Annotated in this window: 99 protein-coding genes, 2 pseudogenes and 2 riboswitches (2 of these 103 only partly in view); of the genes and pseudogenes, 25 read left to right on the top strand and 76 right to left on the bottom strand. The window is 51.8% G+C overall.

From position 1 onward, the window contains the following. From AC3G2T_RS14420 to AC3G2T_RS14405, 4 genes are all read right to left on the bottom strand, one after another. A protein-coding gene (locus AC3G2T_RS14420) for an ABC transporter substrate-binding protein (protein WP_488435899.1) crosses the window boundary here: on the bottom strand, positions 1–952 show its 5' portion. It extends 452 nt beyond the left edge of the window; 952 of the gene's 1404 nt are visible here — the first part of the coding sequence; it begins with the start codon at positions 950–952; the stop codon falls past the left edge of the window. 144 nt (positions 953–1096) lie between these two features. Then, positions 1097–1963 (bottom strand): carbohydrate ABC transporter permease, encoded by an 867-nt coding sequence (locus AC3G2T_RS14415; protein WP_488435898.1) that lies wholly within the window; start codon positions 1961–1963, stop codon positions 1097–1099. A 15-nt stretch (positions 1964–1978) separates the two neighbouring features. Beyond that, positions 1979–2872 (bottom strand): carbohydrate ABC transporter permease, encoded by an 894-nt coding sequence (locus AC3G2T_RS14410; RefSeq protein ID WP_488435897.1) that lies wholly within the window; start codon positions 2870–2872, stop codon positions 1979–1981. An 873-nt stretch (positions 2873–3745) separates the two neighbouring features. After that, positions 3746–6892 carry an alpha-mannosidase gene (locus AC3G2T_RS14405; RefSeq protein WP_488435896.1) on the bottom strand — a complete coding sequence of 1049 codons (3147 nt, stop codon included), beginning with the start codon at positions 6890–6892 and terminating at the stop codon, positions 3746–3748. Between the two features lie 248 nt (positions 6893–7140). Here AC3G2T_RS14405 and AC3G2T_RS14400 point away from each other — a divergent pair, with 248 nt between their 5' ends. The 4 genes from AC3G2T_RS14400 to AC3G2T_RS14385 all read left to right on the top strand — a co-directional run bounded on the left by AC3G2T_RS14400 (position 7141) and on the right by AC3G2T_RS14385 (position 12016). Beyond that, positions 7141–8448 (top strand): ABC transporter substrate-binding protein, encoded by a 1308-nt coding sequence (locus AC3G2T_RS14400; protein WP_488435895.1) that lies wholly within the window; start codon positions 7141–7143, stop codon positions 8446–8448. 2 nt (positions 8449–8450) lie between these two features. Further along, positions 8451–10142 carry a methyl-accepting chemotaxis protein gene (locus tag AC3G2T_RS14395; RefSeq protein WP_488435894.1) on the top strand — a complete coding sequence of 564 codons (1692 nt, stop codon included), beginning with the start codon at positions 8451–8453 and terminating at the stop codon, positions 10140–10142. Between the two features lie 225 nt (positions 10143–10367). After that, positions 10368–10670: an ArsR/SmtB family transcription factor gene (locus AC3G2T_RS14390; protein WP_474682599.1), complete on the top strand. Its 303-nt coding sequence runs from the start codon at positions 10368–10370 to the stop codon at positions 10668–10670. Positions 10671–10810: 140 nt separating this feature from the next. Continuing rightward, positions 10811–12016, top strand: a complete 1206-nt coding sequence (locus AC3G2T_RS14385; protein ID WP_488435893.1) for an MFS transporter — start codon at positions 10811–10813, stop codon at positions 12014–12016. A gap of 330 nt (positions 12017–12346) precedes the next feature. Here AC3G2T_RS14385 and AC3G2T_RS14380 read toward each other — a convergent pair whose 3' ends face one another. Beyond that, positions 12347–12787, bottom strand: coding sequence for a YkvA family protein (locus AC3G2T_RS14380; protein ID WP_488435892.1), 441 nt, complete (start codon positions 12785–12787; stop codon positions 12347–12349). Between the two features lie 332 nt (positions 12788–13119). Between AC3G2T_RS14380 and AC3G2T_RS14375 the strand changes: the two genes are divergently transcribed. From AC3G2T_RS14375 to ptsP, 6 genes are all read left to right on the top strand, one after another. Beyond that, a complete protein-coding gene (locus AC3G2T_RS14375; protein ID WP_488435891.1) occupies positions 13120–13905 on the top strand; it encodes a DeoR/GlpR family DNA-binding transcription regulator in 786 nt (261 codons plus the stop codon). Beyond that, positions 13902–14843 carry a 1-phosphofructokinase gene (pfkB, locus tag AC3G2T_RS14370; RefSeq protein WP_488435890.1) on the top strand — a complete coding sequence of 314 codons (942 nt, stop codon included), beginning with the start codon at positions 13902–13904 and terminating at the stop codon, positions 14841–14843. The genes AC3G2T_RS14375 and pfkB overlap by 4 nt, the downstream gene beginning before the upstream one ends. A gap of 32 nt (positions 14844–14875) precedes the next feature. Then, positions 14876–16249 (top strand): PTS fructose transporter subunit IIC, encoded by a 1374-nt coding sequence (locus AC3G2T_RS14365; RefSeq protein WP_488435889.1) that lies wholly within the window; start codon positions 14876–14878, stop codon positions 16247–16249. Positions 16250–16314: 65 nt separating this feature from the next. After that, positions 16315–16767 carry a PTS sugar transporter subunit IIA gene (locus tag AC3G2T_RS14360; protein ID WP_488435888.1) on the top strand — a complete coding sequence of 151 codons (453 nt, stop codon included), beginning with the start codon at positions 16315–16317 and terminating at the stop codon, positions 16765–16767. 15 nt (positions 16768–16782) lie between these two features. Continuing rightward, positions 16783–17061, top strand: coding sequence for an HPr family phosphocarrier protein (locus AC3G2T_RS14355; RefSeq protein ID WP_488435887.1), 279 nt, complete (start codon positions 16783–16785; stop codon positions 17059–17061). A gap of 39 nt (positions 17062–17100) precedes the next feature. After that, positions 17101–18834: a phosphoenolpyruvate--protein phosphotransferase gene (gene ptsP, locus AC3G2T_RS14350; protein WP_488435886.1), complete on the top strand. Its 1734-nt coding sequence runs from the start codon at positions 17101–17103 to the stop codon at positions 18832–18834. 59 nt (positions 18835–18893) lie between these two features. On the opposite strand, the gene AC3G2T_RS14345 is transcribed toward ptsP, so the two are convergent. The 5 genes from AC3G2T_RS14345 to AC3G2T_RS14325 form a co-directional block, all read right to left on the bottom strand. Beyond that, positions 18894–19253, bottom strand: coding sequence for a hypothetical protein (locus AC3G2T_RS14345; RefSeq protein WP_488435885.1), 360 nt, complete (start codon positions 19251–19253; stop codon positions 18894–18896). A gap of 21 nt (positions 19254–19274) precedes the next feature. Continuing rightward, positions 19275–20069 carry a lipid II flippase Amj family protein gene (locus tag AC3G2T_RS14340; RefSeq protein WP_474682608.1) on the bottom strand — a complete coding sequence of 265 codons (795 nt, stop codon included), beginning with the start codon at positions 20067–20069 and terminating at the stop codon, positions 19275–19277. A gap of 43 nt (positions 20070–20112) precedes the next feature. Beyond that, the gene (locus AC3G2T_RS14335) at positions 20113–20406 is read right to left on the bottom strand and encodes a MazG nucleotide pyrophosphohydrolase domain-containing protein (protein WP_488435884.1); all 294 of its coding nucleotides are present in this window, start codon (positions 20404–20406) and stop codon (positions 20113–20115) included. Positions 20407–20478: 72 nt separating this feature from the next. After that, positions 20479–22407 carry a dihydroorotate dehydrogenase gene (locus tag AC3G2T_RS14330; protein WP_488435883.1) on the bottom strand — a complete coding sequence of 643 codons (1929 nt, stop codon included), beginning with the start codon at positions 22405–22407 and terminating at the stop codon, positions 20479–20481. Between the two features lie 683 nt (positions 22408–23090). Next, positions 23091–24278 (bottom strand): ROK family protein, encoded by a 1188-nt coding sequence (locus AC3G2T_RS14325; RefSeq protein WP_488435882.1) that lies wholly within the window; start codon positions 24276–24278, stop codon positions 23091–23093. Positions 24279–24452: 174 nt separating this feature from the next. On the opposite strand from AC3G2T_RS14325, the gene xylA reads away from it, so the two are divergent. Further along, a complete protein-coding gene (gene xylA, locus AC3G2T_RS14320) occupies positions 24453–25769 on the top strand; it encodes a xylose isomerase (RefSeq protein WP_488435881.1) in 1317 nt (438 codons plus the stop codon). Between the two features lie 38 nt (positions 25770–25807). On the opposite strand, the gene AC3G2T_RS14315 is transcribed toward xylA, so the two are convergent. From AC3G2T_RS14315 to AC3G2T_RS14300, 4 genes and pseudogenes are all read right to left on the bottom strand, one after another. Then, entirely contained in the window at positions 25808–26302 is a 495-nt protein-coding gene (locus AC3G2T_RS14315; protein ID WP_488435880.1) for a CBO0543 family protein, read from the bottom strand. Further along, complete coding sequence (locus AC3G2T_RS14310) at positions 26299–26787, bottom strand: CBO0543 family protein (RefSeq protein WP_488435879.1); 489 nt, start codon at positions 26785–26787, stop codon at positions 26299–26301. Before AC3G2T_RS14310 ends, AC3G2T_RS14315 begins: the two co-directional genes overlap by 4 nt. A 45-nt stretch (positions 26788–26832) precedes the next feature. Next, positions 26833–27123 (bottom strand): YiaA/YiaB family inner membrane protein, encoded by a 291-nt coding sequence (locus AC3G2T_RS14305; RefSeq protein ID WP_474682806.1) that lies wholly within the window; start codon positions 27121–27123, stop codon positions 26833–26835. After that, a pseudogene (locus AC3G2T_RS14300) lies at positions 27115–27318 on the bottom strand (YiaA/YiaB family inner membrane protein); the annotation flags it as partial. The gene AC3G2T_RS14305 and the pseudogene AC3G2T_RS14300, both read right to left, overlap by 9 nt. A gap of 210 nt (positions 27319–27528) precedes the next feature. Between AC3G2T_RS14300 and AC3G2T_RS14295 the strand changes: the two are divergent. The 4 genes from AC3G2T_RS14295 to AC3G2T_RS14280 all read left to right on the top strand — a co-directional run bounded on the left by AC3G2T_RS14295 (position 27529) and on the right by AC3G2T_RS14280 (position 31419). After that, entirely contained in the window at positions 27529–28815 is a 1287-nt protein-coding gene (locus AC3G2T_RS14295; RefSeq protein WP_488435878.1) for a LysM peptidoglycan-binding domain-containing protein, read from the top strand. 124 nt (positions 28816–28939) lie between these two features. Next, positions 28940–29218: a hypothetical protein gene (locus AC3G2T_RS14290; RefSeq protein ID WP_488435877.1), complete on the top strand. Its 279-nt coding sequence runs from the start codon at positions 28940–28942 to the stop codon at positions 29216–29218. Positions 29219–29386: 168 nt separating this feature from the next. After that, positions 29387–30490: a carbohydrate kinase gene (locus AC3G2T_RS14285; protein WP_488435876.1), complete on the top strand. Its 1104-nt coding sequence runs from the start codon at positions 29387–29389 to the stop codon at positions 30488–30490. Positions 30491–30507: 17 nt separating this feature from the next. After that, positions 30508–31419 (top strand): pseudouridine-5'-phosphate glycosidase, encoded by a 912-nt coding sequence (locus AC3G2T_RS14280; protein ID WP_474682618.1) that lies wholly within the window; start codon positions 30508–30510, stop codon positions 31417–31419. A 103-nt stretch (positions 31420–31522) separates the two neighbouring features. Here AC3G2T_RS14280 and AC3G2T_RS14275 read toward each other — a convergent pair whose 3' ends face one another. Further along, positions 31523–32095 (bottom strand): nitroreductase family protein, encoded by a 573-nt coding sequence (locus AC3G2T_RS14275; protein WP_474682619.1) that lies wholly within the window; start codon positions 32093–32095, stop codon positions 31523–31525. A gap of 1154 nt (positions 32096–33249) precedes the next feature. On the opposite strand from AC3G2T_RS14275, the gene AC3G2T_RS14270 reads away from it, so the two are divergent. After that, positions 33250–34875, top strand: coding sequence for an S-layer homology domain-containing protein (locus tag AC3G2T_RS14270; RefSeq protein ID WP_488435875.1), 1626 nt, complete (start codon positions 33250–33252; stop codon positions 34873–34875). Between the two features lie 60 nt (positions 34876–34935). Here AC3G2T_RS14270 and thrC read toward each other — a convergent pair whose 3' ends face one another. The 6 genes and pseudogenes from thrC to AC3G2T_RS14240 form a co-directional block, all read right to left on the bottom strand. Next, complete coding sequence (gene thrC / locus AC3G2T_RS14265) at positions 34936–36333, bottom strand: threonine synthase (protein WP_488435874.1); 1398 nt, start codon at positions 36331–36333, stop codon at positions 34936–34938. 160 nt (positions 36334–36493) lie between these two features. Beyond that, a complete protein-coding gene (locus AC3G2T_RS14260) occupies positions 36494–37606 on the bottom strand; it encodes an RNA-guided endonuclease InsQ/TnpB family protein (RefSeq protein ID WP_474682622.1) in 1113 nt (370 codons plus the stop codon). After that, a pseudogene (locus AC3G2T_RS14255) lies at positions 37566–37694 on the bottom strand (IS607 family transposase); the annotation flags it as partial. The pseudogene AC3G2T_RS14255 and the gene AC3G2T_RS14260, both read right to left, overlap by 41 nt. Positions 37695–37902: 208 nt before the next feature. Further along, positions 37903–38697, bottom strand: a complete 795-nt coding sequence (locus AC3G2T_RS14250; protein ID WP_488435873.1) for an energy-coupling factor transporter transmembrane component T family protein — start codon at positions 38695–38697, stop codon at positions 37903–37905. Continuing rightward, positions 38688–40175 (bottom strand): ABC transporter ATP-binding protein, encoded by a 1488-nt coding sequence (locus AC3G2T_RS14245; RefSeq protein WP_488435872.1) that lies wholly within the window; start codon positions 40173–40175, stop codon positions 38688–38690. Before AC3G2T_RS14245 ends, AC3G2T_RS14250 begins: the two co-directional genes overlap by 10 nt. A gap of 5 nt (positions 40176–40180) precedes the next feature. Next, a complete protein-coding gene (locus AC3G2T_RS14240; protein WP_474682625.1) occupies positions 40181–40777 on the bottom strand; it encodes an ECF transporter S component in 597 nt (198 codons plus the stop codon). A gap of 103 nt (positions 40778–40880) precedes the next feature. Further along, positions 40881–40990, bottom strand: a riboswitch (TPP riboswitch). Between the two features lie 2 nt (positions 40991–40992). Here AC3G2T_RS14240 and AC3G2T_RS14235 point away from each other — a divergent pair. Beyond that, the gene (locus tag AC3G2T_RS14235; RefSeq protein ID WP_488435871.1) at positions 40993–41469 is read left to right on the top strand and encodes a hypothetical protein; all 477 of its coding nucleotides are present in this window, start codon (positions 40993–40995) and stop codon (positions 41467–41469) included. Between the two features lie 133 nt (positions 41470–41602). On the opposite strand, the gene AC3G2T_RS14230 is transcribed toward AC3G2T_RS14235, so the two are convergent. Genes AC3G2T_RS14230 through AC3G2T_RS14170 form a run of 13 tightly spaced genes read right to left on the bottom strand, consistent with a single transcriptional unit; the run spans position 41603 to position 55880 of the window. Continuing rightward, the gene (locus AC3G2T_RS14230; protein ID WP_488435870.1) at positions 41603–42622 is read right to left on the bottom strand and encodes a BtrH N-terminal domain-containing protein; all 1020 of its coding nucleotides are present in this window, start codon (positions 42620–42622) and stop codon (positions 41603–41605) included. Positions 42623–42625: 3 nt separating this feature from the next. Further along, positions 42626–42892 (bottom strand): acyl carrier protein, encoded by a 267-nt coding sequence (locus AC3G2T_RS14225; RefSeq protein ID WP_488435869.1) that lies wholly within the window; start codon positions 42890–42892, stop codon positions 42626–42628. A gap of 20 nt (positions 42893–42912) precedes the next feature. Continuing rightward, positions 42913–44307, bottom strand: coding sequence for a preATP grasp domain-containing protein (locus tag AC3G2T_RS14220; protein WP_488435868.1), 1395 nt, complete (start codon positions 44305–44307; stop codon positions 42913–42915). Between the two features lie 16 nt (positions 44308–44323). Continuing rightward, a complete protein-coding gene (locus tag AC3G2T_RS14215) occupies positions 44324–45640 on the bottom strand; it encodes a type III PLP-dependent enzyme (protein WP_474682630.1) in 1317 nt (438 codons plus the stop codon). A gap of 14 nt (positions 45641–45654) precedes the next feature. After that, entirely contained in the window at positions 45655–46467 is an 813-nt protein-coding gene (locus AC3G2T_RS14210) for an ABC transporter permease (protein ID WP_488435867.1), read from the bottom strand. A gap of 6 nt (positions 46468–46473) precedes the next feature. Then, complete coding sequence (locus tag AC3G2T_RS14205; protein WP_488435866.1) at positions 46474–47277, bottom strand: ABC transporter permease; 804 nt, start codon at positions 47275–47277, stop codon at positions 46474–46476. Beyond that, positions 47274–48260, bottom strand: coding sequence for an ABC transporter ATP-binding protein (locus AC3G2T_RS14200; protein ID WP_474682633.1), 987 nt, complete (start codon positions 48258–48260; stop codon positions 47274–47276). Before AC3G2T_RS14200 ends, AC3G2T_RS14205 begins: the two co-directional genes overlap by 4 nt. A gap of 26 nt (positions 48261–48286) precedes the next feature. Next, a complete protein-coding gene (locus tag AC3G2T_RS14195; RefSeq protein WP_488435865.1) occupies positions 48287–49288 on the bottom strand; it encodes a Gfo/Idh/MocA family protein in 1002 nt (333 codons plus the stop codon). 13 nt (positions 49289–49301) lie between these two features. Continuing rightward, positions 49302–50477 (bottom strand): radical SAM protein, encoded by a 1176-nt coding sequence (locus AC3G2T_RS14190; RefSeq protein WP_474682635.1) that lies wholly within the window; start codon positions 50475–50477, stop codon positions 49302–49304. 4 nt (positions 50478–50481) lie between these two features. Beyond that, positions 50482–51609: a glycosyltransferase family protein gene (locus AC3G2T_RS14185; RefSeq protein WP_474682636.1), complete on the bottom strand. Its 1128-nt coding sequence runs from the start codon at positions 51607–51609 to the stop codon at positions 50482–50484. A 17-nt stretch (positions 51610–51626) separates the two neighbouring features. Continuing rightward, positions 51627–52964: an ATP-grasp domain-containing protein gene (locus AC3G2T_RS14180; RefSeq protein ID WP_488435864.1), complete on the bottom strand. Its 1338-nt coding sequence runs from the start codon at positions 52962–52964 to the stop codon at positions 51627–51629. Then, positions 52961–53236: an acyl carrier protein gene (locus AC3G2T_RS14175; RefSeq protein WP_488435863.1), complete on the bottom strand. Its 276-nt coding sequence runs from the start codon at positions 53234–53236 to the stop codon at positions 52961–52963. Before AC3G2T_RS14175 ends, AC3G2T_RS14180 begins: the two co-directional genes overlap by 4 nt. Positions 53237–53255: 19 nt before the next feature. Beyond that, the gene (locus AC3G2T_RS14170; protein WP_488435862.1) at positions 53256–55880 is read right to left on the bottom strand and encodes a carboxylesterase family protein; all 2625 of its coding nucleotides are present in this window, start codon (positions 55878–55880) and stop codon (positions 53256–53258) included. 466 nt (positions 55881–56346) lie between these two features. On the opposite strand from AC3G2T_RS14170, the gene AC3G2T_RS14165 reads away from it, so the two are divergent. Continuing rightward, on the top strand, positions 56347–57306 hold the full coding sequence (locus AC3G2T_RS14165) for a copper amine oxidase N-terminal domain-containing protein (RefSeq protein ID WP_488435861.1): 960 nt from the start codon (positions 56347–56349) through the stop codon (positions 57304–57306). 790 nt (positions 57307–58096) lie between these two features. Here AC3G2T_RS14165 and AC3G2T_RS14160 read toward each other — a convergent pair. Next, positions 58097–58879 carry a helix-turn-helix transcriptional regulator gene (locus AC3G2T_RS14160; protein ID WP_474682641.1) on the bottom strand — a complete coding sequence of 261 codons (783 nt, stop codon included), beginning with the start codon at positions 58877–58879 and terminating at the stop codon, positions 58097–58099. 118 nt (positions 58880–58997) lie between these two features. Here AC3G2T_RS14160 and pyk point away from each other — a divergent pair, with 118 nt between their 5' ends. Beyond that, positions 58998–60410 (top strand): pyruvate kinase, encoded by a 1413-nt coding sequence (gene pyk / locus AC3G2T_RS14155; protein WP_474682642.1) that lies wholly within the window; start codon positions 58998–59000, stop codon positions 60408–60410. A gap of 893 nt (positions 60411–61303) precedes the next feature. Here pyk and AC3G2T_RS14150 read toward each other — a convergent pair. After that, a complete protein-coding gene (locus AC3G2T_RS14150) occupies positions 61304–62134 on the bottom strand; it encodes a YihY/virulence factor BrkB family protein (protein WP_474682643.1) in 831 nt (276 codons plus the stop codon). A gap of 292 nt (positions 62135–62426) precedes the next feature. On the opposite strand from AC3G2T_RS14150, the gene AC3G2T_RS14145 reads away from it, so the two are divergent. From AC3G2T_RS14145 to AC3G2T_RS14120, 6 genes are all read left to right on the top strand, one after another. Further along, entirely contained in the window at positions 62427–65774 is a 3348-nt protein-coding gene (locus tag AC3G2T_RS14145) for a glycosyl hydrolase (protein ID WP_488435860.1), read from the top strand. A 31-nt stretch (positions 65775–65805) separates the two neighbouring features. Then, positions 65806–66768 (top strand): ABC transporter permease, encoded by a 963-nt coding sequence (locus tag AC3G2T_RS14140; protein ID WP_488435859.1) that lies wholly within the window; start codon positions 65806–65808, stop codon positions 66766–66768. Between the two features lie 42 nt (positions 66769–66810). Then, positions 66811–67677, top strand: coding sequence for a carbohydrate ABC transporter permease (locus tag AC3G2T_RS14135; protein ID WP_474682646.1), 867 nt, complete (start codon positions 66811–66813; stop codon positions 67675–67677). Between the two features lie 84 nt (positions 67678–67761). Then, positions 67762–70113 carry a helix-turn-helix domain-containing protein gene (locus AC3G2T_RS14130; protein ID WP_488435951.1) on the top strand — a complete coding sequence of 784 codons (2352 nt, stop codon included), beginning with the start codon at positions 67762–67764 and terminating at the stop codon, positions 70111–70113. Positions 70114–70265: 152 nt separating this feature from the next. Beyond that, a complete protein-coding gene (locus AC3G2T_RS14125; protein ID WP_474682647.1) occupies positions 70266–71825 on the top strand; it encodes a type 2 periplasmic-binding domain-containing protein in 1560 nt (519 codons plus the stop codon). 31 nt (positions 71826–71856) lie between these two features. Then, positions 71857–74040: a glycoside hydrolase family 88/105 protein gene (locus AC3G2T_RS14120; protein ID WP_488435858.1), complete on the top strand. Its 2184-nt coding sequence runs from the start codon at positions 71857–71859 to the stop codon at positions 74038–74040. Between the two features lie 971 nt (positions 74041–75011). Here the strand turns inward: AC3G2T_RS14120 and AC3G2T_RS14115 are convergent. The 40 genes from AC3G2T_RS14115 to AC3G2T_RS13920 all read right to left on the bottom strand — a co-directional run. Next, positions 75012–76076, bottom strand: a complete 1065-nt coding sequence (locus tag AC3G2T_RS14115; RefSeq protein WP_488435857.1) for a hypothetical protein — start codon at positions 76074–76076, stop codon at positions 75012–75014. Positions 76077–76287: 211 nt separating this feature from the next. After that, positions 76288–77301 carry a UDP-glucose 4-epimerase GalE gene (galE, locus tag AC3G2T_RS14110; RefSeq protein ID WP_488435856.1) on the bottom strand — a complete coding sequence of 338 codons (1014 nt, stop codon included), beginning with the start codon at positions 77299–77301 and terminating at the stop codon, positions 76288–76290. A gap of 157 nt (positions 77302–77458) precedes the next feature. Continuing rightward, positions 77459–77674, bottom strand: coding sequence for an anti-repressor SinI family protein (locus AC3G2T_RS14105; protein ID WP_474682651.1), 216 nt, complete (start codon positions 77672–77674; stop codon positions 77459–77461). Between the two features lie 53 nt (positions 77675–77727). Then, a riboswitch (cyclic di-GMP riboswitch) is annotated at positions 77728–77811 on the bottom strand. Positions 77812–77994: 183 nt separating this feature from the next. Next, entirely contained in the window at positions 77995–78330 is a 336-nt protein-coding gene (locus AC3G2T_RS14100; RefSeq protein ID WP_488435950.1) for a helix-turn-helix domain-containing protein, read from the bottom strand. A 256-nt stretch (positions 78331–78586) separates the two neighbouring features. Further along, positions 78587–78922, bottom strand: coding sequence for a helix-turn-helix domain-containing protein (locus AC3G2T_RS14095; protein ID WP_474682653.1), 336 nt, complete (start codon positions 78920–78922; stop codon positions 78587–78589). Positions 78923–78961: 39 nt separating this feature from the next. Then, positions 78962–80086 (bottom strand): DegT/DnrJ/EryC1/StrS family aminotransferase, encoded by a 1125-nt coding sequence (locus AC3G2T_RS14090; RefSeq protein WP_488435949.1) that lies wholly within the window; start codon positions 80084–80086, stop codon positions 78962–78964. A gap of 74 nt (positions 80087–80160) precedes the next feature. Next, on the bottom strand, positions 80161–81009 hold the full coding sequence (locus AC3G2T_RS14085; RefSeq protein ID WP_488435855.1) for a metallophosphoesterase: 849 nt from the start codon (positions 81007–81009) through the stop codon (positions 80161–80163). Further along, positions 81002–81649: an acetyltransferase gene (locus AC3G2T_RS14080; protein ID WP_488435948.1), complete on the bottom strand. Its 648-nt coding sequence runs from the start codon at positions 81647–81649 to the stop codon at positions 81002–81004. The genes AC3G2T_RS14085 and AC3G2T_RS14080 overlap by 8 nt, the downstream gene beginning before the upstream one ends. A gap of 17 nt (positions 81650–81666) precedes the next feature. Then, positions 81667–82263, bottom strand: coding sequence for a sugar transferase (locus tag AC3G2T_RS14075; protein WP_488435854.1), 597 nt, complete (start codon positions 82261–82263; stop codon positions 81667–81669). Between the two features lie 36 nt (positions 82264–82299). Continuing rightward, the gene (locus AC3G2T_RS14070; protein WP_488435853.1) at positions 82300–83367 is read right to left on the bottom strand and encodes an EpsG family protein; all 1068 of its coding nucleotides are present in this window, start codon (positions 83365–83367) and stop codon (positions 82300–82302) included. A 43-nt stretch (positions 83368–83410) separates the two neighbouring features. Further along, on the bottom strand, positions 83411–84301 hold the full coding sequence (locus tag AC3G2T_RS14065) for a glycosyltransferase family 2 protein (protein ID WP_488435852.1): 891 nt from the start codon (positions 84299–84301) through the stop codon (positions 83411–83413). A 21-nt stretch (positions 84302–84322) separates the two neighbouring features. Then, the gene (locus AC3G2T_RS14060; protein WP_488435851.1) at positions 84323–85426 is read right to left on the bottom strand and encodes a glycosyltransferase family 1 protein; all 1104 of its coding nucleotides are present in this window, start codon (positions 85424–85426) and stop codon (positions 84323–84325) included. Between the two features lie 10 nt (positions 85427–85436). Then, positions 85437–86504, bottom strand: coding sequence for a glycosyltransferase family 2 protein (locus AC3G2T_RS14055; RefSeq protein WP_488435850.1), 1068 nt, complete (start codon positions 86502–86504; stop codon positions 85437–85439). Further along, positions 86467–87633 carry a glycosyltransferase family 4 protein gene (locus tag AC3G2T_RS14050; protein WP_488435849.1) on the bottom strand — a complete coding sequence of 389 codons (1167 nt, stop codon included), beginning with the start codon at positions 87631–87633 and terminating at the stop codon, positions 86467–86469. The genes AC3G2T_RS14055 and AC3G2T_RS14050 overlap by 38 nt, the downstream gene beginning before the upstream one ends. 28 nt (positions 87634–87661) lie before the next feature. Then, the gene (gene galU, locus AC3G2T_RS14045; RefSeq protein WP_474682810.1) at positions 87662–88546 is read right to left on the bottom strand and encodes a UTP--glucose-1-phosphate uridylyltransferase GalU; all 885 of its coding nucleotides are present in this window, start codon (positions 88544–88546) and stop codon (positions 87662–87664) included. A gap of 23 nt (positions 88547–88569) precedes the next feature. After that, positions 88570–90396 carry an SDR family NAD(P)-dependent oxidoreductase gene (locus tag AC3G2T_RS14040; RefSeq protein WP_488435848.1) on the bottom strand — a complete coding sequence of 609 codons (1827 nt, stop codon included), beginning with the start codon at positions 90394–90396 and terminating at the stop codon, positions 88570–88572. 264 nt (positions 90397–90660) lie between these two features. Then, positions 90661–91641: a glucosamine inositolphosphorylceramide transferase family protein gene (locus AC3G2T_RS14035; protein WP_474682662.1), complete on the bottom strand. Its 981-nt coding sequence runs from the start codon at positions 91639–91641 to the stop codon at positions 90661–90663. Positions 91642–91675: 34 nt separating this feature from the next. Then, the gene (locus AC3G2T_RS14030; RefSeq protein ID WP_488435847.1) at positions 91676–93241 is read right to left on the bottom strand and encodes a lipopolysaccharide biosynthesis protein; all 1566 of its coding nucleotides are present in this window, start codon (positions 93239–93241) and stop codon (positions 91676–91678) included. A 24-nt stretch (positions 93242–93265) separates the two neighbouring features. Next, positions 93266–93826, bottom strand: coding sequence for an acyltransferase (locus AC3G2T_RS14025; RefSeq protein WP_488435846.1), 561 nt, complete (start codon positions 93824–93826; stop codon positions 93266–93268). 21 nt (positions 93827–93847) lie between these two features. Beyond that, on the bottom strand, positions 93848–95014 hold the full coding sequence (locus tag AC3G2T_RS14020) for a glycoside hydrolase family 88 protein (protein ID WP_488435845.1): 1167 nt from the start codon (positions 95012–95014) through the stop codon (positions 93848–93850). 21 nt (positions 95015–95035) lie between these two features. After that, positions 95036–96217 (bottom strand): glycosyltransferase, encoded by a 1182-nt coding sequence (locus AC3G2T_RS14015; protein ID WP_488435844.1) that lies wholly within the window; start codon positions 96215–96217, stop codon positions 95036–95038. A gap of 10 nt (positions 96218–96227) precedes the next feature. Next, entirely contained in the window at positions 96228–97430 is a 1203-nt protein-coding gene (locus AC3G2T_RS14010) for a glycosyltransferase (RefSeq protein WP_474682667.1), read from the bottom strand. 10 nt (positions 97431–97440) lie between these two features. Next, positions 97441–98607 (bottom strand): polysaccharide pyruvyl transferase family protein, encoded by a 1167-nt coding sequence (locus AC3G2T_RS14005; protein WP_488435843.1) that lies wholly within the window; start codon positions 98605–98607, stop codon positions 97441–97443. A gap of 16 nt (positions 98608–98623) precedes the next feature. Continuing rightward, positions 98624–99652, bottom strand: a complete 1029-nt coding sequence (locus AC3G2T_RS14000; RefSeq protein ID WP_488435842.1) for a glycosyltransferase family 2 protein — start codon at positions 99650–99652, stop codon at positions 98624–98626. 3 nt (positions 99653–99655) lie between these two features. Beyond that, entirely contained in the window at positions 99656–100855 is a 1200-nt protein-coding gene (locus AC3G2T_RS13995) for a glycosyltransferase (protein ID WP_488435841.1), read from the bottom strand. Positions 100856–100865: 10 nt separating this feature from the next. Continuing rightward, entirely contained in the window at positions 100866–101597 is a 732-nt protein-coding gene (locus tag AC3G2T_RS13990; RefSeq protein WP_488435840.1) for a glycosyltransferase family 32 protein, read from the bottom strand. Between the two features lie 120 nt (positions 101598–101717). Further along, on the bottom strand, positions 101718–103538 hold the full coding sequence (locus AC3G2T_RS13985) for an ABC transporter ATP-binding protein (protein WP_488435839.1): 1821 nt from the start codon (positions 103536–103538) through the stop codon (positions 101718–101720). 1 nt (position 103539) lies between these two features. After that, positions 103540–104733: a nucleotidyltransferase domain-containing protein gene (locus AC3G2T_RS13980; RefSeq protein ID WP_488435838.1), complete on the bottom strand. Its 1194-nt coding sequence runs from the start codon at positions 104731–104733 to the stop codon at positions 103540–103542. Between the two features lie 15 nt (positions 104734–104748). Beyond that, a complete protein-coding gene (locus AC3G2T_RS13975; RefSeq protein ID WP_488435837.1) occupies positions 104749–105147 on the bottom strand; it encodes a lasso peptide biosynthesis B2 protein in 399 nt (132 codons plus the stop codon). Between the two features lie 56 nt (positions 105148–105203). After that, positions 105204–105497 (bottom strand): lasso peptide biosynthesis PqqD family chaperone, encoded by a 294-nt coding sequence (locus tag AC3G2T_RS13970; RefSeq protein WP_488435836.1) that lies wholly within the window; start codon positions 105495–105497, stop codon positions 105204–105206. Beyond that, complete coding sequence (locus AC3G2T_RS13965; RefSeq protein WP_488435835.1) at positions 105497–106405, bottom strand: HPr kinase/phosphorylase; 909 nt, start codon at positions 106403–106405, stop codon at positions 105497–105499. The genes AC3G2T_RS13970 and AC3G2T_RS13965 overlap by 1 nt, the downstream gene beginning before the upstream one ends. Positions 106406–106522: 117 nt before the next feature. Next, positions 106523–106666: a paeninodin family lasso peptide gene (locus AC3G2T_RS13960; protein WP_474682677.1), complete on the bottom strand. Its 144-nt coding sequence runs from the start codon at positions 106664–106666 to the stop codon at positions 106523–106525. A gap of 21 nt (positions 106667–106687) precedes the next feature. Then, on the bottom strand, positions 106688–108628 hold the full coding sequence (locus AC3G2T_RS13955; protein WP_488435834.1) for an asparagine synthase-related protein: 1941 nt from the start codon (positions 108626–108628) through the stop codon (positions 106688–106690). 167 nt (positions 108629–108795) lie between these two features. Continuing rightward, entirely contained in the window at positions 108796–109908 is a 1113-nt protein-coding gene (locus AC3G2T_RS13950) for a nucleotidyltransferase family protein (RefSeq protein ID WP_488435833.1), read from the bottom strand. After that, positions 109905–111710 (bottom strand): ABC transporter ATP-binding protein, encoded by a 1806-nt coding sequence (locus AC3G2T_RS13945; RefSeq protein WP_488435832.1) that lies wholly within the window; start codon positions 111708–111710, stop codon positions 109905–109907. The genes AC3G2T_RS13950 and AC3G2T_RS13945 overlap by 4 nt, the downstream gene beginning before the upstream one ends. Positions 111711–111731: 21 nt before the next feature. Next, complete coding sequence (locus tag AC3G2T_RS13940) at positions 111732–112187, bottom strand: S24/S26 family peptidase (protein WP_488435831.1); 456 nt, start codon at positions 112185–112187, stop codon at positions 111732–111734. Continuing rightward, entirely contained in the window at positions 112174–112443 is a 270-nt protein-coding gene (locus AC3G2T_RS13935; protein ID WP_488435830.1) for a PqqD family protein, read from the bottom strand. The genes AC3G2T_RS13940 and AC3G2T_RS13935 overlap by 14 nt, the downstream gene beginning before the upstream one ends. Beyond that, entirely contained in the window at positions 112443–113228 is a 786-nt protein-coding gene (locus tag AC3G2T_RS13930; protein WP_488435829.1) for a hypothetical protein, read from the bottom strand. The genes AC3G2T_RS13935 and AC3G2T_RS13930 overlap by 1 nt, the downstream gene beginning before the upstream one ends. Before the next feature lie 361 nt (positions 113229–113589). Continuing rightward, the gene (locus tag AC3G2T_RS13925) at positions 113590–115281 is read right to left on the bottom strand and encodes a hypothetical protein (protein ID WP_488435828.1); all 1692 of its coding nucleotides are present in this window, start codon (positions 115279–115281) and stop codon (positions 113590–113592) included. 33 nt (positions 115282–115314) lie between these two features. Continuing rightward, positions 115315–115343: the final stretch of an efflux RND transporter periplasmic adaptor subunit gene (locus AC3G2T_RS13920; RefSeq protein WP_488435827.1), read on the bottom strand. 1246 nt of this gene lie beyond the right edge of the window; the window shows 29 of its 1275 coding nt (coding positions 1247–1275); its start codon lies beyond the right edge, outside the window; its stop codon occupies positions 115315–115317.

The raw sequence follows: 115343 nt of genomic DNA, 5'->3' as shown, positions 1-115343 counted from the left end.
CTCCCGTTTGGTTCCCGTCGATCGTAGGCGGAAGTGCTGCACTCCAATTAATTTTCGTCGGGAATTGGCTTTGGTATACGGCAGGCTCGCCGGAATGGTTAAAATACATGCCGATTTTGCCGGCCGCAAACTGCGCGCGCAGCGGATCGATATCGAGCGACTCGACGCCCGGCAGCATGCTGCCGTCCTGCTTCATTTGACGAAGCGCCTCGACAATCGGTTTATAGGCCATAAAATCAAACTGACCCGTTTTGTAATTGTAGCCGTCCACTACGGAAGTTCCGCTGAGCGAACCGACCGGGTTGGCGATCCGACCGAAGGCGGAGCTTGGGTTTTTGAAGTTTTCCGCAAAGCCGTAAGCGCCGATATCTTTGCCGGCTTCCGTAATCTTCTTGGCATCCTCGACCAATTCCTTCATCGTTTTCGGCGGTTCTTTGATGCCGGCTTTTTGGAACAGATCGACGTTATAGATCAATCTCCAATATTGTCCCGTATTCGGGAGCGAATAAATTTTGCCGTCCATCATATTGACTTCTTCCACCATCAAATTACTGTAGCGCTTCTTCATGTCATCGGTCAACAGGTCATTGAGCGGCAGCATGTAGCCTTTTTTCACAAAACCGGCAAAATCGTTCGTCCGGAAAACGTCAGGCGCCTGATTGCTCGCAAAAGCGACATCGACCGACTGGTTGAAGTTGTCGGCCAGCACCGTCATTTCCACTTCGATATTATCTTTGTTCGTTTCGTTGAACTTCTTGATAATTTCCTTCATGTAATCGGCATCGTGGCGGTCAACGGTCCAGTAGGTGAGCTTCGTTTTCGCCCCGCCCGCAGAGCTTGCGCCTGTGCCGGCGCTGGCATTCGGAGACTTATCGGCTGCGCCGCCGCAAGCGGAAAGCGCTGCTGCCATAGTGATGCTGAGCAGCATGGTCATTGCCATCTTTTTCTTCATGTCGGTAAACCCTCCTGTTTGGTTAGCATACTCTAAAAATGATGCGAAGTAATCATGCAACTGTTTTCATAATACCCTTTCGCCAGCCGGAACCGTGAAGGACAAACCAACTTTCCAGGTGGGGGAAAACCACTCTTCTGCCCCTTATCCTTTTACGCTGCCTGCCGTTACTTGCACGAACGATTTGTTCGCCAACACGTATACGACCAGAATCGGCAGGAAGGACAAGCACGCACCGGCCATCATGAGCTGAGCCTCCGCCGCCGCGCCGACCCCGTAGCGCAAATTGGCCAGACCGACCGTCAGCGTCTGCAGCTTCGGGTTCGTCATCGTGAATACAAGCGGCAAAATGTATTCGTTCCACGCGCCGCGAAATGTGAACAATGCGGTCACACCGAGAGCCGGGCGCAGCAGAGGAAGCACGATTTTCCAATAAACCGTATAGAAATTGCAGCCGTCGATATAGGCCGCCTCGTCCAAATCTTTGGGAATCGCCTTAAAAAAGCCGATCAGCATAAAATAGGCCACAGCATGCGCGCTGATCAAAATGATGATGACGCCCCACAGCGATTTGTTCAAACCGAGCTTGACCATCAAGTTGAACTGGGGCATCAGTACAACCGCGCCGATTGAAATGAACATCGTACTGGCTTGCAAGCCTACGTACAATTTTTTGCCGGGGAACTTCGTCCGGTCAACGGCATAAGCCGACATCGTCGCGACGAGCAGCGTTCCGACCGTCACTACTACGCTGAGAAACAGACTGTTCCACGTAAACCGCGCAAAATTCGCCTGCTCCCAAGCCGTGGCATAGTTGGAAAATTTCCAAACCGAAGGCAGTATCGTCGCCCCCGTCGTCAATTCCGCATTCGTTTTGAACGATCCCAGAATAGCCATAATAATCGGAAACAGCGTAAAAAAAGCTATAGCCAGCAAAAAGATCCATTTTATAATTTGAGCGATGAAATAGCCGCCCTTGAAACCGCCTGATTTCAGACTAGTATCCATCATTCACCCTCCCTTTATTTAATCCTGATTCAGACGTCTGGACATATAGAAATATACAACGGTAACGAGTCCGACAATCAAAGCCGTCACGAACCCGACCGCGCTGCCGTAGCCGATTTCCTGTACAGTAGGACTAAGCGCCGAAACCGGGAAAAATAATTTGTAGACGTAAAGGTACATCACATCGGTTTTGCCGAACGGTCCTCCCTCGGTCAAGACCATGATGCTTTCATAGCCTTTCAGCGAGTTGATGATGGCCAGCATAATGATCATTTGCAAAACAGGGCCAAGCATCGGAATCGTAATGCTCCAAAATTTTTGGAACGCATTCGCTCCGTCAATCGACGCGCTCTCGTACAGATCGTCGGGAATGCCTTGCAATCCGGCGATGAACAGCAGCATGTAGTTGCCGATCGCGCCCCAGATCGCCGTGATGATCACGGTCAGCATCGCATAATTCGGCCCCAGCCAATCGATCGCTTTGGAAATCAAGCCGTATTTCAGCAAAAATTGGTTCAACAGTCCGTTATACGAATTGAAAATCGTAAAAAATACGATAGCCATAACCGACGTACTGATAATGGTCGGCATGAAATAAATAGCCCGCAGCAATGATTTGCCTTTAAGCCCGCGGTTCAAAATAACCGCAAGGATGAGCGACAGCGGCAGTACGATGATGAGCTTCCCGCCCGCATAAATGAGCGTGTTGTACACGGAATGCCAGTACTCCCCGTCGCGCATCAGCCTCGCAAAGTTATCGAGCCCGATAAATTTCTCCTGCCCGTATCCCTGGTAACTGTAGAACATATAACGAAACGCCCACACAAGCGGATATATCCCTAACGCCAGTGTTAAAAACAGGCTGGGGAAAATAAACACATACGAATTGAAAAGAGAAAACCTTTTGCGCATAGTATATCTCCTTCTTGAGGTTATTGTATTTCAAGCATAGTACAAACGCGTGAAAATGCGGGAGTGGCTATTCAACTGTGTCCGTATGACAAATCAACTGTGTTGCGGAAACGCGTCCCCAATGTTGAAAAAAAGGCCTACCAGAAAATTCTGGTTGACCTGATAACCGGGCGGCGCAGATGCGGAGTCGCCCGCTGCAGCGAGAGAGCGGCGAATCACGCTTGGGCTCGGCGGAGCCGGCGAATCGCTTCCGGGCCCGGGCGGAGCCGGCGATTCCGCTCCAGGGATCGGGCGGAGCCAGCGAAACTGCAAAGGTGCCGGGCGTAAAAACTGCGCCGCCGGGCGCAGCCGCACTTTCCCGACCGCACCACTTCCGGTGCGGGTTGCGACTTTGTGCAACGGGCGGTCATGAAGCGGATTGGCGGACCTGGTCAGGGGAAAGCCTGCGAAAAGAGGTTTTTTCAAATACCTGCAATAGTGCAGGCTTTTTCCGTGAAGGTGGCCCGTTTTGGCGAAAAACCTGCGAAAGTGCAGGAATTTTCGATGAAAACGGATCTGAGCCGATGCTCGTGCCGAAAAGCCTGCACATTTGCAGGAATTTCCCGCAGCACGGGTCTTAGCAGGCAAAAACCTGCACTTTTGTAGGTTTTCTTCGCACAACCAGGCGGTTATTGCTAGCGGCTCCGGCGTGCGGGATTCTGGGCAGCCTGACTTTTGCATGTTTTCTGCGCATTCCCGGCGCTGCCTTAGCGAGCAAGTTTTTCGACGGCCTCTTTTGCATCGGTGCTAATTGCCGCCCGCGGCCGATTTCAGCACTTCGAACGATCGTTCGAAGTGCGACTCGACTCGTTTGTCTTTGCCCGTCCCCGACAATTAATGAAAATGAACGATGAACGTTCTGATCTCGTAAGGCTTCGTTTGAACTTCGATGAATGATTCGTACTGCCGCTCTCCGAGAGGCCGTTCGAGCAAATCGCACTCCTGCCAAGACATGATCCGGGCGTCGCTGGAAATGCCCACGGTCCCGCTGATGCCGGCGAACTCGTGAATTCTTACAATGACCGCAGCCTCGTCCTCGGCTTTTTTGACTGCGTCGATCATTACATGATCGCAGGAAATCCGGAACAAGCCGAACGAATCAGCGGCAGGCTTGCCGGGTGCGAACGTCAGCGGATTGTTAAGCGACCACGCGGACGGCACCGTTCCCCCGTCGTACCAGTCTCCGGCGTGCGGGTACAGCGAATACGTAAATTCGTGCGCTCCTTGGTCGGCCGTCGGGTCAGGAACCATCGCGGACTTGATCAAGGTGAGCCGCATTACGTTATCTTTAATGTCATAGCCGTACTTGCAATCGTTCAGCAGGCTGACGCCGTAGCCGCGCTCAGACAAATCGGCCCACTGATGGCCGACCGATTCAAATCGGGCGTAGTCCCAGCTCGTATTCCAGTGCGTCGGGCGCTTGACGTTGCCGAATTGGATGTCGTAGGTCGCTTCCGTCGCCCGGATTTGCAAAGGAAACGCCACTTTTAACAGCTTGCGGCGCTCATTCCAATCGACATGCGTCTGAAAATCGATTCTGCGGCTGTGCGCATAAAGCACCATATCCTGCACGACGGTAGAGTCCATATATGTCCACTCCATACGGACAACTGCAGCCAACGGCCCGATGTCCGTCACTTCGATGCGGGTCAGGCGCTCTACCTCTTGCTTTTTCTCCGTATAAAAAATGTCGATGTCCCACGCCTCGTGTCGGCCTTTCGGCTTATCCTCAAACACTTCGAACCGGTTGCCCGACTGGCCTTCGACAAGTATCTCCCGACGCTCTATCCGATCGTAGAGGCGGACAATTTGACCGGCGGCATTCCACTCGATTTCATAAAACGGCGTCTTTAATCCTTGGGCCGTCGCCTTAAATTTCACCGGCACCGCCGCAGACTGACCGCCTAGCTCCCCGCTGCGGATTACCGCGTATCCCATCGGGGAAACGCGCTCCACCTTGACCCACCAGCTTCCGCCTACAAGCTGAGCCTCCAGCGGGCTTCCGGCAGCATCGAACCACTGTGCGTCCGCTTCTTCCCGGGGGATGCACACGATATCCGTCCGCTCCCACGGAGCGCCGTTGAACACCGTCACTTCGCGCCCGCTCCCCCTGCCTTCCGTCATCCGGGAAACGGATTGCCGCCACACTTGCTCGCCGATGGCCAGCGCCTCATCGTACTCGATTCTGCTGTCCTCGTACACCTCGCGAATCGACGAGCCCGGGATAATATCGTGGAACTGGTTGCGTAAAATAATTTTCCAGCCCTCATGAAGGGCCAGGGACGCTTCTTTTTCCGCCGCGAGGTCCGGGGCCTGCAAAATGCCGCTCAGCGCCTGCACCCACTCCGTTTCCCGGTACAGCAGCTCCAGCTTGCGGTTCATGCGCTTGTTATGCGCCTGACTCGTATACGTGCCGCGGTGCAGCTCCAAATACAGCTCGCCGTCCCATGTATGCACGTACGAATCGGCGCTGTCGACACGCTGCTGCAGTTCGTCGAAGTACTCGTCTGCGCGCCCCGTCTTCACCCAAGGAATGCCCGGAATAGCGTCCAGCCTGCGCCGCATCTCCAGCATCTCGCGGTTGACGCCCCCTCCGCCGTCGCCGAACCCGTATGCAAGCAGCAGCGACGAATTCAGCGTCTTGTCACGGTAGCCTTCCCAAATCCCCTGCACCGAAGCCGGCGTCACTTTTCCGTTGTACGTGTAATAAAAAGCGCCTTCGCTCGTACCCGGGTCCGGCGTCGTAATAAAATGAGTCAGCACTTCCGTCCCGTCAATCCCCCGCCACTTAAACGTGTCATGAGGCATCCGGTTGTACTGGTTCCAGCTGATTTTCGTCGTCATGAACGACTCGATGCCGGCTTTGCGCAAAATTTGCGGCAGTGCCCAACTGTAGCCGAACACGTCCGGCAGCCACAAATATTTGCACTCAACGCCGAATTCCTCGCGGAAAAACCGCGTCCCGTACAGCAGCTGCCGCACCAACGATTCCCCGGACGCCAGATTGCAATCCGCCTCCAGCCACATCGCGCCCCCGGCTTCCCAGCGGCCTTCCCGGACGCGTTCCTTGATGCGCTCGTAGATTTGCGGGTAATCCGATTTGATATATGCATACAACTGCGGCTGTGTTTGCAAAAAGACATACTCCGGATACTGCTCCATCAAACGCAGCACCGTAGAAAACGATCTCGCCGCCTTCTCCCGCGTATGCTTCAACTGCCACAGCCAGGCAACGTCAATATGCGTGTGGCCGATACACCGAACCACGACCGAGTGCAGCTTGGGCGCAGCCGCTAACGCCTGCCGCAGCTGTTCCCGCGCACTTGCAACCGAGCCGTAAAAACCGCCGCTCCCCGGCTTCGACCAGTCCAGCATCAGGAAGGCCTGATCCAGCATATGCAGCAGCTCATGCCGTTCCGGGCGCTTCTCGTCCAGAGTCCGCACCGTTTCAAGCAAGGCTTTGGCCGTGTAAAACAAATCGTCCGCGGCTTCATCCAGCCAGCAGACGGCGGCCAGCTCCAACCGGCTTTCCATGATGAGATAGCTTTGATATCCCCCAAGCCCGGACCATAGGCGGAAGCGAAGCTGCGCCGTAGTACCGATCGCCTCATCCGGCATAAACACCTCTTCGTGATTGGAGTCGACGCCCTGATACGGCTCCCCGTTCAAAAACAGCAGCGATTCGAACCCGCTGTTCGTTCCTTCCCCGGTATGTCCGAGCCGAAACCGGCCGAGCACTTTTCTCCCTTTCCATTCGTCCGGAATGAACACGTCGGCAGCGAGCCAGTAGTATACGTCGCGACCCGTCCAGCGATCTCCCAGACGGATCTCCTGCCATTCGCCATCTTCCCGCGGATACGCCCCGATCTTGCCCTCAGCATCGAGTTTGATGCGAAATGTATCGATATGCCGTTCATCGCGATAGCGGTACGGCTCCAAATCATTGATGCGCGCATGCAATTTCTCCACAGTCCAGAACATCAACATTTCTCCTTCACTATGCAAATATTCCCCTGCAAAGGGTGCGATATGTCCATTGTATAAGAAAGAACTCTCCGCTTGTGACAGGCAATCCGATGAACATGGGGGGGGAAAATCATTCAATAATGAACCTTACATGCAGAAACGGCTTACATTTCTATCACTTTTTGCCGATGAATACTTTGAAGGGTGTGAAATCCCTGATTTTTACAATTTCAAAACAACACAGAAAAGAAGGTGGCGTCAACATGAAAAGTTATTTGAAGTTCGCGTTCCTGTCGGCAGTGCTTGGAACCGTACTGATCAGCGCTCCCGGCTGCGGCAAAACCGCAAGTGAAGAACAGAGCAAAGGAATTGAAGGGCCGGTCACCTTAAAACTTGCCTGGTGGGGAAATGATCAGCGCCGCGAGATGACAGAGAAAGTGGTGCAGTTGTTCCAGCAAAAAAATCCGTCGATCAAAATTCAAACGGCCAGCTTCGCCGGAACCGAGCCTCTTACGACTGATTTGGCTATGAAAGCGGTGGATCAGGATTTGCCCGACATTATTCAGACGGACTATAACTTCATGAGCCAATACGCGAGCCGCAAGCTCATCGCGCCGCTTGATTCCTACGTGAAAGACGGCATATTGAATCTGAAGGATGTAGACCCCTCTTACACCGAAAGCGGTAAAACGAACGGGCAATTGTTTGCCGTCACTCTGGCCATCAACGTGGCTTCAATGGCCTACGATCCGGCCGTGTTCGAGAAAGCGGGAGTCCCTGTCCCTCCGCCTGAGTACACGTTTGACGATTTGCACCGGACCGCCCTTAGTCTGAAAGCCAAAATCAAGGATAAGGACTTTTATCCGCTGGCCAATCTCCCCGATTTTTCGTATTATCTCCGGGGCAAAGGAGCCTCTTATTATAATAAAGACGGGACTGCGTTAGGCTATGATGACGACCAGTATTTCATTGAATATGTAACGACGCTGAAAAAATGGAAGGAAGAGGGGCTTATCGCTCCATCGCCCACTACATCGGGCAACGAGCTGCTCATCGCGCGCGGGAAAGCCGCATTTTATCATACAACGAGCAACCAGGTAAGTACGATAAGCAAAAACGCCGGCCACCTGATCAAAATATTGCCGCCGCCGGCCGTTGCCGCGGGCCAGGAAGCCAAATTTCTCAAGCCGTCCATGTTCTTCTCCGTGTCCAACTATTCGAAGCACAAAGAAGCGGCTGCCAAATTTATCGATTTCTTCATCAACGATCCGGATGCCAACGATATTTTGTCGGGCGAGCGCGGTGTCCCGGTTTCCTCGAAGATCAAAGACCGTCTGACGGCCAAATTGAATGACGCCGACAAAGAGCAGTATGCAATCATCGACTACGTGAAATCGCATGCCAAGCCGATCGATCCGCCCTCGCCCAAAGCCAGCGTCAACGTGGCGACCGTGTACAATATTGAATCGGACTATATCATAAGCGGGCAAAAAGCTCCCGAAGCTGCAGCCAAAGACTTCCGCACCAACGCCAACAATATTTTGAGCGGAAACATGGGAGGGGGCCACTGATCATGAAACTGACGATCGGCAAAAAACTGTACGGCGGATTCTCTGCCATCCTGCTGCTATTCATCATCATTGCATCGGCCAATTTCTTCTTCATCGCCAAGGTTAACAATACCTACGTCGAGCTCATGAACAATCGCGTAGCCCTAGTAGGCCTCATCAAAGATTTAAATGCCTCTGTCGGAGATGAGCAAACCGGCGTTTTCGGTTATTTGTTAACGGGAAATGCCGATCAGTTGAAGGACTACCAAACAGCGCAGGCAACGTTCAACCAGCTTATCAAAAAGGCGGAACAACTGGTTACCAAACCGGATCAGTGGGAAATTTTGCAGGGACTCGCACTGTTGCAAGAAAAGTACACTAGCGCCGCGGATCAAATGATCGACGCCAAGAAGCAAAACAAGACGGACCAGTACATTCAAGCCGCGAACAGCCAGGAGCTGGTGATCCAAAAAATCAACCAGGCCGCAGATAAGCTGGTCAGCAATCAGGAAACCTTCATGGCCCAGGAACAAAGCGACATCGCCGAGTTGATCGTTTCGTTGAAAATATCGCTAGCCATCATTACCGCGGCCACGCTGATCCTGGGGATTGGAATCGCATTTTTCATCAGCCGTTCCATTTCCAAACCCATTTTGCTGCTGTCCGCTTCCGCTGCCCGAATTTCTTCCGGCGACTTGACGGTCAAGGAAATTTCCGTCAAAAACCGGGATGAGATCGGCCAGTTGGCTGCAGCTTTCAATCAAATGACGAATAACTTGCGGCAGGTCATACAGGAAGTAGGATTTCATGCCGAACAGGTGGCTGCATCCGCCGAGGAGCTGACCGCCGGCGCAGATCAAACCAGTCAAGTAACCGAGCATGTGGCGAAAATCTCGGAAGAAGTCGCTGCCGGCACGGAACGGCAAGTGAATACGATTCAGGCAAGCACGCATTCGGTTCAGGAAATGGACTCAGCCGCCAGCCAGATTGCCGTCGAAGCGATGACCGTATCCGATCAAGCCCAGCACGCTTCGCGAATGGCAACGGAAGGCAATGAAGCCGTTAAAACGGCAATCAGCCAAATGAATTCCATCAACCAAACCGTTCATGGCATGGCTGATGTCGTGCAAGGTCTTGGCGAGCGTACCGGGCAAATCGGCGAGATCATCGGATTTATTACGGACATCGCCAACCAGACCAACCTGCTGTCGCTCAATGCGGCGATTGAAGCCGCACGGGCCGGCGAGGCGGGAAGAGGCTTCTCCGTCGTTGCCTCGGAAATCCGCAAGCTGGCGGAGCAAACGTCGCAATCCGGCAAAAAAATAACCGAAGTCATCAGCGGCATTCAACAGGATGTGTCCATCACGGCAAAAACGGTCAAAGAAGGTACGAAGGAAGTAAAAACCGGCATTGAAGCCGTACATACAGCCGGAGAGGCGTTCGACAAAATCAAAGAGGCGATTCACGAAGTCACCTCGCAAATACAAATTGTTTCCTCCTCTTCCCAGAAAATGACGAACGAAACGAAACAACTGGTCGTCTCGTTCGAATCGATCATGGCGATATCCGACCAAGCGGCAGAGGGAACGCACAGCGTATCGGCATCCGCCGAACAACAGCTTGCGACCATGCAAGAAATTACAAGCTCATCCGCAGCCTTGTCCAAAATGTCGGAGGATCTGCTCGAATTAATCGGAAGGTTCAAATTGAACTAAATTCAGTCCGGATCGCCTAAGAGACTAGGGACTGGTCCAAAAGAAGCTTTAGCTTCTGCGGAGTCAGCCCTCTGACAAAAAGACGCCTCATTACCGCTAATACAGTGGCACTGAAGGCGTCTTTTGGCATTAATAGTTTAGTTATTACAGCGTCGATGTTATCCCCACTTGAAAACTGCGGCGGTTGCACTTGACACATCGATAATTTTCGATATGATTATGTGTATGGAGCCAATTGAAATTTTTAAAGCACTGTCCAACGAGTCGAGATTGCAAATTTTGCATTGGTTGAAAGAACCTGAAAACCATTTTACGCCCCACGAAGGGATTGATATGAGGAAAATCGGGGTATGTGTATGTCAAGTCACGGACACGTTGAAGATGACACAGTCCACAACTTCCCAATATTTATCGATACTCCAGCGGGCAGGTCTGGTCACGGCGGAGCGGATCGGTAAGTATACGTACTTCAAAAGAAACGAGGAAGCGATACGCGAAATCGGTGCATTTTTCAATAATGAAATTTAATGACAACAAGCTGAATGCTTTCTAAGAATTCGGTTTGTTTCTGAGCTACATATCGATATATTTTGATATGTAGATTTTTTATGTATAACACATCGATAATTCATTATATATAGATGTGAAACAAATAAGGAGTGGTATAGTTGAAGGCAAGCACTTGGAAGGTTTATTTTTTGGCAATTGTCAGTTTTTTGGTCGGGACATCCGAGTATGTCATTTCAGGTATTTTGGACCAAATCTCGGATACGCTGGGGATTTCCATTACTTTGGCCGGGCAGTTTGTGACCGTTTTTTCCTTTGTATATGCCATTTGCACCCCCATATTGATGGCTTTGACGGCAAAAATCGAGAGGCAAAAGCTGCTTGTCGGAGCGCTGGGAATTTTCGTGGTAGCCAACATTTTGTCTTTTGTTCTGCCGGACTTCGGACTTTTTGTGCTTGCTCGCGTGATCATGGCTTTAGGCGCAGGAATGGTTGTTGTAACCGCCTTGGATATAGCAGCGAAAATCGCGCCCGAAGGTAAGCAAGCCAGCTCTATTGCAACCGTAGTGATGGGGTTTACTACTTCATTAATTATCGGGGTTCCTCTCGGACGCATGATCGCTGCGGCATACGGCTGGAAATCGGTGTTCGGTTTCATTGCCATAATGGGGTTTCTGGCCATCTTTGTTCTATATAAAACGATCCCGCAAGTAAAAGGGGATGCCCCTGTACCTTTATCTAAGCAGCTTGCTCTTCTCAAAAGCAGAAAAGTGGCTCTTGGACTATCGATCACTTTCTTTTGGCTCGGCGGCTACTCGATAGCGTATACCTACATTTCTCCTTATCTTCTCAAGGTTGCGGGCTTAAATGAAGAAGTGCTCAGCGGAGTATTGTTGGTGTTCGGCGTGGCCAGCTTAATCGGTTCCAAATTCGGCGGCTACAGTACGGATAAATGGGGAGTTCCTTTCACGTTAGTCGGGGGAATGCTCCTGCACATCGCGGCTTTCCTGTTACTATCTGCTGCCGTTGCTCTAAAGGGTTCTTGGGTGCTCGTTGTCGCCGTTCTTGTATTATGGTCATTTGCAGCGTGGTCGTCCGGTCCTACGCAGCAATATAATTTAATCCGAATTAAGCCGAATTATTCGGGAGTCATGCTCGGGCTCAACCAGTCAACGATGCAATTATCGATGGCAGCAGGAGCGGGAATCGGCGGCCTCGCCGTGGATCGGGTATCTTTATCATCCATCCCGTGGATCGGGACGATCGGTGTAGCGATTGCAGTCACGGCCTCGTTATTATTATTTTCATGGATAAGACAAGAAGCAAGAAAAGAAGGCATGCCGCAAGAGCATGCTTTGTCAGACTGATCCAGGCGCTTGCAGAATCGATCAATCGGCAAACCTGCAGGAGCATTAAGAGCCGTTTAGAAACCCCATATCTATCAGATGTGGGGTTTTCTTTGTTTTGGCATACGCCCCCCAGTTCGACTGGGGGCTTCTGTTCGAAATTTCGTACAGAAATTGTACTGATTTCGTAAAATCGAAAAATAGGTATGAAAAATCGAACAGAATACTGCCTATAGCGGTAAAGATGACTTTTGTATGCGAAAAATCATACAGAAAAGCGCAAAAAGGGACTGCAATAGACCGTCTCATGGCAACGAGTTAAAACTGCTCTCCTCAGGCAGTTTGTCCTCCTCAACGCTCCGCGTTCTTCCGATGCCCGCCGCTTTCCGAAGCCGGCTGCTCTTCCACCAGTTGCGCGTCGATATCGATGATATCCGAGCTGCTCCCCGCTTCTTCGCCGAACAAATCTTTGAGCTTGTTCTTCGCTCTATCCTTCACTTCCTGGTCGATGCTCATCGCCACAGCGCCGAGCGCCAGCCCCAGCGCGCCCAAATCGTCCACATAGCCGACCACAGGCAGCAAATCCGGAACCAAATCCAGAGGCAAAATCAAATACCCGAGCGCCCCGTAAATTTGGATCTTGGCCTTAAGCGGAGTTTTCGGGCTATCTAACGCATAGAACAGCAGCAGTCCGCTGTATATGACTTTAGCTCCCGCCTCTTTGGCGGTCTTCTTGACCTTGTCCCAAAAACGGTCGTTGGAAAAATGCTTTTCATACTTGGAAGAATCCATCCCCCTACACCTCCATCGTCAATTGGAACCTCTGTTTTATCCCATTATATCACAAGGGCGCATTTGCCATAATCAGGACGGAATCCGCCATCCGGCTTCAAGAGCATGTTAACGGCCCTGGCGGAGGTTTAACATGATCGGCCCGAGGGGATGCTATCTAAAAATGCAACTCTCAGCCATGCTCATACGTGATCATTTAAAGAAAATATAACCACCAGAAAGCGCTTTACAAACAAATATCAGTCATATATAATCATATTCGACAACAATCGAGCACGAAAGTGGTCAATTTCGCAAGAAAGTCACTGAATGGTAGCTAAGGAGGGATTCTTATGCTGTTTGAGGAAGAACGCCAGCAGAAGATTGCCGATTATGTGCAGCAGAAAGAGCGGGCTTCCGTTCAAGAACTGGCCCAGCATTTTCAAGTATCCGAATCGACCGTCCGCCGTGACTTAAGGATTCTTGAAAAATCCGGCCAGCTCAGGCGAACGCACGGGGGCGCGGTGATTATGTCAAGCGACAACTCGGAGCCTTCGTTTATTGAGAAAGAGGACCGCTATCGGATACAAAAGGAGGCAATCGCCAAGGAAGCTGCGGCCATGGTCCGCGAAGGAGATACCATTGTTATGGATTCCGGCACGACGACTTACTATTTGGCCAAAGAGCTCAAATCGTTCAAGCAGTTGACCGTCGTCACCAACTCTGTGATGGTAGCTCAGGAGCTTGCCAGCAATAAAGGCATCGATCTCGTGCTGACCGGCGGAATGCTGCGCCATGAGACGTTGGCTATGGTAGGCCCGCTAACCGAAAAGGCAATGGAATCCATGTATGTGGATAAAGCTTTTCTGGCTATAAATGGCGTGGACCCGGCCGCCGGACTGACGACGCCGAATATGCTGGAGGCCGCCGCCAAAAGAAGTATTCTCCGTTCCGCCAAACAAGTGATTCTGCTTGCGGATCACAGCAAATATGGAATCGTTTCGTTTGCCAAAGTGGCCGATTTGTCGGACATCGACGAATGCTTGACGGATGACGGGATTTCGGAGAATGCGCTGAACGATTTAAACGCAGCCGGTGTTTCGGTCACGGTGGTCCCTGTCGGGAAGGAGAAGGCATGAAAGCAAACGTACTTACAGTCACATTAAATCCTGCGATCGATAAAACCGTCACGGTCGAAGATTTTGTTATCGGCGGCTTGAACCGTATTAAAGAATGGAGAACCGATGCCGGGGGAAAAGGGATTAACGTCGCGAAGGTGCTCAAGCACTTCTCGATCGATGTCGTCTCCTGGGGATTGTCCGCAGGGCACCAAGGGAAGATGATTACGCGGAAGCTGCAAGAGCTGGGCATTCCCGGATTCTTTATCGAAACCGAAGGCGAGACCCGGACGAATCTGAAAATGTATGTCGAGAGCACGAAGGAAACGACGGAGCTGAACGAGTCGGGTTTTACGGCCGACGACAAGACGCTTGGCGAGTTCGTCAGCGCTTATCGGGAAGCGGTCAGGGACGTACCTGTTGTCGTGTTGGGAGGAAGCTTGCCTCCGGGAGCGCCGAACGATTTTTATAAAACGCTGATTCGCATTGCGAACGAAGCCGGAGCACGCACCGTGCTGGATGCTGACGGCCAGCCGTTCATTCACGGCATCGAAGCCGTCCCTTATGCGGTGAAACCGAACATTCACGAACTGGAAGCGTTGTTCGGCGAAACGTTTCGTACGGATGAAGAAATTATAGCCGCAGCGAGAAAGCTTACCGGCAAAGGAATCGCATGCGTGGCCGTTTCTTTGGGCGGCGACGGTTCGATTCTGGTCAGCGGGCATGAAGCGTACCGCGCGAAACCGTTCCCCATCACACCGATGAGTACCGTAGGAGCCGGGGATTCGATGGTAGCGGCCTTGATCTATTGTTTACTGCACGGCAAAACGCTGGAGGAGATGACCCGCTGGACGTCGGCGGCGGGAACCGTAACAGCCTCCAAACCGGGCACACAGGTCTGCACGCTGGCAGAGGTGGAAGCTAACCTGGGCGGCGTAACGATATCAAAACTTGCATAACTGAAATGAAAATCATTTTAGGAGGTTAGACTATGAAAAAGATTCTTGCGGTAACCGCATGTCCTACCGGTGTAGCGCACACGTACATGGCCGCCGAATCGCTCGCAAAAGCCGCCAAGGAAAAAGATATTCCTATCAAGGTGGAAACCCGCGGGGCGGTCGGCGTTGAGAATGAGCTGACTGAGCAGGAAATAGCCGAAGCACATGCCATTATCGTAGCCGCGGATACGGATGTACTGGAATCCCGGTTCTCCGGAAAGCCGGTTGTCAAAGTTCCCGTAGCCCAAGCAATCAAAAATCCCGCCGGGCTTCTCGAAGAAGCGCTTAACAAAGAAGCAGCTTCATCGGACGATTATCTGAAGCAGGTCGAGCAATCCAAGGCCCAGCGCAGCGCTACCCGCTCCGGTCCTTACAAGCATTTGATGACCGGCGTATCCAACATGCTTCCGCTCGTTGTAGCGGGCGGATTGCTAATTGCGCTCTCCTTCGTATTCGGCATCGAGGCGTTTAAAGTTCCCGGCACGATGGCCGCCGCATTAATGAATATCGGCGGCGGAGCGGCATTCGCTCTTATGGTGCCGATTTTGGCCGGATTCATCGCATTCTCCATTGCCGAAAAACCGGGTCTTGCTCCCGGTCTGGTAGGCGGGATGCTTGCGTCGCAGATCGGCGCCGGCTTCCTCGGCGGCATCATCGCCGGTTTCCTGGCAGGCTACGTCGCGCTAGCGCTCAAAAAATATATCAAGCTGCCGAGAAACTTGGAAGGCTTGAAGCCGATTTTGCTCATACCGCTTATTGCAACGGGTATAACCGGACTGTTGATGATCTACGTCATCGGCGAACCGGTGAAGGCGGTCATGGACGCTTTGACGGTATGGCTCAAAACGCTTGGCACGACGAATGCCATCCTGCTCGGCCTGCTGCTCGGAGCGATGATGGCGTTCGATATGGGCGGACCCGTGAATAAAGCCGCTTATACGTTTGCCGTAGGGCTGCTCGGAAGCGGCGTGTACGGTCCAATGGCGGCAGTCATGGCTGCCGGAATGACCCCTCCGCTCGGGTTATGGCTCGCTACGCTGCTTGCTCCGAAGAAATTCAGCAACGAAGAGCGGGATGCGGGTAAAGCTGCTTCCGTGCTCGGGATCGCGTTTATTACCGAAGGAGCGATTCCATTCGCCGCCGCGGATCCGTTCCGCGTCATTCCTTCGATCGTGGTCGGTTCCGGAGTAACGGGCGCAATGTCCATGCTGTTCGATGCAACGCTTCGCGCACCTCACGGCGGCATCTTCGTGCTGCTGATTCCAAACGCGGTGGGACACTTGGGGATGTATGCCCTGTCCATCGTAGCGGGAACAATTGTTACGGCAATCATGTTGAATATTTTGAAAAAGCCCGCCAAAGGCTGACGGATACAAATACACATCGGAGAGGGCACCGACCGCTCTCTCCATATATTTTAGGAGGAATAATCATGAATGTTCAGGAGCTTTTGCACGATCAAAGCATTTTGATTCCGTTGGAAACATCCGACAAGGAAAGCTGCATCCGGTCCATGATTGACGGGCTTGAAGCCGCGGGCTGCATCAGCGATAAAGCCGCTTACTTCGATGCCGTAACGAAAAGGGAAGCAACGGGATCGACGGGGATCGGCTTCGGCGTCGCCATTCCTCACGGGAAGTCCGCTGGAGTAAGCAAAGCGGGGCTTGCTTTTGCCAAGCTGTCGCAACCGCTCGACTGGGATTCGCTGGACGGCAATCCGGTGTCGATCGTCTTTATGATTGCCGTGCCGGAAGCGGCTGCAGGGAACGAACATCTGCAAATTTTGATCGCTCTTTCCCGCAAATTGATCGACGAGCAGTTCCGTGAAAGCTTGCTCGCCGTAACGGAACCCCAGCAATTGAAAAATATCCTGCAAGCGATCTAAGAGGAGATGAACGTCATGCTGTCAAAAGAGGTTACAATCCGGAACGAATCCGGTTTCCATATTCGCCCTGCCCAGCTTTTTACGGAGAAAGCGGCCGCTTTCCAATCGGCGATCAAGATCATTACCGATAACGCGCCTGACCGCACCGAAGTGGATGGCAAAAGCATTCTTGGATTGATGACTTTGGGACTGGCCAAAGGTTCCGTCATTACAATTGCAACGGAAGGTCCCGATGCGCAAGAAGCGCTCGATGCTTTGGTCGAATTGGTGGAGAGCGGTTTTGGGGAAGCGTAATGCTTGCGCTTAGGGCGCAGACGGATAGGAGGAAAGGCCATGTCTGAAACTATACTGCAAGGGCTTGGAGTGTCGGCTGGCATACGAACCGGTAAAGCATTCGTATATGCGCCTGCCAGGCTTACCGATATCGTGAAGAAAAAAACGGAGGATCCGGCAGCGGAAGTACTGCGGCTTCAACAGGCCAAGGCGCAATGCCTGGAAGAGCTCCAAGCGCTTATCGGGCTCGCCGAGAGCAAGCTGGGAGAGGATAAAGCGGCCATCCTGAAAGGACAGATCAGTTTTTTGCAGGACCCGACTTTTTATCCGCCGATGGAGAAGCTGATACTGAACGAACAGTGGACGGCAGAAACTGCGGTCGATCAAATCGTAACGCAAGTAGCCGGGTTGTTCGAAAGCATGGCTAACGAGTACATGCAGGAGAGGGCTGCGGATGTCCGCGACATAGGGAATCGGCTGTTCGCGCAGTTGTCCGGACGCAAAGGAACGCAGCTGTCGGATATTCGGGAGCAGGTGATTCTGGTAGCGGACGATTTGACGCCTTCTGACACGGTTCAGTTGGATAAAAGCCTGGTTCTGGGCTTTGTAACCCGCATAGGCGGCAAAACCTCGCATACCGCGATATTGGCGAACTCTCTCGGAATCGCGGCCATTTTGGGCGTCGGCGACGGGATCGATTCCATTCGGCAGGCCGACGAGCTGATCATCGACGGCTCGACAGGCCGATGCATCGTGCACCCTTCCCGGGAGACGGCAGAAGCCTATCGGGTGCAAATGTGCAAAGAAACGGAAGAACAGGCCGAACTGCAAGCTTATGCGCAGCGCGAAGCGGTTTCCAAAGACGGCTTCCGCGTGGAACTGGCCGCCAATATCGGCACGGTGGAAGAATCGCTGACATTGGTGGATCAAGGAGCCGAAGCCGTGGGCTTGTACCGGACCGAATTTTTGTTCATGGGACAATCGCATATGCCCGGCGAGGAAACCCAATTCGCAGCCTATCGTGACGTAGCGAAAGCAATGCAGGGACGCCCGGTTGTGATCCGCACGTTAGATATCGGGGGAGACAAGGAACTGCCTTACCTGGAGCTGCCCAAGGAAATGAATCCGTTTCTCGGCTATAGAGCGATTCGGCTTTGCCTGGATCAAAAAGAGCTGCTCCTTACCCAGCTTAGAGCGATTTTAAGAGCAAGCGCATATGGCCATATCAAAATCATGTTCCCGATGATTTCGGGGATGGAAGAATGGCGGCAGGCCAAGGCCATCTATGAAGAAGCGCGCTGCGCGCTGCGCCTCGAAGGAATCGCCTTCGCGGACGATGTCGAGCTGGGCATCATGATCGAGATTCCTTCCGCCGCTTTGATGGCGCCGAGCTTTGCCAAAGAAGTGGATTTCTTCAGCATCGGCACCAATGACCTGGTGCAGTATACGGTCGCGGTCGACCGCATGAACGAAAAGGTTTCTTATCTCTATGATTACTTCCATCCGGCAGTCATTCGTTTGATCAAAACGGTCATCGACGCATCGAACCGCAGCGGAAAATGGACCGGCATGTGCGGAAGCATGGCCGGCGACCCGCTCGCAGCCCCTCTGCTCCTCGGCTTGGGACTTCATGAATGGAGCATGGCGCCTTCCGCGCTCTCCAAAGTGAAAAAAGCGATAACCCACATGGACCGCAGCGAATGCGCCGCCCTGGCGGAACGTATTCTGGACATGGACACGCCGGCCGAAGTTCGGCAAGCGCTTGAGGCGTTCAGTCAACTGCAGACGGTATAATCCGCGGGCAAGTTCGATAGAAAAAGCAGTTATCGCAGAGCAGCCTCTGCGATAGCTGCTTATTTGGTTTGCCGGTTTTCAGCTCCCGCGGCAAATGCAAGAATCGGTCCGTCCCAATCCGCCTCCCGGATCTCCCGGTAGTCCCCTGCCGTGTAAGCCCCGATCGTTTTTTTCCAAAAAATCCCCGCTTCCAATTCACGTACGAGCGCAAAACCGGCCAAGCTTCCGTCCGCCCGCACCAGATACGGGTACCTGCCGTCTTCCGTCCAGTAATGATCCAGATACATATATTCGTACAAACCGAACTCATTCACATCGTCCTCGGGATCGAACTCGCTAAGATCATATTTATACAGCTCGGTAAGGTTCCTTAAGATCGATTTTTCCGCATAGGGCGCTTGTTGCACGGTAATTTTCATACAGTTCTCCCTTGAGTGATTTTATATCAGTTTGACGACAGCGCTAATCAAATAGGCGGAGGGCAGCAGCACGAATTGACCGAGCAGCGTGCCGAAAAATCGGCTCGTCATCAGCAGCACGTACACTTTGCCGAGTTGGTTTTTGTATGCTTCTTCATGCAGGGCCTTGTCCGTGATCAGCCCCAATTGGGGATCGATAAACAGCGTTAGCAAAATCGTCGCAATCCCGTTAATAATTCCGGATGCCTGCGAAGCCGTCGTACTGTACTCCGGCAGCAAATGAGCCGCATAGAGCGATGCCAGCACACCCACCGTATAAAATGCGGTGACCAGCACGTTCAACAGCACGAACCTTTTGGGAATGTCCAGATATCGGAATTGCAGCAGCATTTGTAGAGACGGTTTTTTGAGGTAATGCTTCGTATTTTTCAACTGCCCTATCGTAACGCTGGTAATCAGCTTCGGAATGGAGCCGGCGACTTCCAGCCGCGAAATGACCCGTCCTGATAGATGTACAAACGTAGGAAACATGGCGATTGCGATAATTGTACCGATGGATGACGCAAACATGATCATGCGCAAAATGTCCAGCAAGTTGAAATCCGGATGACGATTGGCATAGTCCACAAACTTGGCCGTCAAAGGGGCCTGGATCAAATTCGCCGTTCTGGAGACGAGCACGATAATCCCGGTCAACGATAGAGCCACAGCTATTTTGTTCAGTTTGACTCCGGCAAACCGCACCGAATAGGATAAAGTCTCAGCCGTATGGATGATCAAGGTCAATACGAATACGACGACTAAACTGCCGGTCATCACTTAATCTCCCCCCTTTTCCCCGCAAAGCAAAGTCTGCGACTCACTTGTTCCATTTCACCTTGTTGATCTCCTCCTTGAGCCGAAAACATTCCTGCAGATCGATGTCATACACATTGGCCAGCGCAGCCACATAATAGAGCACATCGTACAATTCCTCTTCAATCGTGCCTTTGATCGTTCCGTTTTCCGCCAGCCTTTGATTTTTTCGCAAAACTTCCGAAAGCTCTCCGGTCTCCTCAATCAGCTTATAAAAATAATGAAGCCGGTTATCGGGGGCATAATCCGTTTTTTTGATATACTGCTGCAATTGCCTGAGCGTTAATTCCGTTTCCATACCAGTCCCTCCGATCAAAAAGAATATTCCCGGCTGCGCCGGCTGTACCGGCAGCAGAACCCGGTTGCCCGGTTATGTATTTGATGCAGGACGCACCAAAAAAGGATACATGAGATACAGCCCCGCCGCATATAAAGCGATGGCCACGTATACGGGCAGCAAATGAATGAAGCTTGTATAGCCGATATGCAAATGAACCAGTAATCCCGCCGCAAAACCGGGCAGACCGCCAACCAGGAACGTCCACCACAGCCAGCCCTCCCCCTTGTTCACTCCCCACAAAGCGGAAGCGGTTATCGCCACCGCCAGCGAAAACAGCGCCCCGCCAAACCCCGCGCGGTCGTGGGCAATCAGCGGCACCAACCGCTCGTTCCAAGCAGATAGCTGCTCAGCGCTTGCGCCGAGAAATTCTAAATCCGTCGGCACAAACACATGGGTCACGCCGATGAAAGAAATCGTCAGTCCGCCAATCCCCAGAGCGGCGCCAAGCACGACAAAACAGCACTGCCCCCATTGCGCCCTGCGCCAGACCGTATCGTTATACCAGCCCGGCGGTTTGCGGGACGGCCGATCTTTCAGCCCTCTCAGCGCAAGCAGCATCATCGGCAGCAAAATAGCAGCCGCTGTCGCATGCAGCGGATCGAAATAACCGTAGCCCAGATAAAGAAAAAAGCTGCTGAAACCGACCGCGCAGGAGGCAAATACCGCGGTTTTGGCCCAGTGCAAACCGTATCGAAGCCCATGCCGGGCCAATTGATAATAAAAGATGCCTATGGAAATCATCGTCCCAGCCAGCGTGATCCGGTCGTGGGACATGAAATGCAGAACGCGCCGGTTCCATTGTAAAATGTCGCCGCGCCCCACGCCCAGGAAGCTCTCGTCATAAGGCAAAAGCACGCTCGTCTGCGCGATCAGCCAAGCCAGCACGCCTCCGAGCATCATGCCGATGCCGAGGAGGTTCATCCAGCCCCAGTTCGCCCAGAACGACGGCGGCTCAGGCTCCGGTGTTTCCCGAATGCGGTCATAGAGGACCGCTTCGTTGATTCGTTTGGACAGCCCGGGCCCCGCATACACCAGCCCGCTGTGCAGCTGGATGCAGTTCGCGCCCGCGGCCAGCAGCTCCCGGGCATCCTGCGGCTGATGCACCCCGCCGCAGGCGACGATCGCCTGCCGCGCGTCCAGCATCCCGCGCAGCTGCCGGACCTTGGCCGTCGCCTCGCCGAGCGCGCCGGCCCCGACCCGGATTCGGCCGTCTTCCAGACGCACCGAATCGCCGAGCACTACACCGCCGCAGCTGCTTAGCGCCTCGCTGGCGGCAAGCGCCTGCAGTGCCGCCTGCGAAGCGTCCGGCGGCACATAGAGCAGCACAGGCTTGCCCGGCGCTACCGCGTCCGCAAGCTGCTGCGCTCGCCGAAGGATGGCCACCGCCGCAGCGGGCGGCCATCCTTCGGCGAGCGCGTCGAGGCTGAAGCCCGACGCGTAAGGCGCCAGCTTCACGAGCAGCTCGCGCAGCTCGTGGAGGGCCTGCTCCGGCGTCCGTCCGGGCATCGGACGCAGCCGGCAAAACAGCGGCAGCCGGTGCCCCGCGCCGCGCCGCAGCCGCTGAACGATGCGGTCGACGCCATCGTTCTCGTAGCCATCCGGGTAGACGATAGCCTCCTCCCCGGCCTCCCTGACGATCGGTGCGGCGCTGCGCACCTCCCGGACCGTGACCGGCCCGATTTCGATGTAGCCGAAGCCGAATTGGGACAGCGCTTTGTGCGCCGTGCCATGCGGATCGAGCCCGCCGCTCAGGCCGACGGGGCAAGAAATCGGCACGCCCGCAAAGTCTCCCGCCAAAATCGGCGGCAGCTCCACATGCCCCATCGTTCGAATCACGAACGCGCCGCCCGGCATCCGGCTGAGCGCCCCCATCGCTTGGAGCGTGAAATCCCGCGCCAATTTCGCCGAAAGACGAAACAGCAACGGCCGAAAAATAGAATGATAGGACCAATCCGGCATAGGCCCACTCCTGTTCGCAGCATAATCTGGAAAAGTTTCTCTTTTCAGTATACAGGTTTCCGCCGTTTTCTTCCTTACAAAATTAAACGTGGGGCTAATAGGCTGTACCTCCAAGGAACTGCAACCGTTCGCAAAGCTGCTTGACGCCGAAGATGGCGCAGCCGTTCGATAAGCAGCATGGGCAGCCAACGGGACCCTCAATTGGGGACGCTGCCATTCGCGAACCGGCTTGGCAAGCCGAATCCCCGAAATGCCTGCGAAAGTGCAGGCTTTTTCCGTGAAAATGGTTCATTTTAAGAAAAAACCTGCAATTGTGCAGGAATTCTTGATCAAAATGGGTCTAAGCACGTGTATTCACTGAAAAGCCTGCACTTTTGCAGGAATGTTTCGTTTCAAGTGCCTCATCGAGCAAAAAACTGCACTTTTGCAGGCTTTCTGCGCGCGGCCCTGCCAAGCAGATATACTCCCGCCTGGCGCGCCAGTTTTTCGACAGTCCGACTTCGCAGGCTTTCTGCGCGCGCGTAGTCCTCCCGCCTGCCAAGTCAAAAAGCGCGATTGGCACCCGCTGCTCTCATGCCAATCGCGCTTGCACAGCGCCCGTTGTCCGAACTGGGCGCCAGGAGTCTACATCTATGCCGCTTGCGCTGCATAGAATCCGTCATTTTGCATATTCGGACAGACGTCTAGCTTCTGTCCACCGTAACTTCCGCGTCGGCGAAAAACTTCGCCGTCGCCAGGGAAGCTGCGCCGAGGACGGCCGAGCGCACGCCAAGCTGCGAGAACTCAACCGTCAGCTGCTTCCGCGGATGCGGCAGGGAACGCTGCTCCAGCAGCGCCAGCAGCGGCCGCTTGAGCCACTTCTCGGCTCCGGCCAACCGGCCGCCGAGAATAATAAATTCGGGGTTGTAGGCGTTGATCACGCCTATGACGCCAACCCCGAGGTAGTATCCGAGCCGCTCGAACAGCCGGACGGCAGCTTCGCTGCCTTCGTCCGCCAGGCGCAGCAGCTCGTCCACATCCGCTCCATCCTCACCGCGGATCAGCCCGAGATCCCGCGCGTGCTTTTGGAGCGCGAGCTCGGATGCATACAGCTCCCAGCACCCCATGCTGCCGCAGCGGCACTTGGGACCGTCGTGCTGGATCGAGATGTGCCCGATCTCGCCGGCAAAACCGCTCGCTCCCCGGTACAGCTCGCCCTTAATAATAATGCCCGCACCGATGCCGATCCCGATGCTGATATAGATCAAGTTCGCCGCTTCCTTGCCGGCGCCGAACTGCCGCTCGCCTACGGCCCCGGCATTCGCCTCGTTGTCGATCACAACCGGGATGCCGAACTCCGCCTCCACCATCTTCTGCAGCGGCACGTTCTCCCAGCCGAGATTCGGCGCGAACAGCAGATTGCCGTTCTCGTCGCAGATGCCCGGGAGCCCGATGCCGATGCCGACGATGCCGTACACGCTGTCCGGCGCCCGGCGAATGAGCTCGCGGATGCTCGCTTTCATCACTTCCACTACGTTGTCCACCGTATCGTTGTTATGCTGCACCGTGTATGCTTCGATCACTTTGCCGGTCAAATCGGTGAGAACGGCCAGGCAATCGTCCACCCCGAGGTCGATCCCGACGGCGTATCCCGCCGCTCCGTTAAACAGCAGCATCATCGGCTTGCGGCCGCCGCTCGATTCGCCCGCCCCGATTTCCCCGACCAGGCTGCTTTCCATAAGCTCGTTCACCAAGCTGGATACGGTCGCTTTCGTCAGCCCTGTCATTTCCGCAATCCGCGCGCGGGAGATCGGCGAATTCGTGCGGATATGGCGCAGCACGATCGATTTATTTATTTTTTTAACCAGGTTCAAATCCCCTGTTTGCTTCATGACAAGCCCCCAACTGTGCGCTATTCGTCTGCCTTTTTTAGTATGAACTGATTTTAACACGATCGTCTGCTCATTGCACGGACTAAGTTTGTTTAATGAATTTACAAACTTTATGAATGATGATATGATTACAGCATAAGCATTTATTAATTTATGATTCCGGAGGTAGAGTCGATGAGCTATTTTGACAACATTCAAAAGATCAAGTATGAGGGCAAGACTTCCACGAACCCGCTTTCTTTTAAATTTTACAATCCCGACCAGATCGTTCTGGGCAAAAGCATGCGGGAGCATCTGCGTTTTGCAATCGCTTACTGGCACTCCTTCTCCGCCAACGGCTCCGACCCGTTCGGAAGTGGTACTGCGCTGCGCGCCTGGGACGAATACACCGGCATGGATCTGGCAAAAGCGCGCGTCGAAGCTTGCTTCGAGCTGCTGAACATTTTGGACGTGGACTACTTCGCTTTCCACGACCGCGACATTGCGCCTGAAGGCGACTCGCTCCGGGAAACGAACGCGAACCTCGACGAGATCGTCGCGCTGATCAAAGACAACATGAAATCCAGCGGCAAAAAGCTGCTCTGGAACACGGCGAACATGTTCACCAACCCGCGCTTCGTTCATGGCGCAGCTACTACGAACAATGCTGATGTGTTCGCCTATGCCGCAGCGCAGGTGAAAAAAGCGCTGGAGCACGGCAAAGAGCTCGGCGCTGAAAACTACGTTTTCTGGGGCGGCCGCGAAGGCTACGAAACGCTGCTCAACACGGACCTCGGCCTGGAGCTCGACAATCTTGCGCGCTTCCTGCACATGGCCGTCGACTACGCCAAAGAAATCGGCTTCGACGCGCAGTTCCTGATCGAGCCGAAGCCGAAGGAGCCTTCCAAGCATCAATACGATTTTGATGCGGCGACGACGCTCTCGTTCCTGCAAAAGTACGACCTGCTGCCTCACTTCAAATTGAACCTTGAAGCGAACCATGCGACGCTTGCGGGCCATACCTTCGAGCACGAGCTGCGCGTAGCGCGGATCAACGGCGTACTCGGTTCCATCGATGCGAACCAGGGCGATATGCTGCTCGGCTGGGATACCGACGAGTTCCCGACCGACCTGTACGCGACGACGCTGGCGATGTACGAGATTTTGCTTAACGAAGGCGGCATCGGCCGCGGCGGCGTGAACTTTGACGCCAAAGTGCGCCGTACTTCCTTTGAACCGTCCGACGTCGTCTATGCTCACATCGCAGGTATGGATTCTTTCGCACGCGGCTTGCAGGTTGCCGCCAAATTGATCGAAGACCGCGTCTTCGACAACATTCTCGACACGCGCTACGCTTCCTTCAAATCCGGCATCGGCGCGGATATCGTGTCCGGTAAAGCGAACTTCAAGACGCTCGAAGCCTATGCGCTGCAAAACGGCAGCATCGTCAACCAATCCGGCCGCCTCGAGTTGATCAAGGCTACGGTGAACCAATACATCACCAACGTATAATGCAAAAGCAAAGGAACCTCCCGCACCGGGGGGTTCCTTTATTTTTGCCGCACTTTCGCAGGCTTTGCCGGCGAATGTTCCGGGTGAAAGAACCATAAGTAGAAAACCCGCGATAAATAGAGCGTCGCCCACACGCTGAGAAACGTCCAGATCGGCTTCCAGGCGTAGTAATCGATCAGTTTCGTATATTTTTCGATGAGCGATTCCACGATCGTGATGCCAAGCGAGAATAGCGTAATGTAAAGAAAACGGGTTACGCGCCGCTTTTGTTCCGGATAAAGCATATTCATGAAGACGGCAACAGTCGGATAAGCCAAAAATTCGAAAGTGAAGCTCGTCATATTTTTGTGCAGCCCTCTGACCGGATAAGTCAGCCACCCCATTTGGACAACGACAAGTCCGAGTATCCAGTTGACCAGCTGCTGGAACAGAAATACGGCCTGCGCTTCCCTCCGCCAATCTTTGGGAACGAACAGCAGCGCCGTCACGCATATCAACCATACGACCGCAAAAATGATTCGCTCCGCCGTCAACGCCCGTCATCCTCCTGCCACTTCGTCTTCTGAAAATACCATCTGCCGTACATCCGCGAAAGGTTCATTCCCGCTAAAAAAACGGCGGCATTCAGCCAGATGTTAAAATGTTCATACCTGACAAGCTGTGTAAACAAGGTTAGTGAATAAACGTAAAGACAGCTTGCGGTAACAAAAAGCGCCTGATACGCGGCTTTGTTAAGCAAACTGCCCTTCTCCGGGTAATATAAATAAAAAATCGCAGTAATCAAGGGGAACAGCACATAATTGTTCGTAAAATTGCCGCCCGTCGCCTGCGGAAACTCACGCACCGGGTTCGCGATGAAATTGTTTTCCACAAGAAGCAGGCTGGAGATCCAGGTCAGGAACTGACTCGATAAAAATACGAGCACCGCCTCGCGCACCCGGGCTCTGGGCACCAGCAGGAGAGCCGCAATCAGGCATACTATCCAGACAGCCGCGAGCACTATGCGCCCCAAGATCATTCGTTCTCACCCTTCGGGAATAAATCATATTCTCCCAATATTCCCTTATTGCGCGAAAATATCCATGGAACGAGCTTCTTTTTGCTCAATTGAGTCCTCAAGCGCGGCTGCGTTCCAAGATCCGTCTTCGTTGTTGTCGCGAACCGTTTTTTGCAGCACGAAGGAGGACATCGTCAGAAACAAAGCCGTGACTGCGTAATAGCCTTGCACCGATAGCGGCTGCTGAAGGTTGACGATGCCGACAAACATCGCGAGCAGTGCACAAACGAAAGCGCTCCAGGCCATGAAAGTGAATGCTGCCGTATTGCGTTTACGGGAAGAATGCCCGTCTTCCATGTTGTCCCGGACGACTTTTTGCAGAACGAATGCCGACATGGTCAAAAATAATGCGCTGACCGCATAATACCCTTTTACGCTAAGCGATTCTTCCAATGTATAAATCCCGATGAACATCGCCAAAAAAGCGGCGATAAACGATGCCCATGCCATAAACGAAAATGCTGCCGTATTTCTTTTCCGATTTGTATCCATCTTCCATTCCTCCATCAGGTTGCTTGCCGCAACGCGTTATGTACGATTACTTGAACTTATTGTAGGACAGACCGGCCGATTCAAATAGTACTAACTTTAAATAGTACTGAAGCAATCGCAAGCATAATTTGGGCTAGACATACACCTATTGTGGATAGACGGAATACGATAAAAGTAATGAAGTACAGGAACGTCAGGAGGAATTTCCGCATGCAGATTCATGTAGTTCAACGTGGTCAGACATTATACAGAATCGCTCAAACTTATGGGGTAACGGTGGAGGATATTACGGAGGCCAACCAAATAGCTGCGGCTCAGTCGCTCGTCATCGGACAGGCTCTGGTTATTCCGATCGTCGGCTCGTATTACCGGGTGATGCCCGGCGACACTTTACAGTCGATCGCCCAAAAATTGGGCGTCGCCGCGCAAACGCTCGCCTCACTCAACGACCTCAGTCCGGATCAGCCGCTTGAAGCAGGCTCCGCTTTGTACATTCCGCCGGCGCCAAGGCGCGATGCCGAGGTCAATGCTTATCTGGAACCTCACGGGCATCATGTATCTGCGCCGCTGCTGAATTCGGCCCGCGATGCGGCTCCCCATCTCACGTATCTTGCCCCGTTCAGCTTCCGGATTTTACGCGACGGCTCGCTGCAGGCGCCCCCTTTGAACGGCCTGGAATCGATTGCCGCGCAGTCGCAGGTCACGCTGATGATGGTTGTTACGAATTTGGAGAAAAGCCAGTTCAGCCCGCAGCTTGGGCATTTGATTTTGAACGACTTAACGATTCAGAACCGTTTGCTCGAAAATATTAAGGCAACCGCCAAGCGGTACGGCTTCCGGGATATTCATTTTGACATCGAGCACCTGCGGCCGGATGACCGTCTGGAGTACAACCGTTTTTTGCGGAAGGCGGCGGATCAGCTCCACCGCGAAGGGTATCTGATGTCGACTGCGCTGGCCCCCAAGACGAGCTCCGCGCAGACAGGCGAATGGTATACGGCGCACGACTACAAAGCGCACGGGCAAATCGCCGATTTCGTCATCATTATGACGTATGAGTGGGGCTACAGCGGGGGGCCGCCCATGGCCGTTTCGCCGATAGGGCCGGTGCGCAAAGTGCTGGAGTATGCGCTCAGCGAAATGCCCGGCTCGAAAATTATGATGGGACAAAATTTGTATGGCTACGACTGGACGCTGCCTTACGTGCATGGCGGGAAGTTCGCCAAAGCGATCAGCCCGCAGACGGCGATCGATCTGGCTCGCAGGCACAGAGCGAATATTTTGTACGATCATAGGGCGCAAGCCCCGCACTTTCACTATTGGGATCCGTCCGGAAAAGAACACTCCGTCTGGTTTGAAGACGCCCGCTCGATTCAGGCGAAATTTCTTTTGCTGAAAGAACTGGGTCTAAGGGGCATCAGTTATTGGAAGCTCGGTCTCAGCTTTCCGCAAAACTGGCTGCTGCTGGAGGACAATTTTAACATTGTAAAACGGTGAGGAACGACCGGAACAGACAACCTTGTCCGCAACTGGAATCTCGCCGGGCCGAATAAATTTCCTGCGGGATGGGAATAGTAAATCTGCCTATTTTGACGCACTTTTGAGCGATTCGGAGGTATGCATGATGATCCCGCGGCTGTATACGAAGTTGGCGCTGCTATCGTTTTTGTGCTTTGCCGCCGCTGTCGGAGCAGGGCATAGCCATTCCCCGGAAGCAGCCGGCGGCGGCGCTTCGCCGCTCGGTTCGGGCGTTCCGCCCTCGTACGCCGGTTATTCCGAACGTCCGCCGGAGCCTGCCGCACATTCCGCAGCGGGTCGCAGCGGCTATCTCGGATTGCTCGGGCTGCTCGGCCTTATCGGGCTTCCCCGCGCGCGGAACAGCCGAAGCCGGGTCGAATGAGATAAACCTCTATCGAAGCTTTCGAAGATGTGGTAAAAGGAGCAAGACCTTCAAAACAGGTCTATGCTCTTTTTTGCATTCGCGGGCTGCAAACAAAAGTTTACTCAATGGACATATGTTTATAAATGATTTACAATGAAAGCAGACCTGCACAGAAAGGAGCATGCCATGGACCGGGAACAGCAAATTTTGGCGCTTATCCGTCAAAACCCGTTCATTTCGCAAAATGATATCGCCGGCAGCGTCGGCATTTCGCGCTCTGCAGTAGCCGGTTATATCGCCACGCTCATGAAAAAGGGCTTCATCCGCGGACGCGCTTACGTGATCGCCGATGAGGGTGCCGTGATGTGCATCGGCGGCGCCAATCTGGACAGCAAGGCGGCGAGCAAGCAGCCGATTCGCCTGGCTTCCTCGAACCCCGTCACGCTGACGGAGTCCTGCGGCGGAGTTGCGCGCAACATCGCCGAGAATCTCGCCGGACTGGGATGCCGGACCGCGCTCATGACCGTTGTCGGCGACGACAAAGCCGGGATGTGGGTGCTTGAGGAGACGAGGAAGCGCGGCGTTGACGTCAGCCAATCGGTTGTGCTGCCTGGCGAGAATACAGGCACCTATACAGCGCTGCTCGATGCGGGCGGCGATATGTTTTTAGCTTTTGCCAATATGGAAATTTACGATACGTTTACCCCGGAGCTGCTTAAGGAAAAATGGCCGCATATTGCCGCCTCCAAGCTTGCAATTGCCGATACCAACCTGCCGGAGAGCTGCCTGGGCGAATTGGTCAAGCGCTGCGCCGAGGAAGGGGTTCCGCTGTTTATCGATCCCGTCTCTTCGGAAAAGGCGAAAAAACTGCCCGCACAGCTGCAGGGGGTAACGGCGATTTTCCCGAACCTGGAAGAGGCTTGCCAGTTGGCAGGAGCAGCCATTACCGAACAAGCCGAGCCCGCTTTTATTGAAGAACTGGCGGCTGCCATCCGCAAGCGCGGCGTGCAGCATGTCCTGATTACGCTCGGCAAGCAAGGCGTCTTTTACCATGGCGAGGAAGGCAGCGTGCAATTCTCCCCGATACCGACGGAAGTCGTTGAAGTTACAGGCGCGGGGGATGCTTTCGTAGCGGGCGTCGCTTACGGTATTTTGCAGGAACAATCGTTTATCGAAGCGTGCAAATTCGGCATCGCCGCAGCCCACATCACTTTGCAAACCAACGAATCCGCCGCAGGCGGGCTGAACGGCCAACTGCTGCTTGATATCGTACAAAAACATTCATTTTAAAAGGAGAGTAACCGAACATGAACTCTTATTTGACTTTTACCGACGAAGTAAAAGAAGCGCTGGACACGGGCAAGCCCGTCGTCGCTCTGGAAACGACGATCATTTCCCACGGCATGCCATACCCGCAAAATATCCAGATGGCGAATAAAGTGGAGCAGATCATTCGCGATAACGGCGCCGTTCCGGCCACGATCGGCATCATGAACGGCAAAATCAAAATCGGCTTGAACGAACAGGAGCTGGAAGCTTTCGCGACCAGCCAGGATGTCGACAAAGTGAGCCGTCGCGACTTCCCTTATATCCTGTCGTCAGGCCGTATCGGCGCTACGACTGTGGCCGCTACGATGATCGGCGCTGCACTTGCCGGAATCGAAGTGTTTGCGACCGGAGGCATCGGCGGCGTACACCGCGAAGGCGAAACGACGATGGACATCTCCGCCGACTTGACGGAACTGGCGCAAACGAACGTAGCCGTTGTGTGCGCCGGAGCCAAATCGATCCTCGATATCGGGCGCACGCTCGAATATTTGGAGACGCACGGCGTTCCTGTTGTCGGATACAAAACAAGCGAGTTCCCGTCCTTTTATGCCAGGGAGAGCGGTTATGGCGTCGATTTCCGCCTGGACGAGCCGGCACAAGTCGCCGACATGCTGCGGACCAAATGGTCGCTGGGCTTGCAAGGCGGCGCCATCGTCGCGAACCCGGTGCCTGAGGAATCGGCAATGAACCATCTTGAGATCGAAGGCGTTATTCGCCAGGCGCTGAACGAAGCCAAAGAGCAGAACATTACCGGCAAAAAGGTCACTCCTTTCCTGCTGGCCCGCATCAAACAGTTGACCGACGGCAGAAGCCTCGCGACCAACATCGCCCTCGTCTACCACAACGCACAAGTCGCTGCGCAAATCGCCGTGGCACTGAAGCAAAAATAAGCTTGAGCGGGGCCGCGTCGTTTCAAGGCCGATTGACTCGCTGCTCCGCACCAAAAAAAGATGCTGCGCTTAATTCTAAGCCAGCATCTTTTTTGTGCGCGGGCTATTCCGTGACCCACACCGTCTTTTGCTCAAAAGGTGTGCGTTTGGAATTCGGCACGTCTCCCTCGGGATAGCCGATGTAGATAAAACCGACCAGCTCCTCCGCTCCTGTAAGGCCGAACGTTTCTTTCATCTTCGGATGGTAGGTCGGCGCACCCGTCCGCCAAATCGTGCCAAGCCCCAGCGCGTGGGCTGTCAGCAGCATATTTTGCACCGCGGAGTGCGCCGCGGCGTATTCCTCGATCGCCGGCACTCCGGCCAGGCCGGCCGGCGTTACGGCGACCGCGATCACGACCGGAGCGCGGAACGCTTTTTTCTCTTGCGCGCTGCGCAGCTGCGCCAGCTCTTCCCCGGGCAGCGCGCCCGCCTCAGCGGCCGCGACTTCCGCGTAGCCGCGGCCAAGCAGCTTCCGGCCGTCGCCGGTCATGACCCAGAAGCGCCACGGCTCGGTTTGCCCGTGATTCGGCGCCCATACGGCCGCTTCCAGTATTTCCTCAATGAAACGGACCGGCACCGGGTCCTGCTTCACTTTTCCGACACTGCGGCGCTGGCGGATGGCTTCTTTTATTTCCATAGCTTCATTCACTCCCGCTTTCTCATCTCAGTGATAAACATTCTCATCTACTATATTGTGCACGAATGCGCGGCATTTCGCAAATGCGTGCAACAAAAACAAGCGCCCATACGTTTATTCCATATGCGGTCGGCCGCTGTCATGTGGCACACACCGCGCGCCGGGAGCTGTGCGCGGTGCTCATGCGGGAAGCCTGGCCGCTCTCGAGGGGGATCCCCTCGCATTGGCTAACCCCTCCGATACCCGCAAACAGATTCGGTGGCCTGCCGGAAAAAGCGTACCTCTGAGCACGCTCATGAACGAAACATGCCGGCCGGTGGCACATCACCGATAAGCCCTGCGCATAGAAAAACCTGTAAAAGTCCGGCTGTGGAGTAACCCCCTCTTTTTCTCGCTAATCAAAATAGCGCCAAAAGTATGACCTAAATACCCCCGCAAATCTCAGGCTGCTGAAACCCATGCTTCTCCTGCACGGGCTTTGGCGCTGAGTTTGGGCACAAGGCTGCCCTGTGGGGAGAAAACCTGCAAAAATACATGAATTTGCGTCCTTGATCGCTGGCTACGAAGAATTCCTGCAAAAGTACAGGCTTTTCATCGAACACATAGACTCATACTCACTTTCAGCAAAAATTCCTGTACTTTTGCAGGTTTTTCGCCAAAACAAGCCAACTCCACAGAAAAAACCTGCACTTTCGCAGGTTTTCTCCCTAGCAAGCTGCTTCCCGCCCAGTTGTGCAGTTCCACGACCTACACCGGGAGAGGCGCGGGCCTAAAAAAGGCAGCTGTCCTCCAAATAGCCGCACTCGCTCCCCTAGCCCTCACAGAGTGTCGCGACTTGCTCGGGCAGCCTGCACATTTGCAGGAATATGCCGCGGCCAGCGTATCTATCGGGCAAAAACTGTACTTTCGCAGGTTTTCTTCGCGCCACCATAACTAGGCAGTTGAGTGCTGCCGCATGCGCATTGAGATATGAGAAGAGCCTCCCTTCCGGTTGGTTCGATTCTCACTCTCATTACAACAATTTGACAATGACAGCGTAATTGTAGCAATCTATAATTAAGGCTGTCAGCCCGCGCCAGCTCACATAGCAGCAGATTTGCAGGGTTTCATACTTATGCTTGACCCGAACCATCCATTATTTTCAGGAGGTACTTATGAAAAAATCTTTATCCATCATCGCACTCGGCACAATGGCTCTCTCTTTCTATACAGCTGCAGCGCTCGTAGATCCGGCAGGAAAGGCTGCCGCCGCGGCCTCAAAAACGTCCGCTGATTTTCAGGATTTGAAAGATAGCGACGCAAGCCTGAAAGCCAAGATCGACAGTCTGCTGGCGGCAGGCGTTTTTGAAGGCGTGTCCGACACGTCATTCGGCATCAACGAAAATATGACCAGGGCACAGTTCGCAAAAGTGGCCACGCTCATTTTCGGCATCAAGGTAGACCCTGCCGTCAAGGTTTCCAGCTTCACGGACGTAACCGCCGGTGACCCGGCCAACGGTTGGGCGATTCCTTACATCGAAGCAGCCAAAAAAGCCGGGCTGATCGATGGCGTAACGGACACGACTTTTGCTCCCGGCGATAAAGTGACGACCGGTCAGTTGGACACTATTCTTTTGAAAGGTTTGGGCAAAAAGGTGAGCACAACCGGCAGCCCCTGGTTTGCGGACGCAGTCAAGCAGGCTTCTGACCTTGGCATTCATCCGGCGGGCAAAACAGGCGATGCCGCTGCGGACCGCAAGGACCTCGTCGTGAGCTCCTACGCTGCTCGGCCAAATCCGGTGAAGCCGCCGGCGGAAACGGCGACCCCGGTATCCGTCAGCTCCGTCCAGGCTTCGAGCGACAAAACGAAGGTGCAAGTCACACTCAACAAGGAAGTCGACACGACAAAAGCCACGCTTGCTTTGAGCAAAGGAACGACAGCCGTTCCGTCTACAACGGAGTGGTCCAGCGACAAAAAATCCGCCGTTTTGACTCCGAAGGACGGCGCTCTGACCGCGGGAGACTACACGGTAACGCTGGGCGGCCTTGACACGGCGGCTACCCGCATGTTTTCGATTGCCGCTTCCACAACGGCGGGCGGCACCGATTACAGCTCCGCTCAAACTTACGATCTGGGCAATGTGATCGACAGCGGTTTGACGGCTTCGGCTACAGGCTTGAACGGCCAGGAAACAAGGGCAAATGCCGAGAACCCCGCCGTCAGCAAGCTTGCCAAGGAAATCGTGATCAAAGCGACAACCGCCGCAGGCGAAGAAGTCGCGATGCCGGGAATGGTTCAGTCGATCGCTTCTTCCAATCCGAGCGTGGTTAAAGTAGGCGTATCCGCCGATCACCGCGGCTATGCCCTCGGCAACAAAGCGGGCACGGCAACGGTCAGCGTCGCTTTCAAAACGATCAACAATGAAGTGAAGAACATGCAGGTGACGGTCAACGTCAAAGCCGATCCTGTCCAGGCCAAGCAAATCAAGGTCGGCAACACTTCTTACGACTACACGCTTGCCGGCTCCGCTTCGTTCAATGCCTTCACGGCGATGGACCTGACCATCACGGACAACTACGGCATTCAGTATGAAAAAGGGGACGTGCCGAAATACAATTTTGCGCTGGGCTCGCTGCTGATTACAAATGATGTTCAGGGCGACTCGAGCAAAGGGGCTGCAGGCACCGTATCGGTAGATCAGGACGGCACTGTCCGCGTGACAGGCAACGTCACTTCGTTCGAATTGACCGCTGTGCTGCCGAGCGGCGACAAAGCCACGACTTACGTCCACGTGAAGTAAGACAACAAAAAAACGCCTCCGGCCCTTGCGGGTTTGGGAGGCGTTTCTTTTTGCACTTTTTTAAGCCAGCGTATAAAATTTTTCAAGCTGTCCGACAATTTCGCTTTCGGAAGCGTCGACGATCACTTGGTACTGCGGTTTGTCCAGCAGTTGAGCGATTTGCTCCGGGTACGTCTGCTCGATACCGCATTTTTCGATGGACTCGTTGAACTTGGCCGGATGCGCGGTAGCGAGCGTCACGCATACTTCGCCCGCGCCGTTGCATTTCTCATAGGCAGCTACACCGCACGCGGTATGGGGATCAAGCAAATACCCGTTCTCCTTGTAGTACGTGCCGATCGTCCGCAAGCACTCGTCTCCGCCTACGCCGTGAGCGGCAAAATCGGCCTGCACCTGACGAAGCAGCTCCTCATCGATGCGGATTTCGCCTTCGGCTTTGAATTTGGCCATATATTCCGAAACCTTTGCGGCATTTTCCCCTGTCAAATAGTACAAGTATCTTTCAAAATTGCTTGCCACTTGAATGTCCATCGACGGGCTGTACGTGCTGACGAATTCGCCCGGCTTGTACACTCCTTCATGGACGAACCGTTCCAGAATGTTGTTTTCGTTCGTAGCGAGGATCAGCTTGCCGATCGGCAGCCCCATTCTTTTGGCCAAATAGCCCGCAAAAATATCCCCGAAGTTCCCCGTCGGAACGCTAAAATTCAGCTTTTCAGCACCGGAAGGCTTGGCTGTGCGGAAATACGCATAGAAGTAGTACACGGTTTGCGCCAAAATACGGACGAAATTGATCGAATTGATTGCCCGCAGGTGGTATTTGTTCTTGAAATCCACATCGCCGAACAGGTCTTTAATGATTCCCTGGCAGTCGTCGAATGTTCCTTTGACCGACAGGTTGAGCACATTGTCCGCGTGCACGGTCGTCATTTGCAGTTCCTGCACTCGGCTCACTTTTTGGTGCGGGTGCAAAATGCAGATGCGGATGCCTTCCTTGCCTCTGACTCCTTCGATAGCGGAAGCGCCCGTATCGCCGGAAGTCGCTCCAAGGATATGAATAATTTTGTTCTGCTTCTTGGACACGTAAGAGTACAGATTGCCCAGGAACTGCAGCGCAATATCTTTAAAAGCGAATGTCGGACCGTGGAACAGTTCCATCACATGCAGGTTGTCCGAAATTTTGCGGACAGGCGTCACTTCGGGATCGCGGAACGTCGAATAGCTTTGACGGATCAGCTCCTTCAGATCTTCCTGCGGAATTTCGTTATTGGTAAAGTACGAAAAAATCTCATAGGCCAGTTCCTGGTAGGACAACTGCTCCATTTGCTTCAGCTTGTCCTGCGGGATTTGCGGGATTTCGCTCGGGATCAATAGCCCTCCGTCGTCCGCCAATCCCATCAATACCGTATCGATGAACCCGATTTTATCAACTTTGCCTCGCGTACTTTTAAACTCCATAGTCATCCGTTGCCAAGAACTTATAAAAGTCTATAAATCCTTGTTTGCTTCCTGCTTCAACGTGTCCGCTTTTGCCAGAGCTACTCGCGTTTGATATAACACTCCACAGGCGTAAATTCGGATGCAACGAATCCTACATATTGACGATGACGTTTACGTGTCAGCCCGCCAATTTAGATAGATTGATCGCCGCATTCAAGTCACGATCCATCATTAATCCGCAAGTGCATTCGTAGATGCGGTCAGATAGTTTCAGATTCTGCTTAACCTGACTACAACATGAACACAATCTTGATGATGGGAACCATTTATCAGCTTGCAAAAATTTCGCGCCGATCTTCTCGCACTTGTATTTCATCTGCCGCACAAACTCATGCAGCTTCTGTCCGGCTATCGCCTTGCTCAAGTGGCGGTTCTTCATCATTCCGCTCACATTCAAATTTTCCATCACTACAGCGCTCGGCTTGGTTTTCGCTATTGCGCTTGTCGCTTGATGAATGTGGTTGGTACGGATATTCGTTAGTTTCCGATGAAGCAAACGCATTGACTTTTCGACTTTTACAAGATTGCATGTCTTGACAAAACGATTCCCCTCCTTGTTCATCTCGTATTTACGGGAAGCCTTGCGCTGCAACCGACGCAAGCGTTTCTCCGTCTTTCTTACGGCAGCAGACTTATTGATGTTCTTAAACACCATCCCATTACTGCATACCGCCAACTCTTTTATCCCTACATCAATACCTATGGCTTCGCCCGATCGTTCCAGCTTCTCCTGCTCCTGTTCAATGCCCACAGAGACATACCAATACTTCCCGTCAAACGATACGCGCGGATTACTATACTTCACACCAACGGGAAGTTGTTCGGATGTTGCTACCCAGCCGATCTTCTCAAGTAACGCTTGACCGTTTCCGACCTTCAACTTCTCCGTATCCTGATAAAATGCAGGTTTGGAACGCTTTTTGCTCTTGAACTTCGGCTTCCCCGCATGTCCCTTGAACATGTTCCTGAATGCTTCACAAACGTCTTTGACAGCTTGTTTCGCCACGTTGTTGGACACTTCGTATAGCCACGCATATTCTTCTGTCTGTTTGAGCTTCGTCAGTTCTTTCCGCAAGTCTCCGTCAGGAATGAACTTCCCGCCGTTCTGGTAATTTTCTTCCTGTCGGGCAAGCGCCCAATTGTACACCCACCGAGCCGTTCCAGCCGAACGCCACAACTGTTGTTCCTGTTCAGGAGTTGGCCGAATTCTGACCTTTTTCGCCAAAATCATCTTCCATCAACTCCTTGAGCAGTTTCCTGGCTTTATTCGCCCGCTTTCCTTTCAATCGACAACTGAATACTATAACGATCTGTTGTAGTTGATGCCGCTGCCAATATCCAAAATGATCTTTTATCCCAATATAACATTATAACAAATATTATAGAGATTATAATAGTTTAAATGGGATTTACATGAATGTTTTCGAACCCCCTCATAAACTTATTGATCCTATTATAACAGAAAATCAATTCTTCTCCGCAAAAGCAAAAAAGCCGGTTCGGCGAAAACCGGCCGGCAGGGGAATGCTAACGCACATCGTTTATTGCCGCAAACGGCCACACGGTGCCCAGCACATAAGACAGGGCAAGCAGCAGCGCTATGCACAGCAAATACAATCCGTCAAAAGCCGAATAGCCTATCGTGTAGTAATACGTCCGCAGCTTGCCGACCGAGAAGCGTTTCGCTTCCATGGCGACGGCTGTCCGGTGAGCGCGGCGGATGCTTTGGGCGAGCAGCGGAATCGAATACATGCGCAGCGTCGCATACCAGCCGGTAAGCGGATTCCGCCGTTTGCGGCCGCGAATTTTGAGCGCGTAACGTAGCGTCTGGAACTCTTCGATCAGCGTCGGAATCATCCGCAGGGCGGCCAGGAAGCTGTACGCGTACTTGGGAGGCACTTTCCACTGCTGCATAAGCGAATAAAACAGGGCGACAGGCCGCGTCGTCAGACTGAACAGCAGCCCGACCGAAGCTATCTGCAGCGCCCGAAGGCCAAGATGAACGCCCCTGTAAAAGCTCTCTTCGGTGATGTGGATAATCCCGTACCGGAACCAGGTCGTGCTTCCGCTGCCGAACATCGTCATCCCTGACGCCGACGAAATGAATATGAGCGCGAAGGGAGAAATATACAGCATCAGCCGCCTCATGGGATGGCCCGTGAACAGCAGCAGCGGGAGAATCGTTCCCAACGTCAAATAGATCATAACATTGACATTATGAGTTAGCACCACCACCGCAAATAAGGCGATGGAGGCGATCAGCTTGATGCCCGGGTTTACCCGGTGCAGCCATGTTTCGCGATATGTGAACGTCAGTTGCACAGGACGGCCCCTCCTTCCGCGGCGGCGGCGAATGCCGCGAGGAACTGCTGCGGCGATTGGTCCGTCACGCGGCCTTCCGCAACGTGCCATACCCGGCTCGCGCAGCGGCGTATGATTTCATGGTCGTGCGTCACCATGACGATCGCAGTTCCCGTGCTGCGCAGCTGTTCCAGCATCCCGAGCATGCGGAACGTATTGCGCGCGTCCAATCCGAACGTCGGCTCGTCCAGCAGCACAATGCGCTGCCCCCGCACGAGAGCCGACGCCACGCTCAGCCTGCGCTTCTGCCCCATGGAAAGCTGGAACGGATGCCTGCCGCGAAGCCCCAGCAGGTCATACTGCTGCAGCAGCTTTTCCGTCAGACTTGGGGGCGCGTCCTCCAAGGAATAAGCGATTTCGTCCTCCACGGAGCCCGTCACGAACTGAAACTCGGGATTCTGGAACACGAAAGCCGCTTTGGCCGCGGCGTCCTCCACTTTCTTGCCCGTGACCCCTGCGATCGAACAAAGCCCTTTGGTCCGGATCAGGCGCATGATGGCCAGGAGCAGCGAGCTTTTGCCCGCTCCGTTGTGCCCGGCGACGGCGATCCATTCCGCGGCACGGACGGATAAGCGATCCACATGGATCTTGATTTCTCCGCCGCGGATACCCTGAAAATCCTTCATCTCCATGAGAACTTCCCCGTCATGCGGCTTGACCTGCGGCGGCCCCTCGTCCCATGCGGTCTCCGCACGGCCCGCAGCATAGTCGTCCCACACTCCCGGGTACCAGATCCCGAACTCCCGGAGCTTCGGTTTGTACTCCGCAAACACCGCCTCCGGCTTGCCGTCGGCCAGCACCTCGCCGTCTGGGGAAAGCACAATGATGCGGTCGATCAGATCGAGAATGCCGCCGATTTTGTGCTCCACGATCAGGAGCGTTTTTCCCGGGCTTGCGGCCCGGATCGTCTCCCACACCTGGCGCGTGCCCTCCTCGTCCAGTAAAGCGGTCGGCTCATCCAGGAACAGCACCTCCGGCTCCAGCGCCAGCACGCTGGCGATTGCGAGCCGCTGCTTCATGCCCTGCGAAAGCTGTTGAATTGGCGTATGAATATCGTCCAGATGAAGGCCTACCTTTTCGAGATAGCGGCGGATCAGCGCAGGCATTTGTTCCCGCGGAACCTGCATATTTTCCAGCACGAAAGCAATCTCTTCATCGACGTACGGCATGCAAAACTGGGTGTCCGGATCTTGGAAAACGTATCCCCAGCGCTCGGGGACCCGGAGCTCCTCCGCTTTCATCGGAATCTCGACGATGCTTGGAACCATCCCGCTCAGCACCTGCAGCAGGGTGGACTTTCCGCAGCCGCTCGGACCGAGCAGCAGCACTTTTTCTCCGGGGCGGAATGAAAAGGAAACCCCCTTGAATAAAAGGGGGGCATCGTCTCCGGGATATTTCAAACGTAGGTCGGTAACGCCGACTGCTGCATTTTGGATCATAAGCTTTACCTCAATTGGTCGTAATCTTTTTGGGACGCCGGACGGATGGCGTTGAGAACGCCCGTGCGCTCGATAGCCGCCGCCAAATAATAGGAGAAGAAGCCGGAGATCAGGATGCTGCCGAGCAGACGGAAGCCGATGAACAGGCAGTAGTTCCAGAAAGTCAGAGACTCGATGTAGCCGTAATAGGCGTCTACGATCAAGGACAGCAGCGCCGATCCGATCGAAGCCAGCACGACCACGCCTACGTTCGCCTTCCGGTACAGGACGATAGCAAACACGATTTCGGCTCCGAGACCTTGAAGCAGCCCGTATACCAGCGTGGAAATCCCCCATTCGCCGCCGAAGAACGTTTCAATCGTAGCGGCAGCAACCTCGGCGAGAATCGCAACGCCCGGCTTGCGGATGATCAGGAACGCGAACGTGGCGGCAATAAACCACATCCCGTAGCTGAGCTGCTCCGCCTGAAGCCCTATGGGTTTGAGAATATCGTAAATAGGGCCCCAAATTCTGTAAATAACGCCAAATACCGCCGCAATGACGATGGTCACCAGGATATCGGTCAATTTTAAAGCTTTGGATGAAGACTGTGCATTCGCCATCTTGCCATCAACTCCCTTTTCAATCTTAATATGCATAAAATGAATGTCCGGCAAACACGAAAAAGCCCACCGGGCATGCGGCAGGCATAAGTTCAGTGCAACTTTGAAGAAGCACACCATTCACTACGCTGGCATTACCCAGATCAGTTTGACGGTCAGCGGCATAAGGCCGCTATCTCAGCCTGACTTCATCAAGCACCCGTGTAGCTATTCATTTGGCTATACTTTATACGAAAAACACATTTTTCGCAAGGCTTTTTTTTGCAGATTTGCCGCAGCATTTTTTTTACAGCTTCGTTTTTATCGGACGGGCAGATTTACAAAGACCTACCGGAATGATTCACAAAAGATATGAATCCCCCGCTGACAGCGCCAAAAATCCGAACAGGGTTATCTTGATCCTGCACGCATCACTCCAAGCGCAGATCGTGGAGCTGCGCAACTGGGCAGGAAGCAACCGGGCAGAAAGCAGATTGGTACAGAGAAAACCTGCGAAAATGCAGGTTTTTTCTGTAATAATCGTTTATTTTGGCGAAAAACCTGCAAAAGTGCAGGAATTTTCGCTGAAAGTGACTCGGGAGCCCATGTGTTCGGTGAAAAGCCTGCACTTTTGCAGGAATTGTTCGCGGCCAGCGATTACGGATGCAAATTCATGTATTTTTGCAGGTTTTCTTCGTGCAGCAGGCAGATGATGATAGCGATCGCCTCTGACGCGAGGCTTTTTGGACAACCTGAAGACCGCCAAGCGAACTTGGCGGTCCTCTTCTCATATCGGCCAACCGCTGTCACGCAGCGCAGCGCCACGCTCCGGGAGCTGCCCGCGTATCAGCCAATGGCCTGCAGATGGCCGGCGTACTCCTGCAGGAGCCCGGTCTCGCGGTCCATTAATTCCTTGGTCTGCTCCAGAAACAGGGGCCAGCCCTCCTTTCTTCGCTGCAGTCCAAGTTTATAGAGCTGCCAGAGGCGCTTTTTCCACAAGGTCTCCTCCTCTTCGAGCAGTGCCGGCCAATCCTTGTCTGACGCCGCAAATTCGCGGGGATACTGCTCGGCAAACTGCCTCGTGTATAGAAGCTGATGGAGGATGCCGCCGATTCTCAAGCAGTAGTAAACTTCCTGGCAGCGTTCCGTAAAGGAGCTATCATCTGCGGGCATGCTCTGCTGCAAATCGTCGAAAAGGGCCATGTAAGCCGAATGTCCGTGTTCGACGCCGGCTTTGAGCGCTTTTCCGGAAATAAACCGGCGGATTCGTTCAGCCGCGAGCCCGGTCACGCTCTCCTTCCGTGAAGCATCGGTGGTGTGCAACCCGTCCATGAAGGCCGCACCATACACGCCTTGCAGCAGCTTTTGAAGAGGAGTCGGTCCGTTATAGGTGAGCACTGTCCCTCCGTCATCTAACAGAAAGGAATCGCCGACATAGGCCACGTCGTTATTTTCATCCAGTCCGTAGAGAATAATTACGTGCTGCCGGCCCGGATTTTCCAGGTATACCTTGTGAAAGCCGAGGCAGCTGCTGTTTACGAACAGCAGCGCCAAGTGGCCGGAGAGCAGCGTTTGCCGCAGATCGCGCAGCAGCTCCCTTTTCTCCTCTTCCCCGTCTATCCGAAAGTCATAGCGCAAACGCGCAGGGCCGTGCAAAGCGAACTGCTGCAGCATAGCCTCGCCTGAACGGCCGACCCAGAAGGGCCTGTGCGCCGGGTCATATTCTACGTTCATCCCGTCGCACATGAAATAGAGCTCAGCCTCGGAAATCGAATAACCGTAGTTCGAAGCAAGCACGTTCCGGATGCTGCCGAACAAGCAGTGCGTGCCCGGTTGAATATGGACTTGAAGCATCGCGGAGGACATCTGCTATCCCTCCCCCAATGAAGACTTGCGTCTTTCAACCAACTGCTTCAGTCTCTCTAGGGTACATATGTTTTCGAAGGTCAGCTCCTCTTCCGGGATGACAATCTGAAACCGATCTTCCAAAGCGACGACTAATTCGATTGCCATGATAGAGCCCAGATTGTAATTCCGCAGATCGGTCTTCTCATGAATGGCCGACATCGTCTCTGCGTCGATTCCTAAAACAGAGGCCACCACCTCGGTTAGCTCCTTGCTCTCTACAACGATCACTCCACTCACCCTTTCTGTTTTCATTGTGTATGCGCAAAAGCGGCTCCGCCCGCCGGGCTCCCGGGAAGCGTTTGGGCATATAACCGGCGCAAGGTCTGCTCCAGCCGATTCTCCAACTGCTCCGCCGTCTCCCATTCATCGGCTATGATCAGCGCAAAAACGCGGCCCATATAGCGCTGCTCGCCGGACAGGCTGATCGAAGGGAGGGTTCCCGAAGTGTACACGAATATGCCTTCCCCTCCCTGTTCGTACAGCAATCCGTCCTGCGCCAGTATTTGCCGCAGAGCGGTATAATCGACTGCATGATCGGTGACCAGCCGGAAATAGCGCGAGTACAGCTTTTTTCCGGCAAATATACGCTGCACGAACGACAAGTACGTTGATAATGTGAAGCGCCCGTTAATTTCAATGATCGGAATAATGACGTCATCGCGTGTAATAATCGCATCGACACCGGCCACTCCGCTGTAACCGATCCCGTGCAAGTAGGCCCCGATACGTACTCCGTAGTCTTGAAGCCGCTGCATCGCAGCAGGCTCCAGCCGAGGCGGCGTTAGGGAACCTATGTACACGGTGCCGTTAAGCATTTGCTGCTTGATCGAGAACACATCCACCGAACCGTCGGTGTTAACGAACAGTTGAATGTTCACATCCGCCCGCTTGTCCAGCCACTGTTCGATGATCCACGGATGCTCGGGGTGGCCGGAACGGCCCGCGATTCTGGAAAGCCGGTTGCAGAGCGCATGGAACCGCTCATCGCTGTCGATCAGGTACAATCCTTTGCCTGATGCCGAGTAAGGCTCCTTTACGATCACCTGCGAACACGTCTGTTTCAATGCCTGATACTGCGTCCGCAACTCCTCTACGGTGCCGCAGATTGCGCCTTGGCAAACCGGAAATCCAAGCTCTTCGGCCATTTGCCGATTGAAGATTTTGTCATTGACCCTCGCCCCCAAAGCGGAAGAGGGACCTGCCAGCGTCAAACCGCTTCGCTGTGCAATCTCTTCTTCCAGCATTGTCACTGCGTAGGGGACAAAATATACTTCTTCGCTTTCGTCACGCAGCTCTTCCAGCTTTCGCAGCAGTTGCTCGTCCTTGAGCACCAGCATAGAAATCGGTGTTTCCGCATCGGTTTGGCCAGGAATCCAAATTCGCGGAATGTCAAAACCGCGCCCCGCAAGGTCCGATAAAAAAGCGGCGTCCGGCTGCTCGCGCAAGATCAGCACATCCTGCCGGCGGCAAAGAAGCAAGTTCATCTCCTCGATACGCCCGACAACGCGGTTCTCTTCACGATCGACGATCCCTTTGCTCTGACGGTGCCAGAACTGCTCGGCTCCGATGTTGCATAGCCAGACAATCGTCCCCCGATCGCGTTCCGCAGTCAGCCACGGAAGTAAAGAAAAAGACTCCTGCATACCCTCGCCTCCTCTCTCAAAATAGACCGGACTGCCCGCGCAGCGCGTCCTCAAAACGCCCCCGCTCGCGCAGCGGGTAACAATTGCCGCCGTCTACGAGCACTTCGGCCGGCAGAGGATGGCTAAGAAACATGGCCGGACTGTGCGTAAGCCCGTAGGCGCCCGATTTTTCGATAATAACAATTTGACCGGCTTCCGCCTCCGGCAGCTGCACTTTTTGCCCTAAAATATCCGTCGCCGTACATAACGGCCCCGTTACATAGACTTCCTCCGTCCGCGCTTCCTTGCCAAGCACCCGCATCGGGAAATTGTTGCGGATGTACCGCCCCAAAAAAGCCGACGACGCATGCTGGTTAGAGCCGCCGTCGCAGACCAGATACGTGCTGCCCTTGGAGGACTTCCGGTACAGCACCTTAACGGCGAACACGCCGCTGTCGGCCAGCAGGAACCTTCCGCTCTCGATAGCTACCCGGGTACCCGCCAACCGCTCCTTGTACCGCTGCCATACATCGGCAATTCCCTGCTTCAGCAGCGGCAAATCGATGTCCTGTTCGGGAGGAAAATACGGCACGCCGAACCCGCCGCCCATATCCAGGAAGGCAAGTCTCAGGCCGTACTGTTCCATATAACGCAGTCCTAGTTTAATCGTCTCCTCGAACTGCCGAATGATGGCGGCTTCCTGCAAAATTTGCGTACCCACGTAGACGTGGAAACCGATCAACCGCACATGGTCGGCCTGCAAAGCAGCTTCTATCGCTTCGGGTACGAGCCGCTCATCGATCCCGAACTGGGAAGAAACGCCCGTCATGCGGATGCTGGCCGATTGCCCTTGCCCTTGCGTATCCGGATTGATCCTGATCGCGATGTCGGCGATAACTCCATTTCTTTGCGCTATGCTTTGAATCATCGCAATCTCTTCGATACTCTCTACATTTACGCTGTACAACCCCGTAGCTATTGCATACTCCAGCTCCTCTACCGTCTTGCCGGGACTCGTGAAGATGATTTCCTCGGGCGGATAGCCCGCAGCGAGCGCCAAGGCAAGCTCCCCGCCGGAAGCGATTTCGACATGGCAGCCGATCTTGCGCAGCAATTGGGCAATTCCGATGAGCGGATTGCTTTTCAAAGAATAAAACAGATCCACTTCTTTCGGAAAACAAGATCGCAAATCTTCCGCATTACGCCGAATCGAGTCGGCATCATATATGTAAAGCGGGGTTCCGTACGTTTGAATGACACTCTGCAATCGATCGTCGTCAAGCCGTCTTTGCTCCACAATCGTCGATACGTCGCCGCTCCCGGCATTATGGTTTTCCATTCCCGTAGGACTCATCTTAGTCGCTCCCTTCAGCTGCTAGCGCTGGTGTAATTTCGTATTGCGATTTTCCAAATTGCCCTTGTAATCAGCATAAACAGCAACGGAGCCAGCAGCCCCCACAAGAATTGAACCGGACTCATGCGATCCAGCACAAAGAGAGGCGACCAGTTCGAAATCAGAAACACCGGAATCAAAAATGTTCCGGCGCCCTGCACGGTTTTCCCATAGATCCCCATAGGCATTTGATTAAAATCGAACAAAGCGTTCGAAACCTCATTGATCCCGCCCGTTCTCACTGTCCAGAATGCGGCTAACTGCGGCAGCAAAAATACAGCATAGGTCACAACGACCCCGATCAGAAGGAATCCGATAAAACCGATCAAATTCATCGGCGTCAGCGGGACGTTCGAACGGTTCCATCCGTAGACCACCATCGCGATTCCCCCGATCAGATTGGGGATCGAGAACCCGATATCAATCGAGCGCATCGTTGACATGAACTGCAGCGATATCGGCTTGGTCATCATCACATCCAGCGTTCCCGTCCGAATATGTTCCGGAAGCTGTACAAAATTCGTATAAAACAGCGTGGAATACACGCCCGCCATAATCGTATACGTACCGATAAACAAAACGATTTCGTCAGGCGACAGGCCGTTGATCTGCACGCCGATCCGGTATATGACGTACACATAAGATAATTTGACAGCCAAAAAGCCTAACTCAATCATGATCCCGAATATAAAATTAAGCCGGTACTCCATCATGGAACTGATACTGTTTCTGGCAAACACCCCGTAGATAAGCAGGTATCTTTTGCATTCCTTGAGCATCTTCCGCATCTTTCGCTACCCCCCGGCCGATTCATACTTCTTCATCCCGCTGCGCCACAACAGCATCGAAACGGCCGCCAACACCGCGATCCAGAGAAGCTGGAAGCCCAGACCGCTTACCATCTGCTCAAACGGGATTTTGCCCAGCAGCACGCTTACCGGAAAATAGACAATGTACTTGAAAGGAAGCCAATTCAGCACTACCTGGGCCGTATCGCCGAACATATCGAGGGGAAACACCCCTCCGCTGGCTATATTGGCCAGCAAACTGAATGTCAGGAAGATTCCCCATACCTCAAGCAGCCAAAAAGAGATCATACTTAAACAGTAATAAATAAAAAAGTTCATAAAAACGGACAAAACGAGCGCCGCCAGACAAACCATAATGCGATCCGTTCGCAGCGGAATCACATCCCGCATCACCGCAACGATGATTGCAGCGACAACTGCGATGACGGCCAAATGCATCATCTTTTCGCCTAAAAAAGTACAAAGGCGAAACGCCGCGTAACGGATCGGCTGAACGACGAATTTACTAAGCTGCCCGTTCTTCACATCGGTGGCGATTTCGTATTCAAAGCCGGTAGCCACCATCTTCGAAAACAACGCCGCCATGATGGCATAGGCGATAATTTGCCCTTCCGAATAACCGTACACGTCGGACCCTTTATGGCTGTTAAACACAGCGTTCCACAAAAAAATCTGGATCACGATCGGGAAGAGGCAGCTCAGCAGGCTGAGCGCGAAGTTGATGCGGTACTGCATCGCATTCTGCAAGCCCATGGCGAACGTCTTGGCATACTTTTTCCATCTTCTCATGGTTCGACATCGCCTTTTTGATAAAGCAGGGCAATACCTTCCTCGATCGAAACGTCCTCTACCGTAAAATCAATAACCGGCAAACTCCGCAGCACCGCAATCGAGATTTCCGTCAATTCCTGCTTGTCCACCTCCAGCACCGCTTCAAGTCCGGTGCATTCCCTGACTTTCCCGTAAGTCCGAAGATCTGCGGCATCGACGGCGCCCGACAGCTTGAGCTTCATGATTTTCGTCTGATCCATCAGCCGGTTCACCTTCGCGAGATCGCCGTCATAGGCTACGCGTCCCTGATTGATGATAATCGTCCGCTTGCACAAATCCTCGATATCGTTCATGTAGTGGCTGGTCAAAATCACGGTCGTTCTCCGCAGTTGGTTGTAGTATTTCAGAAACTCCCTGATTTTCCGCTGCGACAAAATATCCAGCCCGATGGTCGGTTCATCCAGGAAAAGCACGCGGGGCTCATGCAGCAGCGCTGCGATCAGCTCCAACTTCATCCGCTCGCCGAGGGACAATCTGCGAACCTGTACGCTCAGCAGATCCGTTACATCAAGGAGTTCCGCCAGTTCCTGCAAGGTGCGCTGAAATGTTTTTTCCTCCAGCTCGTAGATATGTTTGTTCAGATGGAACGACTCGTTCGCAGGCAAATCCCACCACAGTTGGCTCTTCTGGCCCATCACGATGGAAAAATGGCGCTTGAACGCTCTCTTCCGTTCCCAAGGCACGTAATCCAGCACCGCCGCTTGACCGTCGGTCGGAAACAAAATGCCGGACAGCATTTTGAGCGTCGTCGTTTTTCCTGCGCCATTGGGGCCCAGAAAGCCGACCATTTCCCCCTCGGCGATTTCAAACGAGATATCTTTCACGGCTTCCTTGATTAGCGGCTTTCGATAAAACAAATTGCGGAGCGAGTGGGCCAGCCCCACTTCTTTCTTGTAGTAGCGAAACGATTTGGACAAATGACGGACGACGATTGCCGACATGCTGACTGCCTGCCTTTCTCTTCTGGTTATACGGATTGCCGGGCCGAATGATAAATCCTCTCCTGCAGGAGAATCCGCTCGAATGACGCTTCCGGTGAAACATTATCCTTGATGCCCTCAATCACATCGCTAAAGAAATTCAACTGGTTGACATAATAATTTTGCGGTTCGAATACCGTTTTCTCCATGCTGCCCGTATGTTTATCCACGATTTTGAGCATGATCCGGTAATGACCGAGATTTGCCCGAAAAAAATCGTCGATGCTCACAGTAGCATCGTCAAAGTGGAGGACATGCGCTGCCTTATAAGGCATCTCGAAAGACGTGACAAGCGACGCCTCTACCCCCTCCGCATAGCGGAGCTCGGCGTGAAACGTCCAGTCGCAGCCCCCGGGACCGTCAAACTTCGAATGTCCCTGGCAGGATTCGGGCTGCAGCCCGACGGTCCCTTGCAGAAATTGCAGCCAGTAACAGCCCAAATCATAGAAGGAACCGCCTCCGCGCGCCGGATCGCTGCGGTAGTTGTCTGCGAAGCTCTCCTTCGGCAAAAAGCTGATTCTGGATTCGATCTTGCGAAGCCGGCCGTAGCGCCGGTCTTCGATCATCTCTTTCATCGCCTGCTGCCAAGGATGGTGCTGCACCATCAGCCCTTCGAGCAGATGCGCCCGGCCCGGCCGGCAAGCCTCTTGAATCCGCCGAACTTCCTCGCCGGTCAGGCACAAGGGCTTCTCAACCAGGACATGCTTGCCGGCCTCCATGCACCGGACGATCCATTCCGCATGAAGATCGTTGCACAGCAAAATGTATGCGAAATCGATGCGATCGTCGGACAAAAGGGCGTCATAGCTATCGTACACGACAGGGACGCCGTGGGTTTGGGCGTAGGCCTCCGCCTTGCTTCTGGTGCGGCTGGACAGCCCGTATACCTCCAGGTGCCCGATATCCTTGACGGGATCAAGCAGCACGCGGGGAAGGATGGCAGCGCAACCGATCACGCCGATGCGCTGCCGTTCTCTCTTCTCGCTCATGGAACGTCACTCCTTAAATTCCGTGCAAATACAGGACGCTGCATTTGGAGCAAGCCGGCGTCAGCCCTTCCACGTTGATGATTTCTCTGATTCTTTCGTATTTCTCGGAATCCCAAATCTCCTTCAAGCTCTGTTCCTTTAAATTGCCGACCCCAAACTCGGAGAAAAATTTGCAGGCAGTGACTTCGCCTGTCGGCAAAATGTCCGCACGGGTAGACAGCGCCAGACACGTAGTAGCACAGCGACTTGTCATCGCCTCTCCGCGGACGAAGGATTCGATTTCATCGTAATCGAGTCCGGGCTGATAGCGAACGCGGATATTCCATACCCGATCGTTGATTTTTTTGAGCGATGCCATCAAAGCTTCCACATACTCCGGATTCATCTGGTATTTGAACGCATGCCAGGAGTTGATTTGACTCTCGTCCAATTGGCGCAGCCAGCTGAATTTCTCGGCAAAATAGCGGTCCATCTGCCCGGACGTTTCCTTCGAGATATACCAAGGGAAGCACAGAATCACCAGATCCAGCCGCTTCTCTTCGAAAAACTCCAGCAGTTCGTACAGCTTGGGAATCATCCCTTCATTGATAACCGAATGGACCGATATGCGGCCTTTATAGATTCCCTGATCGCGCAGCTCCACCAGACGCTCGATCTGCTTCATCGTTTTGCCGAAAGTCCCTTTGCCTCGAATGAAATCATGCTCCGTCTCCAACCCTTCGACAGCTATCAACAGTTCGAGATGGGGAGAAATGCGGATAATGCCGTCCAGGTATTTATCCATCAGCAATCCGTTGCTGCAAATCGTCATTTCCCGCGGGTCTTCCGCCAGCATATCGAGAATTTTGTCAAATTGCTTATGGATCATCGGCTCGCCGCCCCACAAATACAAGCGCGACTTGGCTTCCCGCGTCTCTTCCAACAAACCGCGGAAGACGTCGAGATCGATGTCCATGTTCTGTTCTTCCTTGTCCATATTTTGGTGGTACCCGTCTTCATTCCATTGGAAACAGTGGATACACCGCAAGTTGCAGCGGTTGGTCAGCTTAATGCCCAGCGATTCGGGCACAGGCGATTTATATAACGGATTTTTCAGGCGTTCCCGATAAGGAACCGCCATGTTCCTCATTGTTCGTTTCATCAGATCGAATGCTTTATCATCCATGACCACACTGCTTTTCGGTTGCATACAATCACCCCATCCTTTGATTTAGCCGATGCTCCTCTAGCATATGATCGGCGTATTCTTCATATTTGCCTTTATGTTCGAGCAATCTCTCGTGCAAGGGCTCCAGCACATCGGTCCGGAAGCCTGCCTGCTTCCAACGCTCGTAGGAAATGCCGTAACCAAGCTGCTCCCACAAAGCAGCATTCACTTGCTCATGCGGTCCGAACGGCTCCAAAAATACGACCGGCGTTGCGGAACTAAGCGAATCGATCAACGTTCCTCCGCCCGGCTTGCTGATGATCGCCTTCGCTTGCCGGATGACATCGTGCAAAAGGTTGTGATTGGGTTTGCCGACTAATTTCAGCGGCTCTCCCGGGCGAATCTGCCCCACCCTTGGGAACGTGTGCTCCGTCTGTCCGGCTTCCTTGTTCCATGCCTCCCACGACGGATCGATCGTATAATAACGGTGCTGCGGATGGTCGGTCGATTCGACCGCTCCTGCGACGACAACATCGAGGCCGTATCCCTGCGCCTCCAATTCGGCCGTTTTGCCGAGGTAGGTGCCCATTCCCCATCCGCCGCCATGAACCACCAGGCGTTCGGGGCGTTCCGCATAGGGCACGGGCGCCTCGTTCGAAACGGGCAGGCTGTAGAGGATATCCGGCTTTACCGTGTCGTACAGCCATATTTCCCGGTACCTGTCGCTGTAATCGGGCAGTTGTTTTTGCAAGCTTTTCCACGAGGGGGAGAGAGCCGCATCCACATACAGCAGGTCGGCCTTCAAGCGCCCGGCCCCTATCCGCTCCCGATACCTGTCGAGCACGTACACCCAATGTCCCGAAAGCGCGACGAACTCGCTCCTGCCTTCCCGTTCCCATTCGTCCAGCAGCCTGTCCACAGCTTCAAAATCCAGACTGTCCCGGATATCCATCGGCAGTTTCTGCGCGATTTTGGCTACGGCGAAGTTCGCGTGGTAATCCCGGCGGCTCTCGGCGATTTTGCCTTTCTTGTCCTTTTGCAGCAAATGCTCGAAGACAACTACCTCGGACGGGATGCTTCGCTGATCCAGCCGGCTCTTCAACAGCAGCGCCGGCATGTAGAAGCCCAGCCCGAATCCGGAGGCCAGAATGGTCCGTTTATTGGCTAAAGTCATGACATCGATCCCCCTTGTCAGTGAATTTGCTGCAGCGAAAGTCCGGAGAGTAAGTCCAAAAGCGAATCCGCCTGCTTCTTGCGGTGCTGCGCATCGCTCCCCACCACGGAAACGTAAATCCTCCCCTTGTAAAGCTTATCCGCCCTCTGATTAATGGTCAGCGTATTGGCTGTCAGCGGGATCACGCCTCCCGCTTGACCCGGCCGGAACAGAAGACCTGCCGCCTCCATCCTCGCCAGCACTTCTTCGAACTGCAGCCCGGGGTTGTTGATGGAGAGCGAATAATGCCGCAAATTGCCCTGCACACCCTGCGGTTCCAGATAACGATCGATCCGATGCTTGATCAAGCTCATCGACTTGCGGGCATTAATCTCCACGATAGGCACAAATGTGCCGTCCTTCAGCTTCATCGAATCGATGCAAACATGGCCGAAATAACCGTCTTGGTACAGCGCCTCCGCAGTACGCCTCATCAAATCGAAGTACCCGGTCTCCTCCAGCTCTTCGAGAAACGACGCTTCCGGCGTGTAGGACTCCTGGTAGGCAAACCCGTCGTTGGCAAGCTTTTGCAAAGACAAGAGGCGGTACCCGCCCTGTTCGTCAATGCTAAACTGGCACGAAAAGTCGAAAGCCTTCTCCAGGAAAGGCTCCAAAATAAAATGGGCCTGCTTCCCTTTCCTTTCCTGCGCAGTCACGTAGCTGACGATGCGCTCCCATATACTTTCGGAGTCGACAAACAGGTTGCCCTTGCCTGATACGCCGTAATTATCCTTGATCAGAAAAGAACCCTGACGCAGCATTTCCCATCCTTTGCTTTGAACGTCCTCGCCTCCGCTAACCTCCAAAGCATCGTTTCGGATCGACAGTCGGTCCCGCATCTGCGTGGAATATGCCTTTGAATTGACCGTCCGGATCGTTTCCATCCCGGGGATACGGCAGGTCAAGCCGAACCTTTCGCTCGCCTCCCTGACAAGCGGAATCGCCGCAAAGGGCTCCAGCTCCGCGCCCTCCGGAATTAGCCCCGCAAGGGTCTGCGCATCGGCCTCGCACAGCAGTTGAAAGACGCATTTCCCGTTATCCTGTGCGTGATGCTGTTCCAGGGCATGGCGGTTGACCGCAAAATCAAACCCGATATCTTTTAAATATTGATAATGCGCTTGATCCATTGCGCTGCGCGTCAGCAGCACGTCGCCTTCTTCGCAAAACGCAAACAACAGCTCGTCCATCGCCGAAACGATCCGAAGATTGTCCGCGTCAGGCAGCCCCGGCAGCTTGGCGAGATTAGGATCTCGCCAATACTGCTCCGCGTCGAAAGTGCCGCAGTGAACCTTTCTGTGCGCACCCGACCGGCTCATTGGATGTTCTCGCTGAGCTGGGCTTGAGGTTGTGGCTGTGCCGAGGCAACATAAGCGCAAAAAGCGTCCACAGACTCCAAATGCCGCATATCAAACTGATCGAAGTCGATTTCGACCCCAAACTCTTCCTCTACCCGCAAAATAAAGTGAATCAACTGCAATGACTCCATGCCGGAATCATGCAATATGCTGGAATCGCCGTTCAGCGATTGCAGCAGTGACGGATCGTTCTTGGCCTCGCTAATCATTTGAATAATTCGTTCTCTCATCATTCATTCTCCCTTCAATTGGTTATTGTTCGGATGCTATTTGACTGGAGGCACGAACATCATGAAATTTCATTGCCTTCAGAGCCCCGTCATAGACGATGATCTCCCGGTTGAGATATTGATGCAGCCCACTGAAGTAACCCGGAATCACCATCTTGCGCGTTATAATATTCCGGTTAAACATTTCGGGCCGGTTTGCTGCGACAACCAGCATGTATTTGTTCGGGTTCGCCGGATTCGGCTGTATGAACAGGATGCAGTAATCCCCTTTGGTGAAAGAGCCGTACATCCCGTATCCGGTTTCTTCACATGCGATTTGCAGCTTGTTTTGGTGCCGCCGGAGCACCTCATGGTCGTGCAGACGGGTGGCGATGCAGATTAGATTGGAAGCCCCAGCCTCCTCATCCGAAAGCGTGTCCGCGCTGACAATCGGATACTGGACGACAATATTCGGGTCCCAGGCATTCGTCTTCGGTCTTGCCAACACAGCCGCCGCCGTCCGCACGCTTTCTTCCTCTTGAGGCGAGGCGAACTGTGAGGGAATCACAATTTGGAGCGAATCCATATAGATTCCGAGCACGCCCATTCCATGGTTCGATCCTTTGCAGGACGCCGTCGTTTCCTCTTTAAGCCGGTAACGGCCCGCTTCGTTCGCAAAAATAAATGCGCGTTTATTCGTTGCGTCCAAGAAGAAGCTTTGATTCTGAAGCGTCACTTCCACATCTGCGGACTCAAGCCGGTCCGGCAGGGTAAGCTTGAATTCGTCGACATGAACGGCATCCAGGACAAAGGTTGACTCCCCGGTCATTTCCCCGCTCACTTGCGCATACGGGGAGCCTTCGTTCATTTTCGTAATTTGCAGCCAATACGTTTGGTTGTGCCGCCCCCGCTCCGTTCGGTACACAATTTTGGATGGATACGGGTTTCTGCGCCATTGCAGCATCCAGCGGAACACCGCGTCAAGATAATGGTACGGAAAAATGTCCAAGTGATTGGAGTTTGTCTCCAATATACCTTCGTAGAGACCGCCGCCAAGTACGGATTCCGGGTGCCGATACCCTTCCTCGACCAAATAATCCCGATCCCCGCATATGTTCAGTACAGGCATGTTGCCGAGATTCGGCAATTGCTCCGGATGAGGCTCTCCAGCCAATACGGCGATAGCCGCAAACCGGGAAGGGTGCGCTTGAGCCAAAGCCCAGGAAGCATAGGCGCCATTGGAATATCCCGTTAAATAAATGCGGTTCTCGTCAATGGCAAACCGCTGCTTAATCACGTCAAACGCCTCAAGAAACGAGGCTTCGCCGATATAGCTGCCCAAAGTCACCCCGCGGCTGGACACGGTGGCGTAAATCGCTTCTTCATCCATCCGGGTTCCAAACTGCATGTCGCGAAAACCCGGAAGATCCAGTTCGTACCTGACGCCCGGCAACAGAAAAATAAGCGGATAGACACGGTCCCGGGAATAATGCTTCGGCAAGCATACGGTATAGCGCTCAAGACTGCCGTCCAGCCGGGAATAAAAGTATCCTTCGCCCAGCCGATTGGCCGCAACGATATCAAGGTAGTGCTCTCCCCGCTTGAGCAGTTCAAGGCATTGCCGCCAAACTGCCCAGTACTCACTCACTACCCGGACTTGAAAAAATTGAATTTGTTTCCATTCCATCAACGCAATTTGCCGAATGTCCCCCAGCAGTCCCTGCAAATTCGTGCGATCCTCTTGATCAAGCGCCCTCTCGGCAAGCAATCCCTCATACTGCCGTTCCAGCTCAAGAACAAGTCCGGACACCGGCCGCACAAGCTCCTTGTGCTCAAACACATGCACTCCGCCATCCGTATCCTTATAATGAATCGCCATTCGAACAACATAGTTCGTCTGCTCTCTTGCTCGGGTCATATCATAGACAATTTGGTGCTCCAGCTTCGTCTTGAACCTGTCGATGACACTGTCTTCGTCGTTCATGACCTCGACCCATACGTCTTCCTGCTCCGGTATGCCGATACGGTCCAACCGCAGCAAATAAAAAACCAACAGAGGGTCCGCTTCCTCTTGACGCTTGCCCCCGATCAAGTGCAGCGTATGCCTGAGATTACGTTCGACAAGCTCCTGCGCAAGTGCAGCAGAGCTCCCTTGCTCCGCACCTGCGCCGCTGATGCGAAGCGACCTGTCGTTGGTCGGATTGTTCAATGCTATAACGATCGTATGGTCGCCTTCCGTCAACAAGAGCCGAAACGACGCAGAAAAATAATTATGAAATACAAGCCTGCCGTCCAGCCAAATTCGACCGAATATGTTGAAAGCTCTAAAGACGGTCTCCTGCTCTAACTCGCACCTTAGGTTCGCAACTAGATATACAGTTTCATCCTCGGCAAGTGCCGGGTATTGAGATAAATCCAATTCAAAACCTCTGCTGTCGATCTGGGTAAGCAATCGGCATTCGCAGACTTCTCCCTGCTTCCATTCCAGCGAAGCCCCGTCCTTCAGGATGATCGAACCGTCCGGGAGCTCTTCCCGAAGCTCGGTTCCCAGCCCTCCCTTCACTTTGGGCACCTTTACCGGTCCAAGCCCAAAAGCAGCCGCTATGTGGACCGGTGCATCTTTCACCACCGTTGTTGCTTCCTCGACATGTTTAAATAGCATGGTCATCCTTTCTTCCATCTCCATTTGAACTTCATGACAAGATTCTTCTCTCAAATCCCTCCTTTTGTTCCAGATCGTCGACAAACCGGCATGATTCTTCCATAATCCGGTATGCAAAACAACATTCTCTAAAGAACCTCTAATATCCTCCATCAAAAAAACACTACTTTTGTAGAATTTTGTAGAATTGATTAAAATTTCTCATTATTCTGAAATTCACCATTGGTTGATAAAAATTTCAGCCCATGCGGGCAATTTTAGATGGAGTAATTTTTATGAAAACTGCTAAAAACGTGCCTCCGCTTACCTCCCTCCCCCTTTCCGATCGAACACCACCTGCAATTTACGTTAAGGTCAGCGACATACGATCCATGAAAGCGAATTCAAAAATGTGGTAATAACGACCCAAACCCGATATACTATAAATTGACAAAATCTGCATGCATTTTTATATAGAGACGGAGATGCTAAAATGACCAAAGCAAAAATTGCCGGACTCACTCTAGCGGCTGTGCTGCTCGCACAATCCCCTGCCCTCGCGGCTGCCGAACCCCAAAAAATCGATGTCGGCATCAACCAGGTTGCTATTAAAGTCAACGATCAGCCTTTTAGCAGCAACAATATTTTGTACAATGGAACTACTTACGTGCCTATTCGCGATGTTTCCGCCATGCTGAGTCTGCCTATTAATTATTTCGGCAACAGCAAAACGGTATATATCGGACCCATTAGCTCCGATGTCGGCCCCTGGGATGCGGCTCCCGCTACCCCCAGCCATGATCCTATATTGGAAAAATCGAACACTTCCATCAGTGTCCATTTAAACGCGATAACGATTAAAGTCGACGGTACTGAGTTGAATTCCGACAATATTTTATATAACGGAACTACTTTTGTTCCTCTCAGGGCCGTTTCTGAAATGATGAAATACCCGGTCAACTTCGACTCGGCAGAGCGTACGGTATACATAGGGAAGACAACTCACCAGTTCCCTCCTAACAGCGAAACACAGACTCCCCCTCAAGAAGCTCCAAAGCAAGATGTGAAAAGCGACCCCGTTCCTGCGAGCGGAATGTACGCGGTTCCTGCTGAAGGAGATATGCAAGGTTGGCAATTGTTAAAAGGACACCGTTATGAGCAAGAAGCAAACATTTATTTTCAGCAAAATGGGACTTATTTGACGGTAAAACTGGAGCCGATTCAAACACAAGATTTAAACCAGATTATTGAATGGACAGATGAAGACGGGAAGAAAAGGAAGACTAAGCTGGGGGATCTTTATAAATTATTCGGTACATTCAGCAACCAATATACGGACGATTTTTTATTAAACACTTTCGGTGATATATACGCTGACTGGCTGGCACCAAGTACTATAAAAGCCGATCAATTGGTCGAGCAATATCTCAAAGAGACAGGCCAGCTCAAATAGCAAAATCCCCCGCCGGCCCAAGCCTGATGGGGACTTCCCGGCAAATCGACAGCGCCGCGCGAAGTGGTCGACCGACCGCCATCATGCAGCGCAACACAGCACGCTGGGATGCCCAAAAACCCCCGCGTCAGAGGCGATAGCCCACAATCTGCCTGGCTGCGCGCGATGCGAAAAAACTGCAAAAGCCAGGCTGCCCAAAAACCTCCGCGTCAGGGGTGGTAGCCCACAATCTGCTTGGTTGCGCGAAGAAAACCTGCAAAAATACATGAATTTGCGTCCTTGATCGCTGGCCACGGAGAATTCCTGCAATTGTGCAGGCTTTTCCCCAAACACATAGGCTCAGATCCACTTTCAGCAAAAATTCCTGCACTTTTGCAGGCTTTTCGCCAAAATGGGCCTTTTTCACAGAGAAAACCTGCACTTTTGCAGGTTTTTTCTCTCATCCCCCCCTCACTGCACAACGCCACAACCTGCTTTCGCTCGATCTGTTTGGCGAAGCGGAGATTCGCCACCCACTGTACAACAACGCCATAACCCGCTCAGGAGAGATGCATTGGAAATGACCGGCCGCACCCCAAATTCAGCCTCCCCTCTGGCCCCCTAACCCGTCACTTTCTCAACAGTCTGATTTTCGTTTCCCGAGGGTTTCCAGTATAGTCCAGAGGCCGGGGAGCGCCAAACGCTACCGGGCGTTTAACAAACGGCAGCGGCGACTTTGGAGTACATTGCGGTTCACACCGCGTGCAGCTCCCAGTACGACGCGCGGCGACTCATGACGGCGGCCGTCCCGTTACCTCCGCACCGCTTCACGGTCGGACAAGTAGCTCGTCGGCACTTCCCCCGTGATGCGCTTGAACACGCGGTAAAAATACGACGGATCGCCGTACCCGACGAATTCCGCGATTTCCGTGACGGTCAGGGCCGAGTGCCGCAGCATGTAGACCGCGGTTTTGATGCGCATCGCATGCACGTACTCACTGATGGTCTGACCGGTCACTTTGCGGAACATCGTCGCCGTGTGGTTCGGTGACCTGCCGACCGCTTCGGCAAGCAGCTCCTTCGTGACTTGCTCCCGGTAATGGTTCTGGATGTACTCCTTCATCTGATCGACCAAATGCTGCAAAGCATGAGAGACGGCCCCCTGGTCGTGCTCCCTGTTCATGTGTACAAGCACTTCCTGGAGCAGCGCCTCGCACATCGCAAAATAGTACGATTTCCGTTCGCTCCACTGCTCGTACATCGTGCGGATGCGTTCCAGAATTAGTTCATATTTGCCGGTTGCGCAGCACAAATAGTTTGCGGACCGCAGCAAAGGAAGCGCCTCTGCGGCCTGCTCCGGTTCGAAGCGGACCGTGTATTTTTCATGCATCAGGGTGGGCACGCTTTTGCCGTAGTACGGGACTCCTCCCGGAATGAGCAGCGTCTGCCCTTTTTCCAATACGACTTTTTTGTCGTGGATCCAGTAGACGCATTTCCCGTAGCAGACAAGCACCAGCGTCCATGCCGAATGCGAATGGGTCTCTTCCGCATACCAATTGCTGCTTTTATCGTAAACAAGAGAAACGATCTGCATGCGAACACCGCCAATAATACTATGATACATAGATCATACTATATTTCATATCCGTTTTTCACCTTTCGTACTAGAATGAAGCCAACAAGTAAATTCAACCCGAAAGGATGAACCGATCATGAGAAAGACGAAAATTATTTGTACGTTAGGCCCTGCATGCGATTCCGTACCTGTTTTGAAAGAGCTGATCGCCGCCGGCATGAACGTCGCGCGCTTGAATATGGCCCATGGCGATCTGGATGAGCACCGCCGCAGAATTGCTGCCGTCCGCGAAGCCGCTCGGGATATGGGAGTCACGATACCGATCCTGATGGATATCAAAGGGCCGGAAATCCGCATCGGACAATTGGAAGAGGCGTCCTATGATTTGTTTAAAGATCAAACTTTCGTGCTGACCACACAGCAAATTATGGGCAATGGCAACCGCGTGTCCGTCAACTACCCAGGGCTTCCGCAGGACGTGAAGCCGGGCGCTATCGTCCTTATTGACGACGGCTCCATCGAGCTTCAAGTCGTCGAAACAAGCGGAACCGATGTCATGTGCCGCGTCCTGACCGGAGGCGTTCTCAAGCAGCGCAAGGGCGTCAACCTGCCGGGCATTCGGACATCCCTGCCGGGCGTAACCGAGCGGGATATCCAGCATATCGAGTTCGGGGTTCAGGAGAACATCGGCATCATTGCCATGTCTTTCGTCAGAAACGGAGACGATGTCAGAGCCGTCAGAGAAATTCTCGAGAAGCATCAGGCGGGCCGCACGCCGATTATTTCCAAAATCGAGAATGAAGAGGGCATGACGAACTTCGCGGACATTTTGCAAGCTTCCGACGGCATTATGGTAGCGCGCGGTGACTTGGGCGTGGAAATCGCGACGGAAGAAGTGCCGATTGCGCAAAAAGAGATGATCCGCGCCTGCAACCGGGCCGGCAAGCCGGTTATTACCGCTACGCAAATGCTCGATTCGATGCAGCGCAATCCGCGCCCTACGCGGGCCGAAGTCAGCGACGTGGCCAACGCCGTTCTGGACGGCAGCGACGTGGTGATGCTCTCCGGCGAAAGCGCGGCAGGCAAATATCCCGTCGAATCCGTAAAAACGATGGCCGCCATCGCCGAGCGCACCGAGCAATCCATCGAGCACAACGCCGCGCTGGAGCTTGACAGCGAACTTACGAATGAAATTACGGAAGTGATCTGCCAAGCCGTCGTTTCGTCCGCTCAGCGGCTGCAAGCGGCTGCGATTCTGGCTCCGACGGAGAGCGGATTTACCGCGAGAATGATCGCGAAGTACAAACCGTCCGCCCCGGTGCTGGCGATCACCTCGAACGAGCCGGTCATCAATTTGCTCAGCATGGTCCGGGGCGTTACCCCGATCCTCGGCGAGCAGCACGATTCGACCGACCAAATTATCCGTTCCGCGATCCAGCAGGCGGAAGGTCTCGGTTATGTGAAACCGGGCGATCTCGCCATCGTCTCCGCCGGTATCCCGATCGGCAAATCAGGCACGACAAACTTGTTGAAAGTGGAACGAGTATAATCCGCAAAAGAGCGCCGATCCCCAAGATCGGCGTTCTTTTTGTATACGTCGACTGGGGGTTCGGTAAAGCTTATAGCTATGAGTAGACATCCCTTGAACTCGAATGATAAGAGGGGAGCCGGTCTGGAAACCGCTGCCACTTGCGAATCGTGGAAAACTGTTCGGAATTTCATACAGAAATTGTGCTGATTTCGTAAAATCGAAAAATAAGTATGAAAAACCGAACATAATCGTGCCCTGCAGTGGTAAAAGATGACTTTTGTATGCGAAAAATCATATAGAAAAGCGTAAAAGGGACTGCACTAGCAGGCTGTTGAGAAACCCCTTTTTTTCCTGGATGCTCAAAAAAAGCACCAAAAGTATGAGCTAAATATCCCTCTCAGATCGTTTTAAATCAATTTTTCTCTTCGAGATGAGTGGCCCCCACATAAAAATTAATCTGAGAGGAAACCTGTCAGACTTTCTCAACAGCCCGAATAGGCCGTCTCACGGCAACCGGTTACAGCATCCACCCGACACAGCCCGATTGGAGATCGAGCACGCGAGTCTGCAGTCGCCGAACATCCCCATTCCTGTCTGCCGCCGGACGGACGAACCCAAAATGATGGGGCAACCTGTTTACAGGTGAGCCAGTGGAAAAAGGGCGGGAGTCCCCTTTTCAGGGGGTTGGCCGTGCTTACGCATAGTAACGTCGCAGCCGCGGTTGGCAGACTTTCAGCGCGCCTTAGAGACGCTTGCTTGTAACATGCCCTCCCTCGTATTTATGGGGAAACCTCACAAAATCTCAATCATTCGCAGGATTCCATAGTATCCCAAACGAGCACCATTGGTTAGGCGGGGGCATTTACAGGGCTGATGGAAGCACCGGCTAAGCCGGTGGTTATGACTGTTGTTCAGCCCAGCTTTTGCCGGTGGCGAATATGGCCCGTCGCGTTAATTTCCCCGCCCACGATAATGAGGAGCGCCGAGATGTAGAACCAGGTCATAAGCACGATGACTCCGCCCAGACTCCCGTAAGTTGCGCCGTAATTGGTAAACTGGCTGATATAGTAGGAGAAGCCCCATGATGTAAGCTGCCAGCCCGCCCCCGCGAACAAGGCGCCGGGAAGGACGCTTTTGCAAGTCAGACAAGTGTTCGGAGCTATGTAATAAATACCGGTAAAAACGATAAATAAAATAATGAAATTGATGACCCAACGCATGACGTTCCACACATCAATTTGCGCTTTCGGGACATGGACATGAACGTGCATCCAGTTGCCGATCCATTGTCCGAAGACGCTCAGCAGCAAGGCCGAGGCGATGACGATCAGCATGCCGGCGGTCAGCATCACAGCCAGCAAGTGCGAATGAATGAAGCTTTTGCGCTCCGGCAGCCCGTACGCCTTGTTCACGGCGAGCACGATGGAATTCATCGCCGCGCTGGCGCTCACAAGAGACAAAATCAGCCCGAAAGAAAGGCTGCCCCCTCTTTTTACATCCAGCAAATCAACAATGCTTTTCTCCATCCCCCGCGCGACCTCTTGAGGCACGTACTCTTCGAGCAGAGCCAGGACATCCTTGGTCTCTATAGGCAAATAACCGAAAAGACTCATGATAAAAATCAGGAAGGGAAACACCGACAGCAAAAAATAGTATGCGCATTGCGCGGCAAGCCCCAAAGCGTCGTCCCGCTGAAATTGCCGCCACAGCGCTTTGAAGTAGGACGGAATTTTGATCCTCATCGCGATCCGTTTCCTTTCGCTTTGAAATGGAGTTTCCCGTTACAGGTTAATATGGCTTTCCCTCGCCCATTTTACCAATATTTTTTGTGGTTTCGGGGCTCCGGTTCCAGAAGTCTGTCCGATGAACCCGCAGCTCCGACCGCCGGACTCCCGGGCGAACTGCAAGGATGTGCAAAGCGTGCAAAATAGTCTCAGCCCCCGTAACCGGTCCGCAAAAATATTACGATTGTGCTGCAAGCGCCGCTTCCTTTACAGTTAAAGCAATTTCAACTGCCTTAGGAGGAATAAAAAGATGGCCGACTTTAACATGCAATCGTTTCGGCAGCCGGACTCGGCGTACCGGATTCATCCGTTCTGGTTTTGGAACGGGGAGATGGAAGACGATCAAATCCGGCATCAGATCGATGAAATGGCGGACAAGGGCGTGGGCGGTTTTTTCGTGTGCGCGCGTCAAGGGCTGCAAATCCCCTACTTGTCCGAAGCATGGTTTCAAAAAGTGCGGGTCGCCCTGGAAGCGGCGAAGCGCAAACATCTGGGCGTTTGGCTGTACGACGAATACCCTTATCCCAGCGGAATCGCGGGAGGGGAAGTCACGCTGGAGCATCCGGAAGCCAAGCATTACACGTTGACGCACCGCGCGCAGCGGGTCCGGGGCGGGGAACATTGGTCGGCCGAGCTGCCATGGGCGCGGATTTTGTACGCCAAAGCCGTTCCCGTTACCTCTAGCGGGGAGAAAATATGGCAGGAAGCCGTGGACGTGCGCGCCTCGATCGGGAATTTTCAGGCGGAGCCGATTTTTCAGAAAGCGGGGTTGACGGCTTACAACCAGAAGCGTTTTTTCACATACCGCACCGTTCAAAAGATCGAATGGACCGCGCCTCCCGGCGAATGGGAAGTGCTGGTCGTGCAAGAGCAGGAAATCGAAGATTTCAAATATTACGGCACATTCGTCGACCCATGCAACCGGGAAGCGATGGAGACCTTCATCCGGCTGACGCACGACAAATACGCACAGCATTTCGGGGACTATTTCGGGACTACGATTCGGGGGATATTTACGGATGAAATCGGCCTTTTGGGCAGCATTCCGTGGTCGCCGCAGCTGCCCGCCTTTTTCCTGGAGCGCAACGGCTACGATCTGCGGGAGCATCTTCATGCTCTGCTCTACGAGGAGGCGGATGACGCAGCCAGGGTTCGCTACGACTATTATCAAGCCGTCCATTTGCTGCTGCTCGGCGCTTACCATAAGCAGGTCCATGATTGGTGCGAGCGGCACGGACTGCAATATGTCACCGAAGTGCCTTCGGTAAGGCACACGACGCAGTTGTACAGCCATGTGCCGGGCGGGGATACCGCTCATGAGAAGCTGGGCAGGCAGCTTGACTGGATTTTGAACAACCATCCGGAAAGCTTCCGCAGCAGCGCCAAAATGGTCAGCTCCCTCGCCCGCCAATTAAACAGGGAACGCAATCTGATCGAGTGTTTCCACAGCGTCGGCTGGTCGATGACTTTGCAGGATGCGAAATGGATGATCGACCGGATGGCCGCGCAGGGGACCAATTTTTTCAATTTCCATGCCTTTTTCTATACGCTAGACGGATTGACGAAGCACGACGCTCCCCCTTCGCAATTTTTGCAAAATCCGTATTGGAAACATTTCAAACAGCTCGGCGACTACGTTGGCCGGATCAGTTATGTCATGAGCTGCGGGCAAGCGGATATTAAAGCGGCCGTGCTGCAGCCGACGACATCTCTGTGGGCGCACATGGGGAATCCGTTCCATCATTTCGATTACGGCGGCAATCAAGCGGAGGAAAAGCGGAAGCTCACCGATTTAAAAGCTTGGTGGACACGCATTTGCAACGAGCTGACGATGAGCGGCAGAGATTTTGACCATCTCGATGCCGAACTGCTGGCGGAAGCGGACATAAAAGACGGGCATGTCACGCTGGGCTCCGCAAGCTATTCCATCGTCATCGTGCCTCCCGTCACGAATCTGGAGAACGGCGCCTGGGCCAAGCTGCAAGCTTTCCTTGCGCAAGGCGGCACCGTCATCAGCATGGGGCAGCTGCCGTACCAGGCGATTGAGCCGTCGCGGCGGGAGGACGCCGCCGCGATGGCAAGTGCGTTCGGTCTGCCGGAAGCATCCGGCGAACAGTTCTGGAGCGGCTCCTCCGGGGAAGCGGAGCCGGCGAATTGGTCCAAAGGTACGGCGGCGAACGCGTACCATTTGCCCTTCACCGCCGACGCCGCGGCACCGGCGGCGCTCGGCAAGATGACAGCGCTGCTCGAAGAGCTGCAGCCGCTGGCTGTGAAGCTGACCCCCGCCTGCGGCCGGTGGGGGATCTTGATGCAGACGCGGCGCATCGCCGGGGATGCCTTCCTGGTGTTCGTCAGCAACCAGGAAGAGGCGCGCCGCGAGGTGTCTTTGCAGGTTACGGCTGCGCTGTGGGCCGGAACCGGCACGGAAGATGGCGATCTGCACGCCATCGCTTTCTCGGAGCTGTCGCTGGATAGCGGCAGCGAAACATCGGCGGCGGCCCGCCGGGACGGGACGGTCTGGAGCCTGCCGGTGGCGCTGGCTCCCTACGAGTCCCGGCTGTTCCGGCTGACCCGCGTCGGCCGCAGCGCAGCGGCCCTCGGCTCGGCCGCCACAGCCTCCGCCCCGGCGGCCACCGCCCCCGACCTGGCCGCCGGCCCCAGCCCGTGGCGTCTGCCCATCGCCGCCTCGGACAAAGACCTGTGGACGCTGCGCACGGAACAGGACAACGCTGTCCGCTTCGATACGTTCCACCTCACGATTGCGCAGCAGGACAGCTCGTTGGCGGGCGCGCCGGCGCAGGTGCAGGTGAAAACGTTCATCGATCAGTGCGCCGATCTCGCGGCTTCGACGAATCTGCCCGTGCAGATGAGCCAGCTGTTCGGCACCCCGATGCGCATCGGGCTCGCTTATCCGCTTCAAGCGCGTTACGCCGCTTCGTTTATCGCCCGGCAGACGCCGGAGAAGGCCCGGCTCGTCATGGACCAGGGCGCAGTGTCCGGCAGCGGAGCCATCCTGATCAACGGCCATCGTCTGGAGAAGCCGGCCTTTGAGCGGAGCTTCCTGTACGATCATATGAACGTAGCTTGCGATATTGCCCCTTATTTGCAAGAAGGGATAAACACGATAGCCGTTGACGTGGAAATCGAACACGACTGGAACGGGCTTGTCGATGCTCTTTACATTACCGGAGCTTTCCGTGTCGGATTCGACGACGACCGTCGTCCGGTGCTGGAACCGCCCGCCGTACAAAAGCAGCCGCTGGCTGCGGGACCTTATCCGGGGTTCCCTTATTTTGCCGGTACCCTCTCGTTCACTCGAACGGTAGAGCTGGACGTATTGCCGGATGCCGCGGCCTTCGAGCTTTCGTTCGAAGGACTGGACCCGCAATTCCATGAGGTGGCGGAGGTGCTCGTGAACGGCCATTCCCTTGGAGCCCGCGCCTGGATGCCTTACCGTTTCACAGGAAGCACAAGCTTGCTCCGCCAGGGCGGCAACGAAATCGAGGTGCGCGTAACCAATACGCTCATAGGGCTCCTTGAAGGCAAATATTTCGATTATGCCAAGCATGAACTGAAGCCCGTGAACAGCAGGCTTTAACATTTGAACCCGAGAAAGGAGCGCGGCATGGATGGCATCATCACTCCAACAAAAGCAGATAAATGCCGGCATTTCCTATAGCAAACGCAAAGGCGGATTAGCCAGAGACCTGCTCCGCGATAAATATTTGTATATGCTGGCGCTGCCGGGCATTCTGTTTTTCCTCATTTTCAAATTTATCCCGATGTGGGGGGTTGTCATTTCTTTCCAAAACTACTCCCCCTTTGCGGGGATTACCGGCAGTGAATGGGTCGGCTTCGAGCATTTTCAGCGCTTTTTCTCGAACCCCGACTTCATGCTGCTGTTCCGCAACACGATGGCGATCAACCTGCTCAATCTGATCCTGTTTTTTCCGCTGCCGATCGTGCTTTCCTTGCTGCTGAACGAGCTGCGCAGCGTAGTATACCAGCGGGTCGTCCAATCGATTATTTATATGCCGCACTTTTTATCCTGGGTCATTATTTCAGGCTTAACGTTTCTGCTGTTCGCCAAAGGCGAGGGGCTCGTCAATAAAATGCTGGAAAGCATCGGCCTCTCCCGCATCGACTTTCTGACAAACCCGGATTCGTTCTGGTTGATGCTTACGGCTCAGTCGATTTGGAAAGAATGCGGTTGGGGCACGATCTTGTTCCTCGCGGCTATGGCTAGTATCGACCCGGGAGTATACGAAGCAGCCAAAATCGACGGCGCTGGGCGTTTGCGCCAAATGTGGAGCATTACGCTCCCGGCGATTCGCAACGTGATCATCACTTTGCTTATATTGCGGCTTGGCCATATGCTCGATGTCGGATTCGAGCAAGTATTTCTGATGTACAACGGCGCTGTCTCACAGGTGGCCGAAGTGTTCGATACGTACGTGTACCGGGTCGGCATTCAGCAGGGCGAGTTCAGCTACAGCACCGCCGCCGGATTGTTCAAATCGGTCGTAGGGCTGGCCCTGGTCGTGCTGGCGAACTGGATCGCCAAAAAAATGGGCGAAGAAGGCGTGTATTAATGTTATGAAGATCGGGCTAACGATTCGCAGGAGGACGACACTATGAAACCAGGGTTAGGAAACCGTCTTTTTCAACTCATCAATATCGTCGTATTGGGGCTGGTTGCGGCCGCCACCTTTTTTCCGCTTTACTACGTATTCGTCGTTTCCTTTACGGACCCGACCGAATATTTGAAAAAAAGCTTCGTGCTGTTCCCCCGCGTCTGGTCGCTGGAATCGTACAAATTTCTGATGGCGACGGGGGCCTTTCCGAAATCGATCGCCGTGAGCATATACGTGACGCTGGTCGGAACCGCCTGCAGCTTGATCGTCACCTCGGCGCTCGCTTATGCGCTCTCCCGCAAAAGAATGCGCGGCAGACAGCTGATTTTGCTGGCGATCCTGCTGACTATCCTGTTCAATCCGGGGATCATCCCGAACTATATGCTCGTTCGCGAGCTGAAGCTGATCGATAGCCTGTGGGCGCTCATTCTTCCGGCTTTGGCAAGCGGGTGGAACGTGATTTTGATGAAAGGCTTCTTCGACAGCATTCCCGCCGAACTGGAGGAATCCGCTGCGATGGACGGCTGCAACGACTTGACTGCGTTTTTCCGGATCATTTTGCCGCTGTCTCTCCCGTCGCTGGCCGCTTTCGGACTGTTTTACGCGGTAGCGTACTGGAATCAATTTTTCAACGCGCTCATTTATATCAACGATTCGGCCAAATGGCCGCTCCAGGTTATGCTGCAAAACATTTTGCTGAACGCCAATAACGCCGATCTGCGCATGGACGCAACCACCGTCGCGCCGCCGTCGGAAACGCTCAAAATGGCCGCCGTTATCGTCGCCACGATTCCGATTCTGCTCGTATATCCGTTCTTGCAAAAGCATTTCGCCAAAGGGGCTATGGTCGGCTCAGTCAAGGGATAAGCAGGCATCAGGTAGAGGATTTCAGCTCAAGATGTCGAAAAACGTGTTTATAAAATGTCCTGGAAGGTGAGCATCTTGACTGAAATGATGACATCGCTGCTTCGCTACTTGCAAAAAAACAAATACAACAGCCGCTTTTTCCGCAGAAGTCTGGCGATGATTTTGGTTATGGCCAGCATACCCGGCCTCATCATCGGGCTCAGCATTTATTGGATCGCGACGAACAACATTGAAGAAGAATTGCAGCGTCTGCATCAGAACCAAATCAAAAACCGGGCGGACAACATCGACGACCAGCTCGCTTCTCTGGAAATGACGATCTCCCATTGGGCGTTTGACTCCAAATTCGACGAGAAGCTGAAATCGCTGAATTTTGCCTACGATTACGATCAGGTTCAGGATATGTACCGGACCCTGCTCCAGATAGAAAGCGCGCACCCGCTGCTGGAAAAAGTCGAGCTGTTTTTGGATAAACCCCGGCCTCTGACGTTTTCTAAGGAACAATACACGTTTTTGAGCAAGCTGTCCGATATTGAAAGCTACGAAACGATATTCAAACACGGAAAATCGGTATTTTGGGAAAACCCTTATCCCAAAGGGGCGGCGAAGCAGGCCATTACGCTGGTCGATAAAATCCCCGGGGCAAGCAGCGAATCGTTCGGCGCGATTATCGCTACGATCAATCAGGAGAAGCTGCTGCAGCTGCTCAAAACGTTAACTCCTTACGACGAGGGAGCGACGCTGCTGTTCAACGAAACCGAGGACTGGAACTTGACCAGCAGCAGCTCGGAGGGCCGCGATTTGGACCAGGCGATCAAGCGGGAGTTCGCGAAGCGCCAATCCGCGCTCGGACTCCGCACAGAATATCTGGGGAAAAAGCCAGAATCGTTTCTTTTCGAATACAAAAAGGTGTCCTACTCCGTTTCATACGGGCATTTCAGCCGTCTCGGGCAAACGTGGGTCTACATATCGGCAGCTCCGCTGTCCTCCATCACCGCTTCTGTCGTTACGATTTCCCAGTGGATTCTGATCGTCAGCTTTACCGGCCTGCTGCTTGCTCTGCTGCTGTCCTGGTTCGTTTCCCGCCGCATCTACTCGCCCGTTCACCGGCTCATGACTTTGCTTACCGGGGAGAAGCACGATGGAGCAAGGGACGAATTCGCGCTCATCGAGAAGCATTGGCAGCACTTGTCGAAGGAAAGCGAGTCGATGCGCTCCAAGCTTAACGAGCAAATCCCGCACTTAAGGGAAGGGTTTTATTTGCAGCTCGTGCAAGGTTATTTGTTCGCGCTGCAGGAAAGCGATATCAAGGAAAGAATGAAAAGCTACGGCTGGGAGACCGATGACCGCCAGTTTGCTGCGCTTATGTTCCAATTGACCGGGTTTTCCAACCCGGAAGGCAAATTTTCAACCGGAGACGAGAGTTTGGCTACCTTTGCGGCTTCCAACATCATTAACGAGCTGCTGCAAAACGAGTACGAGCAGGCGGAAATTATTAATTTCCACAACTTTTCGGTCGGTGTGCTGCTGTCCTTTCCTGCCTCCCACCCTGTCAAATGGCTGGAAGAAGATTTGGAGCAGGTATGTCTGGAGGTGGCCCGGACGATTAACCGAATCCTGAAAATGCAGGTGACGGTGTCCGTATCCAAATGGATTCATAACGTCAAACAAATACCGCATTTGTTCGAGGAAGTGAGACAGGCGTTGGTATACCGGGATTTGCTGGACGACAATCAAATTATTAGAACGGAGCAGATTTCCAAGCTCAATCAGTTGAAAGAAAGCAGCTATCCGTTCACCCTGGATAAAGAAATCATTCACGCGATCCGCAGCGGGCAGGAAACGGACGCTGCCCTACTAATCAACCAGTTCATGGAAGAGCTGTCCGCCAACGGGTCGACGGAATTCGTGCTTCAGCAGGGCATGCTGCAGTTGCTTGGGAGCATCCGTTATGCGGCGCTGCAGTCCGGCATGAACCCTGTCCAACTGTTCGGCAGCGTCAATCTGTTCGAGCAGTTGGCTCAGATCAAGGAACCGGAGGAAATGCTCAAATGGTTCCGGCACAAGGTGATCGCCGTTTTCGTGCAGGAGATGATCAGCCGCCAGGACTACCACTTCAAACATACGATCGAGCAAATTATCGTTTATTTGGGCGAGCAGTATATGACACCGCTTTCCCTCGAATCGTGCGCCGAGCTGTTCGGAACGAGTCCGTATACGTTAAGCAGGGCGTTCAAACAAGTGACAGGCATTAACTTTATCGATTATCTGACGAATATCCGCATCGCGAACGCCAAGAAGCTGCTGGCCGAAACGGATATGAAAATCAACGAAGTGGCGGACCGGGTCGGCTATCAGCACAGTTACTTCAACCGGCTGTTCAAAAAGTACGAGGGCATCACGCCGAGCCAATTCCGCGAGCTGCGCGGTTCCTAAAAAAGTTCAAGGCCGCAATATAGTCCTATCTTTTCGGAAACCGCCTACAAAAAAGTACGATTGCCGATCAAATTAAAATCAACTAATGTCTACCTTGTGTTCGACACAGAACGTTCGCTCCGCAGAAGACATGAACAAGGGAGGACCACTTAATGAAACAGAGTACAAACAAGAAAGCGGCGCTGGGCTCGCTCGCGCTATTGCTGGCTTTATCCGGCGTTTTGAGCGCTTGCGGCGCCAAAGACAATACGGGAGGAAAAAGTGCGGCCAATGATGAAGGCCCTTTGAAAGTCAGAGTGATGACGATTTTGCTCAGCCCTTCCCCGGCGGCGGATGACAACAAAATCAAGCAGGCGATCGAAAAAGCGACGAACTCCAAACTGGACATCCAGTGGGTATCCGGCAACAACTACACCGACAAGCTGAACGTGACGCTCGCTTCCGGGGACATTCCGGAGCTGATCACGATCAACGATCCGTTCACATCGGTGTTCCGCAACGCGGTTACGCAAGGGGCGTTCTGGGATTTGACGCCTTACATCAAAGACTATCCGAATTTGAGTTCCAAAATTTCCAAAACCGCCTGGGAACTGACGAAAATGCAGGACGGCAAAAACTACGGCATTCCGCGCCCGCGCCCGTCCGAGGCCGACTCGTTTTTCGTCATCCGCAAAGACTGGCTGGATAATCTGGGCCTGAAAGTTCCTACAACGACGGATGAACTGTACGAAGTTATGAAAGCCTTTGCGGAAAAAGACCCGGACAAAAACGGCAAAAACGATACGATTCCGCTTGCCGCCTATATGAATCCCCCTGCCGACATGGGGACCCTGGGGATGATCGAGAACAGCTTTACGGGCGCCAACGTGAAGAACGATAAATGGAAGCTTGTGGACGGCAAAATGGTGAATACGGTGCTGCTGCCGGAAAGCCGTCAAGCGCTTGAGTATTTGGCGAAAATGTACAAGGAGAAGCTGCTGCCGGAAGATTTCGCTTCCTTGAAGCTGACCCAGGCTTCGGACTTGTTCAAGGGCGGCAAGGCGGGCATCATTATGGAAAAAGCCGGGACGATGAACGACTATTACCAAAAGCTGAAAGAAATCGATCCGAAAATAAAGCCGGAAGACTTCTACCCGCTGACAAATATAAACGGCTACAACCCGAAAGGACCGGGCTTCTCCGGTATGGTCTCGATTCCGAAATCGGTTCCGGAGGCTAAGATGAAGCGCATCCTGAAGCTGGTCGACACATGGATGAGCGACGAAGTATTCGCCATTCAGCAGTATGGCATCGAAGGCATTGACTACACGGTGAAAGACGGGCAAAAAATTATCAACACCGAGCAGTTGGCCAAGGATAACGGGCCGGATTTTAACCAAATCGTATATGTCGCCGATCCGTACGCCAGCTCCACGAAAGTGTTTTTCCCGAAAGAAGCGAACGAATTGTACAAAAAGATTCAGGACGAACGCGCCAAAACGAGCGTAGCGGACGTCAGCATCGGGCTGTACTCCCCAACAGTGCAAAAGCTGCTTCCGGAATTCGAGAAAAAAGCGCAGGATTTGAAAACGAAAATTATTTTGGGCCGCGAGCCGATCTCGGCTTGGGACGATTTCGTCGCCAAAGCCAAAACCGATGCCGACTTGGCGAAGATGAGCCAGGAAATGACCGAAGCTTATCAAAAACGCAGCGGCGCAGGGGGCGCCAAATAAGCTTGGGCAGACCAAAGGAGGACATGAGCGGGTGAGCGAGCGTTATATCGATGACAACGAAAGTATTTTCATGAAATGCGGGGACCGGGTCGAGGATATTTTGCTGACGGTCGCGGGCCGATACATCGGCAATAATCCGCCGCATCCGATGGCTTACCGGGCTTTTTGCGCCGACGGCATTTTGAAGAAGCACGATTACAGCTATGATTTCAATCTGACGGAGCGCTTTCCGGAGATGCGGAACGGCCAGCATGTGTACGCTTGGAGCAAATATTGGAGCGATGCGGAGGCGCCGCTGAATTTTATTTTGCACTGCTACGGGCCGCTGACGCTGTACGCGAACGGCGCTCAGATTTATAAAGCGAATATTGCCGATGAGCTGAACAGAAAGCGGAGAACCGTAGTGACGATTCCGCTGAACAAGGGATGGAATCATCTGGCGTTCCGGTTTACGAAAACGGAGGCGGGCTGCGGCGGTTCCCTCGGGCCGGGCTCGTACAAGAGCAATCCGGTTCATTTCCTCGCCCCGTCGCCTGAACGGTCCGGGCACGAAGGATGGATTTATACGGAGCCGCAGGATACGGTCTGGAGCACGCTGCCGGGGGAAGGCAGCAGCGAAGCCGATGGCGGCGTGAAGTGGTTCCCCGATCTGCGATGGAGCGGTTCGCAGCAAGCGGACGGCCCGATAGCGCGGATATTCGGCGATTTGCAGGGCAAGTACGCGCTGGCTTGGACGAAGCTCCGCTCGCTCTCGGCCTCACTCTCGCAGGAGCCCCGCCAGGTGGAACTGACCGGCCGCGCCTTCGGCGCCACGGCGATTTATTTGGCCGGCCGGATGCAGGCCTCCATCGAGCAGCCGGGCCCTTTCCGCGCCGTGCTCAGCCTGTCTTGCGGCCTGCACGATTTGACCGTGCAGAGCTTCGGCGCCGGGTTCGAGCTGGACCCTCTGCCTGAGGGCGTGCAGTTAGTTGAGCCGTATCCGGTGCATGGGAACAAAGACACCTGGCTGTATTTGGGTCCTTTCGCCGCAGATGAGGCGATGCCGAATCCCGCCGAGTCCATGCATTCGCTGGTGGATACGCGGGAAGGCGGGACTTTCTCGCGGCTCGACCAGCCGAATACACGGGTGCGGCCATTCGCCGAAAACGCGCTGTTCGGCAAATGGAATTACCCGCTGGGCGTGACCCTCTACGGCATGCTGCAGACGGGGAAGCTGCTGGACCGCGACGACCTGCGGCAGTACGTTTATCAGCACATTGAAACGTGCACCCGCCTGTACGGGTATGCCAAATGGGACAAGGAACAATACGGCGCCTCAGGCGTATTGAACACATTGGCGACGCTCGACAGCCTTGACGACTGCGGCTCCTTCGGAGCCACGATGCTGCTGGCGCTGCAGGAGCGCGAGCTGCAAGGCGCGGAGGCGATCGCCGACGTGATAGCGGATTATATCGGCAGCAAGCAGGAGCGCCTGCCCGACGGCGCCTTGTACCGCAAACCGCGTCATGTCGACTTTCCGAACGCGACGCTGTGGTGTGACGATCTGTACATGAGCGTGCCTTACCTGTGCCGCTGTTATCAGCGGACGGGCGAGATCGGCTTTTTGGATGATGCGGCCAATCAGTTCGTGCAGTTCAAAAAGCGGTTATTCATGCCCGAGCGGCAGATCATGTCCCATGTTTACGATTTCGGTATAGACAAACCGACGAGAATCGCCTGGGGGCGCGGCAACGGCTGGGTGCTGTTCTCGCTGTCCGAACTGCTGGAGGTGCTGCCGGAGCAGCATAGCCGCCGCAAAGAGCTCCTTCAATTTTTCAATGAATTGTGCGAAGGCTTTTTGCGTCTGCAAGGCCACAGCGGCCTGTGGCATCAGGTGCTCACCGAGCCGGAGTCGTATGAGGAAACATCCTGCACCTCGATGTTCCTCTACGCCTACGCGCGCGGGATACGCCACGGCTGGATTGACGATGCGGACCGATACATGCCGGCCATTCAAAAAGGCTGGAACGGGCTGGCCCGCATCTCGATCGATAAGTACGGAAACGTGTACGGGGTGTGCCGCGGATCGGGCTACTCGTACAGCGTCGGCTACTACAAGGACGATCTGCCTTGGCTGCTCAACGATACGCACGGCATAGGCATCGTCTTGCTGGCCGGCATTGAAGTGCTGAAGCTGCAACGGTTTCTCGCCGACACCAGCGTCAAAGCCACCTGAGCTGCCGGAGACGCAAAGGCCGCCGGAGGCGGGGCCAGCACCCAAAGCCACCTGAGCTGCCAGGGGCGCTGAAGCTGCCTGAGTCAGCGCCAATCCGGGACCGGGGCGGTATACTTCTGTCAAGCGGATTGCATCGTTAGAAGGAGGCCCCGGAAGAATGCGTTGCCAAAACGATGCTTCGCCAGCCGCACGTAAAAAAACTTCAAAAATCTGGCTGCTGAGAAAACATACATTGGAGAGGCGCATCCCTTTGGCGCATTGAAAACCTGCAAAATCTGATTGTTGGGCGCAGCTGTTCTTCCCCAACCCCCACCTCTCCTGTACGGGTCGCAACGGTGCTCAATAAGGGGGATGAGGCAGCTTGGGTAGGGAGAAAACCTGCGAAAGTGCAGGTTTTTTCCGTGAAATCGGCTAATTGGGGCGAAAAACCTGCAAAAGTGCAGGAATTTTTGCTGAAAGTGAATCTGAGCCCATGTTTTCGGTGAAAAGCCTGCACAATTGCAGGAATTCTTCGCAGCTAGCGATCAAGGGCGCAAATTCATGTATTTTTGCAGGTTTTCTTGGTGCAGCCAGGCGAGTTTGCGACTGGCTCTGGCGTGCAGATTTCTGAGCAGCCTGAAAAATACACCTTTATGCTCCTTGATGTATTTGCCTCGGAACTGTTCCTGCAAATCTGCAGGCTTTGCAAGCGAGAGGCAGGCAAGCAGGGGGGGCACGAGAGGGAAGTAGGAGGCCGTGCCTCCATTCCCCGAACTCAACATGCAGCCGACCCACCGCCGTCATGCAGCGTAACACCGCGCACTGGAAACTGCGCGCGGCGAAAAAAGAGGCTGCCCCAAAAGCGTGCGCATAGTATGGGAACGGCCCAAAAATCGAGCAAAAGGACCTCAAATTCCACTATCAAGTGGAGAATGAGGTCCTTTCTTCAGGTGAAATTTCGAGGCAAAGGGGCAGCCCCTTTTTCCGCTATGTTAGTTCGTGGAAGTGCTGTCCGTTGCGTCTGCGGCAGGCGCTTCCGGTTTTTGGTGCTTGTCTTCAACGAATTTTTTCAGCGTATCGGTCAAGCTGTCTTTGAGTTTGCTGATCAGGTCGTCTTCGCTAATTCCTTTGGCCGCTGCAATTTCAGCGATCGTCTTGCCGGAATCCAGCTCGGTTTTCAGCTCATCCTGCGTGATGCCCAGAATCGTCGTCAGCGCCTCAGAGTTCCCCAGGAAACCGCCGCCGAAGCCGCCGCCACGATGACCCTCGCCTCCGTTTTCTTGTCCGCCTTCAGGTCTTGCGTTCTCGATATGCTGTTTCAGGCGGGTCGCAAGATCCGCGGTGATTTTGTCCGCTTCCGCTTGCGTGATCGTGCCTGCCGTAACTTGGGCAGCGATTGCCGTTTTCTGAGCGTCAGTCAGCTTGGCCAGGAAATCATTCTCCGTCAAGCCGGCCGCTTGCGCGATTTCCAGCAGCGTCTTGCCTTCTTTCAGCGATGCCTGGATCGTGCTCACGTCTACGCCCAGCACGGTTGCCGCCGTTTCGTCGAGCTTGCCGCCTTGGAAGCCGCCGCGTCCGCCCTGCTCACCGCCGCGGAATCCTTCGCCTTTGTTGCCGAAGCCTTTGTTTTCAATTTGCTGCTTCAAACGAGTCGAAAGATCCGTTATCAGCTTGTCGGCCTGCTCTTGCGTCAGCTTGCCGGCCGTCACCTTCTCGTTGATCGCCGTCGTTTCGGCGGCAACCAGCTTCGCCAGGAAATCGTCCTCCGTCAAGCCGGCCGCTTGCGCGACTTCAAGCAGCGTCTTGCCTTCTTTCAGCGACGCCTGAAGCGTGCTCTCGTCTACGCCCAGCACAGCTGCCGCTTCCTTGACGATGCTGCCTCCGTAGAAACCTCCTTGGCGGCCGCCGCGGTCTTTGAAGCCGTCCGATTTTTGAACGGTCGAGCCGCTCACTGTATCGGCATACGCCTGATTATGTAGCGCTCCGACAAAACCTGTTCCAAGAACAAAAGATGCTGCAATCGTACCTGCGAGAATTTTTTTGCTAATAGTTTTCATATTGTTATTCCACCTTTTCGAATGTTTTTGTTGTTTACAAGACCAAGTATAGGCCCCTTTCCTGAATCCCCCCTGAGCGCCGACTTAATAAACCATGAGCGTTGCCTGAGGGTTTCCTGAGTCCGGCTTCCGTCGCATGAAACGCAAAAAAACTGCAGTTGTCTGCAGTTTGGCAAAGTCCGGCTGCTGTCAGGGAACAACACCAGCCTGTTTATTTTTCATATCCGTTAGGGTTGTTGAATTGCCAGCGCCAGGCGTCCGTGCACATGTCTTCAACGCCTTTCTCGGCAAGCCAGCCTAATTGCTCGCGCGCTTTCGTTGTGTCCGCATAGCACGTAGCCACATCCCCCGGCCTGCGCTCCTCGATGCTGTACGATATTACTTTTCCGGAAGCTTTTTGAAAGGCTTCGACCATTTCAAGCACGCTATAACCCCGGCCGGTACCGAGATTATACGCCTCGATCCCGCTCCTGGACAGCAGTTGTTCCAATGCTTTTAAATGCCCTTTGGCCAGATCGCTGACGTGAATATAATCCCTGACTCCGGTTCCGTCTACGGTCGGATAATCGTTCCCGTATACCCGCAGCTTTTCCAGTTTGCCGATAGCCACTTGGCTCACATACGGCATCAGATTGTTCGGCACGCCGTTCGGATCTTCCCCGATTCGTCCGCTGGGGTGCGCTCCGACCGGATTAAAATACCGCAGCAGCGATATGCTCCAGCTGTGATCCGAGATGTACAAGTCCTGCAAAATCCGCTCGATCATAAGCTTCGTTTGACCGTATGGATTCGTCGCGCCGAGCGGAAAATGTTCGTGAATCGGCACCTGCTCAGGCACCCCGTAGACAGTTGCCGAGGAGCTGAACACCAATTTGCGGACATCGTATTTTTGCATGACATTGCACAGAATTAATGTGCCGGTAATATTGTTGTGGTAGTAAGATAAAGGAAAAGAGACCGATTCCCCCACTGCCTTTAACCCCGCAAAATGGATCACCGCTTCGATCGAATGCTCGCGAAACACCTGTTCCAGCCCCGCATAGTCGAGCAAATCCAATTGATAAAACGCAAAATCCTTCCCCGTCAGCTCACGGACCCGCTCAAGCGCCTCCGGCTTGCTATTCATCAGATTGTCGACAACGACGATCTCATAACCCTTGTCAAGCAGTTCAACACAGGTATGGCTGCCAATATAACCTGCTCCGCCAGTTACTAGAATGGACATGATTTCCGTTCCTCCAATTTACGATTTCATTGCGCCGGCGCATCTGCATGCAGCCTTTTTCCAACTTAATGGATTTATGCCATTTTAGCAAATACCAAAAAAACGCCCCACCCTTCTCAAGGAAAAGGATCAGTGCGCTCCGGTAACAAATGCATGATTACACAACGACTTTGCCGGACAGGTCATTATTGGCAGCCCCGGCGTTGATGTTCGTATATTTGGTTAACCCTCTGTCCAACTGTGCGAATGACCCTAAATAAGCTTGCACTTCACCAATTGTTAACCCCAAGCTGCGAGCCTCGCGAATCATTTCTACCCAGTCTGAATCCAAGGGATTGCGTTCCATACCCAATTGCACAAATACTTTGGACATACTATTACCTCCAATGTGAAGTTTGTTTGCAAAAAACCATCTATTAACGGTTTAATAGATTGGGTCGGTTGCACCACTAACTCCACATGCTCCAGGTGCCCACATACGGCGCATGTATCAAAGTATTCCCATAATTAATTATCCAATTGCGGAATAGATCTCAAGGCCTAAGACTGAAACATTTCTCATCAACCTAAGCCTATTATACAACGACCTTCTCCTAAATTCCACCAAAAAATTTGAAAAAAAACTGCTAGGTCATTATTTTTTAGGAAAATGATACTAATGTATCCGCAATAGATAAGTAATTAGTAGGATGCTTACTTGTTGTTTTCCTGGTTTTTCTTCCATTTGCTGAATTCCAAAAATTCGCGAAACTGCTCCTTCGTTACTCCCGAATCCATCGCCTCTTTGACTAAATCCTGCCACTGGCTGTCCAGTTCTTCTAGCACTTTCGGCTGTTCTCCGTGCAGGATCAAGTCGAGCGGCACGTCAAGCGCAACCGCAATTTTTTCCAAAAATTGAATGGACGGATTTTTCTGAATATCTCTTTCCATATTGCTTAAATAAGATTTGGCGACTTCAGCCTTGGCAGCAAGCTCAGATAAGCTGAGTTTTTTTTCTAGCCGTAATCTTTGAATCCTTTTACCAATCACACTTATCATCTTCCTTTTTGCTTTATTCACCATGTTTACGCATATTATAGCAAAGTACCCCTGCCCAGACTATCGCTATATTTTCCAACCGCATACAATTTTCAGAAAAGAAAAAATGCATCTGCACAAAAATGGAGAAATAAAAGCGGTTAAACTTCTATTTGCCATTTAAGGAGATGCATTTCGAAGGCCTACCCCCGGTGTCCGGCGGGTTGCACAAAACAAACTTCGCCCGCCGGACTCTCAGCGCCGCCGTTCACTCGCCGGGGTTCGTCAAGCGCCATTTGTTAAACTCAAGGAATTCTTTAAACTGGTGCTTGTTAATACCGGATGACATAGCTTCTTTAATAAGCTGATACCATTCCTGATCCAGTTCTGCGACATTCGTTTCCGGAGCTTCTTGATCAAGAAACCTGTCTACAGGCACCTTCAGAACGGAGGCGATTTTCTCGAGAAATTGTATCGACGGGTTCTTTTGAACATCACGTTCCAAATTGCTTATATATGATTTGGCCACGCCGGCCCGCTCTGCCAGCTCGGACAGAGACAATCCCTTTTCCTTGCGAAGCTGCTGTACTCGAGTTCCTATCATCAAGATCTTCCTTTTTTTAACGATGTAATATATTCCATGCTATCTGACAGCCGCTTTGTGCCGTAATGTGCTTTTCATACAATCGATAACTCTCGTCTGCTCCTCTTCCATCATCCCGGACCCTGATGGCAAGCATAAGCCGGTGTTAAACAATTTCTCGGAAACACTTTCGTTCTCCGCATGCCGGTAATATGCCGCTCCCCCAAAAAGAGGCTGCAGATGAAGCGGTTTCCAAACCGGACGGGCTTCGATGTTTTCTGCTGTCATTGCTTCGAGTATGGATTTGACGCTTACGCCATGTTGTTCCTCATCCAGGGTGATCACGGTAAGCCATCGGTTCGACCTTGTGTTCTCCAATTCAGGCATAAATTGTATGCCCGGGATGCCGGATAGGCCCTGCCGGTACTTTTCGAAAATGGCTCTTCGAGCACTCACCCGCTCATCCAGTACGCCCAATTGCGCGCGCCCAATCCCTGCCAATACGTTGCTCATGCGATAATTAAAGCCAAGCTCCGAATGCTGGTAATGCGCGGCCGCATCCCTGGCTTGAGTGGCCAAGAAACGCGCTTTTTGCAAATCATCCAGATCATTGGAAACAAGCATGCCTCCGCCGGACGTCGTAATAATTTTGTTCCCGTTAAAAGAATAGATGCCGTACTTGCCGAAAGATCCGCTCGCTTGTCCTTTGTACGTCGAACCTAGCGACTCCGCTGCGTCTTCGATCACGGGAATATCGTATCGATTGCATAATGCAAGGATCTCGTCCATTTTCGCGCTTTGTCCGTATAAATTCACCACGATAATGGCCTTGGGCAGCTCTCCCTCACGGTCCGCATCCGCTAATGCGCGTTCCAACGCATCAGGCGACATGTTCCAGGTCTCAGGCTCCGAATCGATAAAGACGGGCACGGCCCCCTGGTAAACAATCGGGTTGGCGCTGGCTACGAATGTCAAGCTCGAGCAAAACACTTTGTCGCCCTGTTCCACGCCCAGCAACCGCAAAGCAAGATGAATGGCCGCTGTTCCAGAGCTTACGGCAGCTGCGCCGTTCATTCCGACATAGGCGGCAAGCTCGCTCTCAAAAGCATCGACATGCGGTCCTAGCGGAGCAATCCAGTTCGTTTCGAAGGCTTGGGCTATGTATGTTTGTTCCTGGCCGCTCATATGCGGAGCCGATAAATAGATTCTTTTTTTCTCCGATGTCACTTGCAACGCACCTTTCCTTCCAGAATGTTGAATTAAGATATATGAAATATAGTAATTTCCGGTCTGCAAAACATGCGGATCGGTAAAAAGCTGGTGCCGATCCCGCGGTTCACGTATAAAGGCATCCGCCTGTCTCCAATGGCGTACAATCCGTCTACATATTTTTGTCCAAGTTCCGGGGTGAAAAATGGCTTGGAGAACGGCTTGCGAATTTGGCCGCCATGCGAGTGTCCCGAGAATTGGGCGTTCACACCGAAACCGGAACAAATATCCGCAAGATCAGGCTCATGTGCCAGCAGCAAAACGCAATCTTGTTCCGACTTCCCTTGCAGCGTCTTCTCGATATCGAAGTGGCCGAACATATATTCATCCACACCTGCGATACATAAGCGCTGCCCATTTTCTTCGATATAGCCGTGCGCATTGATCAACACGCGAAAATTCGAGTTTTGCAGCATCTGAACGGCTTGATCCCTCGCTGCATAATCGTGGTTCCCGAGGACAGCCCACTTTCCGCCGCGCGGCGCGCGCAGTTCCTGGAGCAAGGGCAGCACCGACGGCGACGGCGTTTCCAGCCACTGACGGTCCAATAAATCGCCTGTAAAAAACAGAATGTCAGGCTGTAAATCGTTGATCATCCGCACGACCCGGCGGAACGATTCGCCATCGTAATGAAAGCCGAAATGTGTATCGCTGAATTGAACGATTTTCCAACCCTTGAAGGCTTCGGGCAGCTTGCCGATCTTGAGATCCACCTTGCGTATCTGATACCAGAATCGCTCCCCGATGGCATCCGCGGTTCCCACTACGCCTGATCCGAGCAAAATCAATCCCGCTTTTTTCAAAAAACTTCGCCGGGATATCTTCTTTGGCTCAGTCATGTGCGGGCTCCGGCAGCTTGCTGATCACCTTCGCGGGAGTTCCCACGGCGGTGCTGTGCGGCGGTACCGGACGAATGACAGTAGCGCCTGCCCCAATCACGGACCATTCCCCGACCGTCATTCCCGGAATGACGGTTGCTCCCGCGCCTATCATAGCCCCTTCCGCTACCTTCACATCGCCGGTCAATGTTGCGCTGGGCGCAATATGAGCATAATCCCCGATGCGGTTGTCATGCTCGATGACAGCAGCCGTATTAACGATGGCATGGCGTCCGATTACAGCATCGGCCTGAATAACCGCATTCGCCATAACTACCGTTCCTTGGCCGATTTGAGCGCTCGGGCTGATCACCGCTGTCTTATGGACAAGGGTCAGGTAATATGCATCCGCTACATTCAGTCGCGAAACAACCGCTTGTCTAATTCTATTATTTCCGATAGCGATAATGAACTTCAGTTCTTCCAGTTTGCCCATCACCTGCTGCGCTGCAGAGACAGGACCTTTGAACACGCCGTCTTGCAGCGATAAATCATCATATTTATCATCAAGGAGGGCTCTTATGGTATAGCCCTCTCTCGCAAGTATCATATCGCGAATAACTTTGCCGTGCCCTCCCGCACCGACCACTGCGATGTCCAGCTCAACCACACCCTTCGCTAAGAGAGCTTCGTCCCCCTGAATTTCTCCATGGTGACATGATTATCTTGACTGACTCCTTCGGATTTAAACACTTTATAGAAAGTTAACATCATGATTTTCAAATCCAGGGCAAAGCTTCGATTCTCTACGTACCATACATCCAGCTTGAATTTGTCTTCCCATGAAATCGCATTCCTGCCGTTAACCTGAGCCCAGCCCGTGATCCCCGGCCTGACCAAATGCCGTTTGGCCTGTTCCTCGGTATAGAGCGGCAAATAGTCCATCAACAACGGCCTTGGGCCGACCAGGCTCAAATCGCCTTTGATCACGTTGACCAGCTGCGGCAATTCATCCAGACTAAATTTTCGCAAAATTTTGCCGAAAGGGGTTAGCCTCACTGCATCGGGCAGCAAGTTCCCTTCGCTGTCTCGCGCATCCGTCATAGAACGAAATTTATATAAGTAAAACGGCTTGCCGTGTAAACCGGGACGCTCCTGCTTAAATAGAACCGGCGTACCTAATTTGTTTCTGACCAGGACAAACAATACGGCGATCAATGGAGACAGCAGCAAAAGCATCGTGAAGGAAACCAATAAATCGAACAGCCTTTTCATCTTATCAACTCCTTTGCTTCTGAGCGGCACATCATATTACAAGTACAAGTATTTGCTGCCATAATAAATATTCAGGCTGATGACACTCTCGTAATAGTAGTAAAGGAAATAAAAAACCATGATCAGATAATAAATAAATTTCTGATGTCTCGTGACAAACACCTTCACGACCCAAGGGATCAGAATAAGACTGTACAAACCGAAATAGATGCTGAATCTCGCAAAAATCCACTGCTGCGTCGCGATAAGCATAACGACAACATTCAGCAAGCACATATTGACGATGATATCGCTTTGCGGAAAAATGCTCCTCAGCTTATCTCTTCCGATAAAAGCAAGGACCAGCGGCGCAGCCGTCACAACGACCCGCAAAAAATTGGCGCCGTGCGTTTCGAGATTCTGGTATTCGCTGTATTTCGTATCCTGGATCACCGTGAACAGAGCTTGTGAAAATTGGCCGAAGCCAAGCACGAATATGACCGCTATCGCCAGGAATATGTAAGTTTGGTACGTCCACGCTTTTCGCCTGACAATAAAATAAATGGGCACGAGAATAAGCGCGGATTGATGAATAGTCGCCGCCAAAAGAACGACGGCCATATACTTCTTCCAATTTCCGTCCAATATATATTTGGTTGCCGCAAAGAGCAGGGCAGCTGCAAGAAACTGCCTGATGCCGTTCATGGAAACCAGGAACATTCCGCTTGTAATGTATAGAAAGACACTCAGTTCAAACAATCTCGCATATTTATATAGAACAATCAGAATACATACATTTGTTAATAAGGCTACTACGAAGATCAGGAGCTGCGGATCAAGCGATATTTGCTGCAGCAGCATCTGAAATAAATTAAACCCGAAATCCGCGCTAAACAAGGCGCTGTACAAATTGAAGTGATTGGTGCGGTAAGAGTACATATAGAAAACCGTATCGCCGATGTTGTTTCTGAGACCGGAAACGAGAACTATAATGGCGATAACGATGAAAACAAGCATCCTGTTCGGCCGAATATAGACCGGACCAATCGGGATCGGTTTAGCGACGAATCTGGCCAATAATGAAATCATATACACACAGCATAAAGTAATCCAAAATATCGTCATTCCGCGATCCCTCTCATGATGCAAGCAAAACGTTGCCGCATTTTTATGCAAGCGTCCTATTCTTGTTTTGAATATATACATAGAGCATTACGCCCAGCGGCGTCGCCAATAACGTCGTCCACTTGCAAGGCGATTCCAACAAATATTTGCGGTTGCGGATCATCAGATTGCTGGATACATAATGTACCGCCTCTCTGAATCTCTCCTTATAGGAAGTGGCGTATTGCATGGCGACTTTTCTGAAAAATGAAAAGCCCCGGGGATTTCTCACATATTGTTTGAGCATATTCAAACTGGAGCCGTCGGCCAAATATTCTACATGACATAGAATTTCATTCATGACCAGCAACGGGCACTCTTGATCGATGAGAACATATTTGTAGCTCAGCGGACAGTATTTCTCGCCCGGAAAAATCGGATACGGCGGGCATTTCCGGGTGAGCTCGGTCCGGTACACCAGCTTCTTGTCTCCTCGAACCTTGTGCTTCGCATACAAATCGGTAAGCGTCGAAGCCTTCAGCCGTTCGGGCATCGGGGTTCCGATGATCGCTCCGTCCGGCGTCGCATCCAATCCGACAATTCCGGCGTATTGCTCGCTTCCGTGTTCTTTCCAAAAGGAAATAATGCTCTCCACTGCATTATCTGACATATAATCATCTGAATCAATACAAACATTAAGCTCTGTTTCGATTAGTTCGTAAGCGGCATTATGTGCGCCATGCATCCCTAAATTATTTTGATAATGATAGCGGATGTTAACGATGCCCTCGGAAATCCAGGAATGGACGAGCTCCTTGGTGTTATCCTGAGAGCCGTCATCGATGATGAGCCATATAAAATCTTTGCTCGTCTGTCTCGCTAAACTGGCGTAACAAAGATGGAGCGTATAGGCTCGGTTATACGTAGGTGTGAACACGGTTAAAGTGGGAACCACGATAATTAAACCTCCGGAACGTTACATGCTCTTATATTGCAAATAATAGTCTGCCAGCCATTTTGACATCGTTTGGGTGTCATAACCGTTCGCGCTTAATTGCCCCGAGGTATCCGCATGCTCATAGGAGGAGTCGAGAATCCGCTGCGCCCAGGTATCCGTCGATTCTTGCAGGCTTACAAAGCGGACGCGGCCGGTCACATCGGTTTCTTTGGTGATGGCATCCGACACCACGCAGTGCAATCCGGCAGCCTGCGCTTCCACCAGGACGACGGGCAGTCCTTCGAACAAGGATGGAAACAGAAACAAATCCATGCCTTGCATCAATTTTGGAATATCGCTTCGCACGCCCAAAAATCGAACGCTGCCCGATAAACCCGACTGCTCCACTTTGGTTTCGATCGAAGCCCGCAAATCACCGTCGCCTACCAATAACAGCAGCGCATCCGGGCGCTTCTTATGAACGGCTTTGAACACGTCAATGAGAAAACTGTGATTCTTTTGTTTATTGAATCTTCCAATGTGGCCCAAGACCAATTGTTCTCCAATACCCAATTCGGCTCTTATCTCCTTGCGGGCCTCTTCATCATACTTAAAGTCCGCCACGTTCACCGCATTATTGAGAACTGTAACTTTGGGGGCCGACTTCTCTCCGAACAACCACTCACCGGCTTTGCGCGAGCATGCGAAATATTGGTTGGGGTGATCTTTCATCGCATATCTGGCATACAAACGGAAAGGGAGCTTCAAATCGATGCCAAGATCGCTTAAATGGCTATGGGCGATTCGGCAAGGAATTCCGGCCTTATTGGCCGCCCGAAGCACGAAGCTGCTGTTCTCGTTAATGTGCGAGTGCACGACCCGATATTCGGGATGCTCCGCAAAGAAATGATCCAGCTTGCTAAAATAAAGCCGGTAATTGCCTGGCCTGATTTGCGGCATCCGAAAGATTTTGCCCCCAAGGCTCTCAATTTCTTGATCGTAATGCCCTTCCGAAGACCGGTGCACCATAAAATCAAATTGTATGCTGCTTCGGTCCATTTGCCGATAGTAATTCATCAGCATCGTTTCCAATCCGCCGCGGTTCATATGGGTCACTACCTGCAATACACGTATCGGTTCCATATATTCGCTCCTATCTAACCATCTTTCTAAGCTGTTCTATGGCTACAAGCATGAAGTAGTATGCAGGTGTAATACCATATTTCGCACAACCATAAAACACTCTCCAGACAGCTGAAAAATGCTTCATCTCCAATTGCCGAAAGGAACGCTTGACCCGCTCGTCGTTGACGATGAGGCGAAGCATGCGCATCTTCCGCCATACTGAGGCCTTATTGCCTTTGCTGATCGTATTCAGACCGAGCCCCAGGGTGTTTAAACAAATCCGGTTGTTCAGCGCAGCATGAAAATCCGCATTCAGTTTCTTCTCGATCAGCAAACTTTCGATCATCCCGTAGAGGGCAAACCATTTATGGTGCAAATCCGGTTTATACCCCGTTGTCAATGAACCGGCATTATCGCGCCAGTAGTGGTAGTAAGGTTTGTTCAGAAATACAAATGACTGAGCGTAATAGAAGGCGTGTATATTAAAAAGAGAATCCTCGTTGGTGCCGATCAGGCTCAGGTCAACGAACCGCAGCTGCCGATCCTTGATAAGCTCGCTCCGGTACAGCTTTGACCAGACGGTGCCCCAGGCGTCCAGCAGCTCCGGACTTGCCACTTCTTCGGACAGCGGACCGACCAGACGTCTCATTACTTTAGCTTGAACGTCTTCATTGCGGTAACATACCTTCTCGGGAAGCTGGAACTCCTTCACTTTGGCATGCGTACCGAACTCCCGCATGTAGCCGCACATGACAATATCCGCTTTTTCGTCGATTGCGGTCGTATACATCCGCTCGTACATATCGGTATCCGCCCAGTCATCCGGGTCTACAAATCCGATGTAATCTCCCGCAGATGCCAGAATGCCGTCATTTCGCGCAGCGGAGACCCCTCCGTTCGGCTTCTCAATGACCACAACCCTGCTGTCCTTGCTTGCGTATTCGCTAAGGATAGCCCCGCTTCCGTCCGTCGAACCGTCGTTTACAGCTATGATTTCTATATCCGACAAGGTCTGGGCAAGCAGGCTATCGAGACACCGGCTCAAATAATTCTCCACATTATATATAGGCACGATGATACTGACTTTTGGAAACATCTGAATCCCCCAACATGTACCGGGCATATATTTCGCTTAACTCCGATCCGACTTGCGAAAGCGAGTATTGCTGCACCCGGAGCAAACTTTCAGCCTGCATTTGATTCCGCCGGTCCTTCGATCTCCAGAGCTCCAACAGCCGTTTAGCCATCAGTCCGAAGTCTTCATGCGGCACCACGTGACCGTTCACCGATTCTTGAACAAGTTCGGCATGGCCTCTGTTGCGACTGGCGACAACGGGCAACCCGCACGCCATGGCTTCCATAATATTCACAGGCAAGCCCTCGCGAATGCTGGAGGCGACAGCTATATCGCACACCGGCAAAATCCGATCGATATCTTCCCGATAGCCAAGAAATACGACTCTGTCCGATATCCCCAGCTTTGCGGCAAGCTCCCGGCATGCTTCCTGCAGCGGCCCTACTCCGGCGAGCAGCAGGTTCATGTTAGGCGCTTCGTCCTTGATAGCTCCTAACGCTTGTATGAGGAGCTGCTGGTTCTTATTTTTATTAAACTCTGCTGCATAAAACATCAGGAAGTCATCCGGGCGATAGCCCAGTTCCAGCCTCATTTCCCGCTTCTTCTCTGCCGCCGGTTTAAACCGCTCCGTGTTCACGCCTACGCCATGAACATGCTCTATTCGCTTGGCCTTAAAGCGATGGTCCACCGCCAATTTATAATCTTCTCCATTGATCGTAATCAAGCAATCGGTCACTTTTGCGAGCATCTTTTCGATCGGGTAATAGATCAGCCAGTTGAGGAGAGGCGCTCCTTTGCAAAAATGAAAGCCGTGCGCCGTGTACAACACATTCGTGCCGATATTCCTTCTGGCGGCACTTGCAGCCAGGCGGGCAAGCACGCCTCCTACAGGAGTGTGGCAATGTACGATGTCGTATTTTTGATTATCGATGATAGCCTTAAGCTCGCGGTAAGCCTTCAAGTTCTGCCTCCGGAACGGAGAGCGGTGAATGGGAAGATCGTACTTCCGATCCACATACGGAAGCTCCATGTTCCCGTGTGCGGCAACGTGCACCTCCCAGCCTTGCTCCTGAAACCATTTCATATGCGGCAAATGGAACGCCTTGAAATGATAATCCACAGTCGCAACAAACAATACTTTTCCAGCCATTGTCCCCATCCGTTCACAGTCCATAAAATTAGTTGCGCGCTGCTTCTTTGTCCATAACTTGAGTAAGGTAATCCAGCAAATGGCTTCGCAAATCTTCCCGCTGCAAGGCGAATTCGATGGTCGTTTGAATAAAGCCTAATTTCTCGCCCACATCATACCGAATCCCTTCGAACTCATAGGCGAAAACCGCTTCATGCCGGTTCAACTGCGCAATGGCATCGGTAAGCTGGATTTCACCGCCGGCTCCAGGCCCCTGATTTCCCAAAACCTCAAAAATCCGCGGACTTAAAATATAGCGTCCCATAATCGCCAGATTGGATGGCGCTGATCCCGCCTGCGGTTTCTCAACCAAGTTGCTGACGTTGTATATCCGCTCGTCCATCGCTTTCCCGTCTACAATTCCATATCTGGAGACTTCTTCGTCCCTCACGTGCTTGACCCCGATGATGGAACCGTGATAGCGGTCATATTGTTCGATCATCTGCAAAAGGCAGGGCTTTTCCGCAGAGACGATGTCGTCTCCGAGCAATACGGCAAACGGCTCATTGCCTATGAATTTACGCGCGCACCAAATCGCATGCCCGAGACCTTTCGGCTCCTTCTGGCGGATATAATGAACATCTACCATATTGGAGGATTTTTGAACCTCGCTGAGCAATTCGTATTTCTTCTTTTCCAATAAATTTTGCTCCAATTCAAAAGAGTTATCGAAGTGATCCTCAATAGCTCTCTTGCCTTTGCCCGTTACGATGATAATATCTTCGATCCCCGACTCCACTGCTTCTTCGATAATGTATTGAATCGTCGGCTTATCTACGATAGGCAGCATTTCTTTGGGCATTGCCTTGGTCGCAGGCAGAAACCTTGTGCCTAACCCGGCTGCAGGAATGATCGCTTTTCTTACCTTCATTATGACTGTGAACCCCTCTTCTTCATTCAAATTACGGCAGATACAAGCTTGTTGCGTTCTACTCTGCCATTGGCTACGTCGAGCAGCAGATTTTTCAGCGTTTGGATGTCAAGAGTCGGGTAGATCTCGATGATTTCCTCAATCTCCGATATGAAGAGATCCGCCGTCTTGCCTATATAAATTTTGGGGAATACTTGTTGCTTATGAACCTCGTCTTCCGCTAACAGTTCCTCGTACAGCTTCTCGCCCGGCCTCATTCCATTGAACTCGATTCCGATATCCTCAATAGAGTTCCCGGACAGCTTGATCAGGTTTTTGGCCAAATCGACGATTTTGACCGGTTCGCCCATATCAAGGACGAAAATCTCCCCGCCCCTGGCCAAAGCTCCCGCTTGAATAACCAGCCTGGATGCTTCCGGGATCGTCATAAAGTAACGAACCATGTCAGGATGAGTGACCGTTACCGGCCCGCCATTTTGAATTTGTGTTTTGAATCTCGGGATCACACTGCCACGGCTGCCCAATACGTTACCGAAGCGAACAGCGACGAACGTCGTGCTGCTAATCGTATCCATGTGCTGGACGATCATTTCCGCCAATCTCTTCGTAGCTCCCATCACGCTGGTCGGGTTAACCGCCTTATCGGTAGAGATCATAACGAATTTCCCTACGCCGCTCTGGCTTGCCGCCCTGGCGACATTCATAGTCCCGATGACATTGTTCTTGACCGCTTCCTCCGGATTGCGCTGCATCAACGGCACATGCTTATGCGCCGCGGCGTGATACACAACATCCGGCCGGTGGAACTGCATCACTTCAAGCATTTTTTTGGCGTCTTGGATATCCATGATTTCCGTATAAAACTTGATGTTCGTATGTGCAAACATTTCCTTTAATTCTATTTCCGCCGAATAGATGCTGTTCTCGCCATGCCCCAATAAAACCAGCTTCTCCGGGTGGAATTGGGCAATTTGACGGCAAATTTCGGAACCGATGGAACCGCCCGCCCCTGTTACCAGCACAACTTTGTCTTTTATGTATTCCGAGATACTGCCCATGTCCAATTCAACGGGCTCCCGGCCCAACAGATCTTCGACCTGTACATCCCTGAACTTGCTAACCGATACCTTCCCTGTAACCAGGTCTTCCAGCATCGGAAGAATTTTGGTTTTGGCTTTTGTTTTCGCGCATTCCTGGAAAATGGCGTTGAGCTGTTTTTTGTTTAATGACGGGATGGCTATAATGATGTTGTCGATTTTCAATTCCTGAACGATCCGCTCAATTTGGCCCGTTCCGCCCACCACCGAAATTCCTAGTATATCCAGGTTCTGTTTTTTCGGATTATCGTCAATAAATGCGATCGGCTTCAATTCCGAATCGTTGTTCTGAATTAATTGTCTCGCTACCATAGTCCCTGCGGCCCCGGCCCCGACGATCAGCGTCCGTTTTTTACTGTCATCCTGCCTGATATAAGTATCGCGGAACATTCTCCAACCGAAGCGCGAGCCCCCGATCAAAAGCATATGCAGCATCCAGGTCACGCCCAGCAAGCGAAGGAAAGTCGTATCCAGCATTATGAGTTGTACGAATCCCGTAACCAGAATCGAAAAGGTCACTGCCTTCAAAATAATGAGCAGTTCTCCGACACTCGCGTATTCCCACGCTTTTTTGTACAACTTGTACACAAATGAGAAAAAATGATGGCTTAGCAGCAGTACGAGCGCACTAATGATGATGGGTACCGTGATCACATGGACCGTGGCGTTCACCAGAAAACTGCTGAAGAAGACAGCGGTTAACACGATCAACGAATCCAAGGAGATTAATAATGAATACCTCTGGCGATATGTCAAACGATTTCACCCTTTCGGATCATTTTAAAACTATTTAATCGTTACCATTCTTTATAAAGAACAGCGAAGGCAAAAAAAATATGGAAAACAGGTATACGATTTCTTTAAAACGGATCATAGCAGAGCATTTTTTGAAAAATACCGTACGATGAGCGGAGTACAGAAGTGCCGCGGCGAACTTTCACATCAGTTACAGTTCAATTGTAGTTCTTTATAAAGAACATGTCAATTCATAAATTAACCGTGAGTTCGGACACTTAGTTATCACGCTTTAAGCAGATGATGAATCTTGCTTGCGAGGCGATCCATTTTCCAGCTGAAATAATGTTTCTTTTCAAACCTGTGGCCGTCAACGGCTATTAGCCACTTATTGTCATTGATTTTTAATTGGTCGATATGATGCATGCCGTCTTTTCTCCAGTCATTCTCCTTATTCGTGCCGCTTAAAACCGTATCGATCCGCTCTTCCGCAAAATCGTCTTCCGTAAGAGTTGTGATTTTAAACAGATTAACCGAATGCCCATAGTAAGGCTCGCCTTGCTGCGTATACCTGTAGATCGCATTGTTATCCACAATGACTCTTCCGCCCGGACGAGTAATACCTATGTCGCTTTTAATCAGGGGGCTTTTCTTATGCTCTTTCCAATCTCCTTCGAGATTTTGCGAATGAAATAAATGTAAGTGCCCATCTATGCCGGCCAGCATCCACCACATCTCTCGATATCGGAATATGGAAGGGTCCGCATATTTACTATGCAGCAGCTCATGAGCGATCTCCCACTCATACGGAAAGTTTGTTGCTCTGTATAACAGCACCTTGGTCGCGGCAATCGATTCCGGCAGCATATAAATTTCGCCTTGAAACGCAAACACTTGCGGATAGGATAAGTGAAACTTTTCCGCTAATATGATTTTCTCGTAAGTCCAGTTCTCTCCGTCCGTGCTTGTGGCTAAGCCTATTTCTCCTTTTTCAGTGGCCTTATTGTACACTTCAAAGAACAAGTAAATGGTAGAGCCGTGTTTGTATAAGAACGGATCCGCGACTAATTCCGCAGCTGCATCGGTAATATCCGAAGCTTGCAAAGTCGGCCGGCTTAATTTTTCGTCCATTGGAGCGTCCTGGATAAAGTTATCGGAGCTAAATACACGGATCGACCATATGTGCGAATCCATAACCCGGTTGTATCTTTTCACGAGCAGCATCGTCATTCCGACAGCTACAATTGCGATCAAACATTGAACCATGAGCAACCCTCCTTTAATGTATGATATGGATGAATCAGGAAGACATCTTCTCTACTTTCCTCTTTTTACCCAACTGCGCGGCCTTCTCAAACACCATGCCGGCCATCCGCCTGGCGATCGTCCATATATACACAAACTCTCCCGTTTTACGAAAAATAGCTACATAAATGAGGTTCGGCACAACAAATGCGACCGCACCGGTCAGTATTAGCTTCCACAAGTTATCCGGAGCAATCATCCGGCAAATCAGACTCGTCGCCACGCAGGTTCCTAATCCAATAACCACATAGAAGAAATAGGTTGCAAAATACGTTCGTAACGGTTTGTTAAATACCTTCTTATAGACAAGATACGGAGTTGTCCATACGGGAATGACCAGAGTGCTGATCAGCGTCCCCAGAAATACACCGATAATCCCCCAGTACTGCACCAGCCAAATGGAGAATCCGAGATTTACAGCAGCTTGGCATAAAGGCGCATAACGATCCTCATGAAAAATACCGGCGGTCGTTTTCACCGTTGTAATGGAATTTCTCATGCCTCTCTCATAAAATGTAACCATAAGAACAATCAGCACCGCGTGGTCCATAATAAATGAAGGACCTATCCACAGCGAAATAAAAGGCTCCGAAATCACATAGAGGAATATCGCGAAAAACGAATACAGCCAGAAATTCACCAACCAGTATACTTTATACACTTGATAAACTTTATCCTGGCTTTCCTTGGCTACCAAATTGCCCACGCTGTGGTAGATATTGTTGAATATCTGATTAATGAACGTTCTGCATATTTCGATGAGCATATTGTAGTTGGAATACAAGCCTACGGCCGCTACGCTGACAAAAGACGAAATAATAATATTATCCGTGCCGAAAATTAAATAAGCGCCGATATTTTGCAGCAGGATTGCTTTAATATTTTTAGTGATGCTCCTCTTGATCTCAGGGTCCAGTCCCTCTCTTGTTTTCTCTTTCAGGAACGGGTATCTCCGATCAACGAGCATGAACATAATGAACCCGTTGGCAATCGTAATCACACTATCGATAACCAGATATAAGATGTAATTTTGCGTGAATTGCAAAAGAACGATTTTCAGAAGCATCGAAAGGATCGAGGAGATCGAATAGATTCCGGTGATGATGTAACCCTTTTGATTTACGTTTAAGAACGAGCTTTTATATTGAAAAAAATAAGGCGCAACCGTGTTGATCAGAAAAATCAGGTAGATCCAATGCAGGTTGGATACATTCGCATCTTTGACGAATAGATGAAGGAACGGCATCAATCCCAGACCCAGCAGCAGGATGACTAGCGCTATGATCCGGTATGCTTGTTTGTACAAATGCATGAGAGCCTTAATTTTTTCTTTGTCGTTATCCGCAACAGGTTTATACAAGCTGTATATAATGCTCGATCCAAATCCGGCCTCAGCCAAAGAAAGCATAGCCAAGATGCTCGTAAACAACCCGTTCACACCCAAATAATCTAAACCAAGGGTATGGATAAACACTGTCCTCGAAAAAAAACTAAGTATCGTAATCAGCAGCTGACTACCTAACCCGGCACTTATATTGAGTATGGAATGTTGTATTCTCATGTTAACTCCCACTGTTGGCTGCTTTTATTCAACATAACCTATTGTATTACGAAGCTCTCTGTACATGCTTTCCTTATCGGCAAGGGAAACCTTTCCGTTCAAAGTGAAGCTTTTGTCATACACTTTTGCCTGTCTCATTAGTTCGTTACTTTTTTCCAGATAGCTGTAAATCGTAGAAATGACTTTGGCGGGGTTACCGGCAACAATACTGTCTTCCGGTACCGATTTTGTAACGATGCTCCCAGCCGCAACGATAGAATTCCGGCCAATTGTAACTCCAGGCATGATTAATGCTCTTGCACCTATAAATACATTATCTTCAATAGTTATACTTCCAAGCTTTGTATAGTTAATTAACTTTTTAGTGCTGGCATCATGTGCCAATAAATAAGCCTCCGGAGCAATGGTGACGTTATTGCCGATCTGAATTAACCAACAATGGGAATAATCAAAAACAACACCTGGCTGAATAGCGCAGTTATCCCCTATTTTCATCCCCATTTTAATATAATCTTCCATCCACTTTTCTTCTAAAATAACTTTTCTTATTCTGGCCCTTAGAAAATTCATCATTTTCATTAGCATGAATGTACACTACCTTATATTTCATAATTTGTTCATCATACGAATACAGAAGCCCTGGGTGAACGGCAAAATATTAAACAACATGGAATACACGCCGATATCCTTCGTATCGCCTTGGGAGAAATCCACGGCTCCGTTTCGTCTCGTTACCTTCATCAGGTATCCGATCGCCCGGTCGGAGCTCTCCGAACAGTCCTCCGAAATCGCTTCGATCTTTGCCGCGTTCAGCAAAAACCAGCCAAGCGTAGCCGTAGCCGAAGAATCCGGCCGGGATTCCGCTCTGGTAACCGTCCAATTCCAATTCCCGCCGGGTTGTTGGAACGAAATAACGGCTTTGGCGAATCTCTGTACACTTCCCTCCAATACGGACTTATAGGCATGGTCTTCGGAAAGCTCGTTCCAAGCATCGATTAAACCGATGGCGAACCAGCCCAGTCCTCTCCCCCATCCATACAGTCCAAGAGGCGCCTTGTTGTCGATCTGGTAAGCATGACAAGGTATAAAGTGCCCGTCCAGCATTCCGTATTGCTCATACGCCTGGATTTGCTTAATGGCCAAGTCTACACACTCTTCCTTGTTGTACCTGAGCCCATAAGCGATGAGAAAAGGGCATATAAACCCGATCGTGTCCACATACCGGTAGCTCTGCATAGCTTTTCGATAAGCAGCAGTCCCATCTTTGCCGATATGCTCCCTGATCAACTCCCAAGTGGCGTCCAAAGCCGGCTTGTAGACATCGATGTCGATAAATTCGAGCTTCATGACCGCGTAAGCGAGAATAGCTCCATCCACATGTACAGGCTTGTTAACCCATTGGCCGTCCCGGTCGAATTTTTGCTGCAGATACGATTGAATGCTCCTCTTAGCTTGCGCATCGTCATGATGCCGTACATATTCGGCTAAGCCAAGAAGCAATGACGCTTCCTGCCAGTGCTGAATGGCACTGCTGGAATAATTGCCTTTGATCATATCGATAGCGACTAATCTTGTATTGTCGGTCACCTTCATCTTCGGCGTATTTGTCAGCCACTTCATGCCGGTTGCCGTAATCGCTTGATTCCACCGCCGCTTGTCGTCATACCGCCCAATATGGATTCGGCTTAGCCAATCCGTGCCGATAGGAATCAAATCCACCAATAAAATGAGTATAAGGATGCCAAGCGCAGCCCAGCCTGCTATATGAATCATCGTCGTTATGTCCTCTCTACACTACTCCACAAATGCGTACAATTTGCCGATCTCCGCTTCCGTCCCCAGCTTCTCCATGGACAGATTGCGGATCAGCCCGCTTCTCAGAGCCTCATCATCCAACAGTCTTTTGATACCGTGAGACACTGCTGCGGCGTTCATTTCTACAATCAATCCGTTGACCTCATGTACAATCTGATCTTTTACCGTACTGTAATTCGTAACGACAATCGGTTTGTGCAAGATTTTTGCTTCATCCAAGGCAATGGATTTCCCCTCGAACCGGGAGGGCTGCACGTAAATATCCGCTTCCCTTATGTATGGATACGGATTTTCGCGAATGCCCAACAGAATGACGTTGTGCTGCAGCTGCCGGTCGGCAATCATCGCCTCAAGCTTGGCCCGATCTTCGCCTTCCCCGATAATATACCAGGTAACCTTGTACCCGGATTGAACCAAGTCTTTGCACGCGTCGATGGCCAGTTCGAATCCTTTCTGGTAAACAAGCCTGCCAACCGAAACCAGCTTCACGCCGTCTGCAGCCATTTCAGCCCGTTCGGATGCCATGTTATGAATCATTTTAGGAGATACGATGTTGTGCATCACTTCAATTTTGTCCTGAAACTCAGGGAATCTATGCTTTAGTACTGCGGCACATTGCTCGGATACTGTAACGATATGATCCAATTGGGAAAAATACGCGCTATCCATGTCCGGGTCCATTCCTAATTTGTCATAATCGTTATGGATAAACCCTATTTTTTTACTTGCAATAACCTTGTCCACGCAATAATAAATCGGATTCTTTTCCAAATAGGCAATCGCTGCATCGTATCTCTTGTTAACGGCTTGCATCGATCTGGCAATGTAGGCCCAAGCCCGTTGATCAACTTTGGCCCGGTTGGGTTCATTTCTGAAAATATAACTTACACAAAATCTGGAGAACGCAATAGAGAACCGGCCTTTCTTCAAACAATCGGCTGCCGCTTTCTTCAACGGCATGTCAAAATATTGATATTCCTCGGGCTCTTCCAATATATGAACCTGTTTAGGTATGCTGTTGAAAAATAGGCCCTGGTGTTTAAACAGGAACAGATCCACCTCATAGCTCGCATAGTCGATTGTTTCCAATAAGGAAATTAACGCCTTCTCCGCTCCGCCGCAATCCAGGTTGTTAATAATAAACAGCAGTCTTTTTTTCACAAGCTACCACCTAATTGATTATTTCGTACAATTTACGAATTTCTTCTTCGGTCCCCAGCTTTTGTTTGCTAAGAGTGTCCACCAGCCGCTCCTTCATCGCCTTGTCTTTGATAAGCGTCTCAATGCCTTCGCATAATCCGTCTTCGCTTAATTCCACAATGAGCCCGTCGGTGCCATGCTGGATTTGATCTTTCGCCGTTTCAAAGCCGGTGACGACAATCGGTTTCCGAAGAATTTTGGCCTCGTCTATGGCAATCGACTTCCCTTCATATCGGGACGGCTGAACGTAAATATCGGACGCCTTGATATACGGATAAGGGTTCTCTTTGATACCCAGCAATTTGAAATGAGGTTCCAAGCCATGGGTGGCGATTAACTGCTCCAATTGTTCCCGTTCGCCGCCCTCGCCAAGCACGTACCATTGTACGGAATAACCCTTGCTTATCAACAATCTGCATGACTCGATCGCCAGATCAATGCCTTTTTCATTGCTTAATCTGGCGACCGTAACGATTTTCGTGCATTTCGCATCGGTCACCATTTCGACAGGCGTATCGTTTTGCGACAATTGATTGATGATGGAAGGGGACACGATATTGTAAATGACTTTCACTCTGTTTTGTAAATGGGAAAAATGAAACACCAGCGATTTGGCGCATTCTTCGGATACGGTAACGAGATAATCCAGGCGGGAGAAATACGGCGTGTCGAATTCCCCGTCCATCCCTGAGGTGGAGTAATTCGTATGAATCCAGCCGATCTTTTTCTTCGCCCGCACCTTCTCTACAACAAAATAGATAGAGGATTTCTCCAAATATCCGATTGCAGCGTCGTACTCTTTATCTAACACATCCAAAGATCTACTATAATATTTCCAGGTGTTTTGCTCGGAGATCGCTTGATCCTTGATCATACGATTCTTCAAGCTGAACATGAATCTGGAGTACGCCAGATCCACCCGCCCTTTCAATATAAATCTGCCCAACGAGCTCTTTAACCCGTCCGAAAAAATCCGGTGATTCTCAGGCATGTCGAGCAGGTTCACTTCTTTGGGCAAAGAATGAATAAACACGCCGGATCTATTGAACAGGACCAGGTCTACACGATACTCGCCGTAATCGATTTGGGATAACAGATTGACAAGACTCTTTTCCCCGCCGCCTGCGGATAAGTCAGGCATAACAAATAGCAAATGCTTCTCACGCTTCATCATTCGTCTCATCTCAAACGGCTTTGACTAGCTCGTTCAAATATTCAACCGCTTTGTAGGACATCTTCTTAATCTGCGGAATCGATTGCTTCAGCTTTTCTTTAATCGCCTGCTCCTCGCTGAACATTTCATTAAACTTGGCGATGAGTTTGCTGCCTGTCGCGATTTCCTCGATCCCCAGAACCAGCTTCTCTTCGCCGAATAAATCTTTGGCAATGCCCTTCGATTTCACACTGTAGCCGAGCACCATCGTCGGAACATAATTGGAATACGCAGCGATCGTAGCGTGTGTCCTGGCTCCGATAAAGAACCTCATTCTGGCGATGTATCCTTTGTACTGGATGGCATTTAAGTTATTCGGCAGCAGAATGACCCGGCCGGTATCCTTGAATTCGCCATAGTAGCTTTTTAGAACTTCGTAATCATCGTTCCCCGCTTCGATGACATGCGGCGTAAGCGCAATGGTCGAATCAGTCGTATGCAAAATGTGCGAAATCAATTCCCTTACGGCGACTTGCGAATCTTTATTTCGCTTCCAGACGAGCGGACTGAAGTTGAGCCCGATGGTGTTGCCTTCCTGCCAGCCTTCAGGCAGAGCCAGCTCCTCTTTTTCCATCGTAAACGCGGCATCCGCGCACAATTTGACATTCGTTAGCCCGTGGCTCCTTAACAGCTCATACGTAAGGGTTTCGCGGGCAAGAATGAGGTCGAACAACCGCAAATCCTGCAATTTTCTTTCCGACAAATCTTCAGCCCCGATTGAGCAGCCCCACAAAACCAATTTCTTGCCTTGCGCCTTCACCCGCCTGTCGATCTCATACCATCCAGGCTGTTCGCCATAGCAGTAATTGTCCCCGCCAATCGATAAACATACGTCCATATGGTCTATATGTTTAATGATTTTGTTGTGGATTCTGCCCAAGGCATACGATTCATCATTAAAAAACTTCACCTTAAGTGAAGATAGCAACCAGTCATATGAATACTTTTTAATGCTTTGCGGCGATCCGTCGTAGATGCCGTCCAACGTCTCGATGACCCGATCGGTTTCAGGCTTTCCCGAAGCCAGGTACACTTGCACCCCCTGGATTTGTTCCTTAATAAGCGAAGTAGAGGAGCGCACGATGGCCTCGCAGCCTCTATTCAAACTCCCGTCATGGGCAAACATCATAATTTTCATTATCCGATCCCCCTCGTTATTTATTCCTCAGTCTGCTGTATGCGGTAGCGCAGTAAAGGCCAAACGTCGATTTCCGTTTCATCAACTCCACAATATACTTATCGTAACGCCCTTGCCTGCCGGACATTTCGCGAATATATGCAGGCAGAGCCTCTCTAACGTGCACATTGTGTATCATTTTCTTTACCAAGGCATACCTTTTGCCGAATCCCACCTCCGGAGAGGTAAAATATATATAAATATAGGACATGACACTATGGATCAATTTGATCGATTGCAGCCGCCGGATTTCGTCCTTTTCCAGGGTACCGCCGATGACCCGGGTCAAATCCAATGCATATACATCAAGCGCCCGCTGAAAATAATCTTTTTGCAAAATGTTTCTCGTAGCGCTCCCCGCCACCTCCCGGTAATGGTATCCGGTGTAGTCTATGTATTGAACCGCCGCGGCGCTTCTGAAGAACTCCAGGTTAAACATGCCGTCTTCCCCCAGCGCAACGCCTTTCGGAAATTTCACCCGCCGGCTGCGCAGAACCTCTCCCTTATAAAGCTTGCTGCAAACCGTATTCAAATCGTCATGCTTGATAAAATAAGGCAGAATCTCCCGGGCAATGTAATCTTCCCTTAAAACAGTGCTCGCAGGAAACGGGTATCGCGTAACCACTTGATGACCGCTCAACTCACTCTCAAAATTGGAGATGATCGCATCGCAGCCGCTTCGTCTTGCTGTGTCGTACAACAGCTCGAACATATCGGACTCAATGTAGTCATCTGCGTCGACGAACCCCACATACTCCCCGACCGCGCGCTCCAAGCCGGCATTCCTTGCCATGCTCACGCCCTGGTTCTCTTGATCGATCAGCTTGATTCTATGATCTTGTTGCATATACCGCTCGATGGCAGCCCGGCTGTTGTCCCGGGAGCCGTCATTTACGAAAATAAATTCACATTCGCGCAATGTCTGCTCAAGGAGCGATTCCATACATGGAACGATGTAGCGCTCAGCGTTATAAACAGGAACGATTACACTAACTTTGACACTCATGACTTAAGCTCCCATCAATCGATACAGCTTTTCCAACTCGTCGCTATTACTATGATCTTGGGCTTCCAAATGGTCTGATAACGCTTTTCTTAACTCGCGGTTCTTGTACAGTCCTTCAATGCCATCCGCGATCCCCTCTTCGCTCAACCCGCAAACAACCCCGTCAACGCCGTCCTCGATCTGGCTCGCAGCCGTCGAGTAATTGGTAATTAAGACCGGCTTGCCTAAAATTTTGGCCTCGGTCACGGTGACGGCTTTCCCTTCATAGCGCGAAGGCTGGACGTAGAGATCGCAATCCTTCATATAAGGATAGGGATTCGTCCTTTTCCCCAGCAAAACAAAGCTGCCGGAGAGGCCGTTCCGCTCGATAAGTTCTTTCAGCATAGCCTCATCTCCGCCATATCCGACTACGTACCAGGCAATTTGGCCGCCGTAACCTCTGTCGTGCAAAATTTTCAATGCCCGCACGGCTTGATCGATTCCTTTTGCATTCGATAGCCTGGCTACTGTGACAAGCTTGAACCGATGATCCGGAGCGATCGAATCCTCTGCTTTGTGCAGCGACATACGCTTAACAAACGCAGGCGAGGTTATGTTTTCGATGACCCTAACTTTGGTTTTCAGCGTAGGGTACTTAACCAAAAAAGATTGCTTGCAGGCTTCCGACACCGCAATAATATGATGAAATTGGTCCCATATTTTGAGGTCCATGCCGACGTTCGTCTCCACAGTCGAATAGTCCGTGTGGATCCAGGCGATCTTCGTCCGCGCTTTCACCTTTGCAGCGACAAAGTCATGCGGCCACAGATAGCTGATCGCGATATCGTACTCTTTGTCCGCCTTGGGTAAAAAGGGCAGGGCGTATTTCCACATGAGCTGCATTTGGTAATAGCCCGGTTCCGCGATCCCTTTCCTTCTGCCCATGTACGTGGCCGCCAGCTTGGAAACGATTCTGGATGCGCCGATCACGTATTGCCTCTCCCTCACAATCTCGCCAATCGACTTTCTGAAGGTTGTGTAGGAAGAGACTTCGTCCAGCAATCTGGCTTGGGATGGAATCATCCCCATAAAATCGCCCTGATGCCGGTACAGCATCAAATCAACGGCATACTTGTCATAGTCGAAATTTTCAAGCATACTGATCAGGCTTCGTTCCACCCCGCCGACTTCCATGTCGTAGGATGCGATTAATATATTTTTCATGACTGTGCTCCTATGCTTTTGTCACTAATTTGCGAATTCGCGCTATGTTGTCTCCGCCAATAATTTTGGCTGCCAAATGCTTGAGATTGCTCTTCAATCTGACTTTAGGCGGCAGCCAGCTTTTATGAAAATAGTGCATCGCATAGGTTTGTTCCGTAATAAATTTCCTGCAGTTAATGTAATCGAAAGGGGAAAAATAAGTCTGGGGATAAAAGGCGCCGATACCCTTGATTTCTTGGTATTCCCCATTGAGCTGGAGCCCCTTGCTTCGGAGAATTTCAGTGATCATCGCCACATTCGTTAAATCGTTATAGCTCCCGTCTTCTCTCTTGAAGTCAATGCCTTCATAGGAGTCGACAAATTGCTTTAACAGCGGGTTGCCCTTTGCAGCCCCGATCGTGCTCGTCGCAATGTAATTTTCCTGCTCGAATCCCCAGAATGAATCGTGATGCAGCAAATCGTCAAAAGGCTTGTACACCTCAACATCGGTATCCAAATAAATGCCGCCATAGTGATACAGGGCGCTGGCCCTGGCGTAATCACTGACAAAAGCGAATTTCCGGGCTTCATAAGCCCCTTGAACGTATGAATTGCATCGAACGTCGAAGTTATGTTCATTCCATTCGATAAATTCATACTCCGGCAGGTTACGTTTCCAGCTGTCCATGCACCGCTTGACGATATCTGGCTTTTCATTACCGCCAAACCAACAATAGTGAATCGTTTTGGGAATGATATTCAACGGAAAGCTCCCCCTAAGAACTAATCAGTCGTTCTCCACAGAGAACATAAATGGCAATTTCTACACCAATTCATCTTCATTGTAGTTCTTTATAAAGAACATGTCAATCATTGTGTCCGTTCAGTTCGCCGCGCCGATGCTTAGATTCGGGCTTTGATTTCCCAGCAAGCCGGCGAACAGACCGCCTTTCTCCAGCGCTAATTGTTCGAACCCGCCTGCCTGAACAATTCGGCCGTTATCCATGACGATCACTTGATCCGCGTTGCGAATCGTCGACAACCGGTGGGCGATGACAATAATGGTCATCTTGCCTTGTATTTTTTCCAAAGCTTGTTGAATTCTCGATTCATTCTCCGTATCCAGCGCGCTCGTCGCTTCATCCAGAACGAGAATAGACGGCTTCTTCAAAATTGCCCGGGCCAACACCAGCCGCTGCCGCTCACCGCCCGAGAGTCTGACCCCCCGATCGCCGATCAACGTATCCAGTCCTTGCGGCAGCTTGCGGACCAGCTCATCGACAGCCGCAAACTCCAGCGCTTCCCACATTTGCTCCTCAGCGGCATTCGGCGCAATCATCAACAGATTTTCCCGAATGCTGGCATTAAATAAAAACGGGTCCTGGGGAACGTAGCTGACGGAATGCCGCAGCGACACCAGCTTTTCCACAGTAAGCGGTACGCCGTCGACAAGAATTTGGCCGCTTTCCGGCTGCATCAAACCCATTAATATATCGATTAACGTGCTCTTCCCGGCCCCGGATCTTCCTGCAATCGCCGTCATTCGGCAGGACGGAATCTTCAGACTAACCCCTTGAAGAGCATACAGCGACTCCTCCGGATTATAGCGAAAATATACATCGCGGCATTCGAATCCTTGCTCGATGCGAAGCCGCTCGACGCTTTCGGCCGGATGCCCGCCGATTCCATCGAGTTCCTTCGCGGCCTTGCATTCCTCTTGAAGCCCAATCAGCATCCGGAATGCCGGAATCATCGACGCCATCGACTCCAGGTTCGATTGGATGCTTATAAATCGCGGCCACAGCCGGGAAAATATGACGACGATCATCAACAGCTGCCCCTGCTCGGACTTGAACAGCGTTAAAGACACATAAATAAATACAGCGATGAGCACCGCTGAAGTGACTTTATAGAGCAGCTGCGATTGAGTCGCCAGCTTGACTTGCTTTATCCGTTCGCGCTCGGTCTCATCCGACCAGTCCTGGAGCCAGCGGTACCGCGGTTCTTCCAGCCTGTTGCTTTTAATATCTTTGATGCCGTTGAAGTGATCCGTGATCCCGGCAAGGTAGACCTTCGCCAGCTCTAACAAGCGGCCCCCAACCGCCTGCGACCGGTAAATAAACGTCCTGGAGCAGAGAAACAGCGCGAAACCGCACAGCAGCACGAAACTCGTCATTTTTACCGACAGCCAAAAGGCGAATGCAAGCTGGATCATCGTAAAAGTGAACGAGCTTAGCAATTGCAGAAACAATTGAACCCCGCCTGTAACCTGCCCCAGTTCTCCGGTCAACGAATGAATAAGATCGGATTTGCGCTTTTTCACAAAAAAGCTCCAATTCGCCCGCAAGATTGCACGGTACGTTTCCAGCCGCAAGTGATTGATAAACCGGGTATGAATCTTGGCGTCCTGTATGGTCAGATTCCGCTGCAGCATAGACTGAGCGAGTACCAGCACTACATAAATCCCTAAAATAAGCGGCAATCCGAGCATCGCCGGAACCTGCTGCAAGGTCTGCAATAGCCCGGCCGCAGGCGCTGCTCCTGTATTCATATCCAAAATGCCGCTCATACTTATAAGCGGAATTAAGAGGAATATGCCGATGCCGTCCAAACAGCTGATGAAAACCATCCCAAGCAAATTCAAATAGAGAAGCTTTCCCGTGTACGCATATAATTGTTTGGTCAGAAATAAAATTTGCTTCACTCTACGCCCTCCCGGACACTACATATTTCTTGGTCGTCCGCCAGAACCACAATACCGGACGCAAAGGGAAATAGAGGAAATGGAGCTTCTTCGGCAGAGGCAATATCTCGGCGTCAATCGGATACGGATGGAGGAAGCTAACTATGAACAGGAGCTTTTGCCGGATTCCCATCAAGGCGAACAGATGCCGCTTATGATACTTTTGCACATCATCCGGTACAGGGTCGGTGTGCAAATTGACCAACCTCTTCAAATAAAACATGGCGTCATTCGCCAGCTTCTTCGCCCGTTTCTTTTCCGCAAGCAGGGCCATGGCTTCCGTCTGCGGCGTATGCAATAATTGCGCGCATAAATGAAGGGCCTGTCCGGCAATATGCGAAGCATCATAGGTACGCAGTTCGGCGTATAATTCGTCCCAGTCCGGCGCTTGCTTGACGAATCGATCGATATCTGCCAACCAACGCAGTCTGGACCAGCCGTGACGGGACCCGTGCAATATTAAAAAAAGGAACAAATCCTCTCTGCCCAAGAAGTAGAGAGATACGCCTTTTATCGGACTCACCCGTCTCCGTTCCCATAAATGCTCAAAACTCGGCTCAATGGACGGGCCCGGATTAAGCCGCCAGTGCAATTCCACCGTGATCCCCCGCTGCGGGTGGGTGTACGTAGTGTGATGGTGCCTCCACTTCCAATTGTCTAAAGTCGTTGAGAAGTAGTCGTCCTTCACATAGCCCTGCTTGAGCAAAAGCTCCTCGGCCCGATCAAGCTCCCGAAGCGGAACGAGAATATCGAGGTCGCAGGAGGAGCGGAGCGACAGATCGCCGTACAGCTCCATGGCAAGTACAGGCCCTTTCAAAAACAGGCACGGAATCGACGCCTCAGAAAGCAGCCTGCATAAGCGTTCCATCTCCCCGCCAAAACGAAGCATCTCGAACGTATTCAGTTTGTATTCCTGCTGTAAGTTCTGCACAACGTGCGGAGGGATAGACGTACTGTTGAGCGATCTTATTTTTTTGTAAACGAGGGGGAACACACGGTGATGCTTCACTAATTCGAGGAAATGATTCCAATCGATATCGTGGAACAGCCCGGCATGATCCGGTGAAGCAGGTTCATCCTCCTGGCCGATCATAGACAGAAGCAATCTTAATTCTTTGGGGAGGTCGCCCCAATGGAGATGAACATTAGTATCCATGATTAACTCCTTCAATCAGTCATTGTTCATTGTCTTGGCAAATTTACCAACGACTGTGAATTTCTCCATTCCTTCCGAGCCGGTAATATAGTAAGGGCCGCTTCGCAGCCAGGCATGTGCGATCATGTTTCCCGCTTCATCCTTTGCCGTTCCCAAATATAAAGTGCTTTCGATTCGCCGTTTCTCCAACATTTTGAGCCCGGCAATCGCTCTGACCAAACATTTGCTCTCCCACAACGTATGGCCGCTCACGGATTGAATGGCGTTATGGATATGAACGAGTGCAGCGTGGTTGCTTGGCGTAGGTTCGAAGGTTGTCTCCAACATTTTCCGCCCCAATTGCGGCGCTATCTTCGAGAATGGCAGCAAGATGAGCAGCCGCGCCCAGCCTAAATAGAACAGGGCTTCCAACATGAAGCAAAAGGTTTTCCTATCCCAAGAACGTATAGCCCTTAATTTTCTCAGCATCTTTATTCTCCGATATGAATAAGCCCTTCTTTGTGCAGATCCTCCAGAAAGGAGGCGACATGCGCTTCGCATTCCGCCTGCTCCACGTTGTATTCCGAAATCAGGATGCTTACCATTTGATGAACCGCAACCGGGTTCTCCATCAATCCCCAAATTTTCCCGCCTATATCGCCTAAATTGTAGTATTTGCCCTTTTCAATACTCAGCATGACGATTTCTCCGTCCATCTCGCTTACAACCGTACCTTCCAATTGTTTAACCACGTCATGCAGCGATATTTCCCGAGCTTTGCTCATTATGGATTCCCCCTGTTTAATTTATCGAGTATGAAGTCTACTAACTGCGGCGCGCTAAAGCTAATGGCAGACCGTCGGATTTGATACATATCCACATGATTCGTCATGCTAGCCGAGACGGTAAAATGCCATTCCATCAGCCCAAGCCGCGGAATAAGAAAATTGCGGTATGTATGGGTGAAAAGTGTCTGGAGCCGCGCCAGCTTCGTAATAGGCTGGAATTCAAAACGTTCGTTCTCCGTCTTGCCAAGTTCAAATACAGCGGCAAGCGGCAGCGGTTCTGCATAGAAGCTGGACGGAACCGGAATCGAAAATTTATTTTCTCTGCCGAATATCGGCTTATATTCATGGCCGTCGACGCCAAAATTGTCCAAGCTCTCTTGCCACAGCTTCTGCTGCGGATACGAAGGCGTTACTATGGGTACCCGACCACGGTTCGACAGCGAAACGGCAATCACATCGTCGCTGACCAACCGGCAGCCCCGTCTTAAGAAGGCGGAGGCCAAAGTGGACTTCCCGGCGCCGGATTCCCCGATAAAAGCGTACGCCTTTCCATCGATTTCAATGGCGCTTCCGTGCAGGGGGTAGATGTTTTTTTGCATCAACAATGCGCCCATGCACGAGCCAAGGATGTAGAGGCGGATTAAACTCTCGTCCGCTCCGCGAATCGGAGCGACCTTGATCGTTCGGCCATCCTGAACGCAGAAATATGCATGATCCGGAACATAGAACAGGACCGTCCGGTCCTTCACGATATGTTCGTACGGGTTATTTTCCAATTCAGACTTAAAATTCACATTGTTGTCGATGACAATTTCAATGTCGGCTTCATTCGCCGGCATATTGACGAACGGCAATTCAGGCAAAGAAATCTCGCTTGAGATCAATAATCCAAAAGCCTTATACATACAACTCACTCCAAATCGCTGCCATGGAAATAAGAAGAACCCTTATACTCGCTTTGATGTATAAGGGCCTCTACACATTCAAAACTTACAAATGATTGTCCGCCGAGAATGTTTGAATTAGCTGGTAAAGCGCGGTTTCGGTGAACGAACACCTTGAACATAAGCTTCGTCTGTAAACGGACCGTCCGTTGTAGAAGCTTCGGTCATTTGTACGTCCAATACGCTCAGTACCGGTTTATTCCATTCTTTTTTGTCTGCCATTGTTTTCACCTCCCCCTCGTATTAAATGAACCCCTTTAAAAATCGATACACAATCAAGCTTCGCATCAGCATTCTGAAATCCATATCGTTGGCCTGCTCAGGGCGTACCCCTTGCTTGGCCTTCGAAAGAGCGGCCCTTATCGCAGGGCCGTTAAACACTTCCAGCGCGACAGAATCCGTGCTTAGCTGTTGTATTTCTTCCACGAATGCGTCCCAATGCGGCATCATCCGATGAATCCAATCGACACCTTGCGTACCGTGAACCCGTTGATTCAGCCTGACTTTGTCAGGCAAATACGTTTCCGTCGCTCTTCGAACGAGTGCACGGTCCAATCCGTCGCGAACGTACTGCTCTTCGGGTACGGACAAGCAGAACCGAATGACGCGAATATCGTTCGTAGGGTCTCTCTTCCATACCGAGTAGCGCAGCGACAATTTCGTCGCCAACGTATTGCTTGCATTCCAATGAAACAATTGTTCAAAATGCTTCCTTCTTTGCTCATATGCATCGGCATCGGAAATCCAGCCGGATTCATCTATTCCATACAACTTCAGTCTGTTGTAAACGTCCGTTTTTTTCGCAAAGTCCGGGTTGATGAGCACTGGATACTTAAAAGGCGCGCTTGCCGGAAGCATCCGCTCTAACCGCGGGAATGCGACTTTCGCGATATCAGGCAGCATGCGCAGCCGGCTTCCGCCCACATTGAAACTGTAATGATGCAATTCGCGGCTTAATCGAACCCATCTTAGCTTTTTGAGAAGAATCGCATAATAATCGATCGCAGGCCCCCAGGAAATAGACATATTCCCTCTGCCGCCGTTCAGCAGCACGCCTGTCCCTTCCTCATGCGCTTGCTCAAACATCCCTTTAAGCCAGAAGGAATTCTCAAAAAACTTATAGGGCATCTCCATAATCTTAAGGAAATCATCGACCTCGGATAAGGAGTTTCTGCCTGCGAAATCGCAATATTTCTGCTTAATGCCGCCTACGTACCCTACAGTCGATTGAATAAAAGGACTCTCATCGGCGATGTAATGCTGTGAAGTGTAATCCTTAAAATCGTTCGTCGGAACGTAACTAAACGTATGTAAAAGCTTATTCTTCTTCCGCAGCACCCTTGCGGCAAAACCGGCAATGGCGCCAGAGTCCAGCCCCCCGCTCAATTGAGCGCCCACGCCCCGATATGTACGCAGGCGAGAGGTAACGGCTTCCTGAAACACTTCGCGAAACGCTTCTACATACTCTTCATCGGATTTCAACCGCAGCCGTTGTTCCGGCGTTATTTGGCAATATCTTGATAATTTCACTTGATTCCCGGCAATAGAGATACTGTGCGATGGAGGCACCTGCTCGATATGTTTGTACACGGTTGAAGAAGAAGTGACAACATCCACCATCCCGCTTATCGCCAAATACTCCGCGAGCCATTCTTCATTCAGCTCTTTTTTCACATGAGGTAATGTCAACAAAGGTTCGATCACGGTGCAAAACCCAAAATGGTTCCCCGCACGGGCGTAATACAGTGTCCGACTGCCGGAGAAATCTCTTGCCCCGAAAAGGCGGCGTTCCCTGCCATCCCAAATCATAAAAGCGAAGTCGCCGACCAAATACTGCGGAGCATCTCCCCCCCACTTGGCATAGGAGAGCAAAATGAGCTCGCTATCGGTTATCGCCTTCCGCCTTTCAGGCTCGATCTGCAGCATTTCAAACAATTGCTGCCGGTTATCGATAATAGCATCAGCCGTAATCGCCAACTGCCTTGCCGAATCATAAAACGGCAGACGCTCTTCTACGGACTCGGGTGTGATCCACTGCGCATGGCATCCCAAAAAGACGCGGTCTTCGTGCCAAATTCGAACGTCGTCCGCCGGGTAGATTTGCAAAGCTTGCATGAGCATTCCGCCATACTCTAGGGCAATAGGCTCATCCATTACACTGTAAACTCCCGCTATGGCACTCATGTAATGCTCCTTTCACCCGACCATGCAGCTTAGCCCGAATCTTTATACAGAACAATAGTCCGCTAATATATGGGTATTACGAACTATTTTTGTTCTTTATCAAGAACATTTCAAGAATATCATGTCACATTTTCGATGTCAAATCTTTCTTTATCAATTAACCCAAATTATGGGAAAAGCATTCGTATAAAGCTGCGGCACCTTTTATGGTACAGCATGACGTACTTGACCCATACCGGGCCTTCAGCCGTCTTGAGCCCCAATTCATGGCCTAATTCGACCTTGTTGGGGAGGATCCAACTCCATATCGCCCGCAGGCAATGCGCCGCTTTATCGTAGATTACAAATTGAGACCTGATCAAATTGATATATTGCCGCCGCTTGTTGTAATCCCGGTCGGTGACCGCATGGTAATCCCACCGCAAACCTGCTTTTGCTCTGATCGGCAGTGGTGCGATTTGTTCCAACTGCGGCAAAATGTGATAAACAACCTCCAGCGTCCAAATCATTCTTTTGAAGGTGTGATGCGAACCCGCATCCTGAAAAAGCAGCGAATAATCGAGTTCCCCGTTATCGCGCAGCGCGCAGATCATCTGGATGATATCCAGTATATATTTAAAAGAGTCCAGATTATGCTTCCATCCATGCAGACAAATCATGTAGAAAGTATGATAATCGGATAATTCCTTGATATGTCTGTACGGCCCCAGCGGCTTGGCTTGATGCCAAAACTCTCCGATCCTTAAGGAAGAAGTGCCTGCCTTCAACAAATCCCAATGAAGTTCCACGGTTAACGGAATCGGCGAATGAGGCAGCTGCTTGCTGTAGCTGGCATGAAAATGGGCAGGGATTCGTTCCTCCTCGTCCGTAAAACCAAGCGATTTGACACACGCGCTCGCCTTCTCCATATCTTCGGGACGAATCAGCAGATCGATATCGGTCGTTTTTCTGGCTCCAATATGTCCGAAATACTTCTCGGCGAAAAAGACGCCTTTAAGCGGAATCGCCGCGATTCCGGCTTCCTCCAACTTGCCGACGATGCGTTCCAGCTCGCTTTTCACAAAAATATTGAGGTACAAATCTTTCGTAAACTGCTGTTCCAGACGTTCCCGAAAAAACGGAGGGGTTTGTTCAAGCCATCCTTTCCGCTTTAAAAGCCAGTATATTTGCGAACATACTTCGGATGATTCGATGTCCTCCAACGCCCGGCGGTAAAATGCCGAATCGGCAGGCAGCGGCTTCGACGGCTCGTACAATGCCTGAATCATATCCGTTATCAAACCGCGTCCGCTCCTTCCGTTTTTTGAAACTCTCTTTGATACAGCTGACGATATAATCCGTCCGTTTCCATAAGCTCCTCATGATTGCCCTGCTGCACGATTTTCCCCTTGTTCAGTACGATAATCAAATCCGCGTGGCGGATTGTGGACAGCCGATGGGCAATGACGAGCGTTGTACGGTTTTGCATAAGCCGGTCCAACGCCTCTTTTACTTCATGTTCGGATTCGTTGTCCAGTGCGGAAGTCGCTTCATCCAGCAGGAGGATCGGAGCATCCTTCAAAATTGCCCGTGCAATGGCCAGCCGCTGTTTTTGCCCGCCTGACAACCGCAGGCCCCTCTCCCCGATCTCTGTATCGTATCCGTCCGGCAAAGCGCAGATGAAATCGTGGATATTGGCAGCGGCGGCAGCTTCCCGCATTTCCGCTTCCGTAATATCCGGCCGCGCTATCGACAAGTTCTCCCGCACGGTTCCGTCAAATAAAAAGGTTTCCTGCGGAACGTATGCAAACCGGCTGCGAAGCTCCGAAGAGGAATAGCTGTCGGCGGGCCTGCCATCAATCCAAATGGCGCCCTCCTCGGGCTTGAAGAAGCCTTGTAGCAGGTTAAACAGCGTTGTTTTGCCCGCACCGCTCTGGCCGACGATAGCGACGACTTGTCCGGCGGGGATGTGCATGTCGAATCGTTCGAATATGCGCATCCGGCCGTCGTAGCTGAAAGCGATATTGTTCACATCGATAGCTACAGCCGTCGGTGCATGCCGGATATAATACGGCAGCCGAGGGGATTCCGGAGTTTCCTGCATCACTCTCGAGATTCTTTCCACAGCGGATACCGACCGCTGAAATCCCGCCCATTGGGCCGCAAGCCCCGTTAGCGGGTAAATCATATGGTCGATCAGGTTGACGAACGTCAGCAGGGAGCCTACCGTCAGCACATCGCGCGAAATGAAATAAGCCCCGAAGCAAAGGCTCGCCAGAAAGATCAATGTGCTGATAGCGTCTCCTCCGGCCAAAAATTTTCCCCGCAACCTGGCATTTTGCAGTTCCAATGCGAACAATTCCCGGTTCTGGGCGGCAAATTTACCGAACAGCCATCTCTCGATGGAAAACGAACGAATCATCATGAAGCCTTGAAAAGTTTCATTCAGCAAACCGTTCATATTGCCCAGCAGTTCGTTAATCAGCCGGCTGTTCCGGCGCAGCAATAAACCGAACACGGCGCCGATCGCCAGGGCGAAGGGCGCAGCAAGAACACCCAGTACAGCAAGCTTCCAATGGATTTGCATCAAATAAATAAACACAGCCAGATATACAACAGGAAGCTTGATCAGCTCTATAAAGCTTCTGCCGATAACTCCATCGATGCTGTGAATATCGTTCGTAAAGTGGGATATTAAATCTCCGGAGCGGAGGTTGAAGTGCTTTGCTGCGGGGAGCAGCAAAATTCGTTTATACAAATCCGTTTTCAAACTGTTTTTAACGCCGTTCGTAGCGACCGTGTCCAAATAAACATTGAAGTAAGCAGTAAGTATACTAACGATCAAAAGAGCTACACCGAGCGCCACCAAGCGAAGCAGGCGTGTAATGTCGCCATGGATCGCAGCATCCGTAATCGACCCGTAAAACCAGGCGAACACCAAAGTCAAGGCGACATCGACCCCCAACAACAAAAAGAGGAGCGCATTCGGCCTCCAATACCGGAGCATATACGGCATGAGCAGGGAGAACGTTTTTCGGATATCGTCAGGAACAAAATACTGCTCTATGTAAGAGGCAAATTTCCGCTGCATTCGTTCGATCATAGGGACACTCCACTAAAGCTTCTAGTTAATGCCTTGCTTGCGGTTCAGATACATTCTTAACAACCAGGATATATGCGGAATCGAAATGACGAGCCGACCCCACACATCAAAAATGAGGCGATTCGTTTGAATCCGCCTGTTCTTCTTTTGTATATATGCCAATCTGCCTATGATTCGATCGTCACTTACAGGCTCGTCAAAGCCCAGATTCGTATCGCCCTTGCATAAATAATGCGCTTTATTATGGTTCCATACGGTCCGGTAAAACCGATGAGCAACAAGCTGTCCGCCGGCAGTAACGAATAAAACTACGTCCCCCTTCTGTAAATCCGCCGGCCCGCATGAAACGAAGCGGCACACGTCATCTTCCCGAATAAGCGGGAACATGCTTGTACCGTAAGAAGGCAGATCAATCCATCCTTTGCGTTTCACGACGCCGTGAATCAGGTGCAGGGTTTCCGCGTCAGCTTGCCACATGCCGAATCAAGCCGCATTCAAGCAGACTGGACAAAAATTGTTCCACGTCCATACCGGCTGCATCCGGAACACCGTTATACTTATCCTGAACGGCTAGCGTAAGCGATCGCACCGTCTGCTCCTCACGAAGCAGCGACCAGCAAAAACCGCCGATTTCATTCAGCTTCGTTACCGTGTAATCATGCGTATTCAGAATGATCCATTCCCCATCCATCTGAACCGTTTCATACTGATCTTTTTGAATGTAAGACGTCATCAGGTTATCAACTCCCAAAACCGGTTGTTTTTTTGAAAACGGAGCTCATAAATCGGAGCGGTATCCGCCAGCATCCGCAACAGCCCGAATACTTTATTAGTCTCTGCGGCGCTGTACTTCCAATAGAACACTTTATCGATTAACTGAAGGAACCCGTTCGACTTGCCGAGCTTCAGCCTTTCATGATGAAGGGCCTGATGCAGAACGTGAATACCGGCCAGAGTGCAGCTGTCTTCAGTATTCATGGCCTCAAGTTCGCTGCGGAACGGAGAGTTGAATACGGTCAATCGATCAGCCGTAATTTTCACAATCGCCGCTTCGTCCGCGAGCAGCTTTCTGGGCAGAGACAGCTTGGCCGCCGTCGATTTGCCCGCTCCCGATTGCCCGGTAAACAGATGCGCCCTGCCCTGATCGATCACGCAGGAGGCGTGGAGAAGAAGCCCCCATTGATGATGAACGATATATGCGCTATAAAAGTTCACAAGGGCATGCTTTAAAGCAAATTCATTGTGAACCGATATACGGGCGTCGCTAAAATCCGGACTGGCTTCAATCAAGTAATCCGCTCTTCGGAAAATAACACGGTTCGAACGCTGTTCAATGCTTACCTCGTAATCGAGAAAAGGAACCCCGAAACCTTCTTCCAGACGAATCGCGACCTCCGGCTTTACATCGCTTTGCTCCGCGCGGATCGCGTAATTTTTGAGAAAAAACGGCTCAAGATTTTCCGAAACATTTTCAAATCGTACTCGATGCTCTCCAATGATTGCATGTATGACGTTCATTGCTCTATCTCCATAACCTTGATTAGCCTGACCGGCGATTCAAAATAAGGTCAATGGCATTTCACCATTGACCTTACAATCGGGACAGAACTTGCTTAGCTTAGTACTTCGTTTTTTTGGACGGCCTTGGATCGTTGGGATAAATCTTTCCTCCATTGCCGGTTCCGTAGTGATTTTTATTTCCAACACCCTTATTCCAGGATTGAGCCGTTTCGAATCGGATAGGTTGATGACTTAATACTTTTGGACTCGAGTACGTTGGTTTCTCCATCCGTGAACCTCCTAACATGGCTTGATAACGATACCGCACATGCCTCTTATCGTTCATTATAAAGAACAATCGCTAAAGTGTAAAGATGCATTACTGTTTTACCGTTTTCAACAATCGCTTGGCTTCACCGAAAGGCGTATCGATAACTTCGTAGAACTTCACGGTATAATCATGATCGAATTGTTTTGCTTTAAAAGCGACGAAACGGTCCCCTTTTGTCAAACGGTCGGCACCCGTGAAGGAGAAGTTTTTGGAAACCATCACTTTCCCTTCCTTATCCGTCACTTCCACTTGCAAGTTGGAAAAATTTTGGTCGACGACCGATTTGGATGGAGGGATATCCAGATCCAAAATCAACTGATTCGAATACGACCAGTCGCTCGATACGAAATTGGCTTCGATCTTCCAGTTATTAAGCTTCACATCGAATGGATACAGGGAAATTTGCTCATCCTCGGGACTGGATTGAACCTTCGTTCTTAAGGATGCGAGCGGAATGCGATAAGGCGCGGCAGCGCCGCCATCCAAAATATTCATGACAAGCTTATCGCCTTGCTCCGTGCTTGGCACAACAAAATAGTAGTATACTACATAATTAATGTTCGGAATGAGCGACTGTATCGTTAAATTTTGGCGGGTGCCCGCGTAGTTGTATCCACTGCCGCTTACAAGCTCCGTCAAAAATTCGGGAACAGGCACAGGGCTGTCCGTTCGGTTCTGAAGCTTGAACTTGGCAACTACGGTTTTGAATCCCTCGCTGCTGCTTTCATGCATCTGAAGCTCATCCAGCGAGACGGAGACATTGGACGGAACCAGCTTGCTCAAAGGGTCGAAACGGATCGGCAGCGTTCTTTCATAAGACACAGCCTGACTCCACGCATTTCCGGTACCCGGAAGCTGTATGCTCAACCGCCCGATCGTATAGTCCACAGCCGTCTTCTCGTCGACTGCGAAGCTTTCCGGCGTAAGAACGTACAGGCTCTGCAGTTCCTCATATTTGTCCGCGGGAATCGCATAGTGAATATACTGCTTGTCGCCGGGTTCGAGAATAATGGCGTCTTGTTCCACTCTTTTCCCGGTGTAAACCTTTTTGCTCGATTTACCGTTGATTCTAAAGTCAGGGATTTCCCGCTTGAGATCCCCTGTATTTTCCGCGAGCAGCGTTAGCACCATTGCATTTCCTTTGTCTGTTCGCTGCTTGCTGAGGCTGACCGGTTTATATTCCAGCGCGGCCGATAAGGTGGGAATCTTGAACGCTTCCCCCCATGTCTTCACCATTTCCGGACTCGTAACGCTTGATTGATCTCCGTGCCATTCCATTCCTGCGATCGGAATCGTAAGGTCGGTTTTTACTTTTCTCGGATACACGAACGAGTTCTCGTCAACCCATGAAAGTTCGGTTAAAGCAAACGTATCGTCCCTGTCCACCACGACCATATAGGTCAACTCTACTTTTTCTTTAGGCAAAATTTCTTTCGCATTGGCCGCGCTGGGCCGCAACGTATATTCGACGCCATCATCGGATTTGACCCTTACCACATCTTCCGGAAGCCCTGTCGCCCGATTCCCTTGATTGATAAGGTAAAATACGACGCCGATCCTCGTCCCATTTGCGGTTTTTTCGTTCAGCACGCTCTTCACTTCAACCTTTATCTTATCGGCTACATAATATTCGGCCGAATTTGCCGAATTCGCTGCCTCAGCCGGATACGCCCCCGATAAAAGCAGCATCGAGGTCGAAATTACGGCGGCAGCCAACTTTTTCTTCATGTATAGTTTCACATTGTGTCACTCCATTTTCCTTTTTGCCTTACTCTACGGCCGCTCTACTTTCTCCTTGTCAA

It is taken from the genome of Paenibacillus sp. sgz302191 (genome assembly GCF_057749925.1).
This window is presented reverse-complemented; position numbering and strand designations above follow the sequence as displayed.

Bases quoted from the DNA above. Each gene is read 5' to 3' on its own strand.
- AC3G2T_RS13930 (WP_488435829.1), bottom strand. From the start codon at position 113,228: ATGAACGTCATACATGCAATCATTGGAGAGCATCGAGTACGATTTGAA.
- AC3G2T_RS14210 (WP_488435867.1), bottom strand. From the start codon at position 46,467: ATGCGGAAGATGCTCAAGGAATGCAAAAGATACCTGCTTATCTACGGG.
- AC3G2T_RS13970 (WP_488435836.1), bottom strand. From the start codon at position 105,497: ATGAGCAAAGCTCGGGAAATATCGCTGCATGACGTGGTTAAACAATTG.
- AC3G2T_RS14195 (WP_488435865.1), bottom strand. From the start codon at position 49,288: ATGAGCGAGAAGAGAGAACGGCAGCGCATCGGCGTGATCGGTTGCGCT.
- AC3G2T_RS14355 (WP_488435887.1), top strand. From the start codon at position 16,783: ATGCTGTCAAAAGAGGTTACAATCCGGAACGAATCCGGTTTCCATATT.
- AC3G2T_RS14335 (WP_488435884.1), bottom strand. From the start codon at position 20,406: ATGGAAACGGAATTAACGCTCAGGCAATTGCAGCAGTATATCAAAAAA.
- xylA (WP_488435881.1), top strand. From the start codon at position 24,453: ATGAGCTATTTTGACAACATTCAAAAGATCAAGTATGAGGGCAAGACT.
- AC3G2T_RS13935 (WP_488435830.1), bottom strand. From the start codon at position 112,443: ATGACGTCTTACATTCAAAAAGATCAGTATGAAACGGTTCAGATGGAT.
- AC3G2T_RS14325 (WP_488435882.1), bottom strand. From the start codon at position 24,278: ATGAAGCAAACAGGGGATTTGAACCTGGTTAAAAAAATAAATAAATCG.
- AC3G2T_RS14160 (WP_474682641.1), bottom strand. From the start codon at position 58,879: ATGCAGATCGTTTCTCTTGTTTACGATAAAAGCAGCAATTGGTATGCG.
- AC3G2T_RS14135 (WP_474682646.1), top strand. From the start codon at position 66,811: ATGAAACCAGGGTTAGGAAACCGTCTTTTTCAACTCATCAATATCGTC.
- AC3G2T_RS14285 (WP_488435876.1), top strand. From the start codon at position 29,387: ATGGACCGGGAACAGCAAATTTTGGCGCTTATCCGTCAAAACCCGTTC.
- AC3G2T_RS14025 (WP_488435846.1), bottom strand. From the start codon at position 93,826: ATGCTAATGAAAATGATGAATTTTCTAAGGGCCAGAATAAGAAAAGTT.
- AC3G2T_RS13965 (WP_488435835.1), bottom strand. From the start codon at position 106,405: ATGTATAAGGCTTTTGGATTATTGATCTCAAGCGAGATTTCTTTGCCT.
- AC3G2T_RS14360 (WP_488435888.1), top strand. From the start codon at position 16,315: ATGAATGTTCAGGAGCTTTTGCACGATCAAAGCATTTTGATTCCGTTG.
- AC3G2T_RS14190 (WP_474682635.1), bottom strand. From the start codon at position 50,477: ATGCAACCGAAAAGCAGTGTGGTCATGGATGATAAAGCATTCGATCTG.
- AC3G2T_RS14330 (WP_488435883.1), bottom strand. From the start codon at position 22,407: ATGCCGGATTGGTCCTATCATTCTATTTTTCGGCCGTTGCTGTTTCGT.
- AC3G2T_RS13945 (WP_488435832.1), bottom strand. From the start codon at position 111,710: ATGATCGAACGAATGCAGCGGAAATTTGCCTCTTACATAGAGCAGTAT.
- AC3G2T_RS13980 (WP_488435838.1), bottom strand. From the start codon at position 104,733: ATGGATACTAATGTTCATCTCCATTGGGGCGACCTCCCCAAAGAATTA.
- AC3G2T_RS14140 (WP_488435859.1), top strand. From the start codon at position 65,806: ATGGCATCATCACTCCAACAAAAGCAGATAAATGCCGGCATTTCCTAT.
- AC3G2T_RS14280 (WP_474682618.1), top strand. From the start codon at position 30,508: ATGAACTCTTATTTGACTTTTACCGACGAAGTAAAAGAAGCGCTGGAC.
- AC3G2T_RS14240 (WP_474682625.1), bottom strand. From the start codon at position 40,777: ATGGCGAATGCACAGTCTTCATCCAAAGCTTTAAAATTGACCGATATC.
- AC3G2T_RS14020 (WP_488435845.1), bottom strand. From the start codon at position 95,014: ATGATTCATATAGCAGGCTGGGCTGCGCTTGGCATCCTTATACTCATT.
- AC3G2T_RS14005 (WP_488435843.1), bottom strand. From the start codon at position 98,607: ATGAAAATTATGATGTTTGCCCATGACGGGAGTTTGAATAGAGGCTGC.
- AC3G2T_RS14400 (WP_488435895.1), top strand. From the start codon at position 7,141: ATGAAAAGTTATTTGAAGTTCGCGTTCCTGTCGGCAGTGCTTGGAACC.
- AC3G2T_RS14245 (WP_488435872.1), bottom strand. From the start codon at position 40,175: ATGATCCAAAATGCAGCAGTCGGCGTTACCGACCTACGTTTGAAATAT.
- AC3G2T_RS14035 (WP_474682662.1), bottom strand. From the start codon at position 91,641: ATGGTTCAATGTTTGATCGCAATTGTAGCTGTCGGAATGACGATGCTG.
- AC3G2T_RS14260 (WP_474682622.1), bottom strand. From the start codon at position 37,606: ATGATTTTGGCGAAAAAGGTCAGAATTCGGCCAACTCCTGAACAGGAA.
- AC3G2T_RS14010 (WP_474682667.1), bottom strand. From the start codon at position 97,430: ATGATGAAGCGTGAGAAGCATTTGCTATTTGTTATGCCTGACTTATCC.
- AC3G2T_RS14380 (WP_488435892.1), bottom strand. From the start codon at position 12,787: ATGGATTCTTCCAAGTATGAAAAGCATTTTTCCAACGACCGTTTTTGG.
- AC3G2T_RS14175 (WP_488435863.1), bottom strand. From the start codon at position 53,236: ATGATGAGAGAACGAATTATTCAAATGATTAGCGAGGCCAAGAACGAT.
- AC3G2T_RS14050 (WP_488435849.1), bottom strand. From the start codon at position 87,633: ATGGCTGGAAAAGTATTGTTTGTTGCGACTGTGGATTATCATTTCAAG.
- AC3G2T_RS14060 (WP_488435851.1), bottom strand. From the start codon at position 85,426: ATGGAACCGATACGTGTATTGCAGGTAGTGACCCATATGAACCGCGGC.
- AC3G2T_RS14345 (WP_488435885.1), bottom strand. From the start codon at position 19,253: ATGAAAATTACCGTGCAACAAGCGCCCTATGCGGAAAAATCGATCTTA.
- AC3G2T_RS14275 (WP_474682619.1), bottom strand. From the start codon at position 32,095: ATGGAAATAAAAGAAGCCATCCGCCAGCGCCGCAGTGTCGGAAAAGTG.
- AC3G2T_RS14075 (WP_488435854.1), bottom strand. From the start codon at position 82,263: ATGAAAAGGCTGTTCGATTTATTGGTTTCCTTCACGATGCTTTTGCTG.
- AC3G2T_RS14095 (WP_474682653.1), bottom strand. From the start codon at position 78,922: ATGATAGGAACTCGAGTACAGCAGCTTCGCAAGGAAAAGGGATTGTCT.
- AC3G2T_RS14395 (WP_488435894.1), top strand. From the start codon at position 8,451: ATGAAACTGACGATCGGCAAAAAACTGTACGGCGGATTCTCTGCCATC.
- AC3G2T_RS14030 (WP_488435847.1), bottom strand. From the start codon at position 93,241: ATGAGAATACAACATTCCATACTCAATATAAGTGCCGGGTTAGGTAGT.
- AC3G2T_RS14375 (WP_488435891.1), top strand. From the start codon at position 13,120: ATGCTGTTTGAGGAAGAACGCCAGCAGAAGATTGCCGATTATGTGCAG.
- AC3G2T_RS13960 (WP_474682677.1), bottom strand. From the start codon at position 106,666: ATGGCAGACAAAAAAGAATGGAATAAACCGGTACTGAGCGTATTGGAC.
- AC3G2T_RS14170 (WP_488435862.1), bottom strand. From the start codon at position 55,880: ATGACCATGCTATTTAAACATGTCGAGGAAGCAACAACGGTGGTGAAA.
- AC3G2T_RS14130 (WP_488435951.1), top strand. From the start codon at position 67,762: ATGATGACATCGCTGCTTCGCTACTTGCAAAAAAACAAATACAACAGC.
- AC3G2T_RS13955 (WP_488435834.1), bottom strand. From the start codon at position 108,628: ATGAGTGCCATAGCGGGAGTTTACAGTGTAATGGATGAGCCTATTGCC.
- AC3G2T_RS14340 (WP_474682608.1), bottom strand. From the start codon at position 20,069: ATGACCGGCAGTTTAGTCGTCGTATTCGTATTGACCTTGATCATCCAT.
- AC3G2T_RS14180 (WP_488435864.1), bottom strand. From the start codon at position 52,964: ATGAGCCGGTCGGGTGCGCACAGAAAGGTTCACTGCGGCACTTTCGAC.
- AC3G2T_RS14090 (WP_488435949.1), bottom strand. From the start codon at position 80,086: ATGAGCGGCCAGGAACAAACATACATAGCCCAAGCCTTCGAAACGAAC.
- AC3G2T_RS13995 (WP_488435841.1), bottom strand. From the start codon at position 100,855: ATGAAAAATATATTAATCGCATCCTACGACATGGAAGTCGGCGGGGTG.
- AC3G2T_RS14085 (WP_488435855.1), bottom strand. From the start codon at position 81,009: ATGACTGAGCCAAAGAAGATATCCCGGCGAAGTTTTTTGAAAAAAGCG.
- AC3G2T_RS14310 (WP_488435879.1), bottom strand. From the start codon at position 26,787: ATGATCTTGGGGCGCATAGTGCTCGCGGCTGTCTGGATAGTATGCCTG.
- AC3G2T_RS14270 (WP_488435875.1), top strand. From the start codon at position 33,250: ATGAAAAAATCTTTATCCATCATCGCACTCGGCACAATGGCTCTCTCT.
- AC3G2T_RS14055 (WP_488435850.1), bottom strand. From the start codon at position 86,504: ATGTTTCCAAAAGTCAGTATCATCGTGCCTATATATAATGTGGAGAAT.
- AC3G2T_RS14290 (WP_488435877.1), top strand. From the start codon at position 28,940: ATGATGATCCCGCGGCTGTATACGAAGTTGGCGCTGCTATCGTTTTTG.
- AC3G2T_RS14000 (WP_488435842.1), bottom strand. From the start codon at position 99,652: ATGAGTGTCAAAGTTAGTGTAATCGTTCCTGTTTATAACGCTGAGCGC.
- AC3G2T_RS14115 (WP_488435857.1), bottom strand. From the start codon at position 76,076: ATGAAAACTATTAGCAAAAAAATTCTCGCAGGTACGATTGCAGCATCT.
- galE (WP_488435856.1), bottom strand. From the start codon at position 77,301: ATGTCCATTCTAGTAACTGGCGGAGCAGGTTATATTGGCAGCCATACC.
- AC3G2T_RS14205 (WP_488435866.1), bottom strand. From the start codon at position 47,277: ATGAGAAGATGGAAAAAGTATGCCAAGACGTTCGCCATGGGCTTGCAG.
- AC3G2T_RS14105 (WP_474682651.1), bottom strand. From the start codon at position 77,674: ATGTCCAAAGTATTTGTGCAATTGGGTATGGAACGCAATCCCTTGGAT.
- ptsP (WP_488435886.1), top strand. From the start codon at position 17,101: ATGTCTGAAACTATACTGCAAGGGCTTGGAGTGTCGGCTGGCATACGA.
- AC3G2T_RS14365 (WP_488435889.1), top strand. From the start codon at position 14,876: ATGAAAAAGATTCTTGCGGTAACCGCATGTCCTACCGGTGTAGCGCAC.
- AC3G2T_RS14415 (WP_488435898.1), bottom strand. From the start codon at position 1,963: ATGATGGATACTAGTCTGAAATCAGGCGGTTTCAAGGGCGGCTATTTC.
- thrC (WP_488435874.1), bottom strand. From the start codon at position 36,333: ATGGAGTTTAAAAGTACGCGAGGCAAAGTTGATAAAATCGGGTTCATC.
- AC3G2T_RS14125 (WP_474682647.1), top strand. From the start codon at position 70,266: ATGAAACAGAGTACAAACAAGAAAGCGGCGCTGGGCTCGCTCGCGCTA.
- AC3G2T_RS14220 (WP_488435868.1), bottom strand. From the start codon at position 44,307: ATGCAGGAGTCTTTTTCTTTACTTCCGTGGCTGACTGCGGAACGCGAT.
- AC3G2T_RS14305 (WP_474682806.1), bottom strand. From the start codon at position 27,123: ATGGAAGACGGGCATTCTTCCCGTAAACGCAATACGGCAGCATTCACT.
- pyk (WP_474682642.1), top strand. From the start codon at position 58,998: ATGAGAAAGACGAAAATTATTTGTACGTTAGGCCCTGCATGCGATTCC.
- AC3G2T_RS14390 (WP_474682599.1), top strand. From the start codon at position 10,368: ATGGAGCCAATTGAAATTTTTAAAGCACTGTCCAACGAGTCGAGATTG.
- AC3G2T_RS13940 (WP_488435831.1), bottom strand. From the start codon at position 112,187: ATGTGGCAAGCTGACGCGGAAACCCTGCACCTGATTCACGGCGTCGTG.
- pfkB (WP_488435890.1), top strand. From the start codon at position 13,902: ATGAAAGCAAACGTACTTACAGTCACATTAAATCCTGCGATCGATAAA.
- AC3G2T_RS14295 (WP_488435878.1), top strand. From the start codon at position 27,529: ATGCAGATTCATGTAGTTCAACGTGGTCAGACATTATACAGAATCGCT.
- AC3G2T_RS14405 (WP_488435896.1), bottom strand. From the start codon at position 6,892: ATGTTCTGGACTGTGGAGAAATTGCATGCGCGCATCAATGATTTGGAG.
- AC3G2T_RS14215 (WP_474682630.1), bottom strand. From the start codon at position 45,640: ATGAGTCCTACGGGAATGGAAAACCATAATGCCGGGAGCGGCGACGTA.
- AC3G2T_RS14070 (WP_488435853.1), bottom strand. From the start codon at position 83,367: ATGACGATATTTTGGATTACTTTATGCTGTGTGTATATGATTTCATTA.
- AC3G2T_RS14230 (WP_488435870.1), bottom strand. From the start codon at position 42,622: ATGTCCTCCGCGATGCTTCAAGTCCATATTCAACCGGGCACGCACTGC.
- AC3G2T_RS13975 (WP_488435837.1), bottom strand. From the start codon at position 105,147: ATGTTGGAAGCCCTGTTCTATTTAGGCTGGGCGCGGCTGCTCATCTTG.
- AC3G2T_RS14410 (WP_488435897.1), bottom strand. From the start codon at position 2,872: ATGCGCAAAAGGTTTTCTCTTTTCAATTCGTATGTGTTTATTTTCCCC.
- AC3G2T_RS14185 (WP_474682636.1), bottom strand. From the start codon at position 51,609: ATGACTTTAGCCAATAAACGGACCATTCTGGCCTCCGGATTCGGGCTG.
- AC3G2T_RS14165 (WP_488435861.1), top strand. From the start codon at position 56,347: ATGACCAAAGCAAAAATTGCCGGACTCACTCTAGCGGCTGTGCTGCTC.
- AC3G2T_RS14200 (WP_474682633.1), bottom strand. From the start codon at position 48,260: ATGTCGGCAATCGTCGTCCGTCATTTGTCCAAATCGTTTCGCTACTAC.
- AC3G2T_RS14145 (WP_488435860.1), top strand. From the start codon at position 62,427: ATGGCCGACTTTAACATGCAATCGTTTCGGCAGCCGGACTCGGCGTAC.
- AC3G2T_RS14150 (WP_474682643.1), bottom strand. From the start codon at position 62,134: ATGAGGATCAAAATTCCGTCCTACTTCAAAGCGCTGTGGCGGCAATTT.